General features: G+C 70.7%; 91 protein-coding genes, 1 tRNA gene and 1 pseudogene (1 of these 93 running past the window's edge). 37 read left to right on the forward strand and 56 right to left on the reverse strand.

Annotated elements, in window-relative coordinates; all coding sequences use genetic code 11:
- Positions 1–39 precede the first annotated feature (39 nt).
- Positions 40–702, reverse strand: coding sequence for a hydrolase (locus SSP24_RS04475; protein ID WP_141307453.1), 663 nt, complete (start codon positions 700–702; stop codon positions 40–42).
- A gap of 125 nt (positions 703–827) precedes the next feature.
- Entirely contained in the window at positions 828–2,714 is a 1,887-nt protein-coding gene (locus SSP24_RS04480; protein ID WP_174864602.1) for an amidohydrolase, read from the reverse strand.
- A 672-nt stretch (positions 2,715–3,386) separates the two neighbouring features.
- On the opposite strand from SSP24_RS04480, the gene SSP24_RS04485 reads away from it, so the two are divergent.
- From SSP24_RS04485 to SSP24_RS04495, 3 genes are read left to right on the forward strand one after another with little or no spacing between them, the layout of a single operon-like run.
- Entirely contained in the window at positions 3,387–3,818 is a 432-nt protein-coding gene (locus SSP24_RS04485) for a GlcG/HbpS family heme-binding protein (protein WP_141307455.1), read from the forward strand.
- Entirely contained in the window at positions 3,808–4,995 is a 1,188-nt protein-coding gene (locus SSP24_RS04490) for an MFS transporter (protein ID WP_141307456.1), read from the forward strand. Before SSP24_RS04485 ends, SSP24_RS04490 begins: the two co-directional genes overlap by 11 nt.
- A gap of 23 nt (positions 4,996–5,018) precedes the next feature.
- Entirely contained in the window at positions 5,019–5,687 is a 669-nt protein-coding gene (locus SSP24_RS04495) for a TetR/AcrR family transcriptional regulator (protein ID WP_218037064.1), read from the forward strand.
- A gap of 78 nt (positions 5,688–5,765) precedes the next feature.
- Here the strand turns inward: SSP24_RS04495 and SSP24_RS04500 are convergent, their stop codons facing one another.
- On the reverse strand, positions 5,766–6,410 hold the full coding sequence (locus tag SSP24_RS04500; RefSeq protein ID WP_141307457.1) for a TetR/AcrR family transcriptional regulator: 645 nt from the start codon (positions 6,408–6,410) through the stop codon (positions 5,766–5,768).
- A gap of 149 nt (positions 6,411–6,559) precedes the next feature.
- Between SSP24_RS04500 and SSP24_RS04505 the strand changes: the two genes are divergently transcribed.
- Positions 6,560–7,057 (forward strand): cupin domain-containing protein, encoded by a 498-nt coding sequence (locus SSP24_RS04505; protein WP_229864772.1) that lies wholly within the window; start codon positions 6,560–6,562, stop codon positions 7,055–7,057.
- Positions 7,058–7,100: 43 nt separating this feature from the next.
- Here SSP24_RS04505 and SSP24_RS04510 read toward each other — a convergent pair whose 3' ends face one another.
- The 9 genes from SSP24_RS04510 to SSP24_RS04550 all read right to left on the reverse strand — a co-directional run bounded on the left by SSP24_RS04510 (position 7,101) and on the right by SSP24_RS04550 (position 16,209).
- Positions 7,101–7,541 (reverse strand): ATP-binding protein, encoded by a 441-nt coding sequence (locus SSP24_RS04510; RefSeq protein ID WP_229864771.1) that lies wholly within the window; start codon positions 7,539–7,541, stop codon positions 7,101–7,103.
- Between the two features lie 167 nt (positions 7,542–7,708).
- Positions 7,709–9,070 carry an MFS transporter gene (locus SSP24_RS04515; RefSeq protein ID WP_141307460.1) on the reverse strand — a complete coding sequence of 454 codons (1,362 nt, stop codon included), beginning with the start codon at positions 9,068–9,070 and terminating at the stop codon, positions 7,709–7,711.
- 271 nt (positions 9,071–9,341) lie between these two features.
- Positions 9,342–9,758, reverse strand: a complete 417-nt coding sequence (locus tag SSP24_RS04520) for an SsgA family sporulation/cell division regulator (protein ID WP_141307461.1) — start codon at positions 9,756–9,758, stop codon at positions 9,342–9,344.
- A gap of 183 nt (positions 9,759–9,941) precedes the next feature.
- Entirely contained in the window at positions 9,942–10,559 is a 618-nt protein-coding gene (wrbA, locus tag SSP24_RS04525) for an NAD(P)H:quinone oxidoreductase (RefSeq protein ID WP_141307462.1), read from the reverse strand.
- Between the two features lie 489 nt (positions 10,560–11,048).
- Complete coding sequence (locus SSP24_RS04530; RefSeq protein ID WP_141307463.1) at positions 11,049–12,266, reverse strand: thiolase family protein; 1,218 nt, start codon at positions 12,264–12,266, stop codon at positions 11,049–11,051.
- Positions 12,263–13,039, reverse strand: coding sequence for a CoA-transferase subunit beta (locus SSP24_RS04535; RefSeq protein WP_141307464.1), 777 nt, complete (start codon positions 13,037–13,039; stop codon positions 12,263–12,265). Before SSP24_RS04535 ends, SSP24_RS04530 begins: the two co-directional genes overlap by 4 nt.
- Positions 13,036–13,857, reverse strand: a complete 822-nt coding sequence (locus SSP24_RS04540) for a CoA transferase subunit A (RefSeq protein WP_141307465.1) — start codon at positions 13,855–13,857, stop codon at positions 13,036–13,038. The genes SSP24_RS04535 and SSP24_RS04540 overlap by 4 nt, the downstream gene beginning before the upstream one ends.
- A 146-nt stretch (positions 13,858–14,003) precedes the next feature.
- Complete coding sequence (locus SSP24_RS04545; RefSeq protein WP_141307466.1) at positions 14,004–14,471, reverse strand: nuclear transport factor 2 family protein; 468 nt, start codon at positions 14,469–14,471, stop codon at positions 14,004–14,006.
- Between the two features lie 76 nt (positions 14,472–14,547).
- Positions 14,548–16,209, reverse strand: a complete 1,662-nt coding sequence (locus tag SSP24_RS04550; protein WP_141307467.1) for an FAD-dependent oxidoreductase — start codon at positions 16,207–16,209, stop codon at positions 14,548–14,550.
- A 228-nt stretch (positions 16,210–16,437) separates the two neighbouring features.
- Here SSP24_RS04550 and SSP24_RS04555 point away from each other — a divergent pair, with 228 nt between their 5' ends.
- Both SSP24_RS04555 and SSP24_RS04560 read left to right on the forward strand, forming a co-directional pair.
- Positions 16,438–18,288 (forward strand): sigma-54-dependent Fis family transcriptional regulator, encoded by a 1,851-nt coding sequence (locus SSP24_RS04555; RefSeq protein WP_141307468.1) that lies wholly within the window; start codon positions 16,438–16,440, stop codon positions 18,286–18,288.
- A 168-nt stretch (positions 18,289–18,456) separates the two neighbouring features.
- Positions 18,457–19,338 (forward strand): helix-turn-helix domain-containing protein, encoded by an 882-nt coding sequence (locus SSP24_RS04560; protein WP_141307469.1) that lies wholly within the window; start codon positions 18,457–18,459, stop codon positions 19,336–19,338.
- A 72-nt stretch (positions 19,339–19,410) separates the two neighbouring features.
- On the opposite strand, the gene SSP24_RS42690 is transcribed toward SSP24_RS04560, so the two are convergent.
- Positions 19,411–19,572 (reverse strand): hypothetical protein, encoded by a 162-nt coding sequence (locus SSP24_RS42690; RefSeq protein WP_167529511.1) that lies wholly within the window; start codon positions 19,570–19,572, stop codon positions 19,411–19,413.
- Between SSP24_RS42690 and SSP24_RS04565 the strand changes: the two genes are divergently transcribed.
- Complete coding sequence (locus SSP24_RS04565) at positions 19,571–21,514, forward strand: maleylacetate reductase and hydroxyquinol 1,2-dioxygenase domain-containing protein (RefSeq protein WP_141307470.1); 1,944 nt, start codon at positions 19,571–19,573, stop codon at positions 21,512–21,514. The genes SSP24_RS42690 and SSP24_RS04565 overlap by 2 nt on opposite strands.
- A 76-nt stretch (positions 21,515–21,590) precedes the next feature.
- On the opposite strand, the gene SSP24_RS04570 is transcribed toward SSP24_RS04565, so the two are convergent.
- Complete coding sequence (locus SSP24_RS04570; RefSeq protein ID WP_141307471.1) at positions 21,591–22,451, reverse strand: AAA family ATPase; 861 nt, start codon at positions 22,449–22,451, stop codon at positions 21,591–21,593.
- A gap of 83 nt (positions 22,452–22,534) precedes the next feature.
- Positions 22,535–23,932: a VWA domain-containing protein gene (locus tag SSP24_RS04575; RefSeq protein WP_507772848.1), complete on the reverse strand. Its 1,398-nt coding sequence runs from the start codon at positions 23,930–23,932 to the stop codon at positions 22,535–22,537.
- 30 nt (positions 23,933–23,962) lie between these two features.
- Between SSP24_RS04575 and SSP24_RS04580 the strand changes: the two genes are divergently transcribed.
- From SSP24_RS04580 to SSP24_RS04595, 4 genes are all read left to right on the forward strand, one after another.
- Positions 23,963–24,727, forward strand: a complete 765-nt coding sequence (locus tag SSP24_RS04580; RefSeq protein WP_141307473.1) for a hypothetical protein — start codon at positions 23,963–23,965, stop codon at positions 24,725–24,727.
- 304 nt (positions 24,728–25,031) lie between these two features.
- Positions 25,032–25,559: a cupin domain-containing protein gene (locus SSP24_RS04585; RefSeq protein ID WP_141307474.1), complete on the forward strand. Its 528-nt coding sequence runs from the start codon at positions 25,032–25,034 to the stop codon at positions 25,557–25,559.
- A 33-nt stretch (positions 25,560–25,592) separates the two neighbouring features.
- The gene (locus tag SSP24_RS04590) at positions 25,593–26,579 is read left to right on the forward strand and encodes a hydroxyquinol 1,2-dioxygenase (protein WP_141307475.1); all 987 of its coding nucleotides are present in this window, start codon (positions 25,593–25,595) and stop codon (positions 26,577–26,579) included.
- Between the two features lie 78 nt (positions 26,580–26,657).
- A complete protein-coding gene (locus tag SSP24_RS04595; protein WP_141307476.1) occupies positions 26,658–28,124 on the forward strand; it encodes an aldehyde dehydrogenase family protein in 1,467 nt (488 codons plus the stop codon).
- 78 nt (positions 28,125–28,202) lie between these two features.
- Here SSP24_RS04595 and SSP24_RS04600 read toward each other — a convergent pair.
- From SSP24_RS04600 to sucC, 4 genes are all read right to left on the reverse strand, one after another.
- Positions 28,203–28,287 (reverse strand) — tRNA-Leu (locus SSP24_RS04600).
- A 170-nt stretch (positions 28,288–28,457) separates the two neighbouring features.
- Positions 28,458–29,999 carry an aldehyde dehydrogenase family protein gene (locus tag SSP24_RS04605; RefSeq protein ID WP_141307477.1) on the reverse strand — a complete coding sequence of 514 codons (1,542 nt, stop codon included), beginning with the start codon at positions 29,997–29,999 and terminating at the stop codon, positions 28,458–28,460.
- A gap of 197 nt (positions 30,000–30,196) precedes the next feature.
- Positions 30,197–31,081 (reverse strand): succinate--CoA ligase subunit alpha, encoded by an 885-nt coding sequence (sucD, locus tag SSP24_RS04610; RefSeq protein WP_141307478.1) that lies wholly within the window; start codon positions 31,079–31,081, stop codon positions 30,197–30,199.
- 10 nt (positions 31,082–31,091) lie between these two features.
- Positions 31,092–32,222, reverse strand: coding sequence for an ADP-forming succinate--CoA ligase subunit beta (gene sucC / locus SSP24_RS04615; protein WP_141307479.1), 1,131 nt, complete (start codon positions 32,220–32,222; stop codon positions 31,092–31,094).
- 144 nt (positions 32,223–32,366) lie between these two features.
- On the opposite strand from sucC, the gene SSP24_RS04620 reads away from it, so the two are divergent.
- From SSP24_RS04620 to SSP24_RS04635, 4 genes are all read left to right on the forward strand, one after another.
- A complete protein-coding gene (locus tag SSP24_RS04620; RefSeq protein WP_141307480.1) occupies positions 32,367–34,049 on the forward strand; it encodes a thiamine pyrophosphate-binding protein in 1,683 nt (560 codons plus the stop codon).
- A gap of 9 nt (positions 34,050–34,058) precedes the next feature.
- A complete protein-coding gene (gene frc / locus SSP24_RS04625) occupies positions 34,059–35,291 on the forward strand; it encodes a formyl-CoA transferase (protein ID WP_141307481.1) in 1,233 nt (410 codons plus the stop codon).
- Between the two features lie 4 nt (positions 35,292–35,295).
- Positions 35,296–37,440 (forward strand): acetate--CoA ligase family protein, encoded by a 2,145-nt coding sequence (locus SSP24_RS04630; RefSeq protein ID WP_141307745.1) that lies wholly within the window; start codon positions 35,296–35,298, stop codon positions 37,438–37,440.
- Positions 37,441–37,562: 122 nt separating this feature from the next.
- Entirely contained in the window at positions 37,563–38,951 is a 1,389-nt protein-coding gene (locus tag SSP24_RS04635; protein ID WP_141307482.1) for an OFA family MFS transporter, read from the forward strand.
- A gap of 130 nt (positions 38,952–39,081) precedes the next feature.
- Here the strand turns inward: SSP24_RS04635 and SSP24_RS04640 are convergent, their stop codons facing one another.
- From SSP24_RS04640 to SSP24_RS04710, 15 genes are all read right to left on the reverse strand, one after another.
- Positions 39,082–40,290: a sugar phosphate isomerase/epimerase family protein gene (locus tag SSP24_RS04640; RefSeq protein ID WP_141307483.1), complete on the reverse strand. Its 1,209-nt coding sequence runs from the start codon at positions 40,288–40,290 to the stop codon at positions 39,082–39,084.
- Between the two features lie 114 nt (positions 40,291–40,404).
- Positions 40,405–41,799 carry an alkaline phosphatase family protein gene (locus SSP24_RS04645; RefSeq protein WP_141307484.1) on the reverse strand — a complete coding sequence of 465 codons (1,395 nt, stop codon included), beginning with the start codon at positions 41,797–41,799 and terminating at the stop codon, positions 40,405–40,407.
- Entirely contained in the window at positions 41,796–42,965 is a 1,170-nt protein-coding gene (eboE, locus tag SSP24_RS04650) for a metabolite traffic protein EboE (RefSeq protein ID WP_141307485.1), read from the reverse strand. Before eboE ends, SSP24_RS04645 begins: the two co-directional genes overlap by 4 nt.
- A 3-nt stretch (positions 42,966–42,968) precedes the next feature.
- Entirely contained in the window at positions 42,969–43,817 is an 849-nt protein-coding gene (locus SSP24_RS04655) for a TatD family hydrolase (protein WP_141307486.1), read from the reverse strand.
- Positions 43,817–44,632, reverse strand: a complete 816-nt coding sequence (locus SSP24_RS04660) for an EboA domain-containing protein (RefSeq protein ID WP_174864592.1) — start codon at positions 44,630–44,632, stop codon at positions 43,817–43,819. Before SSP24_RS04660 ends, SSP24_RS04655 begins: the two co-directional genes overlap by 1 nt.
- A complete protein-coding gene (locus SSP24_RS04665; protein WP_141307487.1) occupies positions 44,629–45,603 on the reverse strand; it encodes a sugar phosphate isomerase/epimerase family protein in 975 nt (324 codons plus the stop codon). The genes SSP24_RS04660 and SSP24_RS04665 overlap by 4 nt, the downstream gene beginning before the upstream one ends.
- A complete protein-coding gene (locus SSP24_RS04670) occupies positions 45,600–46,754 on the reverse strand; it encodes an SCO3242 family prenyltransferase (protein WP_141307488.1) in 1,155 nt (384 codons plus the stop codon). The genes SSP24_RS04665 and SSP24_RS04670 overlap by 4 nt, the downstream gene beginning before the upstream one ends.
- Positions 46,751–48,037: an inositol-3-phosphate synthase gene (locus SSP24_RS04675; protein ID WP_229864770.1), complete on the reverse strand. Its 1,287-nt coding sequence runs from the start codon at positions 48,035–48,037 to the stop codon at positions 46,751–46,753. Before SSP24_RS04675 ends, SSP24_RS04670 begins: the two co-directional genes overlap by 4 nt.
- A gap of 86 nt (positions 48,038–48,123) precedes the next feature.
- On the reverse strand, positions 48,124–51,846 hold the full coding sequence (locus SSP24_RS04680) for a ThuA domain-containing protein (RefSeq protein WP_141307489.1): 3,723 nt from the start codon (positions 51,844–51,846) through the stop codon (positions 48,124–48,126).
- 166 nt (positions 51,847–52,012) lie between these two features.
- Positions 52,013–53,011, reverse strand: coding sequence for a sugar phosphate isomerase/epimerase family protein (locus SSP24_RS04685; protein WP_141307490.1), 999 nt, complete (start codon positions 53,009–53,011; stop codon positions 52,013–52,015).
- A gap of 13 nt (positions 53,012–53,024) precedes the next feature.
- Entirely contained in the window at positions 53,025–54,230 is a 1,206-nt protein-coding gene (locus tag SSP24_RS04690; protein ID WP_141307491.1) for a Gfo/Idh/MocA family protein, read from the reverse strand.
- 85 nt (positions 54,231–54,315) lie between these two features.
- Complete coding sequence (locus SSP24_RS04695) at positions 54,316–55,356, reverse strand: substrate-binding domain-containing protein (RefSeq protein WP_141307492.1); 1,041 nt, start codon at positions 55,354–55,356, stop codon at positions 54,316–54,318.
- 17 nt (positions 55,357–55,373) lie between these two features.
- Positions 55,374–56,393: an ABC transporter permease gene (locus SSP24_RS04700; protein ID WP_141307493.1), complete on the reverse strand. Its 1,020-nt coding sequence runs from the start codon at positions 56,391–56,393 to the stop codon at positions 55,374–55,376.
- On the reverse strand, positions 56,390–57,910 hold the full coding sequence (locus SSP24_RS04705) for a sugar ABC transporter ATP-binding protein (RefSeq protein ID WP_141307494.1): 1,521 nt from the start codon (positions 57,908–57,910) through the stop codon (positions 56,390–56,392). The genes SSP24_RS04700 and SSP24_RS04705 overlap by 4 nt, the downstream gene beginning before the upstream one ends.
- An 88-nt stretch (positions 57,911–57,998) precedes the next feature.
- Positions 57,999–59,180 carry an ROK family transcriptional regulator gene (locus tag SSP24_RS04710; protein ID WP_141307746.1) on the reverse strand — a complete coding sequence of 394 codons (1,182 nt, stop codon included), beginning with the start codon at positions 59,178–59,180 and terminating at the stop codon, positions 57,999–58,001.
- Positions 59,181–59,429: 249 nt separating this feature from the next.
- On the opposite strand from SSP24_RS04710, the gene SSP24_RS04715 reads away from it, so the two are divergent.
- Positions 59,430–59,846, forward strand: a complete 417-nt coding sequence (locus tag SSP24_RS04715; RefSeq protein ID WP_141307495.1) for a PaaI family thioesterase — start codon at positions 59,430–59,432, stop codon at positions 59,844–59,846.
- 154 nt (positions 59,847–60,000) lie between these two features.
- On the opposite strand, the gene SSP24_RS04720 is transcribed toward SSP24_RS04715, so the two are convergent.
- The 4 genes from SSP24_RS04720 to SSP24_RS04730 all read right to left on the reverse strand — a co-directional run bounded on the left by SSP24_RS04720 (position 60,001) and on the right by SSP24_RS04730 (position 63,385).
- Entirely contained in the window at positions 60,001–60,678 is a 678-nt protein-coding gene (locus tag SSP24_RS04720; RefSeq protein ID WP_141307496.1) for a GntR family transcriptional regulator, read from the reverse strand.
- Positions 60,679–60,875: 197 nt separating this feature from the next.
- Complete coding sequence (locus SSP24_RS04725) at positions 60,876–61,814, reverse strand: beta-ketoacyl-ACP synthase III (RefSeq protein WP_141307497.1); 939 nt, start codon at positions 61,812–61,814, stop codon at positions 60,876–60,878.
- 133 nt (positions 61,815–61,947) lie between these two features.
- Entirely contained in the window at positions 61,948–62,082 is a 135-nt protein-coding gene (locus tag SSP24_RS44875; protein WP_256361597.1) for an MFS transporter small subunit, read from the reverse strand.
- Positions 62,051–63,385, reverse strand: coding sequence for an OFA family MFS transporter (locus SSP24_RS04730; RefSeq protein ID WP_141307498.1), 1,335 nt, complete (start codon positions 63,383–63,385; stop codon positions 62,051–62,053). Before SSP24_RS04730 ends, SSP24_RS44875 begins: the two co-directional genes overlap by 32 nt.
- Before the next feature lie 202 nt (positions 63,386–63,587).
- On the opposite strand from SSP24_RS04730, the gene SSP24_RS04735 reads away from it, so the two are divergent.
- The 7 genes from SSP24_RS04735 (at position 63,588) to SSP24_RS04765 (ending at position 73,435) form a co-directional block, all read left to right on the forward strand.
- Positions 63,588–64,559, forward strand: a complete 972-nt coding sequence (locus SSP24_RS04735) for a 2-dehydropantoate 2-reductase (RefSeq protein ID WP_141307499.1) — start codon at positions 63,588–63,590, stop codon at positions 64,557–64,559.
- Positions 64,556–66,475 (forward strand): molybdopterin oxidoreductase family protein, encoded by a 1,920-nt coding sequence (locus tag SSP24_RS04740; RefSeq protein WP_141307500.1) that lies wholly within the window; start codon positions 64,556–64,558, stop codon positions 66,473–66,475. Before SSP24_RS04735 ends, SSP24_RS04740 begins: the two co-directional genes overlap by 4 nt.
- 6 nt (positions 66,476–66,481) lie before the next feature.
- Positions 66,482–68,299 carry an NADH-ubiquinone oxidoreductase-F iron-sulfur binding region domain-containing protein gene (locus SSP24_RS04745; protein ID WP_141307501.1) on the forward strand — a complete coding sequence of 606 codons (1,818 nt, stop codon included), beginning with the start codon at positions 66,482–66,484 and terminating at the stop codon, positions 68,297–68,299.
- Positions 68,296–69,156: a 2Fe-2S iron-sulfur cluster-binding protein gene (locus tag SSP24_RS04750; RefSeq protein ID WP_141307502.1), complete on the forward strand. Its 861-nt coding sequence runs from the start codon at positions 68,296–68,298 to the stop codon at positions 69,154–69,156. The genes SSP24_RS04745 and SSP24_RS04750 overlap by 4 nt, the downstream gene beginning before the upstream one ends.
- Positions 69,157–69,163: 7 nt before the next feature.
- Positions 69,164–70,012 carry a formate dehydrogenase accessory sulfurtransferase FdhD gene (gene fdhD / locus SSP24_RS04755; protein ID WP_141307503.1) on the forward strand — a complete coding sequence of 283 codons (849 nt, stop codon included), beginning with the start codon at positions 69,164–69,166 and terminating at the stop codon, positions 70,010–70,012.
- Between the two features lie 310 nt (positions 70,013–70,322).
- The gene (locus SSP24_RS04760) at positions 70,323–72,200 is read left to right on the forward strand and encodes an exo-alpha-sialidase (RefSeq protein ID WP_141307504.1); all 1,878 of its coding nucleotides are present in this window, start codon (positions 70,323–70,325) and stop codon (positions 72,198–72,200) included.
- A gap of 11 nt (positions 72,201–72,211) precedes the next feature.
- Positions 72,212–73,435: a DUF5005 domain-containing protein gene (locus SSP24_RS04765; RefSeq protein WP_141307505.1), complete on the forward strand. Its 1,224-nt coding sequence runs from the start codon at positions 72,212–72,214 to the stop codon at positions 73,433–73,435.
- On the opposite strand, the gene SSP24_RS04770 is transcribed toward SSP24_RS04765, so the two are convergent.
- Complete coding sequence (locus SSP24_RS04770; protein ID WP_141307506.1) at positions 73,371–74,411, reverse strand: bile acid:sodium symporter family protein; 1,041 nt, start codon at positions 74,409–74,411, stop codon at positions 73,371–73,373. The genes SSP24_RS04765 and SSP24_RS04770 overlap by 65 nt on opposite strands.
- Before the next feature lie 147 nt (positions 74,412–74,558).
- Between SSP24_RS04770 and SSP24_RS04775 the strand changes: the two genes are divergently transcribed.
- From SSP24_RS04775 to SSP24_RS04790, 3 genes are all read left to right on the forward strand, one after another.
- Positions 74,559–75,422 carry a LysR substrate-binding domain-containing protein gene (locus SSP24_RS04775; protein WP_141307507.1) on the forward strand — a complete coding sequence of 288 codons (864 nt, stop codon included), beginning with the start codon at positions 74,559–74,561 and terminating at the stop codon, positions 75,420–75,422.
- 435 nt (positions 75,423–75,857) lie between these two features.
- Positions 75,858–77,684: an AMP-dependent synthetase/ligase gene (locus tag SSP24_RS04785; RefSeq protein WP_141307509.1), complete on the forward strand. Its 1,827-nt coding sequence runs from the start codon at positions 75,858–75,860 to the stop codon at positions 77,682–77,684.
- A gap of 98 nt (positions 77,685–77,782) precedes the next feature.
- Positions 77,783–78,619, forward strand: a complete 837-nt coding sequence (locus SSP24_RS04790) for an aldo/keto reductase (protein ID WP_141307510.1) — start codon at positions 77,783–77,785, stop codon at positions 78,617–78,619.
- A 102-nt stretch (positions 78,620–78,721) separates the two neighbouring features.
- Here SSP24_RS04790 and SSP24_RS04795 read toward each other — a convergent pair whose 3' ends face one another.
- Complete coding sequence (locus tag SSP24_RS04795) at positions 78,722–82,159, reverse strand: nSTAND1 domain-containing NTPase (RefSeq protein ID WP_141307511.1); 3,438 nt, start codon at positions 82,157–82,159, stop codon at positions 78,722–78,724.
- Positions 82,160–82,272: 113 nt separating this feature from the next.
- On the opposite strand from SSP24_RS04795, the gene SSP24_RS04800 reads away from it, so the two are divergent.
- Positions 82,273–83,763: a glycosyltransferase family 39 protein gene (locus SSP24_RS04800; protein ID WP_229864769.1), complete on the forward strand. Its 1,491-nt coding sequence runs from the start codon at positions 82,273–82,275 to the stop codon at positions 83,761–83,763.
- Between the two features lie 5 nt (positions 83,764–83,768).
- Here SSP24_RS04800 and SSP24_RS04805 read toward each other — a convergent pair whose 3' ends face one another.
- Positions 83,769–84,674, reverse strand: coding sequence for a class I SAM-dependent methyltransferase (locus SSP24_RS04805; protein WP_141307512.1), 906 nt, complete (start codon positions 84,672–84,674; stop codon positions 83,769–83,771).
- 138 nt (positions 84,675–84,812) lie between these two features.
- On the opposite strand from SSP24_RS04805, the gene SSP24_RS04810 reads away from it, so the two are divergent.
- Positions 84,813–85,586: a phytanoyl-CoA dioxygenase family protein gene (locus tag SSP24_RS04810; RefSeq protein WP_174864593.1), complete on the forward strand. Its 774-nt coding sequence runs from the start codon at positions 84,813–84,815 to the stop codon at positions 85,584–85,586.
- A 20-nt stretch (positions 85,587–85,606) separates the two neighbouring features.
- Here the strand turns inward: SSP24_RS04810 and SSP24_RS04815 are convergent, their stop codons facing one another.
- Positions 85,607–87,331, reverse strand: a complete 1,725-nt coding sequence (locus tag SSP24_RS04815; RefSeq protein ID WP_141307514.1) for a glycoside hydrolase family 6 protein — start codon at positions 87,329–87,331, stop codon at positions 85,607–85,609.
- A gap of 31 nt (positions 87,332–87,362) precedes the next feature.
- Positions 87,363–88,856, reverse strand: coding sequence for a cellulase family glycosylhydrolase (locus SSP24_RS04820; protein ID WP_141307515.1), 1,494 nt, complete (start codon positions 88,854–88,856; stop codon positions 87,363–87,365).
- Positions 88,857–89,110: 254 nt separating this feature from the next.
- Here SSP24_RS04820 and SSP24_RS04825 point away from each other — a divergent pair, with 254 nt between their 5' ends.
- Positions 89,111–92,035, forward strand: coding sequence for a glycoside hydrolase family 48 protein (locus SSP24_RS04825; RefSeq protein ID WP_141307516.1), 2,925 nt, complete (start codon positions 89,111–89,113; stop codon positions 92,033–92,035).
- A 127-nt stretch (positions 92,036–92,162) separates the two neighbouring features.
- A complete protein-coding gene (locus SSP24_RS04830; protein ID WP_141307517.1) occupies positions 92,163–94,808 on the forward strand; it encodes a cellulose binding domain-containing protein in 2,646 nt (881 codons plus the stop codon).
- 88 nt (positions 94,809–94,896) lie between these two features.
- Here the strand turns inward: SSP24_RS04830 and SSP24_RS04835 are convergent, their stop codons facing one another.
- Both SSP24_RS04835 and SSP24_RS04840 read right to left on the reverse strand, forming a co-directional pair.
- The gene (locus SSP24_RS04835; protein WP_141307518.1) at positions 94,897–96,774 is read right to left on the reverse strand and encodes a rhamnogalacturonan lyase; all 1,878 of its coding nucleotides are present in this window, start codon (positions 96,772–96,774) and stop codon (positions 94,897–94,899) included.
- A gap of 40 nt (positions 96,775–96,814) precedes the next feature.
- A complete protein-coding gene (locus tag SSP24_RS04840; protein ID WP_141307519.1) occupies positions 96,815–97,765 on the reverse strand; it encodes a helix-turn-helix transcriptional regulator in 951 nt (316 codons plus the stop codon).
- A gap of 39 nt (positions 97,766–97,804) precedes the next feature.
- Between SSP24_RS04840 and SSP24_RS04845 the strand changes: the two genes are divergently transcribed.
- Positions 97,805–98,284 (forward strand): hypothetical protein, encoded by a 480-nt coding sequence (locus SSP24_RS04845; RefSeq protein ID WP_141307520.1) that lies wholly within the window; start codon positions 97,805–97,807, stop codon positions 98,282–98,284.
- Positions 98,281–98,511 (forward strand): hypothetical protein, encoded by a 231-nt coding sequence (locus SSP24_RS04850; protein WP_308439575.1) that lies wholly within the window; start codon positions 98,281–98,283, stop codon positions 98,509–98,511. The genes SSP24_RS04845 and SSP24_RS04850 overlap by 4 nt, the downstream gene beginning before the upstream one ends.
- A gap of 110 nt (positions 98,512–98,621) precedes the next feature.
- On the opposite strand, the gene SSP24_RS04855 is transcribed toward SSP24_RS04850, so the two are convergent.
- Positions 98,622–99,365: a class I SAM-dependent methyltransferase gene (locus SSP24_RS04855; RefSeq protein WP_141307748.1), complete on the reverse strand. Its 744-nt coding sequence runs from the start codon at positions 99,363–99,365 to the stop codon at positions 98,622–98,624.
- A 7-nt stretch (positions 99,366–99,372) separates the two neighbouring features.
- A complete protein-coding gene (locus SSP24_RS04860; RefSeq protein WP_141307521.1) occupies positions 99,373–99,678 on the reverse strand; it encodes a 4a-hydroxytetrahydrobiopterin dehydratase in 306 nt (101 codons plus the stop codon).
- Positions 99,679–99,833: 155 nt separating this feature from the next.
- Between SSP24_RS04860 and SSP24_RS04865 the strand changes: the two genes are divergently transcribed.
- From SSP24_RS04865 to SSP24_RS04875, 3 genes are read left to right on the forward strand one after another with little or no spacing between them, the layout of a single operon-like run.
- Positions 99,834–100,661 carry a helix-turn-helix domain-containing protein gene (locus tag SSP24_RS04865; RefSeq protein ID WP_141307522.1) on the forward strand — a complete coding sequence of 276 codons (828 nt, stop codon included), beginning with the start codon at positions 99,834–99,836 and terminating at the stop codon, positions 100,659–100,661.
- A gap of 58 nt (positions 100,662–100,719) precedes the next feature.
- Positions 100,720–101,586, forward strand: a complete 867-nt coding sequence (locus SSP24_RS04870; RefSeq protein WP_141307523.1) for a Sco1979 family transcriptional regulator — start codon at positions 100,720–100,722, stop codon at positions 101,584–101,586.
- Positions 101,587–101,633: 47 nt separating this feature from the next.
- On the forward strand, positions 101,634–102,434 hold the full coding sequence (locus SSP24_RS04875) for an SAM-dependent methyltransferase (RefSeq protein ID WP_141307524.1): 801 nt from the start codon (positions 101,634–101,636) through the stop codon (positions 102,432–102,434).
- A 410-nt stretch (positions 102,435–102,844) separates the two neighbouring features.
- On the opposite strand, the gene dnaK is transcribed toward SSP24_RS04875, so the two are convergent.
- From dnaK to SSP24_RS04905, 6 genes are all read right to left on the reverse strand, one after another.
- Positions 102,845–104,710: a molecular chaperone DnaK gene (dnaK, locus tag SSP24_RS04880; RefSeq protein WP_141307525.1), complete on the reverse strand. Its 1,866-nt coding sequence runs from the start codon at positions 104,708–104,710 to the stop codon at positions 102,845–102,847.
- 205 nt (positions 104,711–104,915) lie between these two features.
- Complete coding sequence (locus SSP24_RS04885; protein ID WP_141307526.1) at positions 104,916–105,341, reverse strand: OsmC family protein; 426 nt, start codon at positions 105,339–105,341, stop codon at positions 104,916–104,918.
- A gap of 74 nt (positions 105,342–105,415) precedes the next feature.
- The gene (locus tag SSP24_RS04890; RefSeq protein ID WP_141307749.1) at positions 105,416–107,149 is read right to left on the reverse strand and encodes a vWA domain-containing protein; all 1,734 of its coding nucleotides are present in this window, start codon (positions 107,147–107,149) and stop codon (positions 105,416–105,418) included.
- 62 nt (positions 107,150–107,211) lie between these two features.
- Positions 107,212–108,273: an ATP-binding protein gene (locus SSP24_RS04895; protein ID WP_141307527.1), complete on the reverse strand. Its 1,062-nt coding sequence runs from the start codon at positions 108,271–108,273 to the stop codon at positions 107,212–107,214.
- 79 nt (positions 108,274–108,352) lie between these two features.
- Positions 108,353–110,449: a phage holin family protein gene (locus SSP24_RS04900; protein WP_141307528.1), complete on the reverse strand. Its 2,097-nt coding sequence runs from the start codon at positions 110,447–110,449 to the stop codon at positions 108,353–108,355.
- Between the two features lie 91 nt (positions 110,450–110,540).
- Complete coding sequence (locus tag SSP24_RS04905) at positions 110,541–110,942, reverse strand: hypothetical protein (RefSeq protein ID WP_141307529.1); 402 nt, start codon at positions 110,940–110,942, stop codon at positions 110,541–110,543.
- A gap of 82 nt (positions 110,943–111,024) precedes the next feature.
- Between SSP24_RS04905 and SSP24_RS04910 the strand changes: the two genes are divergently transcribed.
- Together SSP24_RS04910 and SSP24_RS04915 are read left to right on the forward strand one after the other, a co-directional pair.
- The gene (locus SSP24_RS04910) at positions 111,025–111,798 is read left to right on the forward strand and encodes an MBL fold metallo-hydrolase (RefSeq protein WP_167529513.1); all 774 of its coding nucleotides are present in this window, start codon (positions 111,025–111,027) and stop codon (positions 111,796–111,798) included.
- Positions 111,795–112,415: a DedA family protein gene (locus tag SSP24_RS04915; RefSeq protein ID WP_141307530.1), complete on the forward strand. Its 621-nt coding sequence runs from the start codon at positions 111,795–111,797 to the stop codon at positions 112,413–112,415. The genes SSP24_RS04910 and SSP24_RS04915 overlap by 4 nt, the downstream gene beginning before the upstream one ends.
- Before the next feature lie 81 nt (positions 112,416–112,496).
- On the opposite strand, the gene SSP24_RS04920 is transcribed toward SSP24_RS04915, so the two are convergent.
- The 3 genes and pseudogenes from SSP24_RS04920 to SSP24_RS04930 all read right to left on the reverse strand — a co-directional run.
- A complete protein-coding gene (locus SSP24_RS04920; protein ID WP_141307531.1) occupies positions 112,497–113,582 on the reverse strand; it encodes an MBL fold metallo-hydrolase in 1,086 nt (361 codons plus the stop codon).
- Positions 113,579–114,827, reverse strand: a pseudogene (locus SSP24_RS04925) (aminotransferase class I/II-fold pyridoxal phosphate-dependent enzyme). Before SSP24_RS04925 ends, SSP24_RS04920 begins: the two are co-directional and overlap by 4 nt.
- 139 nt (positions 114,828–114,966) lie before the next feature.
- Positions 114,967–115,343 carry the 3' portion of a hypothetical protein gene (locus SSP24_RS04930; protein WP_141307533.1) on the reverse strand. It continues 220 nt past the right edge of the window, so the window shows 377 of its 597 coding nt (coding positions 221–597); its start codon lies off the right edge, out of view; it ends in the stop codon at positions 114,967–114,969.

The following is a 115,343-nucleotide window of genomic DNA, read 5'->3' on the forward strand; positions in this document are numbered from 1 at the left end:
GAGGGGCGTCGCCCGCCACGGGCAGGGGGGTGGGACAGGTCAGCCGGCGGCGTTCTCGCCGATGAACCGCTTGGCGTAGACGACGCCCTGGCCGTAGGCGCCGGCGTGCTCCTGGACGATGTCCAGGACGGCGCCGTAGGTGGCCTGGCGGCCCCAGTCACGCTGGAGTTCGAGCATGACCGCCAGCCAGTTGATGGGGATGGCGCCGGCCGCGGTCATCCGCTCCACGGCGTTTTGGTGCGCGGCCGGCGTGGCACCGCCGCACGCGTCCGTGACGACGTAGACCTCGTATCCCTTGTGGAGCGCCGAGAGGGCGGGCAGGGCGACGCACACCTCGGTCCACAGCCCGGAGATGACGAGCTTCTTGCGTCCGGTGGACTCGACGGCCGCCACCACCGCCGGCTCCTCCCACGGGTTCATCGTGGTGCGGTCGATGATCTTGTGGTCGGGGAACACCTTGGCGAGCTGGGGCATGATCGGGCCGGAGAAGCTGTCGGCGGCCACCGTGGTCAGCACCGTCGGCACATCGAAGGCCGCGGCGGCCTTGGCGAGTCCGACGGTGGCGTTGATGATGGCCCCGCGGTCGTCGCTGCCGGTCGCGAAGAACATCTGCGGCTGGTGGTCCGCGAACAGGAACACCGCGTTGTCGGGCGTGAGCAGGTCGGGGCTGGGGCCATGCAGGACGGTACTGGCTTCGGACATGGGATCTGCTCCTTCTGTGCTGGGCGTGGTGCGGGGTGGGACAGTGCTGCCGACGGCCTGCCGCCGCGGCGGGAGGGAGAAGTCGATGGCGGCGCGCAGCGGTTCTCAGGGCGAGAAAGCGGTTCTCAGGGCGAGAAGCAGGGATCGAAGGGTCCGGTCCCGACGGTCCGCGCGGGCAGGAGGCCGTGCCGGACGCGCCACTGGCGGTGCTGTTCGGACTCGGCGACGGCCTGACTCAGCAGTTCGGCCTGGAGGGCGCCGGTGCTGCCCGGCCGGGCGGCCGCCTGATAGCCGCCGTAATGGGCCACAGGGCTCCATGTCGGGCTGATGGCGGGCAGGGCTTCGTCGAGTCCCTCGTACTCGGCGGCGGCGTAGACGACGCGGCCGCCGACGACGGTCAGCACCGACTCGATGTGCGGGATGTCCTGTTCGGGAATCTCGAAGAAGTCCTGGTCGAGGATGGCGAGGTCGCCGAAGTGGCCGGGGCGCAGCAGGCCCTTGACCTCTTCCTCGCCGGAGAGGAGGGCGCCGCCCCTGGTGTAGAGCTCCAGCGCTGTGGCCCGGTCGACCCGGTTGTACGCCGGGTAGAGGGTGAGTCCGCCGACGGTCCTGCCGGACACCAGCCAGTGCAGGGCAACCCAGGGGTTGTAGGAGGTGACGCGGGTCGCGTCGGAGCCCGCGGCCACGGTCAGTCCGCGCTCCAGCATGGCCCGAAGCGGCGGCGCCTCGGCGGCAGCGGCGGCCCCGTACCGGCGGACGAACGCCTCCCCCTGGAACGCCATGCGGTCCTGCACCGACAGCGCGCCGCCCAGCGCGCCGACGCGGTCCAGGCTCTCGGCCGAGACGGTCTCCGCGTGGTCGAAGAGCCAGCGTTGTCCGGCGGGGAAGAGCCCCTCGGCGGCCAGTTTCTCGAACACACGCAGGTTGCGCTGGATGGTCTCGTCGTAGGTGGCGTGCAGGCGGAAGCCCCAGCCGTTCTCCATCAGCAGGCGTACGGCGCTTTCGAACTCCGCCTCGTAGTCGGCGAGTTCGGGCCGGGGTTGGGCGAAGTTCTCGAAGTCCACCGCTGCCCAGGTCAGGGTCTCCCCCGCCCCGTTCAGGCGCAGCCACTCGTCGCCGTCGCCGGGCCGGACCGTGTCGATCCACCGCTTGAGATCGCTGAGTTCCTGCCCGGGTGTCTGCGGAAAGAGGTGGTAGGCGATGCGGAGGGTCAGCTCACCCTTCCGGGCGAGCCGGGTGACCGTGTCGTAGTTCTCGGGGAAGGACTGGAAACCGCCCGCGGCGTCGATCGCCGAGGTCAACCCGAACCGGTTCAGCTCGCGCAGATAGTGCCGAGTGGAGAGCTCCTGTTCGGCAGGGTCGAGGCCGGGTGCTTTCGCCAGAGTGGAATAGAGAATCAGCGCGCTGGGCGCGGCGAGCAGCATTCCCGTCGGCTCGCCGTCCCGGCCCCGTACGATCTGTCCGCCCCGCGGGTCGGGCCTGTCACGGGTGAAACCCGCGGCCTGCACGGCGGCCCGGTTGAGGATCGCCGACTGGTACAGATGCATGACGAAGACCGGTGTGTCCGGAGCGGCCTCGTTCAGCTCGGCCGTGGTGGGCATGCGCCGCTCGGCGAACTGCTCCTTCGTCCAGCCGCCGATCACGCGCACCCACTGGCCTTTCGGCGTGCGGCCGGCTTGCTCCCGCAGCATGGCCAGCGCCTGTCGCAGGGTGCGCACCCCGTCCCAGCGCAGCTCCAGCACATAGTTCAACCCGCCCCGGATCACATGCAGATGCGCGTCGTTCAGCCCGGGGATCACCCGCCGGCCCAGCGCGTCCACCACCCGGGTGGACCGTCCGACGTACGGCGCGACATCGCGATCGTCCCCGAGGACCATGATCCTGCCGTCCTTGACGGCCACTGCATCGGCCCGCGGACGCCGCGGATCGCCCGTATGTATCTTCGCGTTGCGCACCACCAGATCGGCGGCGCCGTCCTCGTCGGCCAGCGGCTGGACACCACCGACAGGCATGGTTGTCACGGAGTGTGCCTCCTTCGGGAAGGGCAAAGGCCAAGACCGGGGCGGGAAAGGAAAGAGCCGCGCACACCGTGGGAGTGGCCGCACGCCGACAAGTCGTGGAGCTGACCTTCCTCGTCTCGTTGATCAAGGCCGTCGGAGTCAGTGTGGGGAAGCCGCGCGGTCGTGGGCATCGGTCGCATGACCATGGAATTCCGCGACACTGACCCGGGCCGCACTCCCCCGCCGCCAGGTTCATCAGCCGTCCACCCGAGGCGCGGCATAAGGCATTTGACCTACCTGACCGCGAGACTCGGCGGCGCGTGCCCCCTGCGCTGTACACCTGCCGACGCCCGGGTGACCGGGCCGTCGACGCCGTCGAGCGATGGGTGGGCACGGCCGGACTCGTTGTGTTCGACCGCTTACGGCGCCGGTCGACTGGACCGCGACCTCGCAGTCCACCCCGCCGCTCCCAGCCGCAGTCCGCATCGCGGTGATCGACGTAGGACCGGGATACGACACCCCCTTCAGTCACCCGGTCACCGACCCCTAAGCCAATTCACCGAGTCCCGCCGCCGCAGTGCGCTGAGCCACACCCCCGACCAGCGGTTTGACGCGTGACCCGACGAGACTTACGTTTGGAACCGATCGGTACCAAACTGGTGCCGACGAAACGGAAGGCACATCGTGACGCTCACGACTGAACTCATCGAGAAGCTCATCAACGCCGCGAAGGAGGAGGCCGTCCGACGACAGTTCCCGCCGGTCAACATCAGCGTGTGCGACAGAGCGGCCCACCTCGCCGGCTTTCTGCGCATGGACGGGGCCATCCTCGGCACCATCGACGTCGCACATCGCAAGGCCCGCACGGCCGCGCTCTTCGAGGCCGACAGCGGGGCCCTCGGCAAGGTGGCGCACCCCGACGGCCCCAGTTACATGGTCGAGCACACCAACGGCGGGCTGATCAACTTCGGCGGCGGAGTCGTCATCAAGGATGCCGACGGCGTGGTCATCGGAGCGGTCGGCGTCTCCGGCGCCTCCGTGGAAGAGGACGAGATCATCGCCCGCGCGGCAGCCGTCGCGGCACTCACGAAGGAGCCCGCCGGCCATGCCGCGTAGTGTCCTTTCCCTGGCGATTTCGACCTTCGCCATCGGGACGACCGAGTTCGTGATCGTCGGAATCATCCCGTCGATCGCCGACGATCTGCAGGTCGGTGTCCCCACCGCCGGACTCCTGGTGAGTCTCTACGCTCTGTCGATCACCATCGGCGCGCCGCTGTTCACCGCGCTCACCGGGCGGATCGATCGCCGCAAGCTCGTCATCTGGCTGATGGCCGTCTTCCTCGTCGGGAACCTTGCGGCGGGTTTCGCACCCGGCTTCGCGACGCTGCTGGCAGCACGCGTCGTCACGGCTTTCGCCCACGCGGTCTTCTTCAGTGTGGGCGCGACCGTCGCCGCCTCGCTCGTGCCGCGAGAAAAGGCGAACGGAGCCGTGGCAGTCATGTTCGGCGGCCTGACAGTGGCCATGGTGCTGGGTGTGCCGCTCGGATCCTGGATAGGCGGGACTTTCGACTGGCGATTTCCCTTCCTGGTCGTGACGGCATTGGCCGCGGTGAGCGTCGTTTCCCTGATGCTTCTCCTGCCGAAGAACATCTCGCACACTCCGCCCCAGAGCCTGATTTCTCAGCTCCGGCTGCTCCGCAATGGCCGACTGGTGACGATGTATCTCATCACCGCGCTCGGTTTCGGCGCCAATTTCGTCGTCTTCACCTATATCTCGCCGCTGCTGACATCCGTGACGGGCGTACGCGAGAGCATGGTCAACGTCGGTCTGGTCGTCTTCGGAATCGCCACAGTCATCGGCAATTTCTGGGGAGGCAGACTGGCGGACCGGCTGGGCACCCGGCAGGCCGTGATCGTGGTGCTCGTCGGCCTGGCCGCGACGCTCGCCCTCCTGCCTGTCACGGCCCACTCGGTGATCGCCGTGATGATCAACCTCGCGGTGTGGGGGTTCTTCGGATTTGCGATCAACCCGGTGGTGCAGACCGGAGTGGTGACGGTGGCCGAGGACGAGGTGCCCGAGTCGGTGGGCGCCGCGTCGGGGTTCAACATCGCCGCCTTCAATCTGGGGATCTCCGGCGGATCCCTCATCGGCGGGCGGGTGCTCGACAGTGCGGGAGTGCTGACCACTCCGTGGGCGGCCATTGCGCTGGCCGTTGCGGCAACAGCCGTGACCGGCCTCGCGCTCCGACCGCGCAGCGTTCACCCGGCGCCCGTGGAGACACTTACCAGGTGATACTCTTGCACCGAGGAAAGGCGGTGGAATTGTCCAGGCCGCGGACCTTCGAGGAAGACCAGGCCCTCCGGAATGCGATGTTCGCCTTCTGGGAGTACGGCTATGAGGGCGCCTCCATGAGCGTTCTCATGAAAGCCACCAAGATGGGCAAGACCAGCCTCTACCGTACTTTCGGCAGCAAAGAGGAACTCTTCCGGCGGGCGCTGCAGCTATATCACTCCGAATATCTCGACTTCCGTGTCGAGGCACTGGCCGAGACCACGCCGAAGCGCATTGCGGAAAAGCTCCTTTACGGTATTGCGACACTGCACACCGGAGAGGCGACTCCGCCGGGTTGTCTGGAGACGAACGGGGCCTTGGTCTGCGGCCCCGACAACAACGCGATTCGCGAGGAACTGGCCCGGAATCGTGACCAGATCCTGCCCGCCCTGCGTGAGCGGCTGAGGAAGACGAGCGCCAACGGGCCGCTGCCGCGAGGGCTCGACGCCGATGCGACCGCGACCTTGCTGGCAACGCTGATCCAGGGAATGGCCGTACAGGCGAAGGGCGGCCACAGCAGGGCGGAACTCGAGGACACCGTGCGCGCGGCCCTCAGCCTGTGGGACGGGACGGACGCAGTGGACGAGTCGGCTGCGGGGAACGAGTCGGCTGCGAGGAACGAGTCGGCTGCTTCCACCGCGCCCGCCGACTGACCTGCGTGCCCGCCGACTGACCTGCCGCCCCTCAGGAGGCGTTCAGCTGCCACGGCGGGCGTCGGACGCGCCCCGCGATCAGCCGGCTCGGTCGCCGAGCAGGGCGATCGACAGCTGCTCCCCCAACCACTCCTCCGTGTCGTTCCAGGACCAGCCCCGGTCCGCGACGCACAGGCGCCAGGAGTGGTGACCGAGGAAGAACCACAGGATGTCGGTCGCCCGGTCCCGACCCAGGCCCGGCCGCAGGGCGTTCAGCTCCTCCAGCCGCCCGGCCACCACTCCGAGGGCGTCGCGATAGGCGCGGTCCGCGCGGGTGAGTGTTTCTTTGGCGGTCTCCTCCAGTGCGGCGGCTGTCGTCAGCACATGGAGGAGGTCGAAATGCCGTTCGTTGTCGACGCGCACGCCATGCACCGTGACAGTGACTGCATCCCGTGGATCGGCAGACGTACGTACTGCTGCGAGCGTCTGCTCGACGATCGGGTCGGCGACGCCCTCGTCGATGAGCAGGGCCAGGATCGCGGCCTTGCCTCCTGTGCTCGCGTACACCGTGGGTACGGCGGCCTCGGCCTCGCGCGCGATGTCGGCGACGGTGACCCTTCCATAGCCGTGCTCGACGAACAGGCGATTGGCGGCGTCGAGGATCGCCCTCCGCGTCTCCGCCGCTGCCATGGCACGTCTGCCGGCGCGGTAGGGGCGGCGTTCATCGCGCGGTTGGGTACTCATGTTCCCTTCTTCAAGCAACGCGTACTACTTTCAATATAGGATCCCTCTACCAAGTGAGGACCTCTCGCCGGGGACCCTCTTGTCGCGATCACCGTCTCCGCGCACCGGCGCGGTGTTCTGTCACCACCCCTCCTTCAGGAGTCATGCACGTGAGTCATTTCCTTTCCACAACGGACACCACTGACCGCCAGTACGTACTGGGGCAGGAGCTGCGCGTCACCATCCTCACATCCGCGGCGGAGACCGACGGACGTCACGACCTCACCGACTCCGTGCTGGCAACGGGCTCGGCGACCCCGCTCCATATGCACACGAAGTACGAGGAGCGTCTCTGGGTCGTCTCGGGTTCGCTGGAGGTATGGGCCGGGACGGACACCGTGACCTTGCGTTCCGGTGACTTCTACACCATCCCCATGCACGTGCCGCACATGATCAAGTCCGGCCCCGACGGCGCCCGGGCCCTCAACATCAGCTCGCCGGCCGGTTTCGCCGAGCTCATCGCCCGGGCGGGCACTCCTCTCCCCCTGGCCACACCCGAGACCGAACTGGACGCGGAGCTGTTCATGGCGGTGGCCCAGGAACTCGGCGACGTGGTCCTCGGCCCGCCCGGCACCACTCCGGCCGACCTGGAGCAACAGGAGGGCTAGGCACAGTCGTTCGGATCAGGTCGGCTGAGAGAGACGGCGAGTCTCAGGCAGGGTCCGGCTCCCCGGCGCCGGCGGAGTGCGGCTTCACGCGCAGCCATGCGCTGATGAGGCATCCGTCGCTGCCGGGATGGATCTCGACGCGGTCGGCCAGGTACTCCACGATCCCTGTGCCGCGCCCGTGTTCGTCGGGATCGACGGCAGGGGCCTCGAAGCGGGTGCGCGGTCCGGAGTCGGCCACGCTGATGCGGAGCACGTCGTCCTCCAGGGCCAGCAGCAGCGTCATGCGCGAGCGGCCGTGCTGGACCGCGTTCGTCGCCATCTCGTCGAGGATCAGAACCGCGGCCTCCTGTTCCTCACCGCCGATGCGCCACCGCTGGAGCAGCTCGGCGGTGAACACGCGAACCGCCCCCACCAGCATCGCCTGAGACGGCAACGTCAGTACCGCGGACTGCTGCACCTCGCACACGCTATCCGTCTCACTCAACGCGCTCACCGAAGGACACCGAGTGTCGATCACGGACATCGCTGTCGCCTTTCCTCGTGGTGCAGACACCCCCCTCAAGCCGCTCATTTGGTTGAACCGTTAACTACAATTTCCTATTCCTCCCCTGTCCCGGAGCGGCACTGACCGCCCGCCACCCACGAAGGCCGTCACCCCGTCGTGACTCCGGCGGCGCCGACGCGAGCCGACTCCCCGTCATTGCGCGTCTTGGTCCGGACAGGCGCCGTTTCGCGCAGGAACAACGACATGGTCAAGCTGATCGCCAGGCCCGCGATCGCGACAACGACGATGGACTGGATACCGAAGTGCTGCGCCACGAACCCGCCGATGACCGGCGTGAGCCCGCCGCCCGTGATCTCCCCGATACCGATCGGCAGACCGGCCGCGGAGGCGACCAGAGGTGCGGGCACCGCCTCGGTGACCACGGGGCCGGTCAGCAGGCACAAGGCTCCGAACTCACAGACTGCCGCAACGAACAGCACCACGAAGAGGGCCGTCAGGTTCGCGCCGAGCGTACGGAAGACCAGGAGCGCGGCGATGCCGATGACGAAGGCCGCGAAGAGGACGGGTTTCCGGCCAAGCCGGTCGGACAGTGCGGGCAGGGCTATGTATCCGACGAACCCCCCGAGTCCGAAGGCCGACAGGACGAAGCCCATATCAGTGGCGGGCATATCGAGATGGTCGGTGAGGTAGCTCGGCATGAGGCTGATCATGACGAAGACGCAGGAGAAGTTGCCGAACAGCACGGCCGTGGCCAGGACGACATTGCGTTCGGCGAAGATCGCGCGTCTGGACGGGTGACTGCCCGCCTCCGGCTCCGCGGTCGGGCCGCCCGCCCGCACCTTCCTCGCCCCAGCCGTGTGTTCGGGCTCCCGCAGGATTCGGTGGAGCAGGAAGGCGACAATGAACCCGGGCAGCGCCACCAGGCCGAAGACCCATCGCCAACTCGACAGGACGACCAGCAGTTGAGTGGCGATGATCGGGCCGACGCCGAGTCCGAGCAGCGCGAACAGGCTCTGCTGGAGACCCATGTTGAATCCGCGGCGCGACGGTGTCGAGGACTCCGAGGTGTGGGCGATGCTCGTAGGTGTGTAGGCGCCTTCGAACAGCCCCATGGCGGCGCGGAGCACAAGCAGCATTCCCATGCCGGACACGGCCCCGGTGAAGCCGCAGACGAGGGAGAACCCGACCACGGCCGGGATGAGGACCTTGCGCCGCCCGATGCGGTCGGAGAGGTTGCCGGCGATGATCGACGCGAGGCCCCAGAAGATGGCGAGGACGCCGCTGATGATGCCAAGGTCCTGGTAGGTCAGGCCCAGCTCCTCGACCATCGCGGGAAACAGGGGGGCAATGATGTTGCGGTCCAGTCCGACCAGACCGAAGCCGACAGCGAGCAGCGCGACGATCCGCACCTCGTAGCGCCGCGCGGATCTGGTGGCCTCATGCGCCGGTGCTTCAGGGCCGGCCTCCGGCACCTTGGAATCCCCGGGACGACTGGATGGGTTCTTCATGAACGTCTCCCTTGGTGAACTTCCGTGAACGGTGGTGCCGTGCCGGCAGGAAAAGCCGACAGAATCCAAGGCGGAGATCAGCGACCGTCGTTCGCGAGTGTCAGTACCGGGGGCGGATCGAGTTCCCTTGAGCAGAGTTCGCTGCGTGGGGCGCCCCGGTGCAGGGAGTATCAGCACGCGGGAGGGATGGCTCCTGCACGATCGTGCTGTCCGAGCTGCACGAAACGCGCAGGTTGAGCTGGGTGCGTCCGGACGTCGAGGGACGTGTGGGTCAGGCCGTCTCGCCCAGCAGTTCGCACAGTTCGTCGTCCAGGTCGAGCAGCTGCCATTCCTTGCCGTCCGGGACCATCTCGTAAGTCCGCTGCAGCCATCGATCCACGACGGACAGCGGAGCGTGGAGCAGCGCCTGTCCACTGGGGGAGGACAAAGCCAGGCACAGGACGCGACGCTGCCCCTCATGGGTCGGCCAGATCCTCACGTCGCCGTGCCCGGACGGCCGGACGGTGCCCCTGGCCAGCAGCTCGCGAGCAAAGACCCAGGTGACCGGGGTGTCCGCGCCGGCGTCGAAGTCGATGTGGACGGCGCAGGGGTCATGTGGGCTGTACCACAGACGAGTTGCCACACCGACACTGCTGTCCGGCGTGACCACCAGGCGCATCTCGCACTCCTGCTCGACGAATATCTCCATGGTCTTGCTTCTCCCTGTCGGCTACGCACTGAGGACCCTACGCCCGATTTAGTTGAAGCATGAACCACTATTGGTGTGGCGTACACCATGCCTTGTCCGACGGTTGCCGCCGCATACACGAGAAGGCGCGCCCGCGGATGCTCCGCGGGCGCGCCAGTGCTCTGGGATGCCTTTCGGCTGAAGTCAGGAGGCGAGGCCGGCCTTGAGGGCGGCGGCCACCTGAACAACGCGCTCCGCCTGGTGGCGGGCGGCGTTGCGGGTCTGGTCACCGATGGGGTTGTTGCCCTGGGCGTCGACGTGGGACGTGCCGTAGGGGTTGCCGTCGACGAACTTCACCGGGTCGGTGTAGCCGGGGCTGACGATCAGGCCGCCGAAGTGGTGGATGGAGTTGTACAGGGCGAGCAGGGTGGACTCCTGGCCGCCGTGAGTGGTGGCACTGGTCACGAAGCCGCTGTACACCTTGTTGGCCAGCTTGCCCTGGGCCCACAGGCCGCCGAGCATGTCGATGAACTGCTTCAACTGCGAGGAAATGTTGCCGAAGCGGGTCGGCGTGCCGAAGATCACGGCGTCCGCCCACTCGATGTCGCCCGGCGTCGCCTCGGGGACGTCGGCGCTCGCGGCGGCGTGAGCGGCCCAGGCCTCGTTGGAGGCGATCGCGGCCTCCGGAGCGAGCTCGGCCGCCTTCAGCAGGCGGACCTCGGCGCCGGCCTTCTCGGCGGCGTCGTTGATCTCCTTGGCGATCTCGGCACTGAAGCCGGTGGAGGAGTAGTAGACAATGGCGAGCTTGACGGGTGCGGCCACGGTTGCGGTCTCCGTTGTGTGGGTGTCGTTGTTGCGATTACGGCTGAAAATGCCCATGAGGTTTGCGCCCTGCTGGGTTGTGTCGTGCGAATGTGGACGATGGTTTAATGCTCAACTTCATCGCTCGCCACATAGTACAACATTCAACGATATCCGCCAGTCGGGCCGGGTGACCCTTGCGGTGGCCGCCGGGTCGAGCCGCGACCCGGGTCGGATCCGCGTGCTTCCCTCCTCGGTCAAGCCGCTTCCGGCACCCGGGAGTTGGACGTTCGACCTCCCCCGATACGCCGCCGTACGGCCGATCTTGGTGCCCGTCTGGTCGCCCTGAGCCACTCCCTCTCCTCCGCCGACGGACACAGCCAGGTCCGCTGCGGTCAGCACGAGTCGGCGGACGCCGGTGCGCACGGCCATGGCCCGCCGGTTCGGCGCCGCTCCGGAGCCACCTGCTGTCCTCGGTTTCGTGGGCTCCGGAGCGGCGGTTCCCGGGGATCAGCGCTCGAGGACGAGTGCGAGGCCCTGGCCGACGCCGATGCACAGGGTGGCGACACCGGTGCCGGAGCCCGCCGCGGCGAGCTGGTGGGCGACGGTGCAGGCGAGGCGGGCTCCGGAGGCGCCCAGTGGGTGGCCGAGGGCGATGGCACCACCGCGCGGATTGAGGATCGCGGGGTCGAACTCGGGCCACTCGGCGCGGCAGCCGAGCACCTGGGCGGCGAACGCCTCGTTGAGTTCGAGCGTGGTCAGGTCACCGAAAGTTTTCCCCGCCTTGGCGAGGGCCCTGTTGACCGCCTCGACCGGGGCGAGACCGAAGTAGTGCGGCTCGATCGCGGACACGCCGCTCGCGCTCACCCGCGCCAACGGCTCACGGCCGGTGGCCCTGAGGCCTTCCTCGTCGACGAGCAGCAGTGCCGCCGCACCGTCGTTCAGCGGGGAGGCGTTGCCCGCCGTCACCGTGCCGCCCTCCTTGCGGAACGACGGCTTGAGCTTGGCCATGGCCTCCAGGGAAGCGTTCTCCCGAACACCCTCGTCGCGATCGAACACGACCGGCTCACCCTTGCGCTGCGGGATCGGCACGGGAACGATCTCGGCGTCGAACAGGCCCGCGGCCTGCGCCCTGGCGGCCTTCTGGTGCGAGGAGAGCGCGAACTCGTCCTGCTGCTCCCGGGTGATCTTGTGCTTCTCGGCGATGAGTTCGGCGGACTCGCCATTGGGGATGGTCCACTGCGGGTTCATCCTCGGGTTGACCATGCGCCAGCCCAAGGTGGTGGAGTACAGCTCGGTGTGCCCGGCCGGGAAGGCGCGCTCGCTCTTGGGCAGCACGTAAGGTGCGCGGGTCATCGACTCGACGCCGCCGGCCAGGGCAATGGAGGCGTCGCCGAGCGCGATGGCCCGCGCGGCTTGGACGACCGCCTCCAGCCCGGAGGCACAGAGGCGGTTGACGGTGGCGCCCGGCACGGTCACCGGCAGGCCTGCCAGCAGTCCGGCCATGCGGGCGACGTTGCGGTTCTCCTCTCCGGCACCGTTGGCGTTGCCGAAGAAGACGTCGTCGATCCGGGCCGGGTCCAGATCGGGTGTGCGGGCGAGGAGTTCGCGGATGCTGTGGGCAGCCAGATCGTCCGGACGAACGGAGGCCAGGCCGCCGTTGTACTTGCCGACCGGGGTGCGAACGGCGTCGACGACGTAGACGTCCCGGAGACGGTCGGTCCTCATACGGCGGTGCTCCTTCCGGCGGCCTTGAGGGCCCGCAGGGCGGTGAGTTCCTGGGATGTCGGGGGCTCGGTGGTGACGACCTCGTCAGCGACCTTCAACTCCCAGCCAGTGGCGGCGCGGACCTGCTCGACCGTCACTCCCGGGTGAACCTCGGTCAGGAAGAGCTCGGCCGTCGAGTCGTCGGGGCGCAGGATGCCGAGGTCGGTGATGACCGCGACCGGGCCGGCGCCCGGCAGGCCCAGCTCGGCACGGTCGCCGGGACCGCTGCCGTGGCCCAGGGTCGTCACGAAGTCGATCTTCTTGACGAAATTGCGGGTGCTGTGGCGCAGCACCATCAGTACCTCGCCGCAGTTGGCGGCGATCTCCGGAGCCCCGCCGGCCCCCGGGAGCCGCGCCTCGGACCTGCCCGGGCCGCGGTCGACGACCGTGGTGTTGATGTTGGCGTAGCGGTCCACCTGGGCGGCGCCGAGGAAGCCGACATCGATCCGGCCGCCCTGGAGCCAGTAGTTGAACACCTCCGGCACGGAGACCACCGCGTCCGCGGTCTCGGCCAGCTCACCGTCCCCGATGGACAACGGCAGCCGGTTCGGCTTGGAGCCGATCGTCCCCGACTCGTAGATCAGCACCAACTCCGGGTTGACGGTGGCGCGGGCGAGGTTGGCGGCGGTGCTCGGGAGCCCGATGCCCACGAAGCAGCTCCTGGCCCCGGCCAGCGCGCGGGCGGCGTTCACCTCCATCAGCTCGTCCCGGCTGAATTCGACGCTGTCGGTCATCGGGAGACCGCCCTGCCGCTGAGCACGTTCTCCTCGAGCCATGCCGTGAAGGCCTCGCGGTCGCGGGAGATCGAGTCCCAGGACCGGTAGAAGTCGTTGTCGCGCACCGAGTAACCGGCCGCGTACGAGGGGTGCGCACCGCCGGGCACGACGGCCACCGCGTCGATCACCCAGGTGGGGATGATCACGCCGCCCGGGCGCAGTTCGAGATCGTCCACGATCTCTTCCACGGTCACGAGGGACCGGTCGGCCGCCAGCACGGCCTCCTTCTGCACTCCGGTCAGGCCCCACAGCTGGACATTGCCCTTCGTGTCGGCCTGCTGGGCGTGAATGACGGTGACATCCGGATGGAGAGCGGCGACGGCGGCCAGTTCCTCACCGGTGAAGGGGCAGGCGACGGTGGAGACGGTGTCGGTGCGCCGCGGCAGGTCACTGCCGCGGTAACCGCGCAGGACCGCGAACGGCAGCCTCGACGCCCCGGCGACATAGCGGTTGGCCATGCCGGCGTGGCTGTGCTCATCCAGCTCCAGCGGGCGCGGCCAGCCGTTCTCCACCGCGTCCCTGAACCGGTGGAGCGAGCCCACCCCCGGATTGCCGCCCCAGGAGAAGATCAGTTTCCGTACCAGACCGGCACCGATCAACTGGTCGTAGATCACGTCCGGAGTCATCCGCACAAGAGTGAGGTCGGTGATCCGCTGCCGGATGATCTCGTGTGCCGCCGCATACGGAATCAGGTGCGTGAAGCCTTCCATCGCGACGGTGTCCCCGTCATGGATCAGCTCCGCCACCGCCTCCTGCAGCGTGAGGTGTTTGGCCATTGCTCTTGCCCATCTGGCTCGTTCACATCGTTGCCCAGGAAGTTTGAGCGGACTCGTCGCGGGATGTCCTGCACGATTCCGCCGTTGCGGCTGCACGAAACGCGTGACGCGTTCGCGTGGGCAGGGCGAGGCCGCGGCAGGCTGCTTCAGGCCGGGTCGGCGAGCCAGGGGTAGCGGGCGGTGTCCTGGCCGGCGTAGTCGGGATCCAGGTAGATGAAACACCGCTGGATCTTCCAGTCACGGATCTCGAAAACGTCGCACCAGCGTCCGGCGCCCCATTCGGGCACTCCGGCGCGCCAGGGGCCGTCGCGGTGCTCACCGTGGCTTGCGCCCTCGCACACGAGCACGTCGCTGCCCGAAAAGATCCAGTTGAAGCCGGCGTAGTGGTGCTCGATCCGCTTGATCGTGCCGCCGACCTCGGTGAAGAGCCGGCCGATCTGCTCCTTGCCGGTGGCCAGGCCCCACTTGGGGAAGAACACCTGGGCGTCGTCGGCGAACAGGTCCAGGATGCTGCCTCCGGTGGACGTCACACCGCCGTGGTCGAACGCCTTGAGGTACTCCAGCGCGACCGACTTGCGCTGCTCGTCGGTCATCGTCTGCTGTGTCAGAGCCATCGCGATGGTTCCTTCCGTGGTGAGGTCTGCGGTCCCGGCCACGGACGGCCGGGACACGCTGCGATTCGATGTCGCTTCAGTCGGTCGAGATGTCCTTGACCCGCTCGGCGTGCGCCGCCTGCGCGGCCCGGTAGGCGAAGGCGATGATGGGGCCGAGTGTGGCGCCGCCGGCCCAGTAGGCCTGGGCAGAGGCCGAGGCAACGCAGTTGCCCACGCCGTACAGTCCGGGGATCGGCCGGTCGGTGTCGTCGACGACCTGGCCGTCAGGAGTCGTCTTCGGACCACCCTTGGTGTCCAGGGTCCCGCCGGTGACCAGTGCGGCGTAGTACGGTCCGTCGTCGGCCAGCGGCCACAGGGTCGGGTTGGCCCGCTCCGGCTCGTCCTTGACCGGACCGTTGAACAGCACCTGGACGGCGCGTTCCCCTCGGTGGAAGTCCCGGTCCACGCCCTCGCGGGCCATCTCGTTGAACCGTTCGACGGTCGCCTTCAAGTTGGCGGTGAAGTCGTCGGCGAGCCGCAGCCCACCGGTGTGGCCGACGTACCGGGCGAGCCGCTCGTCGACACGTCTGGCCAGGTCATCGAGGGTCTGCCCGGAGATGACGTGGGCGTTGTCGGCGCCCGGCGGAACGATGAGCCGCCCGTACTCCGTGCTCGCCGAATGCTGCTGGCTGCGCCGGTCCCACACCTGGACCAGCACGAGGTTGGGGTATTCGGCGGCCGACGGATCCCACTGGAAGAACGTCTGCGCCAGCTCGTTGTAGGGGAGCTTCTCGTTGACCACGCGCCGGCCGTGCCTGTTCACGAACAGCATCGAGTCACCGGCGACGGAGAACATCCCCACCAGACCCGGATCGCGGGCGACCGCCTTCTCCAGCGGCACGGGGCACATCCAGGCGTAGTTCATGTTGCGCAGCTGGGCTCCGACCGCGGAGGCGATGGGCACGAAGTCGCCCTCGTTGGTGTCGGCCGCGCAGCCGCCGTAGACGGGGACGCCGACGAAGTTCCGGCGCAGTTCGGCGTTGTGGGTGAACCCGCCGGTGGCGAAGACGACTGCCTTGCGGGCGCGGACGCGGCAGGGCTCTCCGTCCGCGGTGTCCGCCTCCACCCCCACCACGGCACCACCGGAGCGGATGAGGCGCTGGACGCGGTGGCCGGTGCGGATGTCCACGCCGTCACGGCGAGCGGCGGCGCTGAGCATGCGGATGGCCACCTGGCCGCCGTCCGACATCGACTCGCTGGCCTCGCTGGGCACCAGCACCCGGCCCCTCGGCGCCGCGTTCTCGGGCAACTCGGCCCAGTAGTCCGGTACGTCCGCACAGTGGCGGTAGGTCAGCGCACCGCGCCGCGCGAGCAGCTCGGCTGCCGGGGACGCGCTCTCGTAGATGGCCCGGCACAGCTGGTACTCCCAGCGGCTCAGGCCCAGCGTCGGATGGTCGGGGTCGTATTCACGCGGGCGGGAAAGCCGGGCCATGTAGCGCAGGCAGTCCTCTTCCCGGTCCTCGATACCGAGTGCGCGCATCGGCGCGTTGTTGGGCACCCAGTACCAGAACGCCGCCTTGCGTGCGGTGCCACCCAGTTCGGCGGCCTTCTCCAGCAGGATGACGTCGTTGCCGAGCCAGCGGGAGAACAGGGCGGCCGGCAGACCGCCCCCGCCGCCGCCCACCACGACGATGTCCGCTTCGGCGGTGAAACCGGCTGCGGGGATCGGGGCGGCCGAACCCCGTGTTGCTTGTGCCATGAGGAGCCCTCCTTGGTCGTCGCGCGTGCCTCGCCGGCTGCCTCGGCGGCGTGCCGCGGGACGCGGCCAACGTTAGGAATCCGGGTGGCGGCGTGGGTGTCCCGTTCTGGGACAGCGCCTGTGCACGACGCCCATGCACCCGGGCACGGGGCTGTACGTCCGTACGGACCGTGTATTACCGTCCGCGGCACGCTCCGCCGGTGGCGGACCGCCCAGGTGACCGCTTCGATGCAGCGTCGCATCGTCCTTGAGGGGGGCACCGTGCTCATGGCCGACCCCAAAGACTTCACTCGCCTGTCCCACCGGGCCCGGGAGGACTTCCTCACCGGCCGTGACCCGGTGGGACGGGTGCGCGCCGAGGTGCTGGCCTCCTGGCGCCGTTCCGTGCTGATCGGCGCGCCGCCCAACGCCACGGCACTGCCCTACACGGACGGCGTCGACCTCGACGGCGCGCTGTACGCGGCGGCACGACCGGTGCTGACCAGGCTGGCCGATCGGTTGCGCGGCACCCGCGCGGCGGTACTCCTCGCCGACCGTGACGGGCGGGTCCTCCAGCGCTACGTCGACGACGGACGGGTGCGAGCCATGATGGACACCACCAACTCGGCGCCCGGCTTCTGTCTCCGGGAGGAGTTCTGCGGGACCAACGGCCTCGGCACCGTGCTGGAGGAGGGCCGTTCGTTCTCGGTCGTCGGGGCCGAGCACTTCGCCGAGCAGTTCATGTGCTACGCCTGCTTCGGAGCGCCCGTCCGCCACCCCGTCACCGGTCGGCTGCAGGGAGTGGTGACCTTCCTGTGCCCGGCGGAGGACGCCAGCCCGCTGATGCCGGCGTTCGTGGAGGAGACCTGTCAGGCCGTCCAGGAGCGCATTCTGGCGACCGCCTCTGCGAGAGAACGGCGGCTGCTGGACGCCTTCGCCTCGGCCGGCCGCAGGACCAGCCGCGCGTTGCTGGCCGTCAACGAGCACACGGTCATCTCCACGCCCGCGGCGGCTCGGCTGGTGGAGGGGATCAGCCACGGGGCGCTGTGGGAGCTGGCGGCGCGGGCCATCGCCGAGCGGGGAGCGGCGGAGGAAACCTGGCTGACCGAGTCCGGCCGGGTGCTGGATCTGCGGGCCCGCCCCGTGGCCGACGGCGACCAGGTCGCCGGGGCGCTGGTGGAACTGGCGGCGCCACGCTCGCAGCGACGGAGACAGCCCGGTGATCCGGGACCTGCCACGGCGAGTGCCGAGCAGCGGCTGCTGCGTCGGCTGGGCGGCACGAGCGCCCCTTGGCGGCACGCGATGGCCCGTGCCGCGCGTGTGCCGGCGGACGACCAACCGGTGGTGATCTCCGGAGAGGCGGGGACCGGGAAGAGCGAACTGGCCCGTGCGCTCCACGAGTTGACACAGCCGGACGGGAAGCTGCACATCCTCAATGCGGCACTCGCCGCAGTGGACGGCCCCGACGCCTGGCTGCGGCGCGTCCAGGAGCTGCTGGAGCGGCCCGGGCCGGGCACCCTGGTCCTGACCCATCTTGAGGTGCTCCCCGCCGAGGTCGCTCTGCCGCTGGCCGCCCTGCTCGACGCACACGACGCTCCGGAGCCGCTCCGGCTCATCGGCACGACGACGTCGCCTTCCCGCGCCCAGCCGGTGCTCGGGCCACACATCGAGAGGCTGGCGGTCCACCGCATCGAGCTGCCGGCGTTGCACGAACGGCGCCCGGACATCCCCGACCTGGTCGGGCGGCTGGTGCGCCGGTACGGCGGCGAGCCGCTGCGCTGCCGTCCGGAGGTCGTGCAGGCCTTGGCCAGGGCCCCCTGGCCCGGCAACATCCGACAGCTCGAGCTCGTGATCCGCTCGGCCGTCGCCCAGCGGCGCACGGGCGACATCACACTGGCGGACTTGCCGTCCGACCTGCTGCACCCCTCCCGGCGGCCGCTGCCGTACCTGGCGGATGTGGAACTGCGCGCCATCGTCAGCGCCCTGCGGCGGGCCGACGGGAACAAGAAGCTCGCCGCCCGCGACCTGGGGATCTCCCGGTCGACGCTCTATCGCAAGCTGCGGTCCTACCATCTGGATCTCGAGAGGGTGGCCTACTGACCTGGACTTTCCCTCTGGAGCTCGGCGCGGCGCCAGCATCCCGACACCGGAAGTTCAACTTTAAACGTCCACGGTGTTCCGCATCGGGATCGGCCAGCCTATGCTCGTGGCCAGCGCCTGTTGGCCTGTTCGCTGACGTACGACGTACTCGGCAGGGAGTCGGAGCCGATGCAAGAGTTGGGCGTCCAGGACACCCTCGGGATCCTCAGCCAGCCGTGGGTGCGTCCGGCGCGGACAAGCGCCGGGCTCGGTTGGCAGGGCTTGTACCTGTCCACCCAGGCCGAGCGGCCGTACCGGAACGCGTTCGACGGGGCACGGAGCCACTTGCTGATCCTGCACCTGGACGGCCCGGTCACGGTCCGCCGCGGACGGCGGGGACTGACGGACACCCGTCGGGTGCCGCCGGGCGGGCTGTTCCTGCACCCGGCCGATACCGCGCTGGACGTGGAGCTTTCCGACCGCCTGCACACCGTGCACGTCTACCTGTCGGAAGAGTCCCTGCAGCAGGCACTCGGCGAGTCGGACCGGACGGTACGGCTGACCGAGGAGTTCGGCGTCACCGATCCGCTGCTCGAACAGACGGTTCTGGCCCTGGACTCCGTGGTGCGCGACCGGCAGCCCGGCAGCCGCACATACGCCGACCAGCTCGCCCTCACCATCGCCGCCCAGCTGGCCTGGCGGCACAGCGACCGCCACCGCGCTCCGGCCGCCACGGCCCGGCCCGCGGGCCTCACCGACCGGCAGTTCACCGTGGTGCGGGAGCTGATGGATGCCCGGCTGTCGGATCCGCTGCCGCTGGAGGAGCTGGCCGCCGCGGTGGGGCTGAGCGTGAGCCAGTTCGCCCGTGCGTTCAAGGCGCGTACCGGGCAGCCGCCACACCGTTACCTGATGCGGCTGCGGGTCGAGCAGGCCGCGCGGCTGCTGCGCACGAGCACGCTGCCCATCGCCCAGATCGCGGCCGGCTGCGGTTTCTCGCACCAGGAGCACCTCACGCGGGTACTGCGTGCCCAGCTGGGCAGCACCCCCGCCGAACTGCGCCAGCGCGGGTAGGGCCTGTCGCTTGGATCACGCCGGCGTCGCGGGCCCTGGCACGCTCGGGTGGGCTCAAAGACGCAGTCGCTCTCAGTGAGCCTTTTCCAACCTCCCATGAGGGTGGTCGCGCGTTTCGTGCAGCGGCAGGGCGGGATCGTGCAGGAGATCCGGCCACCGCGCGGTCCATACTTCCTCAGCAGCGATCCCGAACAGGCCGGGCATCGCCATGCCGCGCAGTACGGAGAGCCGCATGCGGGAATTCCTCTACTCCAGTCCCACCGCACGCATTGTGTTCGGCGCGGGGACCTTGAGAAACCTCCGGCAGGAGGTTGAGCACCTGGGCCGCGCCCGGGCGTTGGTCCTGGCCACTCCTGGTCAGGCCGCCCTCGCCGAGGAGGCCCGCGAAATCCTGGGTCCCCTGGCAGCGGGTTCGTTCACCGGTGCCGCGATGCACACCCCGGTCGACGTCACCGACAGCGCCCGCAGGGTCGTCGACGAGGTGGGCGCGGACTGCCTCGTCGCGGTCGGCGGAGGTTCGACCACGGGCCTGGCCAAGGCCCTGGCGGTGCGCACCGGGCTGCCACAGATCATCGTCCCCACCACCTACGCCGGTTCCGAGGTCACCCCTGTCCTGGGGGAGACCGAGAACGGCGTCAAGACCACCCGCTCCGCTCCGGAGATTCTGCCGGAGACGGTCGTGTACGACGTCGACCTCACCCTCGGGCTTCCGGCACCCCAGTCGGTGACCAGCGGCATCAACGCCATGGCGCACGCCGTGGAGGCGTTGTACGCGCCACAGGCCAACCCCGTCACCGACGAGCTGGCGCTCCGGGCGATCTCACTGCTGAGCGGCGCCCTGCCGCGGATCGTCGCCGATCCCGCAGACCGCGCCGCCCGCGCCGACGCCCTGCAGGCCGCCTGGCTGGCGGGTACCTGCCTGGGCACGGTCGGCATGGGACTGCACCACAAGCTGTGTCACACCCTCGGCGGCTCCTTCGACCTGCCGCACGCGCAGACACATACGGTCGTCCTCCCCCACGCCATGGCCTACAACGCGGCCGGCGCCACCGAGGCGATGCGCCGGATCGCGGGTGCGCTGGCCGGGCCCCGTGCCGGGGTGCTGCCGGACGCGCCCACCGCCGTGCACGACCTGATCGCGGGCCTGGGCGGCCCGCTGTCCCTGCGTGAACTGGGCCTGGGTGAGGACGACCTGCCGCGCGCCGTGGAGCTCGCCACCGCCAAGCCCTACCCCAACCCACGCCCGGTGACCCCCGAGGGAATCACCGCCCTGCTGAACGACGCCTGGTCGGGCGACCGCCCGCAGGCCGCCGACCCGCTCGCCGAACAACTGCACACGCTGCTCGGCCAGGTCACCGCCAGCTTCGACCGTGCGCCCTCCCCCAGGGCCCGGCAACTGCTCACCGACCTGGTACGTCGCCTGCACGGCTTCGCCGCAGACAATGACCTGACCCAGGACGAATGGCAGTACGCCATCGACTTCCTCACCCGCACCGGCCAGATGTGCAGCCCCACCCGGCAGGAGTTCGTGCTGCTCTCCGACACGCTCGGCGTCTCCAGTGCGGTCGACGCGTGCACCAACTCCCGTACGGCGGGAGCGACGCCCTCGGCGGTGCTCGGCCCGTTCTACACCGAGGGGCCGCCGCCGCGCGAGCACGGCGCGGACATCGCCGACGGCCTGCCGGGAGCACCGCTGTACGCGGATGTGCGAGTCACCGACAGCGAGGGCACACCGCTGGCCGGTGCCGTGGTCGACGTGTGGCAGACCAACGCCGACGGCTTCTACGACGTGCAACTGCCCGACCTGGACGGCCCGGTGCTGCGCGCCCGCTTCCTCACCGACGACGACGGCCGGCTCACCTTCTGGTCGCTCGTGCCGGTGGCGTACCCCATCCCGGACGACGGCCCCGTGGGGCAGATGCTCACGAGCACCGGCCGCCATCCCTACCGCGCCCCGCACATCCACTTCGTGATCAGCAGCCCCGGCCACAGGAGACTGGTCACCCAGCTGTTCGTCGCGGGCGGTGACCACATCGACGGTGACACGGTCTTCGGCGTCAAGGACGCCTTGATCGTCGAATTCCCCGAACACAAGGGGCCCACCCCTGACGGCCGCGTCGTCGACGGGCCCTGGCACCGGCTGGACTACACCTTCCGCCTGGCCTCCGCGCGGTAAGTTTCCCCAAAAGCCCGGTGGCGGCAAGGGTTTCCTTGCCGCCACCGGGCTTTTGACATACCGTGCCCGACAACCGTCAACCCAGGGACAACGCCTCGACGGCCCGCTCCTGATCGGCGACGTTCTTGAGGACGACGCCCAGAGTCCCCCTGACCGTCTCGCTGTCAAGCTCGTCTCGATCGAGGGCGACCAGGGTTCGCGCCCAGTCGATGGTCTCGGCGATCGACGGCGCCTTGCGCAGTTCGAGGCCGCGCAGTGCTGTCACGGTGCGCACGACTTGTTCCGCCAGCCGCTCGGCGGCCTGCGGCACACGAGCGAGCACGATCTCCCGCTCCCGTTGCGGCGTCGGGTAGTCCATGTGCAGGTAGAGGCATCGACGCTTGAGCGCCTCGGAGAGCTCACGGCTGGCGTTGGAGGTGAGCACGACGAACGGGCGCCGCACGGCGGTGATCGTCCCCAACTCCGGGATGCTCACCTGGAAATCCGACAACACCTCGAGCAGCAGACCCTCCATCTCGAGGTCCGCCTTGTCCACCTCGTCGATGAGGAGCACGGTGGGCTCGGCACGGCGTATGGCCGCGAGCAACGGCCGGTCGAGCAGGAAGTCCTCGCCGAACACGTCGTCGTGGACCTGGTCCCAGGCGGAGTCGTCGCGCGACGCCTGGATGCGCAGCAACTGCTTCTTGTAGTTCCACTCGTAGAGCGCGCGTGCCTCGTCGAGCCCTTCGTAGCACTGTAGGCGCACCAGTTCGGCGCCGGTGGCCACCGCCACCGCCTTGGCCAACTCGGTCTTCCCCACCCCGGCCGGCCCCTCGACCAGCAGTGGTTTCTCCAGCCGGTCGGCGAGGAAGGCGGTGGTTGCGATGGACTCGCCGGCGAGATAGCCGGTCGCCGCGAGCCGTTCGCGTACGTCGTCAACGGTCGAGAACGCTGCCATGAATGATGTCCTGTTCGTGCGGTGTGCATGGGTTGGTTCACTGCGCAGGCGGAGTCGGTGACGGCAGAGCCTGACAGCGTGTTTCAGGTGGCGATGTGGGTGACGGCGTCGCCGAGTTGGCGCAGCGTCGACACCTCGAAGACCCGGGTGGCGTGCGCGGCGTACAGGGACAGGCTGGAATCCCCGGTGTCCCATTGGTGGCGCGGCTCGGGGTTGAACCAGTAGAGCCGACGGCTGAGCCGGTGCAGCTCCTTGGTCTCCGCGAGGGCGGGCAGCCGGTCATGGGTGCGGGCATCGCCGATCACCAGCACGGTGGTCTTCCCGGTGACCGCGTCCGGCCAGCGCCGCAGATGCTCCGCGAACGCGCGGCCGTAGTCGCTGCGGCCGTCGCCGGCGACCAGACCGCGCCGCCCCAGCAGGTGATGGACGTCGACGACGCCCGGCGCGGCCTGAAGGAAGTCGGTGACCTCGACGATTCCGTCGATGAAGACCCATGACCGGACGCGGCGGAACTCCTCGTGCAGTGCGTGTAGCAGCGACAGGGTGAAGGGGGCGAACTGCGCCACGGATCCGGACACGTCGCACAGCACCACGAGGTCGGGTTTGGACGGATGGCGCCGCCGCATCCGCGGCGTGTGCGGAACACCGCCGGAACTCATGCTGTCGCGGATGGTGCGCCGCATGTCGAGGCGCCCGCGTCCGCGGCGCCGCCGTCCCAGCCGCGTGGCGATGTGGCGGGCGAGCGGCCGTACGGCGCTGCGCAGCGCGGCCAGCTCGTGCGGCGCCGCGTGCATGACGGGCAGATCCTGCAGTTCCTGGGCGTGAGGCCGGGGCGCGGCGTCATGACCTCCCGTGTCGTGCAGACGTTCGCGGACGAGCTGCTCCAGGATGCGCAGCACTTCTTCGAGTTGTGCGTGCGCCTGAGCGTTGCCGAGTTGCCGCTCCAGCTCTGTCCTGTCGGGGGATCCACGCATGAGCTCCTGGAGCACACGGCCGAGTTCCAACCGGCGCAGCACGCGCTGGAGGTGGTGACGCTCGCTGCCCGGCGTCGCCCCGTCGATGCCGGCCCAGTGCTCCACGGCGTCCTCGAGCGCGACGCCGACCGAGTCGTCGTCGCCCTGACGCAGGGCTTCGGTCAGTTGGTCCCGCAGGTCGGCCGCCTCCGGCCGCCGGCTGCCGTCGGTCCGCTCCGCGGCCGCCTCCTGCCGGCCGACGCGCGGCGCGGGGAAGAAGAGTTCGAAGAGCCGGTCGAAGGCATCGTCGTGGGCGTCGTCCTTGACCAGGGCCGCCCGGAGCGCCGCTCGCACAAGGTCCCGACGAGAGGCGTCCACCGCCGCCAGGGCGGTGACGGCGTCGATGGTCTCTCCCGTCGACACGGAGACACCCGCAGCACGCAGGCCCCCGCAGAAAGCGACCGTAATTCCCGCCACCATGGACGGTGACTGTGAAGAGCTGTACGATTTCCGTTCGCTAAGCCTCATGGCAGGAATAGTAATTCACGGGAGTTATTCATGACAGTGCCGAACACCCTCCTGGATCTGGGACTGACACTCCGCGCTGAGCACGACAGCGAGCGGTCGCGGCACACCGCGCGGCTCGCGGCCCGCCTCGGCTTCCGGTACCTGTGGCTGCCGCTCCCGGAAAACGCCCCCGTGCCGGACGTGGCCGCCCTGGCGGAGAGCGCGCGGCCGGCCCGGCTCGGACTCGTCGTCGGCGGCGACCCTCAGTCCCTGGTGCAGCGCGTCGCAGCACTGTGCGGCGGCGAGCTGCCCGGCGACCTGCTGCTCGAGATCCACGCACCGGCGGAGCTCCGGGACAGGCTGGTCGCCGCCGTGGGCGGGGCCGACCAGTGGCGCCGGCGGGCCTTCGTGCCCTGGTACGACGAGACGGCCGCGGGTCATGTGGTGCTCGCCGAACAGGCCGCGGGGCGGGAGGAGGCCCTGAAGGGGCTGGCCGACGCGTCCGAGCGGGGCGGTGGTCGGGACGGCGCACCGGTGCTCTCGATCGCCCTGACCGTGTCGATCGGCCGCACGATGAGCGAGGCCGAGGCGCGCGCCCAGCGCGACCCGGCACTCTCCGGTCCGCACCATCCGAAGATCGCCGGCCTCTTCGGCACGCTCGAACACGCCCAGGAGCAAGGGCTGGAGCTGGCCCGCGCGGGCGCCGGCGCCCTGCGGGCGACGCTTGCCGACGAGCAGGACGTCGCGGACCTGCTCGCCCAGCTCCGCGCAGTCGCGGTGGGGCCGACGCCCCTGCTCCACGCCCGCACCCGCTAGCCTGCGGCGGCGCTGCCGGCACGTACGCAGCCACACGCGCTTTTCGTGCAGACGCGGCGCCCGGATCGTGCAGGACCGCGCATACGGCGCTACGCATACTCGTCGCAACGGTGCCTGAGCCGCGCCGGGACGCCGGCTCCGAGCACGCCGAGCAATTCCACCGTCCCCGGCGATCGCGCCTCGCGCTCCCGCACACGCCGGGCGCTCTGACAGTCGAGGACACATTAATTTGCCATGGCAAATCCTTGTTTGCTATGGAAATCAGTCGTAGGCGAAAAGCCCGCTGAAAGAAGTGGAGTGAGACATGGGCGTCTCAGCCATTAAAGGCAAGGAAAAGTCGTCGTACGTCACGCGATTCGGCTCGCTGGAGAATTACGAGAAGGGCGGCGTCGAGATCGTCAACGACGACCCGCGGCACTACGCCTTCTCGAACGTCTTCGAGGTGGCGAGCAACGCGAAGCCGTACGAGAAGATCGCCGTCGGCAAGAACATGGAGTACGTCCTGGAGGCGATCCGCGCCGAGGGCACCAGCGAGTGGCGCACGGCGGCCCATGACGAGTTCGCCCTGGTCATGGACGGCGAAGTGGAGATCACTCTGGTCAAGCTGGACCAGAGTCCGCTGCCCGCCGACGCCGAGGGCTCGGTGGCACTGGCCGGGGAGCCGGTCGGCCGCCGTATGGGACGCGTCGTGGCGCGCCGCGGTCACATGACGCTGCTGCCGGCCGGTGCGGCGTACCGCTTCTCGGCCGAGCGGCCGGGCGTGATCCTTCAGCAGACCATCGCCGGTCCGGACACCCAGTTCCGCTGGGCCGAGATCGCGCAGTCGCTCTGAGCCAGCAGCCCTTCCACACGCAGGAGACCGACCATGACCACCACCGCTGAACCCGCCGTCATCGCGTCCCAGCCCAACGAGACGGGCTACCGCGAGTACACCCTCGGCCAGTTCCACTTCCGCCGGGACGAGTACTTCGCCTACATCACCTGGCCCACCGGCAGCCACATGATGAGCGTGGACTCCTTCCTGCGCGCGATGCAGCGTGACATCGCGTGGGACTTCTTCTACGGCACCGTCAACTTCGACGGCGTCTTCGGCACCGTCAACCACTACGGCAAGGTGGACATCTTCGCCGGCCGCTACAACGACGCCTACCGCAAGGCCGAGCTGGACTACAGCGAGACCGTCGAGACCCCGCTGATCCGGGAGACGTTCAGCTCCATCCTGGACGACTGGACCAACGAGACGTTCGACCCGTTCGCCTCCCCCCACGAGACCGGCTCGGCGTTCGGGATCAAGAACGGTGACAACTCCAAGGCGGTCAGCCGCGAGCGCGTCACGGCCCAGCGCATGGTCGGCCTGCCCGGTGACGCGCCGCTGCGCAGCGACGAGAACGGCTACCCGGTGAACCGGATGCTCGCCGATGTGGACCAGGAGGAACCGCTGGTCGAGGTCGAAGAGGGCTTCGAGGGAGAGGTGTCCTCCTTCAACCTGTTCGCCTACCTCTCCCGGTCGGACGTCACGTGGAATCCGTCGGTGGCCAGCGCGTGCAAGGACTCGCTGTTCTGCCCGACCACCGAGGAGTACATCCTGCCGATCATCCACGGCAACGACCGCGTCGAGTGGTTCATCCAGCTGTCCGACGAGATCACCTGGGAGGTCGAGGACCGGGACACCGGTGCGGTGCGGGCCCGTGTGGTCATGAAGGCGGGCGATGTGTCGGCGATGCCGGCCGACATCCGCCACCAGGGCTACTCGCCCAAGCGGTCGATGCTGCTCGTCTGGGAGAACGCCAACCCCGACCTGCCGGACCTGATCGCCAGCGGCAAGACGCCGACGTACCCGATCGACTTCTGACCCATTCAGACCGCCGGGGGCGCCACGTAGCTACGACGTCGCGTGGCGCCCCCCGGCCGACCGCGGAGAGAGAACACCGTGCAGACCAAGCTCTTCATCGGCGGCGAGTTCGTCGAAGGCGTCGACGGCGCCACCATCGATGTGTACGACCCGCATGACGGAAGCCTGCTCGCCGAGGTGGCCGAGGCCCGTGCCACCGACGTGGACCGGGCGGTGGAGGCCGCGACCAAGGCGTTCGAGACGTGGCGGCACTGGTCGGCCGAGCAGCGCGGCCGGCTGCTGCTCAAGCTCGCCGACAGCATCGAGGAACACGCCGAGGAGCTGGCGCTGCTGGAGACCCGCGACACCGGACACCCGATCCGCGATACGCGGACTCTCGACGTTCCCCGGACGGCGGCCACGTTCCGCTACTTCGGCGGCATGGCCGACAAGTTCCAGGGCTCGGTGATCCCGGTCGAACGCGGCTTCCTCGACTACGTCGTACGAGAGCCCGTGGGTGTGGTCGGGCAGATCGTGCCGTGGAACTTTCCTCTGATGTTCACCAGTTGGAAGATGGGGCCGGCGCTGGCCGCCGGCAACACGGTGGTTCTGAAGCCGTCGGAGCTCACTCCGCTGTCCACCCTGCGGGTGGCCGAACTGATGGCCGAGGTTGGATTCCCCCCGGGCGTGGTGAACGTCGTCACCGGGTACGGGGCGACCGCCGGCACACGCATCGTCCAGCATCCGGGGATCGGCAAGGTCTCCTTCACCGGGTCGACGGCCGTCGGCCAGGGCGTCGCCCGGGGAGCCGCCGACACACTCAAGCGGGTCCACCTGGAGTTGGGCGGCAAGGGCGCCAACATCGTGTACGGCGACGCGGATCTCGACGCCGCGGTGCAGGGATCGGCCTTCGCCATCTTCCACAACCAGGGTCAGGCGTGCATCGCCGGCAGCAGGCTGATCCTGCACGAGTCGGTCGCCGACGAGTTCCTGGACCGGTTCACCGCGCTGGCGGGCTCGGTACGCCTGGGCGACCCCAAGGAGCCGACGACACAGATGGGGCCGCTCACCTCGGCCATGCACCGTGACCGCGTCCTCACGTACCTGGACGCGGCACGCAACGAGGGCGACGAGATCCTCACCGGCGGCAGGGCACCCGACGGTGCGGAGTTCGCGGCCGGCTACTACCTGGAGCCCACCGTGATCGAGGCCGATCCGGCCCACCGCGTGGCGCGCGAGGAGGTCTTCGGACCCGTGGTGGCCGTGCACCGGTTCCGGACCGACGAGGAGGCGCTGCAGATCGCCAACGCGGTCGAGTACGGCCTCGGCGGCGGATTGTGGACCCGTGATCTCTCCCGTGCCCACAAGGTGGCCCGTGAGCTGCGGTCCGGCATGGTGTGGGTCAACTCCTACAAACGGGTGAACCCCGGTTCGCCGTTCGGCGGCGTCGGCCGGTCCGGGTACGGCCGCGAGATGGGCTTCGAGGCCATGCACGAGTACACGGAGGCCAAAGCGGTGTGGATCAACGTCGACGCGGAACTGCCGAGGCTGTACGGCGAGGGCTGAGCCCTCGCGTCGGCGCCGGAAAACAGCTTGTGCGGGCCGAGGTGACCCTCGACCCGCACAAGTTGGGATCTTGCTCTGTGTCCGAGGGGGGACTTGAACCCCCACGCCCGATAAAGGGCACTAGCACCTCAAGCTAGCGCGTCTGCCATTCCGCCACCCGGACGAGGTATCTGCCGCCTTGCGGGAGGTGTTCCGCGCGGCGACAGAGACAACAATACCAAGGTTTCGGAGTGCCCTTCACCTGCGTTTCCGTCCCCGGCCACACCAGGGATGGTGACCGATGGTGCCTGGAAAGTCACTCCGGATCACCGTCACCCCGGGAGGCGGACGTCCCTACGGCATCAGCTGGTACTCCGGGAAGTTCCCCGGCAGCCGCTCCCCCGCCGGCCCCTGTGTCACCGCCCGCACCAGTAGCTCACCGCCCACGAACGCGCCCCGCCAGGACGCGCCGAAGCCGCCGAAGAGCTCCGCGCGGTCGCCGCGTGAGCGTGGCGTGCCGTGGCCGGTCTTGAAGGCGCGGATCTGTGGGGCGAGCCGTTCGTACGTCGCCCGGTCGTCCGTGGACAGCGTGGCGACCAGCGCGCCGTTGGACGCGTTCATGGCAGCGAGCAGCTCGGCCTCGGTGTCGACCAGGACGATGGTGTCGACCGGGCCGAAGGGTTCCGCGTGGTGCAGCGGGGAGGACGGCGGCGGGTTGAGGAGCGTGACCGGCTGGACGTACGCCGAGGTGTCCTGGCCGGGCAGGAAGCGGGCGTCGCTCAGCCTGCCGCGGTGCAGCGGGACGGCGCCGCGGTCGATGGCCTCGGCCACCTGGTCGTGCAACTCCTTGGCCTTGGCGGCGTTGATCAACGGCCCGAAGTCCAGCGCGGGGTAGGGGTCGTCACGCTTCTCGACGGCGAGCGGGTGTCCCACCACGAGCGTGCGGACCGCCGGGAGGTACGCCGACAGGAACTCGTCGAACAGCGCACGCTGGACGACGAAGCGCGGGTAGGCCGTGCAGCGCTGTTTGCCGTAGTCGAAGAGCTTGGGCACGACCGCCGTGAGCGCGTCCCAGTCCGAGTAGTTCCAGATGCCCCAGGTGTTGAGTCCTTCCTGTTCGAGGATGTGCCGCTTGCCGAGGTCGGCGACGGCCGTGGCCACCGCGGCGCCGGTGTCGCGGCCGCCGACGAAGGAGACGCAGCCGATCTCGGGCGCCCGCACCAGCGCCTCGGACAGCTCGCCTCCGCTGCCACTGACGAGGGTGACGGGCAGCCCCTCGCGGGCGGCGAGCGCACAGGCCAGGGTCAGACAGGCGACACCGCCGTCGGTCGGGGTCTTGGCGATGACCGCGTTGCCTGCCAGTGCCTGTACCAGCATTGCGTGGACGAGCACGCTCATCGGGTAGTTCCAGCTCGCGATGTTGGACACCGGCCCGTCCAGCGGGGCCCGCCCGGCGAGCATCGGCTCGATGCCGTCGACGTACCAGCGCACCCCGTCGATGGCCCGGTCCGCGTCCGCCTGCGCGAGCCGCCACGGCTTGCCGATCTCCCAGACGAGCAGCAGGGCGAGCAGTTCCCGGTGCTCGGTGAGCGCGTCGAGGGCGGCGGCGACGCGGGCGCGGCGTTCGTCGAGCGGGATGTGCCGCCAGGCGCGGTGCTGGTCGAGCGAGGCGCGGACGGCCTGGTGAGCGGTGGCGCGGTCCAGGCGCGGCGGGCCCGCGATGGGGGTGCCGTCGACGGGGGTGGTGGCGGGCAGGGCATGGCCGTCCGCCTGCCAGGTGGCGTTCCAGTGGTTGAGGACGCGGTCGTCCCGGAAGGCTTCGGGGGCGACGGCGAGGCAGCGCTGCCAGGCGTCGGCCCAGGAGGTGCCTGATTTGAGGGTGAGGGTGGGTGCCATTGGTGAGCTCCGCTCTCGGTGCACAGTCGGGGCGGGTTGTTCATGGCGCGACGCCGCGCACGGCTCGCACTGCCGTGCGGGGCGTCGTATGAGGCGCCGTACGAGGCCATGTGCGGCGCCGTACGAAGCGTCGTACGGAGGAAGCTACTGACGCGTCAAGAAGCGCGACAGTCACCTGTCGGCGACTATGAGTGACGTCACTCGGTGGATTCCAGCGCGGCCAGCACCAGGCGGGCCGTCTCGGTCGGTGTGCTCCCCACCCGCACGCCGACCGCCTCCAGTGCCTCCTTCTTCGCCTGCGCCGTCCCCGACGAGCCGGAGACGATGGCGCCGGCGTGCCCCATGGTCTTGCCCTCGGGAGCGGTGAAACCGGCGATGTAACCGACGACCGGCTTGGTGACGTGCTCGCGGATGTGGGCGGCCGCCCGTTCCTCCGCGTCGCCGCCGATCTCGCCGATCAGCACGATCAGTTCGGTGTCCGGGTCGTCCTGGAAGGCGGCCAGGCAGTCGATGTGCGTGGTGCCGACGACCGGGTCGCCGCCGATGCCGACGCAGGTCGAGAAGCCGATGTCGCGGAGTTCGTACATGAGTTGGTACGTCAGCGTGCCGGACTTGGACACCAGGCCGATCCGGCCGGGCTTGGTGATGTCGGCCGGGATAATGCCCGCGTTGGACTGGCCGGGGGTGATCAGGCCGGGGCAGTTGGGGCCGATGATCCGGGTGCCCTTGTGCTGCGCGTACGCCGTGAAGGCGACGGAGTCGTGGACCGGGATGCCCTCGGTGATGACGACCGCGAGGCCGATGCCGGCGTCGGCGGCCTCGACGACCGCCGCCTTGGCGAAGGCGGGCGGCACGAAGACGACGGTCACGTCCGCTCCGGTCGCCGCCATGCCCTCGCGCACCGAGCCGAACACGGGCACGGCACGGTCGTCGAAGTCGACGGTGCGGCCCGCCTTGCGCGGGTTGACGCCGCCGACGACGTTGGTGCCGGCGGCGAGCATCCGCCGGGTGTGCTTCATGCCCTCGGCGCCGGTCATGCCCTGGACGAGGACCTTGCTCTCCTTGGTGAGGTAGATGGCCATGTCCGTCTCCTTAGGCGGCGTTGGCGAGCTCGGCGGCCCTGCGGGCGGCGCCGTCCATGGTGGTGGCCTGCTGGACCAGGGGATGCGCGCGTTCGTCGAGGATCGCGCGGCCGCGTGCGGCGTTGTTGCCGTCGAGCCGGACGACCAGCGGCCTGGTCAACTGGACGGTGTCCAGCGCCTGCACGATGCCGTCGGCGACCGCGTCGCATGCCGTGATGCCGCCGAAGACGTTGACGAAGACCGACTTCACGGCCGGGTCGGAGAGGATGACGGACAGGCCGTCGGCCATGATCTGGGCGGAGGCTCCGCCGCCGATGTCGAGGAAGTTGGCGGGGCGGGCACCGCACCCCGCGACGACGTCGAGCGTCGACATGACGAGGCCGGCACCGTTGCCGATGATGCCGACCTCGCCGTCGAGCTTGACGTAGTTGAGTCCCTTCGCGGCGGCCACCGCCTCCAGCGGATCGTCGTGCTCCGCCCCCTCGGCGCCCCACCGGGCCTGCCGGAAGCGGGCGTTGTCGTCCAGGGTGACCTTGCCGTCGAGAGCCAGGATCTGTCCCTGCCGGGTGCGCACGAGCGGGTTGACCTCGACGAGGAGGGCGTCCTCGCGGATCAGCACCTCCCACAGCCGTACGAGCACGTCGACGGTCTGCGGCGGCAGTCCGGCCGCCTCTGCGATCTCACCTGCCTTCGCCGAGGTGACGCCCTCGGCAGGGTCGATATGCACGCGCGCCACGGCATCGGGCCGGGTGGCGGCGACCTCCTCGATGTCCATGCCGCCCTCCGCGGAGGCGATGGCGAGGAAGCCGCCCGCTGCCCGATCGAGGACGTAGGAGACGTAGAACTCGGTCTCGATGTCGACGGGTTGGGCCAGCATGACCTTGCCGACCGTGTGGCCCTTGATGTCCATTCCGAGGATCTGTCGTGCCGTCAGTTCTGCGGCGGCCGGATCGGCGGCGAGCTTCACTCCGCCTGCCTTGCCCCGGCCACCCGTCTTGACCTGGGCCTTGACGACGACCCGGCCACCGAGTCGGCGGGCGATCTCGCGCGCCTCCTTGGGCGAGTCGGTGACTTCGGCCCGCGGCACCAAGATGCCGTGTTCCTCGAAGAGTTCCCTTGCCTGGTGCTCGTACAGGTCCATCTCGGCTCCTGCCTGGAAAGTGCCGCACGCCCCCTGGACACCACCCACCGGATGCGGGATAACAAGCTTCATACAGTATTCGTCGACTGTATGCAATGTACCGCGAGAGCGTTCCAACCCCCTAGGAAGGGACAGGACTTCGCCATGCCCGACGACACCCAGGACGTCATTTCCGGCGGTCATCTCGTCGCCAAGGCCCTGAAGGCCGAGGGGGTCGACCGCATCTACACCCTGTGCGGCGGCCACATCATCGACATCTACGACGGCTGCGTCGACGAGGGCATTGAGGTCGTCGACGTCCGTCACGAACAGGTCGCCGCACACGCCGCCGACGGTTATGCGCGGATCACCGGCAAGCCCGGCTGCGCGGTCGTCACCGCGGGCCCGGGGACGACCGACGCCGTCACCGGCGTCGCCAACGCCTTCCGCGCCGAGTCCCCGATGCTGCTGATCGGCGGTCAGGGCGCCCTCACCCAGCACAAGATGGGGTCCCTGCAGGACCTGCCGCACGTCGACATGATGACGCCGATCACCAAGTTCGCGGCGACCGTGCCGGACACGGCACGCGCGGCGGACATGGTGTCGATGGCGTTCCGCGAGTGCTACCACGGCGCGCCCGGCCCCTCCTTCCTGGAGATCCCGCGCGACGTCCTCGACGCCAAGGTGCCGGCGGACAAGGCGCGCGTGCCGAAGCCCGGTGCCTACCGCGCCTCGACCCGCTCGGCCGGTGACCCCGAGGCGATCGAGAAGCTCGCCGACCTGCTCGTGCACGCCGACAAGCCCGCGATCCTGCTGGGCAGCCAGGTATGGACGACCCGCGGCACCGAGGCGGCCGTCGAACTCGTCCGCACGCTGAACATCCCGGCGTACATGAACGGCGCAGGACGCGGCACGCTGCCGCCCGGCGACCCGCACCACTTCCAGCTGTCGCGCCGGTACGCCTTCTCCAACGCCGACGTCATCGTTATCGTCGGTACGCCCTTCGACTTCCGCATGGGCTACGGCAAGCGGCTGTCGCCGGACGCCACCGTCGTGCAGATCGACCTCGACTACCGGACCGTCGGCAAGAACCGCGACATCGACCTCGGCATCGTCGGCGACGCGGGACTCGTGCTGAAGTCGGTGACCGAGGCCGCCTCCGGGCGCGTCAACGGGGGCGCGTCGAAGCGCAAGGAGTGGCTCGACGAGCTGCGCGCCGCCGAGCAGACCGCGCTGGAGAAGCGGCTGCCGCAGCTGCGCTCGGACGCCTCACCGATCCACCCGTACCGGCTGGTCAGCGAGATCAACGACTTCCTCACCGAGGACTCGATCTACATCGGCGACGGCGGCGACATCGTCACCTTCTCCGGTCAGGTCGTGCAGCCCAAGTCACCGGGCCACTGGATGGACCCGGGCCCGCTGGGCACGCTCGGCGTCGGGGTGCCGTTCGTGCTCGCGGCCAAGCAGGCGCGACCGGACAAGGAGGTCGTCGCACTCTTCGGCGACGGCGCGTTCTCGCTCACCGGTTGGGACTTCGAAACTCTCGTCCGCTACGACCTCCCCTTCGTCGGCATCGTCGGCAACAACTCCTCCATGAACCAGATCCGCTACGGCCAGGCCGCCAAGTACGGCAAGGAGCGCGAGCGGGTCGGCAACACCCTCGGCGACGTCCACTACGACAAGTTCGCGCAGATGCTGGGCGGTTACGGCGAGGAGGTCCGTGACCCCGCCGACATCGGCCCGGCGCTGCGGCGCGCTCGCGAGTCGGGCAAGCCGTCGCTGATCAACGTCTGGGTCGACCCGGACGCGTACGCCCCCGGAACCATGAACCAGACCATGTACAAGTGAGGTGATCCGGTGACCGCACAGGCTCTCGAAGGCATCCGCGTCCTGGACATGACCCACGTCCAGTCCGGGCCCTCCGCGACCCAGCTTCTCGCCTGGCTAGGCGCGGACGTCGTCAAGCTGGAGGCACCGTCCGGTGACATCACGCGCAAGCAGCTGCGTGATCTCCCGGACGTCGACTCCCTCTACTTCACGATGCTCAACTGCAACAAGCGGAGCATCACGCTCAACACCAAGACCGAGCGCGGCAAGGAACTCCTCACCGAGCTGATCCGGCGCTCCGACGTCATGGTCGAGAACTTCGGCCCGGGCGCGGTCGACCGCATGGGCTTCACCTGGGACCGCATCCAGGAGATCAATCCGCGTATCGTCTATGCCTCCATCAAGGGGTTCGGCGACGGCCCGTACACCAACTTCAAGGCGTACGAGGTCGTCGCGCAGGCCATGGGCGGGTCGATGTCGACCACCGGTTTCGAGGACGGGCCGCCGCTGGCGACGGGGGCCCAGATCGGGGACTCGGGGACAGGTGTGCACGCCGTGGCGGGCATCCTCGCGGCGCTGTACCAGCGGGAGCGCACCGGGCGCGGGCAGCGGGTGAACGTGGCCATGCAGCACGCTGTGCTCAACCTCTGCCGGGTGAAGCTGCGCGACCAGCAGCGCCTGACACACGGCCCGCTCGCTGAATATCCGAACGAGGACTTCGGCACGGAAGTTCCCCGCTCGGGAAACGCTTCCGGCGGAGGCCAGCCCGGCTGGGCGGTCAAGTGCGCGCCGGGCGGCCCGAACGACTATGTGTACGTCATCGTGCAGCCCGTCGGCTGGCAGCCGATCAGCGAGCTGATCGGCCGGCCCGAGCTGGCCGACGACCCGGAGTGGGCGACGCCGGAGGCCCGGCTGCCCAAGCTCAACAAGATGTTCCAGCTGATCGAGGAGTGGTCCTCGACCCTGCCCAAGTGGGAGGTGCTCGAGAAGCTCAACGCGCACAACATCCCGTGCGGGCCGATCCTTTCCACCAAGGAGATCATCGAGGACGCCTCGCTGGCCGCCAACGAGATGGTCGTCCGGGTGCCGCACCCCGAGCGCGGCGAGTTCGTGACCGTGGGCAGTCCGCTGAAGCTGTCCGACTCCCCCGTGGAAGTGACCAGTTCGCCGCTGCTGGGCGAGCACAACGAAGAGGTCTACGTCGGCGAGCTCGGGCTCGGCGACGAGGAGCTGCGCCTGCTCAAGTCGAACGGAGTGATCTGACGTGATGGCCGAAGACCGGGTGCTGAGGGTGCGTACGCTCCTCGACACCGTCCGGGCCGAGGGGCGTACGGCGCTCACCGCTCCCGAGGGCAAGGTGATCGCGGACGCGTACGGGATCGCCGTACCCGGCGAGGAGCTGGCGACCGACGTCGACGAGGCCGTCGCGTGCGCGGCACGGTTCGGCGGGCCCGTCGTGATGAAGATCGTCTCGCCGGACATCCTGCACAAGACCGACGCCGGCGGGGTGATCGTCGGTGTCGAGGGCGCCGCCGACGTACGGGCCGCGTTCCACACGATCATCGACAACGCGCGCGCGTACAACGCGAAGGCCCGTATCGAGGGCGTGCAGGTGCAGGAACTGCTCCCCCAGGGGCAGGAGGTCATCGTCGGCGCGGTGACGGACCCGACGTTCGGGAAGGTGGTGGCCTTCGGTCTCGGCGGGGTGCTCGTCGAGGTCCTCAAGGACGTCACGTTCCGCCTCGCGCCCGTGGACGCCGACGAGGCGCTGTCCATGCTGGACTCGATCCGGTCGGCGGAGATCCTGCGCGGGGTGCGGGGCGCGGCGGGCGTGGACCGGTGGGCGATCGCCGAACAGATCCGCCGGGTGTCCCAACTCGTCACGGACTTCCCGGAGATCGCCGAGGTGGACCTCAACCCGGTGATCGCCACGCCGGAGGGCGCGGTCGCGGCGGACATCCGGGTGATCCTGTCCGAGGCGCCGGTGAAGCAGCGCCGTCGCTACGCGCGCGAGGAGATCCTCACCTCCATGCGCCGGTTGATGCAGCCGCGTTCGGTTGCCGTGATCGGCGCGTCCAACGAGCAGGGCAAGATCGGCAACTCGGTGATGCGCAACCTCATCGACGGCGGTTTCTCCGGGGAGATCCACCCGGTGAACCCCAAGGCCGATGACATTCTGGGCCGCAAGGCGTACAAGAGTGTCACGGACGTTCCCGGTGAGGTGGATGTGGCCGTGTTCGCCATCCCCGCCAAGTTCGTCGCTGCGGCGCTGGAGGAGGTGGGGCGCAAGGGGATTCCGAACGCGGTGCTGATCCCCTCCGGGTTCGCGGAGACCGGCGAGCACGAGCTCCAGGACGAGATCGTGGCGATCGCCGAACGGCACGGCACACGGCTGCTCGGCCCGAACATCTACGGCTACTACTCCACCTGGCAGGACCTGTGCGCCACGTTCTGCACGCCGTACGACGTCAAGGGCGGGGTCGCGCTGACCTCGCAGTCGGGCGGCATCGGGATGGCCATCCTGGGCTTCGCCCGGACCACGAAGACGGGCGTGTCGGCGATCGTGGGCCTCGGCAACAAGTCGGACCTGGACGAGGACGACCTGCTGACCTGGTTCGGCGAGGACCCGCACACCGAGTGCATCGCCATGCACCTGGAGGACCTCAAGGACGGCCGCGCCTTCGTGGAGGCCGCGCGGGAGACCGTGCCGAAGAAGCCGGTCGTGGTCCTGAAGGCGGGCCGTACGGCCGCGGGCGCGAAGGCCGCCGGCTCGCACACCGGCGCCCTCGCGGGCGACGACGCGGTGTACGACGACATCCTGCGGCAGGCGGGGGTCATCCGGGCGCCCGGGCTGAACGACATGCTGGAGTACGCGCGCGCGTTGCCGGTGCTTCCCACCCCCAAGGGTGACAATGTCGTGATCATCACCGGGGCCGGCGGCAGCGGCGTACTGCTGTCCGACGCGGTGACCGACAACGGCCTGTCCCTGATGGAGATCCCGCCGGATCTGGACGAGGCGTTCCGGAAGTTCATCCCGCCCTTCGGGGCCGCGGGCAACCCGGTGGACATCACCGGGGGCGAGCCTCCGTCGACGTACGAGGCGACGATCCGGCTGGGTCTTCAGGACCCGCGCATCCATGCGCTCGTCCTCGGCTACTGGCACACCATCGTGACCCCTCCCATGGTCTTCGCCGAGCTCACCGCGCGCGTGGTGGCCGATTTCCGTCAGCGCGGGATCGAGAAGCCCGTGGTGGCCTCGCTCGCGGGCGACGTGGAGGTCGAGGAGGCGTGCCAGTACCTGTACGAGCGGGGGGTCGTGGCGTACCCGTACACGACGGAGAAGCCGGTGGCCGTGCTCGGTGCGAAGTACCGCTGGGCGCGGGCGGCGGGGCATTTGGGGGGCGGTTCATGAGGTGAGTGAACGGGGGACCGGCCGACGGTGCGCGTCGGCCGGCCCCGGGACCCGTGCGCGCACGAAAGGCATTGGACAGGGGGCGCTGGCCAGAACTTTCGACGCTAGGGGTGCAACACGACATGACAACCACCGATCTGCCGACATCGGCTCCCTACCGTGAGGTGACCGACGCGAACGGACGCGTCTACCGCATCGGCGAGTCCGACATCGACATCATGGGCCGCAAACGCAAGTGGATGGTCATCCTGCCGTGGGTCGGCATGATGGGCATCAGCTCGGCCGAGTACGCCTTCGCGTCCGCCGAGGACACGCTGCACACGGCGCACAGCTGGAGCAGCGGGCACATCTTCTGGATGCTGGGTGTCTGGGTGTTCTTCCAGGCCGCGGTCGCCTTCCCGGCCGGGAAGCTGCGCGAGAGCGGCAAACTGCCTGCCCGCTGGGCGATGATGTTCGGAGCGGTCGGCACCCTGCTGGGTTATGTGTCGCTCGCTTTCGCGCCGCATGTGATCGTCGCTTACATCGGCTTCGGCATGTTCAGCGGCATGGGCGCGGGCATGGTCTACGCGACCTGCGTGAACATGGTCGCCAAGTGGTATCCGGAGCGCAAGGGCGGCAAGACGGGCTTCGTCAACGGCGGCTTCGCGTACGGCTCCGTGCCGTTCGTCTTCCTCTTCACCGGCTACATGGACCTCACCAACTTCCGCTGGGTGCTGGTCTCGGTCGGCATCTTCCTCGCCGCGGTCGTGGCCACGGCGGGCTACTTCTTCCGCGACCCGCCGAAGAACTGGTGGCCGGCCGACGTCGACCCGCTGAAGAAGCCCGACGACGCGCGTGCCCGGCGCGCGATGGAGAAGAACCCCCCGGCCGTGCACCAGTACACCCCCATGGAGGCGTGGCGGACCGGCCGCGTGGCCCTCATGTGGTTCTGTCTGCTGTGCACCTCGGGCGTGAATATCTTCGGCATCGCCTTCCAGGTGCCCTTCGGTGACGAGGCCGGCTTCGCGGGCGGCATCGTGGCGACCGCCATGTCCCTGAAGGCGATCGTGAACGGCACGGGCCGCGGGGTCATCGGCTGGCTCTCCGACCGGTACGGCCGCAAGCAGTGCCTGATCTTCGTCTGCATCGTCCTCGGCCTGTCGCAGTACGGGATCCTGTTCTCCGGGAACATCGGCAACCTGCCGCTGTTCCTGCTGTTCTCGTCCATCTCCGGCTTCGGTGGCGGCGCCATCTTCCCGATGTTCGCGGCCATGACCGCCGACTACTTCGGCGAGAACAACAACGCCTCCAACTACGGCCTCGTGTACTCGTCGAAGCTGGTTTCCGGCCTGCTCGGCTCCGGCATGGGCGCCGTGGTGGTGGCCGCCTGGGACTACGCCGGCGCGTTCGTCCTGGCCGGCTCGATCTCCCTGTTCGCGGGCTTCATGGCCCTGTTCCTGCACCCGCCGGGACGGCCCCGGCCCAAGCGCGTCACCCCCAATCCGCAACCTCTTGGCGAGGAGATGGCCTGACCGGCCGCATTCCCGGAGCCGCCGCAGACCGTCCCTGCCTCGCAACGACCGACTCCAGAGCTTCTCGCACACGGACCGGGCGGCCCCTCCCGCAGCACGCGGGAAGGGGCCGCCCGGTCCGTCGTCCGGATCAGTGGCGCCGCTTGCGCAGGGCCGCCATGTTGTCGTAGCTGATCTTGGCCTCGCGCAGCGACTGCGCGGGGTCGGTGGCGCTCGGGGAGTTGTCGTCCTCGACCATCGGGTTGTGGTAGTTCCGCTCCCCGACCCGGGAGAAGAACGTTGTGTAGTCGATGACTCCGGTCCCGAAGGGCACCATCTCGTAGCCCATGCCGTTCGTGGTGCTGACGACGCCGTCCTTGGCGTGGAACAGCGGGTAGCGCTTGTTGTTGCGGGCGACCAGGCCGGCCGGGTCGAAAACGTTCCTGCGGGTCGAGCCGTCGTGGGCCGTGTACGTGTGGAACTTGTACTGGGCGACGTGCGCCCAGAAGATGTCCATCTCCAGCCAGACGACCCTCGGGTCGGTGACCTTCAGGAAGTACTCCAGCTTCCGGATGCCCGAGCTGCGGGTCGGTCGGCCCTGGTCGTCCAGCGGGCCGCCGTCGAGCAGGAAGCCGTAGGCCCCGTCGTGGTTGTGGGTGTAGAGCTTGATGCCCTCGCGACGGGCGATCTCGCCGAGGGCATTCCACTTGTCGGCGGCCACGTCCCAGTCCGCACGGTAGGAGCTGCCGGTGGGGTCACCGCCGGTGCCCATGTGGTCCATGCCGATGATGTTGGCGATCTCAAGCTGCTTCTTGAAGGTGTCCAGGTCCGCCGTGGTCAGCGGCCAGGACGGCGGGATGAAGCCGTGGTTGCCCTGGGCGCGCAGGCCGTAGTCGTCGAGCCAGCAGCGCAGCAGCTTGGCGCCCGCGACGGTTCCCAGGTCGGCGCCGCCGGGTGCGTTCGCGTGCTGGCGGTAACCCGCGAACTCCACCTGGCGGTAGCCGTGCCGGGCCAGCTGCTTGAACACCTCGCGGAAGCCGGAGGGCAGGTCGGTGGAGAGGGGGTCGCGGCCGGTGGCGTCACGGACGGTGTAGAGGATGATGCCGCGCTTGTGCGGCGGGACGAGAACATGCCCGCCGTGGCCGTGGCCGTGGCCGTGTCCGTGGCCGTGGTCTCTGTCACGGTCCTGGGCCAGGGCTGGGCCGGCGCCGAAGACGGGCGCAGCGACGGCTCCGGCCGCCACGGCAGTACAGGTGCTGAGGAAGCGGCGCCGGGCCACGCCGAGGCTGCGGCGCAGTCCCTCGTCCGGGGCGGCGGAGGCGGCGGTCTCGGTGCGGGAGGGGTCGGAATACAGGGTCACGAGTGTCTGCCTTCTTTGTCGTGGCCGGTTCCGGTGCGGCCGGGACCGGCCGTTGTCAGTGCCGTGTGTTTCACTCTCAGTAGCTGGATCTCGGCGCCTGTAGGAGCTGGTGCGTCAGCCGAGACCGGCCAGTTGGAGCAGCAGTGACTTCACGTCGGTGGCCGCCACACGGCCGTCGACTGCGCGGGGGGTGGAGCAGATGAGGAGCGGACCGTCGTCGTCGCTCACAGGAAGGCGGCCGTGGCTGCCGCGAATAGGTGAGGGATCCAGCGGCACGACCGCCATGCGGTAGCGCATGCCGAGTTTCTTGCGGGCCAGTGCCGTGGCCGCCTTGACCTTGACGTAGGGGTCGAGGGGATCCATGAAGAGTTCGACCGGGTCGTAGCCGGGTTTGCGGTGGATCTCGACGAGCTGCGCGAAGTCGGGCGCGCGGGCGTCGTCGAGCCAGTAGTAGTACGTGAACCAGGCGTCCGGCTCCGCGACGGCGACGAGCTCGCCGGCCCGTGGATGGTCGAGATGGTGGACCTTCTTGCCCTCGTCGTCGAGGAGTTGCTCGATCCCGGGGAGTCCGTCGAGCGCGGCGCGGGTCGCGTCGAGGTCCTCGGGGCGGCGCACGTAGACGTGGGCGATCTGGTGGTCGGCGACGGCGAAGGCCCGGGACGCCATCGGGTCGAGGTACTCCATGCCGTCCTGCGTGTGCACCTCAAGCAGGCCGACGCGGCGCAGTGCGCGGTTGATGTCGACGGGCCGGTTCACGCGGGTGATGCCGTACTCGGAGAGCACGACGACGGTACGGCCCTCCGCGCGGGCGTCGGCCAGCAGCGGGGCCACGGCCGCGTCCAGGTCGGCGGCGGCCTTCAGGGAGCGCGGGTCGTCGGGGCCGAAGCGTTGCAGGTCGTAGTCGAGGTGAGGGAGGTAGCAGAGGGTCAGGTCGGGGTGCCGGGTGCGCAGGATGTGGCGGGTCGCGGCGATGATCCACTGGCTGGAGACGAGGTCCGCACCGGGGCCCCAGAAGTGGAACAGCGGGAAGGTGCCGAATTCTTCGGTGAGTTCGTCGTGGAGGTCCGGCGGGCGGGTGTAGCAGTCGGGTTCCTTGCGGCCGTCGGCGTAGTAGATCGGACGGGGGGTGACAGTGATGTCGGTGTCGGCGCCCATGGCGTACCACCAGCAGATATTGGCGACCGTGTAGCCGGGGTGGGCGCGGCGGGCGGCGTCCCAGAGTTTGTCGCCGGCGACCAGGCCGTTGTGCTGGCGCCACAGCAGGACGTCGCCGAGTTCACGGAAGTACCAGCCGTTGCCGACGATCCCGTGCTCGGAGGGCATGGTGCCGGTCAGGAACGTGGACTGGGCGGCGCAGGTGACGGCGGGCAGGACGGTGCCCAGTGGGGCGTGGGAGCCGGACTGGGCGAGGGTCTTCAGGTGCGGCATGTGGTCGAGGAGACGGGGGGTGAGGCCCACGACGTCGAGGACGAGGAGTGGAGTGGGGCGCGCGGTGGCGGGGGCGTTCACGGCAGCTCCTTCAGGCCGAGGTCTGTCAGCAGGTCGCGGGCAAGGGTGAGTTCGGCCGCGATGCCGTCCGTGAGCTGGGTGCGGGCGCGGGGCCGCAGCTCCGGTGGGAGGGCCTGCCAGGTGTAGGTCTCGACCTCCAGGTGGTGAGTGAGCGGGCCGGCTCCGCCGACGAGGCGGGCGAGGGCCGTCTTCAGTACGGCGAGCGTGGAGGTGAGGGGCGCGGCAGGGGCCGCGTGCAGCGGGACGTGGAAGTGGGCGCGCCAGGGCGAGGCGTCGGGCAGGGCGTCGTCCCGGAGGGCTGCGCCGAGGTCGTCGGTGCCGCGCAGGCCCGCGGCGGTGGCGGTGCGGGTCTGGTGCAGGAAGCGGGGTTCGTCGAAGGCGGCGAGGGCGTCGCGGACTTCGGGGAGACGGGGGTGTTCGGCGTGCAGTGCGGCGGAGAGCTGGGATTTGACGACGGGGACGCCGGCCTGGGTGAGGCCGTCCAGGGCGGCGTGCGGGTCTTCGAAGGAGGTGGCGAGGTGGCAGGTGTCGACGCAGATGCCGATGCGGTCGTGGGCGATCGCGGTCAGCGGGGCGATGGCGTCGCCGGTGGTCTCGATGACGCAACCGGGTTCGGGTTCCAGGCCGACGCGGATGGAGCGGCCGGTCAGTTCCTGGAGGGCGTCGAGCCGTTCGCCGAGGGTGCGCAGGGCGGTGTGGGCGGCGTCGGCCCGCCGGCTGTCCTGGGCGGTGCGCCAGGCGAGCGGCAGGGTGGAGACGCTGCCCTCGGTGACATCGTCGGGGAGCAGCCCGGCGAGGACACGGGCCAGGGCGGTGGTGTGATCGAGGCGTTCGGGGTCGGCCCAGTCCGGCTTGTACACGCGGTACTTGACCTCTTCGGCACCGAAGCCCTCATAGGGGAAGCCGTTGAGGGTGACGACTTCGAGGCCGCGCCGGTCGAGTTCGGTGCGCAGGGTGCGCAGCGCGGACGGGTCGGTGACGAGGGCGTGGGCGGCGTCCTTGGCGAGCCACAGGCCGATGCCGAGCCGGTCGCGGCCGAGGCGGCGGCGGACAGGTTCGCAGTGGTCGCGGAGCTGGGCGAGGACACCGTCCAGGGTTTCGGCGGGGTGGACGTTGGTGCAGTAGGCGAGGTGCACCGTGGAGCCGTCGGGATGGCGGAAGCGCATGGCTCACTCCCCGCCGCGGAGGATGGAGTTGCCTTCGTGGGTGGCCTCGGTCGCGGCTATGTCGAGGTTCAGTCGTCCGCTGAGCCCGTAGAAGGCGACGGGGTTGCGCCACAGGACCTGGTCGACGTCGTCCTCGGTGAAGCCTTCGGCGAGCATCAGATCGGCGACCTTGCGAGTCTTCAGGGGGTCGCTGCGTCCCCAGTCGGCGGCGGAGTTCACCAGCACCTGCTCGGTCCCGTAGGTGTGCAGGATCGCGACCATCCGGTCCTCGTCCATCTTGGTGTCCGGATAGACGGAGAAGCCCAGCCAGCAGCCGCTGTCCTTGGCTTCCTTGACGGTGGTCTCGTTGAGGTGGTCGAGCAGGACGCGGTCCGGCGGCAGGGCGGACTCCCGCACGAGGTCGAGGGTGCGGCGCAGGCCGGCCAGCTTGTCGCGGTGGGGAGTGTGCACGAGGGCGGGCAGCTCGTGGTCGGCGGCGAGCTGGAGCTGGGCGGCGAGGGCGGTGTCCTCAGCGGCGGTCATCGAGTCGTAGCCGATCTCGCCGACGGCGACGACTTGGTCCTTGACGAGATACCGGGGCAGTTCGTCGAGGACGGGACGGCAGCGCGGGTCGTTCGCCTCCTTGGGGTTCAGGGCGATTGTGCAGTGGTGGGCGATGCCGTACTGGGCGGCGCGGAAGGGTTCCCAGCCGAGGAGGGAGTCGAAGTAGTCGAGGAAGGTCGCGGGCGAGGTGCGGGGCTGACCGAGCCAGAAGGAGGGCTCGACCACGGCGCGGACACCGGCGGCGTGCATGGCCTCGTAGTCGTCGGTGGTCCTGGACGTCATATGGATGTGGGGGTCGAAGATGCGCATCAGGACTCCTTGCCGTGGGGGGTGTCCGATCCGTGCGGTGCTGGTGCGGCGTCGGTCAGGGCCAGGACGCGGGACAGGTCCTGCGGTACGGGACGGCCCGCGGCGGTGCGTTCGGCGGCGTAGTCGCCGAGCATGCGGGCGAGTTCGGCATCGGCGCGGGCGCGCCGCTCCAGCTCGGCCACGTTGTCGACGGGGACGCCGGTGAACAGGCACTTCAGTACGGCGTGCCGCCAGTTGTGCGCGTCGAGGTGGCGGGCGGCGTACGGGCCGACGGCGGCGGCGAGGAGCCGGGTGTCGTTGGTGCGCAGGGCGTCCTCGATCAGCGGGAGGACGTCCGGGCCGGGCACGAGGTGGGGCAGGGCGTGCAGGACGGCCCGGCGCTCGGCGGCGGTGCCCTGCCGGTAGACACGGCTGAGCGCGGCCGGGTCGGCGCCGGCGGCATGGAGGATCAGCACGCGGGCGGCGTCGGCGTACTCGTCCCCGCAGCGGCGGCCCGCCTCGGCGATGCGCAGCTCCCATACGGAGATGGGGCCGTGCGCGCCGGGGTGGGCGGCGGCCTCGGCGAGGGCCTGGTCGAGCCAGGCGCGGACGGCTCCGGGGAGGTGGGTGTTGAGGTGGGCGTGGAGGGATGTGAGGGGGGTGTGGCCAGGGTTGGGGAGCTCGGTGGTTCTGTCGGCATCGGTGACTGACGTGGTGGGGCTGTGCCTGTCCGTGGCCGCGTTCGTGACCGTCGTGTTGTCGTCCGCCTCGGTGGGCGTCGTCGTGTCGTCGGTTCTCGCCGCCGGGGTCGCCGGGGTGGCGTGGGGGTGCTTCACGAGGTGCTCCCTTCAGGGGTGGCGGAGGGCTCGCCGAGGGGTGCGACGGGCGGAGTCGGTGGTGGGACCGGCCCGTTGGGTGACGCGGCGGTGCGGAGGAACGGGAGGGAGAGTGCGGCGCAGTGAGGGCCCGCGTGGGAGTGGCGGGGCAGTTCGACGACGGTCAGGCCCTGGTAGCCGGTGGCGGCGAGGGCCGCCAGGACGGGCGGGAAGTCGATCTCTCCCTCGCCGAACGGGAGGTGTTCATGGACGCCGCGCCGCATGTCCTCGATCTGGACGTGGCGCAGCCAGGGCGCGGCGGCGCGTACGCAGTCGGCGGGAGAGAGGGGTTCGAGGCACTGGCAGTGGCCGATGTCGAGGGTGAGACCGAGGAGTTCGGGGTCGCCGAGGGTGCGGCGCAGACGGTGGAAGTCGGCAAGGGTGGCGAGGAGGTGGCCGGGCTCGGGTTCGACGGCGAGTGGGACACCGGCGGCGGTCCCGGCGTCCAGGACGGGAGTGAGGCTGTCGGCCAGGCGTTTCCACGCCGTGTCCTCGTCCGCGCCGGGCGGGAGGGTGCCGCTGAAGCAGTGCACGGCGTGGGCGCCGAGGTCGGCGGCGACACGGACGGCCCGGAGCAGCAGGTCGACGCGGCGGGCGCGGTCGCCGGGGTCCGGGTCCAGGAGGGAGGGGCCGTGTTTGCGGCGCGGGTCGAGCACATAGCGGGCGCCCGTCTCCACGGTGGCCGTCAGCCCCAGCGCGCTGAGGCGCTGGGCGACTCGGCGGGTGCGGGCGGACAGGTCCGGGGCGAGGGGGTCGAGGTGCATGTGGTCGAGGGTCAGACCGACGCCGTCGTAGCCGAGGTCGGCGAGCAGGGCGAGGGCGTCGTCGAGCCGGAGGTCGGCGAGGCCGTTGGTGCCGTAGCCGAAACGGAGGGAGCGGTGCGGCGAGGCCGGTTCACCGAGGTCCGGTGCCGGGTTGGGCTGGGGGCTCACGTGATGCTCACCTTCCTCGCGTACTTCCGGCCGATCGGGGCGAGCGCCGCGATGGCGAGGGCGGTGACGCCGGCTCCCGCGCGGGCGGCGAGCGCGGCCTGGAGGGGGATGGTCGCGCGGATGCCGCCGCCGACGGCTCGTTGGGTGAGGGGAGGTGAGGGGTTGAGGGCGGCGTGGGTGTAGGGACGGCCTGCCGTCGCGGCGTAGGTGGTCGCGAGGGCGGTGCGTAGGGCGGCGTCGAGGGTGACGCGTGCGCGGTCGTGCCCGGACCTTCGGCGCCCGGTGCCGATGCCGGTGGCGGTGCCGGACCCGACGCCGGTGCCGGGCCTGGTGCCGGTTCCGGTCCTGATGCCGGTGCCGGACTCGACGCCGGCGCCGGTCCTCGTGCCGATGCCGATCCTGATGCCGGAGCCGACCCTCATGCCGGAGCCGATCCTGATGCCGGACCCGACGCCGGCGCCGGTCCTGCTGCCCGACCCGACACCGGTGCCGATCCCGGTACCGGTTCCGGTTCCGGTCGACGTGGCGTCCCGCGTGCCCCGCGTGCCGCGTGTCACGAGCCGGGTGAGGGCGGCCGTCGCGGTGAGGGCGGCCAGTGGTGCCAGGGCCGAGCCGCCCTGGGTCTCCCGGCGGGAGACCGCCGTCACCGCGAGCGTGTGGGTGCCGAGGAGGGCGGCGGAGGGCAGCGCCTCCTGCGGACGGCCGGTGGTGGCGGCGGCGCCGAGGAGGTGGTCGAGGCCGCGGGCGGCGGCCATGGCCAGGGGGCCGGCGGGGGTGTGCTTCAGTGCGAGGTCGTACGCCCAGACCGTGGCCGCGAGGGGCGTGGCCACGGCCAGGGCCGGGCGGCCGGCGCGGGCCGCGAGGGCCAGCCCGGCTGCGGTGAGAGCGCAGGCCGCCGTGAGGGCGGAAGACGGCCGGATCCGCCCGGAGGGCAGGGGCCGCTCAGGACGCTCGGCGGCGTCCTCCTCCCGGTCCGCCCAGTCGTTGAGGGCCATACCGGCCTCGTAGAGACACAGGGAGGAGCCGATGGCGAGGAAGGTCCGCGGGTTGGGGCGGGCACCCGTGGCGACGGCACCGCTCAGGGCGTCGCCGGGGACGGTGAACAGCGCGGGAAGCCGCAGGAGTTCGGCCCAGGCGCGGCTACGGCTCATGGCCGCTCTCCCTGGCGTGCCTCGCCCTGGGGTACGTCGCCCTGGGCCGACTGCGCGGACGTATCCGCCCCGGCGACCGCATCCGCACCGGCACCAGCCGTCTTCGCACCGGCGCCGCCCGCCACCGCACCGGCACCCGTGCCGAGGTCGGCGGAGGCAGCCGCACCTCCGAGCCGTTCCGCCAGCCGGCAAAGCGCGGCGTACTGCTCGGCCAGGCCCGCCGGTCCGTCCCCCACCGGGTCCTTGAAGTAGAAGCCCAGCTCGCCGAGCGGACCGGACAGGCCGGCCTCGTGGGACCGGGCGGTCAGGCGGGCCAGGTCCAGGACCAGGGGTGCCGCGAGGGCCGAGTCGCAGCCCTGCCAGATGGTCTGGAGGATCATGCGGGTGCCGAGGAAGCCGTCGAAGGCGATGTGATCCCAGGCGGTCTTCCAGTCGCCGAGCGCGGGCACGTCGTCGATGTGGACCTCGCCCTCGGGAACGGTGCCAAGGGTGTCGGCGAGGACGCGTTCCTTGCCGGCGTTCTTCGCCGCTGCGGCGGCCGGGTCGGCGAGGGCCGCGCCGTCGCCGCCGCCGAGCAGGTTGGTTCCGGACCAGGCCCGTACGTTCAGCGCCCGCTGCGCGAACATCGGGCCCAGCACGGCCCGCAGCAACGTCTGTCCGGTCTTGCCGTCCCGGCCTGCGTACGGCAGTCCGCTCCGCTCGGCCTCGCGGGCGGCGACGGGGTGGTGCATGCCCTCGGACGGGGTGAAGTTGACGTAGGGGCAGCCCGCGCGCAGGGCCGCCAGCGCGTACAGGGTGCTGGCGGGTAGCGGGGCGTCGGGCCCCTGGGACGCGGGTTCGGTGGAGGCGACGTTCACCACGACGGCCCGCTCCAGTTCGTGGCGGTGCACGAAGTCGCGTATGTCGTCGGCGAAGGCGGTGATCAGTTCGGCCTCGCTCCTGGTGTCCCCCGGGGTGGGGCCGCCGGGCCTGATCTCCCGGTCGGCGGCGGCGAGTTCGGCGGCGACGGCGGCGGCCACGCCCGGCGGGAGGACTCCGCCGGCGGTCAGGGCCTCGGCGCGTTTGGGCAGGGGGCAGTCGACGGTGTCATGGCCGCCGAAGACGAGGTCGGACAGCGCGGGCAGGCAGCTGTCGGTGAACGCCGGGGTCTCGGTCACCATGCCGGTCGGTGGGTGCAGTCCCGCGGTGACGGCGGCGCACCCTGTGACGACGGTGGTGGCGACGGAGCCTCGGGCGCCGATCAGCCACACCCCCACACGCGGTCGGGAGAGGGACGCGGACATGGGCAGCCTCCTTGTCGTGCACGAACCCCCGGAGGGGAGGGAGGGAGACGGCGGGCGGGGGTCCGGCGTCCCCCGCCCGCCGCCGTTCAGTCGCCCTTGACGGGCAGTTCCTTCAACTGGATGTTGCGGAAGGAGACCTGGTCCTCGGCGCCGTGGTTCTGCAGGCCGATGTAGCCGTCGGTCAGGCTCCGCTGGGGGTCCTTGTTGGTGAAGTCGTTGATCTTGACTCCGTTGAGGAACACCTGGAGGCGTTCGCCCTGGACCTTGATCTCGTAGGAGTTCCACTGGCCGGGCGGCCGCAGGACCTGGTCACGGGCCTTGATGTTCGCCGACTTGAACGAGTAGACGGAGCCCGTGGTGCGGTCGGGCGCGTCCGTGGCGTCGATCTGGATCTCGTAGCCCTTGTTCACCGCTGACCAGGGGTCGTCGGAGGCCGGGAAGCCCACGAAGATCCCGGAGTTGTCGTCGCCCTGCATCTTCCAGTCGAGCTTCAGGGAGTACGACTTCAGCTCCTTGGCCTGGTACCAGAGCAGACCCATGCCGCCCTCGGACTCCAGGGTGCCGTCCTTGACGTTGAACGTGCCGGGGCCGGCCTGCTTCCAGCCGTCCAGGGTCTGGCCGTTGAAGATCTTCCGGTAGCCCTCGCTCGGCTTGCAGTCGGCCTTCACCTGGCCGGTGGCGTACTGGAGGCCGCCGAGCAGATGGGCCCGGAGGGCCTCCTCGGTGTAGGACTCCTTGGTGTGGCCGAGACCGGTGTAGAAGGACCGGCCGCCGCCGTAGTTCTGGCACCAGGCGATCGGGTGGTCGCCCTTCATGGTGCCGCCCTGGTAGGTCGTCTCGTCCAGGGTGGCGAGGACCTTGGCCTGCTCACGCGGGTTGGTGCGGTAGTTGTACCACTCGTCGGTGCGCTCCCATGCGTCGCCGAGGTGCGACGTCGACGGGTGGTCGTGGTCCTCGACGCGGACGGTGGCCTTCTGGATGGCCGGGTGCGAGTCGAAGTAGGCGCCGACGAGGCCGCCGTAGAACTCCCAGTCGTACTCGGTGTCGGCGGCGGCGTGGATGCCCATGTAACCGCCGCCGCCCGCGATGTAGTCCTCGAACGCCTTCTGCTGATCGGCGTTGAGCACGTCACCGGTGGTGGACAGGAAGGCGACCGCGTCGTACTTGGCGAGGTTGGTCGTGGTGAACTGCTTCGCCTCCTCGGTCGCGTCGACCGTGATGCCGGCCGGGGCGCCGAGCTCCTTCAGGGCTGCGATGCCGGCCGGTATGGAGTCGTGCCGGAAACCGGCGGTCTTGGAGAAGACCAGGACCCGCTTGCCGCCCTTGAACGGCTCCTTGGAGAACTCGAAGTCGTCCACGTCGTACAGCGCGCCCTCGCCGCCCTTGAAGACCAGGTAGATCTCCGTGGTGCGCTTGGGCAGGGCTCGCAGCGGCACGTCGACGTTCTGGAAGGTCTCCCAGCTGCCGGTCGGCGGGATGTAGGCCGAGCCGTGCAGTGGCCCGTCGGGCGAGCCGGTGCGCAGTTCGATGAAGCCGCCCGAGCCGCCGGAGGAGGCCCGCACGGTCATCTTCTTCTGCCCGTCGAACCGGTAGGGGCTGAAGGAGATCCAGTCGCCGTCGTGGATGTTGCCGACGGTCTTGCCACCGTTGGCGCCGGTCTTGTCGATGGTCGACACACCCGACTGGGTGGTGAAGTGCTCGGCCTGGCGGTGCAGCGGCTGGAGCACGGTGCGGGCGGTGCCGGTCAGGGCCTCCTGGCCGTTCGCCCCGCCGTCGGTGTAGCTGGCGCCGACGACGCCGTAGATGTTGGCGTTGGGGTCGTGGCCGCCGTCTCCGGCGGGCGGCTTCAGGGTGCCCTCGCAGCCCATCTCGCTGGTCAGCTCGTGGGCGTGGGAGTCGTGGCCGAGGCTGTAGACGACCTTGACCTTGGAGCAGTCGATGGTCTCCTCGGGGTCGGTGACGGTCACCTTGAACGGGACGGGTTCGCCGAAGGCGGCCAAGGTGCCGTTGCCCGGCACGTCGATCCTCACCTTGGGCTCGGTGTTGCCGACCACGATCCGGACGCTGGCGTTGCCGGTGTTGCCCTCGGGGTCCTTCGCGGTGAAGGTCGCGGTGTAGGTGCCGATCTTCTTGTACTTGTGGGTGGGGTTGAGGCCCTCTCCCTTGGTGCCGTCGCCGAAGTCCCAGCTGTAGGTGAGGTCGGGCGAGTCGGCGTCCTTGGCGGAGCCGGTGAAGGCGACCTTAAGACCGGCCGCGCCGGACGTCTTGTCGGCGCTCACCTCGGCGATCGGGGAGAAGCCGTCCTCGGCGTTCTCGATCCGGTAGAGCGCGGAGTTCTCGTCGCCCTGGAACCAGGAGACGCCGTAGTCGAGGACGTAGAGCGCGCCGTCGGGGCCGAACTCCATGTCCATGATCTGGGTGCCGGTCCACGGGAAGTCGTTGATCTTCGCGACTGAGCCGTCCTCGTTCTGCTCGATCCGCTTGATCCAGCGGCGGCCGAACTCACCTGCGAAGAAGTCGCCGTCGTACGACTCGGGGAACTTCACCTTGGAGTCGAGGTCGGGGTCGTAGCGGTAGACGGGCCCGGCCATCGGGGACTCCGAGCCGCTGCCGAACTCGGGTACGGAACCGCCGTCGTAGGGGATCCAGGCGGCCTGCGCGGGCGGCAGGTCGACCAGGCCCGTGTTGTACGGCGAGGTGTTCTTCGGGGCGGCGCAGTCGAACTTCTCACCGGAGGTGCCGGTGGCGAAGTCGTAGTCGACGTAGGCGTCGTTGTTCCCGGTGCAGAACGGCCAGCCGAAGTTGGCGGGCTCGGTGACCTTGGCGAACTCGACCTGGCCTGCCGGACCCCGGTTGGGATCGGCGGCGCCGGCGTCGGGGCCGTAGTCGCCGACGTACACGATGCCGGTCTTGTCGTCGACGCTCATCCGGAACGGGTTGCGGAAGCCCATCGCGTAGATCTCCGGACGGGTCTTCTCGGTGCCCGGGGCGAAGAGGTTGCCCTCCGGGATGGTGTACGAGCCGTCCTCGGCGACCTTGATACGGAGGATCTTGCCGCGCAGGTCGTTGGTGTTGGCGGAGCTGCGGCGGGCGTCGAAGGCGGGACTGCGGCCCTCGCGGTCGTCGATCGGCGTGTAGCCGTCGGAGGCGAAGGGGTTGGTGTCGTCGCCGGTCGACAGGTAGAGGTTGCCGTCCGCGTCGAAGTCGATGTCGCCGCCGACGTGGCAGCAGATGCCGCGGGAGGCCGCGACGTCCAGGACCTTCTTCTCGCTGGCCATGTCCAGCGTGCCGTTGGGGTTCAGAACGAAGCGGGAGAGGCGGTTGACGCCGTCGAACTTCTTGAAGTCCTCGGCGGTGCCGGTCTCCGGGGCGTCGCCCGCGGGGGTGTCGAGCGGCGGGGCGTAGTAGAGGTAGATCGCCCGGTTGTTCTTGAAGTCCGGGTCGATGCCGACGCCCTGCAGGCCCTCCTCGTCGTGGCTGTAGACGGGGATCTTGCCGGCGATCTTGGTGACGCCGCCCTGGTCGGTGAGGCGCAGCGTGCCGTCGCGCGAGGTGTGCAGGACGCTGCGGTCCGGGAGCACGGCGAGCGACATCGGCTCGCCCGTCTCGGGCTCGCCCTTGGCGAGCGGCACCTGTTGGAACTGCCCCTCGGCGGCGGCCGGTTCGTCGTGTTCCGGGTGGCCGGGGTGGGCGCCGGCGACGGTCGCCGGGGTGCCCACGGCCAGGAGCAGGCCGGTGAACAGGGCGAGGCTTGTGCGAAGCCTGGGGCGTTTCGGGGTGCGGGTGCTGCTGAGTCTGGTTCTGTGCACGAAGTCCCTCCGGGAACGGGTGGCCGTACGGGATGGGTGCGAAGACGTGCGGTGCGGGCGCCGGGGTGCGCCGTCACCCCGGAGGTGTGTGTCCTGAACACTTCAGGGACGGTGGGGACCGGCGGTTGTTCCGGCCCCCGTCCGACCTGATAGCCGAGTGCGTGGTTCAGTGGTTGAACGCGGCGTCGAAGGACGCGCTGGGCGGCTCGAAGTCGAAGGCCTTCAGGCGAGTCAGGGCCTCGGGGGCGCCCTGGAGCCGGTCCATGCCGGCGTCCTCCCACTCGACGGAGATGGGGCCCTGGTAGTCGATGGAGCGCAGCATCCGGAAGACGTCCTCCCAGGGCACGTCGCCGTGCCCGGCGGAGACGAAGTCCCAGCCGCGCCGCGGGTCGCCCCAGGGCAGGTGGGAGCCGAGGCGGCCGTTGCGGCCGTCGAGGCGTTTGCGGGCCTCCTTGCAGTCGACGTGGTAGATGCGGTCGCGGAAGTCCCACAGGAAACCGACCGGGTCGAGGTCCTGCCACACGAAGTGCGACGGGTCGAAGTTCAGCCCGAAGGCGGGACGGTGGTCGACCGCCTCCAGCGTGCGCTGGGTGGTCCAGTAGTCGTAGGCGATCTCACTGGGATGCACCTCGTGCGCGAACCGCACGCCCTCGGCGTCGAAGACGTCCAGGATCGGGTTCCAGCGCTCGGCGAAGTCCTCGTAGCCGCGCTCGATCATCGACTCGGGGGCGGGCGGGAACATCGCGACCAGGTGCCAGATGGCGGAGCCGGTGAAGCCGATGACGGTGTCGACGCCGAAGGCGGCCGCGGCGCGTGCGGTGTCCTTGATCTCGGCGGCGGCGCGCTGTCGTACGCCTTCCGCGTCCCCGTCGCCCCAGATCCTCGCCGGGAGGATGGCCTGGTGCCGTTCGTCGATGATGGCGTCGCAGACGGCCTGGCCGACCAGGTGGTTGGAGATGGCCCAGCACTTCAGGCCGTACTTGTCGAGGAGCTGGCGCCGCGACTCGATGTAGGAGGGATCGTTCAGCGCCTTGTCGACCTCGAAGTGGTCGCCCCAGCAGGCGAGTTCGAGTCCGTCGTAGCCGAAGTCGCGGGCCAGGCGGCAGACCTCTTCGAGGGGGAGGTCGGCCCACTGGCCGGTGAAGAGCGTGAAGGTGCGGGGCATTGCCAAAGCCTCCTCAGACCGCGATCGGGGTGTAGACGGAGTTCTTCTCGGCGCTCTCCTCCACCGCCGCGAGGACGCGCTGCACCTGCAGCCCGTCGGCGAAGGAGGGCTCGGGGCGGCGGCCCTCGGCGACCGCGTGGACCAGGTCGTGGGCCTGGTGGACGAAGGTGTGCTCATAGCCGAGGCCGTGGCCGGGCGGCCACCAGGCGTCGAGGTAGGGGTGGTCGGGCTCGGTGACGAGGATGCGGCGGAAGCCGGACCGGGCGTCGGGCTCGGTGCCGTCGTGGTACCAGAGCTCGTTGAGCCGCTCCAGGTCGAAGGCCAGCGAGCCGCGCTCGCCGTTGAGTTCGATGCGCAGGGCGTTCTTGCGGCCGGTGGCGTACCGGGTGGCCTCGAAGGAGGCGAGGGCGCCGGAGGTGAAGCGGGCGGTGAACAGGGCGGCGTCGTCGACGGTGACCTGCCCCGTCCCGTCGGCCGAGACGGCGCCCAGTCCGCGCGCGGCACCGGCGAGCGGCCGTTCCCGTACGAAGGTCTCCGTGAGCGCCGACACCCCCGCGAGCTGCTCCCCCGCCAGGTACTGCGCCAGGTCGACGATGTGCGCACCGAGGTCGCCGAGCGAGCCGGAGCCGGCCAGTTCCTTGCGCAGCCGCCAGGTCAGCGGGGCCTGCGGGTCGACCAGCCAGTCCTGGAGGTACGACACCCTGACGTGCCGCAGGGTGCCGACGCGGCCCTCGGCGACCATCCGCCGGGCCAGCGCGGTGGCGGGCACCCGGCGGTAGTTGAAGCCGACCATCGCCAACTGGCCCCGTTCGTACGCCGATTCGGCCGCCGCCGCCATCGTCTCGGCCTCCTCGACGGTGTTCGCGAGGGGCTTCTCGCACAGGACGTGCTTGCCGGCGGCCAGCGCGGCGAGCGCGATCTCGGCGTGGCTGTCGCCGGGCGTGCAGATGTCGACCAGGTCGACGTCGTCCCGGGTGATCAGCGCCCGCCAGTCGGTCTCGGCCGCCGCCCAGCCGTGCCGTTCGGCCGCCGCGCGCACGGCCGTCTCGTCCCGTCCGCAGATCGCGGCGAGCACGGGCTGCCGGGGCAGGTCGAAGACGCGGCCCACGGTGCGCCAGCCCTGGGAGTGGGCGGCGCCCATGAAGGCGTAGCCGATCATGCCGACGCGCAGCGGGGGCTGCTCGGACGCGGTCCCTTCGGGCGCTTGCGGCTGTGCCATACGGATGTCCTCTCGTCGTCATGGCGAGGTGGGGGGTGGGGGCCCGCCCTGTTCTCAGCAGGTCAGGCCCGTAGAGCGGGGCGCCTCACTCGAAGCCGGTGGACATGTACTGGTCGACGTTGTTCTTGTCGACGACGGCCGAGTAGAGCGTGATCGACGCCGGGATCTCGTACTCCGCGAGGCCGCCGATGCCCTTGGCCTGGCCGAGGGCGCGGGCGAGGTCGATGGCGGAGGCCGCCATGGTGGGCGGGTAGAGGACGGTCGCCTTCAGCACGCCGTCGTCCTGCTTGATGGCCTGGAAGGCGGAGAGCGCGCCCGCGCCGCCGACCATCAGGAAGTCGTCCCGCCCGGCCTGTTCGATGGCGCGCAGTGCGCCCACGCCCTGGTCGTCGTCGTGGTTCCACAGCGCGTCGAACTGCGACTGCGCCTGGAGCAGCTGGGCCATCTTGGCCTGCCCGGACTCGACGGTGAACTCGGCGGCCTGGCGGGCCACTTTGCGGATGTTCGGGTAGTTCTTCAGCGCGTCGTCGAAGCCCTGGGTGCGCTGCTGGGTCAGCTCCAGGTTGTCCAGTCCGGCCAGTTCGATGACCCGGGCATTGGGCTTGTCCTTGAGCTGCTCGCCGATGTAGTGGCCGGCGTTCAGGCCCATGCCGTAGTTGTCGCCGCCGATCCAGCAGCGGTACGCCTGCGGGGTGTTGAAGATCCGGTCCAGGTTGATCACCGGGATCCCGGCCCGCATCGCCTTGAGCCCGCTCTGGGTGAGCGCCTTGCCGTCGGCGGGCAGGATGACCAGCACGTCGACCTTCTTGTTGATCAGCGTCTCGATCTGGCCGATCTGCGCGGCGGTGTCGTTGGAGCCCTCGGTGATCTCCAGCGTCACGTCTTCGTACTTCTCGGCGCGGCTCTTGGCGTTCTCGTTGATCGCGTTGAGCCAGCCGTGGTCGGCCTGCGGTCCGGCGAAGCCGATGGTGACCTGCTTGCCGGGCTGGTCGTCGGCGGCGGGCTGGTTGTCGGCGGCCTGACCGTCGTCGCCGGACTCGTTACTCGTGCAACCTGCGAGGAGGACACCGGCCGAGACGGCGGCGGTCCCGAAGAGCAGTCCTCTGCGCGTGGGGAGTTGTGTCATGGCTGTGAACCCTTTCCTCAAGTCGTGCTCGCGGTACGGCGCTGGACCAGCACGGCGGCGACGATGATCGCGCCCTTGGCGATCTGCTGGACGTCGCTCTGCAGGTTGTTCAGGGCGAAGATGTTGGTGATGGTGGTGAAGATCAGGACGCCGAGCACGGAGCCGACGATGGTGCCGCGGCCTCCGCTGAGCAGCGTGCCGCCGATGATCGCGGCCGCGATGGCGTCGAGTTCGTACAGGTTGCCGTTGGTGTTCTGACCGGAGCCGGACAGGATGATCAGCAGGAACGCGGCGATGCCGCAGCACAGCCCGGAGAGCAGGTACAGATAAAGCCGCTGTCGGCGTACGTCGATACCGGCCAGCCGGGCCGCTTCCGCGTTGCCGCCGACGGCGACGGTGCGGCGGCCGAAGGTGGTGCGGTTCAGCAGCAGCCAGCCGATGATCGTCACGACCGCGAAGACGAGGACGAGCGGCGGGACGCCGAGCACGTACGCGTCGCGCTCGCCGAGGTCGAGGACGCCGTCGACCGTCACGATCTGCGTCCTGCCGTCGGTGATCTGCAACGCCAGTCCGCGCGCCGACGCCAGCATGGCGAGGGTGGCGATGAACGGGACCATCCCGCCGTAGGCGATGAGCAGTCCGTTGACCAGGCCGCAGCCCAGGCCGACGAGCACCGAGGTGAAGAGGATGCCGCCGAAGCCGTACTCCTGGGTGGCGACGGTGGTCGCCCAGACGGAGGCGAGGGCGACGATCGCGCCGACGGAGAGGTCGATGCCGCCGGAGGTGATGACGAAGGTCATACCGACGGTGACGACGCCGATCACGGAAGCCTGGGTGAGGACGAGTTGGAGGTTGCGGGTGTCGAGGAACTCGTCCGGCTTGGTGATGCCGCCGATGACAATGAGGGCGGCGAGCACGCCGAGCAGGGACAGGGTGCGGACGTCGGCGCGGGCCATCAGGCCGCGCCAGGCGGGTGCTTCAGCGGCCGGCCGCACCTTGTCGGCGCTGCCCCGCGGCGGGGACACGGGCTGCGTCATGACGCCGGGCTTCCTTCCATCACGAGGTCGAGTACGCGGTGTTCGTCCAGCTCTTGGGCGGGCGCGGTGTGTACGACCCGGCCCTCGCGCAGTACCAGCACGCGGTCGGCGAGGCCGAGCACCTCGGGCACCTCGCTGGAGACCAGCAGCACCGCGAGGCCTTCGTCGGCGAGGCGCCGGACGACCGCGTACAGCTCGGCGCGCGCACCGACGTCGACGCCCCGGGTCGGCTCGTCGAGCAGCAGGACGCGGCAGCCGCGCAGCAGCCAGCGGGCGAGGACGGCCTTCTGCTGGTTGCCGCCGGAGAGGGTGCGGATCGGCACCGAGGGGTTGTCGGGCCGCAGCGACAGTTCGCGGGTCGCGGCGCGCGCGGCGCCCAGTTCGGCCCCTCGGTCGATCCAACCCGCCTTCGCGAAGCGGGACATGGAGGAGATCGAGACGTTGCGGGTGACCGACTCCAGCATCAGCAGGGCCTGCGCCTTGCGTTCCTCGGGGGCGAGCCCGAGTCCGGCACGGACGGCGGCGCGGACACTGCCCGGCTTCAACGGCCGTCCGGCGACGACGACTTGACCGGCGCTGGGCTTGCGGGCGCCGTAGATCGTCTCCAGGATCTCGGAGCGCCCGGAGCCGACGAGTCCCGCGAGGCCGACGATCTCGCCGGGCCGGACTGTCAGGTCGAACGGCTCGAACTCGCCGTCCCGGGCCAGTCCCCGCACATGAAGCAAGGGCTGCTCCCCCTGCCCCGGCGCAGCGGGCCGCTCGGGGAAGACGTACTCGACGTTGCGGCCGGTCATCAGCGCCACGACGTCACGCGTCGGCGTCGACTTCGCGGGCAGCCCGCCCGCCACCGCCCGGCCGTCCTTCAGCACGGTCACCCGGTCGCCGATCCGGCGGATCTCCTCCAGGCGGTGCGAGATGTAGACGACGGCGACGCCGTCGGCGGTGAGGTCGCCGACGATCCGGAAGAGGTTGTCGACCTCGTCCGGGTCGAGGGCGGCGGACGGTTCGTCCATCACGATCAGCCGTACGTCGTGGGAGAGCGCGCGGGCCATGGAGACGATCTGCTGCTGGGCGGCCGACAACTCGCCGACGAGACGCCCCGGGTCGATCTCGGGATGCCCAAGTCGCTTGAGAAGATGGGCTGTCGACTCCTTCGCCGTCCTGCGTCGTACGACGAACCCGGCGGCCGTGGGTTCGTGGCCGAGGTGGACGTTCTCGGCGACCGACAGGTGCTCCACCAGGTCGAGTTCCTGGTAGATGGTGGCGATGCCGAGGCGCATCGCGGCGATCGGCGAGCGCAGGGTGACCGGTTCGCCGCGCCAGTGGATGGTGCCGGTGTCGGGCTGGTGGGCACCGGCCAGGACCTTGATCAGGGTGGACTTCCCGGCGCCGTTCTGGCCGAGCAGACAGTGCACTTCACCGGCCTGGACGTCGAGGTCGACGCCGTCCAGGGCGCGGACGCCGGGGAACGACTTGGTGATGCCGGACATGCTGAGCAGCGGTGGTTCAGGTGCCATGTGGGTTCCCCTTGGCTGGCGTGCGGGGGCCGGTTTCAGGGCAGGGCGAAGCAGGGTGCTGTGCTGGTGGTGGCGGAGTAGGAGGTGCTTACGCGGGTGAGAACAGGTGGTCGCTGATCAGCCGGGCCGCGCCGATGACTCCGGCGGTGGGGCCCAGCTCGCCCAGGACGATGGGCAGGTTGCCGGTCGCCAGCGGCAGCGACTGGCGGTAGACCTGGGTGCGGATCGCGGCGAGCAGGGTGTGGCCGAGGCCGGTCACCCCGCCGCCGATCACCACCAGGCCGGGGTTGAAGAAGCTGACCAGCCCGGCGATGACCTGGCCGGTGCGGTTGCCGCCCTCGCGGATCAGTTCGAGGGCGGTGGCGTCGCCCGCGGCGGCCGCGGCGGCGACGTCGACGGCGGTGAGGGTGCCGTTCGTCTCCAGGCGTGCCGCCAGCTCGGCCGACTGGCCTTGCTGGGCGGCCTCCAGCGCGTCGCGGGCGAGGGCCGCGCCGCTGAAGTGGGCCTCGAGGCAGCCCCGGTTGCCGCAGGCGCACGGACGTCCGTCGGGCACGGCCTGGATGTGCCCGATGTCGCCTGCGGAGCCCGTCGTACCGCGGTGGACCGCGCCGCCGACGACGATTCCGCAGCCGATGCCGGTGCCGATCTTGACGCAGAGGAAGTCGCCCACGGAGCGGGCGACGCCCGCGTGCATCTCCCCCATCGCCATAAGGTTCACGTCGTTGTCGACCATGACCGGGCAGCCGAGTTCCTGACTGAGCGCCTCCCGCACGGGGAAGCCGTCCCAGCCCGGCATGATCGGCGGCGCCACGGGGACGCCCTCGGGGAAGCGGACCGGGCCCGGGACGCCGATGCCGGCGCCGTCGTACCCCTCCGCGAGCCCGGAGGCCCGCAACTTGGCGGCCATGGACAGCACTTGCTCGAAGACCGCGACGGGTCCCTCGCGCACTTCCATCGGCTGGGTGATGTGCCCCAGGATCTCCAGCTCCGCGTTGGTGACCGCGACGTCGATGGAGGTCGCGCCGATGTCGACGCCGAGGAAGCGCAGGTTGGGTGCGAGCCGGATGTTGTGCGAGCGGCGGCCGCCGCGGGAGGCGGCGAGTCCGTCGGCGACGATCAGGCCCGTCTCCAGGAGCCGGTCCACCTCCACGGCCAGCTTGGACCGTGAGAGATCGACCTGATCGCCCAGCTGGGCCCGGGAGTTGGGCCCGCCGTCGCGAAGAAGCTTCAGCAGCCTGGCCTGGTGGGCGTTCGCGGGTCGCGCGGTCATACGTCTCACGAGCCCCTCCCCGCCTCGAATCGGCCGTCGCTGTCCGGCTTTCGAGGGGAACGTAGCAGCGGCTGCCGGGAGTGGGAAGAATCTGCGCACGATTTACTGCGGACTTTTTCCACTCGCAGGACAAAGGCGGGGCTTGACCTCAGTGACCAGGGGCATTACCTCGCGGGTAATCGACGGGCGGGCGATGCCCGCGGAGGCTGGTAACCGCCCGGACTCCCGACCCCACGGAGGTGCCCCCTCATGGCCGACGACGCTGACACAACCACCCCGGACGCGCTGCTGGCCGCGGTCCCCTTCGCCGGGGAGCTGGGGCTGACCCTTGAGGAGGCGACACCCGCGCGGGTGGTGGCCGGCCTCACCTGGTCGCCGCGGCTGTGCACGGCGGGCGGAGTGCTGCACGGCGGCGCACTGATGACCCTCGCGGACACGGCGGGCGCGGTGTGCGCCTTCCTCAACCTGCCGCCGGGTGCGACCACGTCGACGGTCGAATCCAGCACCCACTTCTTCCGCCCGGTCCGCTCGGGCACGGTCCACGCAGAGTCACGCCCACTGCATGTGGGGCGGTCCTTCGTCGTCGTGGAGACGGAGGTACGGGACGAGGAGGGCCGTACGGTGGGGCGCACGGTGCAGACGCAGGCGGTTTTGGGGGGTGGGTGAGGCCGCGTGACATCTGGGCCCGCGTGCACGCTGGGGGGCGGGCGCGTGGAGCGGGCGAATACAAGGCGCGCACCCCTCAGGCAGACCCCCGCCGCACGCCCCAACACCGGCGCCGGAGGTCAGGCGCCCTGCGCATCCCCCACCCCCCACGCCCCTAAGGCCGTGGCCGTGCGTGGTACGACCTGCGCGTGTGTTCCGTGTGCGCCCGCATGATTTCCGTCGCCCGCTGCTCGTCACGCGCAATGATCGCGGCGATCAGCTCGCGGTGTTCGATCCAGGACTGTCTGCCGCGCTGGCGGGCGACCGGCGTGTAGTACCAGCGAACCCGGCGGTCCACCTGCGCGGCGAGTTCGGCGAGGACGGCGTTGCCCGCCAGTTCCATGACCTTGGCGTGGAAGCGGGCATTGAGCGCGACCGCGCCGTCCACGTCGTCCGCGGCGACCGCACGCTCGCCCTCCGCGCACAGCTCCTCCAGGACGGCGACACCGGCGCTGCCCGCATGGGCGGCAGCGAGCCGGGCGGCCTCGGCCTCCAGCAGCGTACGCACCGTCAGGAGCTGATCGGCCTCCTCCTCCGTCGGCTCGTGCACAAACGCGCCCTGCGCCGGCCGCAGATCGACCCACCCCTCGGTGTTCAGCCGCTGCAACGCCTCACGCACCGGCTGCCGGGAGACGCCGAGGTGCCCGGCGAGTTCGCTCTCGACCAGGTGCTGGCCGGGCTGGAGGGCGCGGGTGGTGATGAGTTCGAGCAGCGCCTCGTAGACGCGGTCGCGCAGCGGGCCGGGACGTTCGAGCTTGGGCACCGCACCGTGCGGCAGTCCTGTCGACAACATCGGTCCCCCTCCTGGCCAGGGCCGTGCACAGCAGACATCAACGCCAGAGCAACCTCGGAGCCGCAAAGCCCTGGAAAAGACATTATCAATTGCCTTTTGTCTACAGTCTACGGCGCACAACGGCTACCGAATCGGGGAGTTGGCCTCGTCACACCCTCATGGACACTTGTCACACCCTCATGGACACTCGTCCACCCTCACGGACACCGGACGACCTGCCCCGCGTACGACAGGTTCCCGCCGAATCCGAACAGCAGCACCGGATCCCCCGCCGAAATCGCCCCCTGCTCCACCAGCTTGGAGAACGCCAGCGGAATGCTGGCCGCCGAGGTGTTCCCGGACTCGGCGACATCGCGCGCGATGACCGCGTTGACGGCGCCCAGCTTCTCGGCGAGCGGCTCGATGATCCGCAGGTTGGCCTGGTGCAGCACCACCGCGGCGAGGTCCTCCGGCGCGTACCCGGCGCGCTCGCAGGCCTGCCGGGCGAGCGGCGGCAGTTGGGTGGTCGCCCACCGGTAGACGCTCTGCCCCTCCTGCTCGAACCGCGCGGGCATGCCCTCGATCCGCACCGCGTGCCCCATCTCCGGCACCGACCCCCAGAGCACCGGCCCCACCTCCGGCTGGTCCGAGGCCTCCACGACGGCGGCCCCCGCTCCGTCGCCGACGAGTACGCAGGTCGTCCGGTCGGTCCAGTCGGTGACGTCGGACATCTTGTCGGCGCCGATGACCAGCGCCCGGCTCGCCGCCCCCGCCCGTACGGTGTGGTCGGCGGTGGCGAGGGCGTGGGTGAAACCCGCGCACACCACATTGACGTCCATCGCGGCGGGTCGCGGAACGCCGAGCCGTGCCGCGACCCGGGCGGCCATGTTCGGGGAGCGGTCGACCGCCGTCGACGTGGCGACGAGGACGAGGTCGATGTCCCCCGGCGTCAGCCCGGCCGTCGCGAGCGCCTTGGCCGCGGCGTGCGCGGCGAGCTCGTCCACCGGCTCGTCGGGGCCGGCGATGTGCCGGGTGCGGATGCCGACCCGGGTTCTGATCCATTCGTCGCTGGTGTCGACCATGCCCGCCAGGTCCTCGTTGGTGAGTACCTTGGCGGGCTGATAGTGGCCGACTGCGGCGATGCGCGAGCCGTTCATGGGCGGGTCCCCTCGTTGCTGGGATGCGGGACCCACCAGTCTGGTCAGCGACTCACGAGTAACAGTGCAGGCAAGGACACAGGAATGGGAACCCGGGGTTGTCGGTTTCCCGCAGCTTTCAGTGAACTGCCCCTCATCCGGTGAACAGCTGTGTCGCCTTCCGTACGAGTTCGTACAGGCCGTACGCGAGCGGCGCGCCGACCCACAGCCACGCGAACGCGATGAGTGGCCGCCGGTCAGGCGGACTCTGGCTGTTGTCGTTCGACATCGACGGCCTCCTGACGGGGTGCGGGGACGTGGTGACGCGGGTGGACGGGGCGGACGAGTTCGTTGGCGACGAAGCCGACGACCAGCAGCCCGATCATGATGGTGAACGACAGCCCGTACAGGGCCGCGCCATGCTTGCCGGCCTCCTCCTGCCGGTCGGCGATCCAGTTGACGATCAGCGGCCCGAGCACGCCGGCCGTGGACCAGGCGGTGAGCAGCCGCCCGTGGATCGCGCCGACCTGATAGGTGCCGAAGAGGTCCTTCAGATACGCCGGGATGGTGGCGAAGCCGCCGCCGTAGAAGGAGAGGATCACCAGCGCGGACAGGATGAACAGCGGCTTGGACGAGTCGCCGAACAGCGCGATGAGCAGGTACATCAGCGCGCCCACACCCAGATAGACGCGGTAGATGTTCTTGCGTCCGATCAGGTCGGACGTCGACGACCAGGCGATACGGCCCGCCATGTTCGCCGCCGAGAGCAGCGCGACGAACCCGGCGGCCGCCGTCACCGAGACCGGTGTCGAGGTGTCCGCGAAGAAGTCCGTGATCATCGGTGCGGCCTTCTCCAGGATCCCGATGCCGGCGGTCACGTTCATGCAGAGCACGACCCACAGACACCAGAACTGCGGTGTGCGCACGGCGCTGTTCGCCGACACCTGCACGCCCTCGACCACGCTCGGCCCGGACGCCACCGGCTTCTCGGTCCGCGGCACCCGCACCAGCACCACGCCGAGCAGCATGAACACGGCGTACGACAGCCCGTGCACCAGGAAGGCAAGGGCGATCCCGGAGCTGTCGGAGCCGAACGACTCAAGCATCTGCGCCGACCACGGCGAGGCGATCAGCGCGCCGCCGCCGAAGCCCATGATGGCGATGCCGGTGGCCATGCCGGGCCGGTCCGGGAACCACTTGATCAGCGTGGAGACCGGCGAGATGTAGCCGATGCCGAGGCCGATCCCGCCGACGAAGCCGTAGCCGAGGACGATCAGCCAGTACTGCTCCGTCGCCGCGCCGAGCGCGGACAGCAGGAAGCCCGACGAGAAGCACACCAGCGCCACGGTCATCGCCCAGCGCGGCCCCCGGCGCTCCACGAGCGTGCCGCCGAACGCGGCCGACAGGCCGAGCATGACGATGCCGAGCTGGAAGGGCAGCGCACTCTGGGTGCCGCTGAGGCCGAGCGCGGATTCGAGGGGCGGCTTGAACACGCTCCAGGCGTAGGCCTGCCCGATGGAGAGGTGGACGGAGAGCGCGGCGGGCGGCACCAGCCAGCGGCTCCATCCCGGGGGTGCGACGGGGGGACTCATGGGACCCGGACGGTACGAAGGATCAAGGGAGTTGAGAAGACGGCGCGTCGACCGTATGCGATGAGCGGTATCCAACCTGCGCCGAACGGTCATCGTACGGACCCTTGTCGCCCCAACCTCCATACTGTAGACAATATTTCGTCGACATAAGCCGTACGGCCGTCACCTCCGCGGTATCCCTCAAACCGAACGGAGTGTTCTCGTGAAAGTCGCAGTCCTCGGCGCCGGAGCGATCGGCGCCTACGTCGGTGCCGCGCTCCACCGCGCGGGCGCCGATGTCCACCTCATCGCCCGTGGACCGCATCTCGCGGCCATGAGGCGGCACGGAGTACAGGTGCTCAGCCCGCGCGGCGACTTCACCGCGCACCCCGACGCCACCGACGACCCGGCCGAAGTCGGCCCGGTCGACTATGTCTTCCTGGGCCTGAAGGCCAACTCGTACGCGGCGTGCGGGCCGCTGATCGAGCCACTGCTGCACGACACCACGGCGGTGATCGCCGCCCAGAACGGCATCCCCTGGTGGTACTTCCACCGCCACGGCGGCCCCTACGACGGCCACCGCATCGAGAGCGTGGACCCCGGCGGCGCGGTCAGTGCGGTGCTCGCGCCCGACCGGGCCATCGGCTGTGTCGTCTACGCGGCCACCGAACTCGAAGGACCGGGTGTCGTACGGCATCTGGAAGGCACCCGGTTCTCCATCGGCGAACCCGACCGCAGCGTGTCCGAGCGGTGTTCCGCCTTCAGCGAGGCGATGCGGGGCGGCGGCCTGAAGTGCCCGGTCGAACCGCACTTGCGCAACGACATCTGGCTGAAGCTGCTCGGCAACATCTCCTTCAACCCGATCAGCGCGCTGTCCCGCGCGACCATGCGCCAGATGTGCCTGCACGGCGGCACGCGCAGGGTCATCGAGATCATGATGACCGAGACGCTCACCGTCGCCGAGGCCCTCGGCTGCGAGGTCGGCGTCTCCATCGAACGCCGCCTCGCGGGCGCCGAGAAGGTCGGCGACCACCGCACCTCCACGCTCCAGGACCTGGAGCGCGGCAAACCGCTCGAACTCGACGTCCTGCTCTCGGCCGTCGTCGAGTTGGCGGAGATCACCGGCGTCGACGTGCCCACCCTGCGCACCGTGCACGCCATCTCGGACCTGCTCGCGCTGAGGAGCGCCGCATGAGGAAACGCGAACCGAAGACCTACACCAGGCTGACCCACCCCCTCGTCAGGGACTCCCGCGACGAGCCGTTCCGCCCGGCGAGCTGGGACGAGGCCCTGGACCGGGCCGCCCGCGGCCTGCAGCGCAACCGGGACGCGTTCGGCATGTTCTCCTGCGCCCGCGCGACCAACGAGATGAACTACGTCGCCCAGAAGTTCGCCCGCGTGGTGATGGGCACCAACAACGTCGACTCCTGCAACCGCACCTGCCACGCCCCGAGCGTCGCGGGCCTGTCCGCCGCCTTCGGCTCCGGCGGCGGCACCTCCTCGTACGAGGAGATCGAGCACACCGACGTCATCGTGATGTGGGGCTCCAACGCCCGCTTCGCGCATCCGATCTTCTTCCAGCACGTGCTGAAGGGGATCAGGAACGGCGCCCGGATGTACGCCGTCGACCCGCGCCGCACCTCCACCGCCGAGTGGGCGGAGAGCTGGCTCGGCCTCAACGTCGGCACCGACATACCGATGGCGCACGCGATCGGCCGCGAGATCATCCACGCGGGGCTCGCCAACGAGGCGTTCATCGAGCGGGCGACGACCGGCTTCGAGGAGTACAAGGCGCTCGTCGAGCCGTGGACGCTGTCGCTCGCCGAGAAGGTGACGGGCGTACCGGCCGCCGCCATCAAGGACCTGGCCCACGCCTACGCCCGCGCCGAGCGCGCCCAGCTGTGCTGGACCCTCGGCATCACCGAGCACCACAACGGCACCGACAACGTCCGCGCGCTCATCAACCTGTCCTTGCTCACCGGCCACGTCGGCCGCTACGGGGCGGGCCTGCAACCGCTGCGCGGTCAGAACAACGTGCAGGGCGGCGGCGACATGGGCGCCATCCCCAACCGCCTGCCCGGCTTCCAGGACATCCTCGACCCGGACATCCGGCTCAAGTTCGAGTCGGCCTGGGACACCGTCATCCAGCCGCACTACGGACTGAACCTGACGGAGATGTTCGAGGCGATGGAGGAGGGCACCCTCAGGGCCGTCTACTGCATCGGCGAGAACCCGGCCCAGTCGGAGGCGGACAGCGAACAGGCGGTACGACGGCTGAAGGCGCTGGACTTCCTCGTCGTGCAGGACATCTTCCTGACGAAGACCGCCGAGCTGGCGGACGTCGTGCTGCCCGCGACCGCCGGATGGGCCGAGACCGACGGCACGACGACCAACAGCGAGCGGCGGGTCCAGCGGGTGCGCAAGGCCGTGACCCCGCCCGGCGAGGCCCGCGAGGACATCGACATCATCTGCGATCTGGCGGCACGCCTGGGTCACGACTGGAAGTACGCCGACGCCGAGGCCGTCTGGAACGAGCTGCGCTCGGTGTCGCCGGACCACTACGGGATGACGTACCACCGCCTGGAGGAGCACCAGGGCATCCAGTGGCCGTGCCCGAGCACCGACCGGCTCGAACCCACCTATCTGCACGGCCGGTTGTGGGAGACGGACCCGGCCAAGCGGGGCAGGCTCGCGCCCTTCGGGCTGGTGCAGCACGATCCGCCGGTCGACCTCACCGACGACCAGTACCCGATCCGGCTCACCACCGGACGCCGGCTCGACTCCTACAACACCGGTGTGCAGAGCGGCAGTTTCGCCTCCCCGCTGCGCCGTGGCGAATACGTCGAGCTGTGCCCGGAGGACGCCGAGCGGTACGGGGTCGTGGTGGGCGAGGAGGTCCAGGTGACCTCCCGGCGTGGGTCCGTGGTCGCGCCCGTGTGGATCGACCCGGCGCTGCGGCCCGGGCTGGCCTTCATGACCATGCACTTTCCCGACGAGGTGGACACCAACCAGCTGACGATCGAGGCGAACTGCCCGATCGCGGGGACGGCGGAGTTCAAGGCGTCGGCGATCCGGATCGAGAAGCTTCCCGTCGCGACCATCGTGAGGTGACCTCAAGTGGACCTGCACTTCGGCGACAGCAAACCGACGGACGACGAGCGGGCGGCCGTCGACGCGCTGCTCGGTCCTCCGGAGTCCTCGTGGGAGGGCGCCGACCGCTCCGACGCCGACCTGAGGTGGGCGCGCGGCGGGCGGGAGGCCCGGGACCGGCGTGACCTGCTGTTGCCGGGGCTGCACGCGATCAACGACCGGGTCGGCTGGATCAGCGAGGGCGCCCTGGACTACCTGTGCCGACGGCTGACCGTGCCACCGGCGGAGGCGTACGGGGTGGCCACGTTCTACGCGATGTTCTCGGTGAAGCCGCGCCCGGCGACCGTGCTCCATGTCTGCACGGACCTGGCGTGCGCGGCCGCCGGGGCGCAGGAGCTGTGCGCCGGGATCGAGGCTCGGGTGGCCGCCGGCGTCCACGTCGAGCGCAGCCCCTGCCTGGGCCTGTGCGAACGCGCCCCGGCGGCGCTGGCGATCAGGGCCGGGGATCCGGTCCGTACGGCGGTCTCCGCACCGGCGACCGTCGATGCGGCCGTCCTCGCCGCCACCGCGCCGGACTCCGCACCCGAGGAGCCCCCGGCCGTCATGGCGGTCTCCCAGGCGGGCAGCGACGACCTGGTCCTCCTGCGGCGCGTCGGCGTGGTGGATCCGCTCAGCCTCGACGACTACCGCGCCCACGGCGGCTACACCGCCCTCCGCCGGGCCTTCGAGCTCGGCCCCGCGGGAGTCATCCGCGAGGTCACCGACTCCGGCCTGGTCGGGCGCGGCGGCGCCGCCTTCCCCACCGGCCGCAAGTGGCAGGCCACGGCGTCCCAGCCCGACCACCCGCACTACGTCGTCTGCAACGCCGACGAGTCCGAGCCGGGCACCTTCAAGGACCGGGTGCTGATGGAGGGCGACCCGTACGCGCTGATCGAGTCGATGACCATCGCGGCGTACGCGACCGGCGCGCATCAGGGCTATCTCTATCTGCGCGGCGAGTACCCGCGCGCCCTGCACCGCCTGGAGCACGCCATCGCCCAGGCCCGCGCGCGTGGCCTGCTCGGCGACGACATCCTGGGGCAGGGCTACGCCTTCGACATCGGGATCCGGCGGGGCGCGGGCGCGTACATCTGCGGCGAGGAGACGGCCCTGTTCAACTCGATCGAGGGCTATCGGGGCGAGCCGCGTTCGAAACCGCCCTTCCCCGTGGAGAAGGGCCTGTTCGGCAAGCCCACCGTCGAGAACAACGTGGAGACGCTGGTCAACGTGCTGCCGATCCTGACGATGGGCGCCCCGGCGTACGCGGCGATCGGCACGGCGAAATCGACCGGACCGAAGCTTTTCTGCGTGTCCGGCAGCGTGGACCGGCCGGGTATCTACGAGCTGCCCTTCGGCGCGACGCTGGGGGAGCTGCTGGAGCTGGCGGGGGTGCGCGAGGGCTTGCGCGCGGTGCTGCTCGGCGGCGCGGCGGGCGGCTTCGTACGGCCGGACGAGAGGGACATCCCGCTCACCTTCGAGGGCACCCGCGAGGCCGGTACGACGCTCGGCTCCGGGGTCGTGATGGCCTTCGACGACACCGTGCCGCTGCCCCGGCTGCTGCTGCGGATCGCGGAGTTCTTCCGTGACGAGTCGTGCGGGCAGTGCGTGCCGTGCCGGGTCGGGACGGTGCGGCAGGAGGAGGCGCTGCACCGGATCGTGGAGCGCACCGGTGCCGCTGCCGCCGATGACATCGCCCTGCTCAGGGAGGTCGGCCGCGCGATGCGGGACGCCTCGATCTGCGGTCTGGGACAGACCGCGTGGAACGCCGTGGAATCCGCCATCGACCGTCTGGGGGCGTACGAATGACCGCGATACCGCTGGGAGTGCCGCGCCGGCTGGTCGAGTTCACCATCGACGGCAAGGAGGCCAGGGTCCCGGAGGGCTCGACCGTCCTGGACGCCTGCCGGGCCGCCGGAAAGGACATCCCGACCCTCTGTCACGGCGACACCCTCACCCCGAAGAACGCCTGCCGGGTCTGCGTGGTCGAGGTCGAGGGCTCGCGCACCCTGGTCCCGGCCTGCTCCCGCAAGGCGGAACCAGGGATGACCGTCCACACGGACACCGAACGCGCCCGGCACAGCCGCAAGGTCGTCCTGGAACTCCTCGCCTCCTCGGTCGACTTGTCGACCACACCCCAGGTCGCCGGGTGGATCAAGGAGTACGAGGCGAAACCGGACCGCTTCGGCCCCGAGGCGGCCCGTCTCAACGAGGCACCGAAGATCGACAACGACCTCTACGTCCGCGACTACGACAAGTGCATCCTCTGTTACAAGTGCGTCGACGCCTGCGGTGACCAGTGGCAGAACACCTTCGCGATCTCCGTCGCGGGCCGGGGCTTCGACGCCCGGATCGCGGTCGAGCACGACGCCCCGCTGACCGACTCGGCGTGTGTGTACTGCGGGAACTGCATCGAGGTCTGCCCGACGGGGGCGCTGTCGTTCAAGTCGGAGTTCGACATGCGGGCGGCGGGTACGTGGGACGAGTCGCAGCAGACGGAGACCACGACGGTGTGCGCCTACTGCGGAGTGGGCTGCAACCTCACGCTCCATGTGCAGGACAATGAGATCGTCAAGGTCACCTCGCCGCACGACAACCCGGTGACCCACGGCAACCTCTGCATCAAGGGCCGTTTCGGCTACCAGCACGTACAGAACCGGGGCTGATCAGGACATGGGACGAGTCACGGAACGACGCAAGGTGATCCGCGTCCGGGACGGCGCGGTGTCCACCCGCCCGGACACGCTCGTCGCCGAGGAACCCCTGGAGATCCGCCTGAACGGCAAACCGCTCGCGATCACCATGCGCACCCCCGGCGACGACTTCGCGCTCGCGGCCGGGTTCCTGGTGAGCGAGGGAGTGCTGGGCGAGCAGTCGGACCTGCAGAACATCGTGTACTGCGCGGGCGCCACCGTGGACGGCTCGAACACATACAACGTGGTGGATGTGAAGACGGCCCCCGGGGTCGCGATCCCGGACATCACCCTCGAACGCAATGTCTACACGACCTCGTCCTGCGGGCTGTGCGGCAAGGCGAGCCTGGACGCGGTGCGCACGACGGCCCGCTGGCCCATCGCCGACACTCCCCCGGTCCGGGTGGAGCCCGAGCTGCTCGCGAGTCTCCCCGACCGGCTGCGGGCGGCCCAGCGGGTCTTCGACCGGACCGGGGGGCTGCACGCGGCGGCGCTGTTCGCCGAGGACGGTGAGCTGCTGGACGTACGGGAGGACGTGGGCCGGCACAACGCGGTCGACAAGCTGGTCGGCCGCGCCCTGCAGAACGGCGGCCTGCCGTTGTCCCGGACGATCCTCCTCGTCTCCGGCCGCGCCTCCTTCGAGCTGGCGCAGAAGGCCGTGATGGCGGGCATTCCGATGCTGGCGGCGGTCTCGGCGCCCTCGTCGCTGGCGGTGGACCTGGCCCAGGAGACCGGGCTGACCCTGGTGGGCTTTCTGCGGGGCAGCTCCATGAACGTGTACGCGGGCGAGGACCGCATCGCCCTGCGGACCGCGGCCGCCCAGGGCTGACGGTTCCCCGCGGCACGGCGGCGGGACCCCGAACGGCGGGGAGCGCCCCCTGCGCCGCAGGGGTCCCGCCTCAGCCCCAGCAGGCCCATGAACTGTGCGCGTTGCGCAATTTTCCCTATGACCTGATTTATCATGACCTGATTTGTCGTTGAATCCCGCAATGATCCGGTGACAACACGTCAGGCCGCTTGAGCACCACCCCCGTTATCCCTGCACGCTTCTTGCGGTGTGTCGCTGCCGCCAACTACCGTCTGTCACGCATACGTTGGACGTGGGATGTCCAGATGTTGTGACAAACGAAGGATCATATATGCCGTCAAGACTGCGCGCACGTCTGAGAACCACCCTCACCGCGGGCGTCGTCCTGACGGCCGCCGCCGTCCTACCGGGCCCCGCCCGAGCCCAACCCGCGTCGGCGGTCCCATTGTTCGAGGAGCAGGTCCTCTTCAAGGCCTCGCAGGACCCGGGCTACGCCTGCTTCCGGATTCCGGCGGTCGTGCGGACCACGAAGGGCACCCTGCTCGCGTTCGCCGAGGGGCGGGTCCTCAACTGCGGGGACGCGACCGACATCGACATCGTCCTGAAGCGCTCCACCGACGGCGGCCGCACCTGGGGCCCGATGCAGGTCGTCAACGAGGGCGCCGGCGACACACACGGCAACCCGACCCCGCTCGTCGACGAGGAGACCGGCCGGATCCTGCTGGCGGAGACCTACAACACGGGCCGCGCCGACAGCGAGCACTGTGACGTCCCCTGCGACCGCACCCCCCATCTGCAGTACAGCGACGACGACGGCGTCACCTGGTCCAGCCCGCGCGACCTCAGCCCGCAGATCCTGCCCGCGCACTGGAACTCCTGGTACGCCACCGGCCCCGTGCACGGCATCCAGCTCACCCGGGGCGCCCACGCCGGCCGGCTGGTCTTCGGCGTCAACACCGAGGCCTGGGACGGCAACCGGGTCACCGCCAACCATGCCGCCCTGATCCTCAGCGACGACGGCGGCACCACCTGGCGGGTCGGTGCCACCGACTCCTGGCCGCTCGCGGTCGACGGCAGCTTCCGCCAGAAGCCCTCCGAGATCTCCATGACCGAGCGATCCGACGGCACGATCCTGATCAGCGGCCGCGAGCAGGAGGGCACCGACATCGGCCACCGCTCCCAGGCCGTCAGCCGCGACGGCGGCCAGAGCTTCGAGGCCCCCTTCGAGATCCTCCCCGACCTCTACGCCCCCCAGGTCCAGGGCGCGATCCTGCGGCTCGGCGACCGCATCCTGCTGTCCTGCCCGGGTGACCCCGACCGCCGCCGGACCATGATGATCCGCTCCTCGTACGACGGCGGCGAGACCTGGGACAGCGTGGACCGCGGCACGGTCGTCACCCGCGACTGGTCCGGCTACTCCGACCTGGTGCACATCTCCGGCACCACCGTCGGCCTGATGTACGAGGGCGGCACGGTCGACGCCCGCGACGAGATCCGCTTCGCCCGCTTCAACGAGGAGTGGCTCGCACCCCGCCGCGGCCCCGACCCGACCACACCCGACCGCGCCCTGCTCGCCCCCGGGGCGAACGTCCTGGGCGGCGCCTCGACCACCCCCGGCGTGCTCGCCAACGCCCTCGCCTTCGACGGCAGCAACGACGCCGTACGCCTGCCGTACCGCGACGAACTCCTGCTCGGCAGCGGGGACTTCACCGCCTCCCTGTGGTTCCGCTACACCGCCGCGAGCGGTGAGCAGCCGCTGCTGTGGATGGGCGGGGTGGGCACCAGCCAGCCGCAGGTCTGGCTGCGCGCCGAGCCCGCGAGCAACAGGGTGCGCGGCCTGATCACCACCCGGGAGGGTGTCCGGACCGTCAACACGGCCGCCGTGCAGGCGAGTGGCGCCCACAACGACGGGCGGTGGCACCACCTCGCGCTGCGCCGCGGCGGCGGACAGCTGAGCCTGTTCCTCGACGGCAGGGCGGTCAGCGCCGAGGACGTGCCCGGCTCGGTGAGCCGCAACTCGCCGGTCGGGGTGCACATCGGCCAGCGCATGGACAGCCGGGCCTTCTTCACCGGCGCCATCGACGAGGTCCGCGTCTGGGACACGGCCCTGTCCGACGCGGAGATCGACCAGGTCCGCACCGGCCACACCGGCCCTCAGAACAACAACGTCCTGTGGCTCCCCATGGACCAGGTGACCGCCGCCCGCTAACGTCGCGGAGCGTGCCCGACGAGCGACGAGCACGACAGCGCGCGGGAACCGGGGCCGGACTGCTGCTGGCCCTGGTTCTCGCGGCCGTGCTGCTCACCGCCCTCCCGGACGGCGACCGGGAGGGCGGCGGCGCGTGCACGGGCCGTACGGTCGCCTCCTGGTCGGCCGCCGACGCGCTCACCGGCGAGTTCGCCCGCTACGGCGACGACTCCGGCCGCACCGACGACTGGACCGGCGGTGACGGCACCCACTCGCTGGAGCTGCCGGACGGCCGGGTGCTGTGGCTGTTCTCCGACACCTTCCTCGGCCCGGTGCATCCCCCGCCCAACCCGTCCGGCGAGTCGTACGCCTGGCGCGACAGCACCGCCCCGATGGTGCGCAACTCGGCGGTGGTGATGTCCGGGGGCCGCCTGCGCACGACACTCCCGGCGCCCCTCTTCCCCGACCCGGCCCCCGGCCAGTGGCGCTGGCCCGTCGCGGCCCGGGTCGAGCCGCGCTCCCCCGGCTCGGCGGAACAGGTCGTGCGGGTGCTGCTGTGGACGCGCGCGGCCGGCCAGTCGCCGTGGATCTACGGGGTGCCGCTCGCCACCGAGGTCGCCACGCTCTCGCTGCCGGAGCTGCGGGTCGAGTCCATCACCAAGGTGTTCGACCAGCAGTCGGTGCCGGATCCGTCCCGGCGGGTGCTGTTCGGTACGACGCTGGTGGCCGAGGACGGCTGGACGTACGTCTTCGGCGGCGACGACGGGCAGGCCGTGTCCCGCCCGGCCTCGTCGGCGTATGTGGCGCGGGTGCCGGACGGCGGGCTTGCGGATCCGGCCGCCTGGGAGTACTGGGACGGCTCCGCCTGGGTCACCGGGACCCGCCCGGCCGCGGTGCTCGGCGACGAGCGGCGCACCGGGGTGGGCAGCGCGTTCTCGGTGGTGCGGGACGGGGACACGTACGTGCTGTTCACCATGGCGGCGGGCGCGGCCGGGCTGAGCACGGTGACGTCGTACTGGGCCTGCTCCCCCACCGGGCCGTGGCACGGGCCGACGCGCGGCTTCAGCCCGCCACTGCCGTCCGGCGGGGTCGCCGCGTACAACCCGCAGGCGCACCCCGACGTCGACGACGGGAGTCTCGTCCTCAGCTACGACGTCAACTGGCTGGAGACGACGGGCGCGGCGGCGGCCGTCAGCCAGAACGTGGCCCGGTACCGACCGCGGTTCGTGACGCTGCGGTTGAAGCCGGTGGAGTGAGCTGCTCGCGCGGGTCGTGGGAGCGGCGCTTGGCGATCACCGCGCACACCATCAGCTGCATCTGGTGGAAGAGCATCAGCGGCAGCACGGCCAGCGAGGCCTGCGCGCCGAACAGCACACTCGCCATGGGCAGCCCGGAGGCCAGCGACTTCTTCGACCCGGCGAACTGGATGGCGATCCGGTCCTCCCGGTTGAAGCCGAGGGCCTTGGCGCCGTACCAGGTCAGGGCGAGCATCACGGCGAGCAGCACCGCCTCCACGCCGAGCAGCCCGGCCAGCCGGACGGGGCTGACCTGGTGCCAGACGCCGTGGACCATGCCCTCGCTGAACGCGGTGTACACGACGAGGAGGATCGAGCCGCGGTCGACGTATCCGAGGCCCTTCTTGTGGCGGGCGACGAAGGAGCCGATCCAGCGCCGCAGCACCTGCCCGGCCAGGAACGGCACCAGCAGTTGCAGCACGATCTTGATGACCGAGTCGGCCTTGAACCCGCCCGCGCTGCCGCCCAGCAGCGACGCCGCGAGCAGCGGGGTGATGACGATGCCCGCGAGGGAGGAGAAGGAGCCGGCGCAGATCGCGGCGGGCACGTTGCCGCGGGCGATCGAGGTGAACGCGATCGACGACTGGATGGTCGACGGGACCAGCGTGAGGAACAGCAGGCCGGTCCACAGGGAGTGGGTCAGGAACACCGGGACCAGTCCACGGGCGGCCAGTCCGAGCAGCGGGAAGACGACGAAGGTGCAGGCCAGCACGGTGACGTGGAGCCGCCAGTGCCTGAGTCCGTCCAGCGCCTCACGGGTGGACAGCCGGGCGCCGTAGAGGAAGAACAGGAAGGCGATCGCCGCGGTGGAGGCGCCGGAGGCCACGTCGGCGCCCGTACCCCGGGCCGGGAGGAGCGCCGCGAGGCCCACCGTCCCGAGCAACAGCAGGATGTACGGGTCGATCGGCATCCAGGACGGCCAACGCAGGCGTTTCACGGTGCTCCACTTGCTTGAACATGAGGCTTGGATCTGAGGGCCTGTACGGGCTCACGGGTCCCCGCTCCATCTTGCTCCCTCACCCGCCGATCGTGAATCCGGCATACCACTCTGACTGTCATCACGAGGCGCGATAGCTTGGTACTCGTGTACGACCCCTCTCACCTGCGCACGTTCCTGGCCGTCGCCCAGACGCTGAGCTTCACGCAGGCCGCGCGGCGGCTCGGGCTGCGCCAGTCGACGGTCAGCCAGCACGTCCGGCGGCTGGAGGACGCCACCGGACGGCAGCTGTTCAGCCGGGACACGCACTCCGTGGAGCTGACGGAGGACGGCGAGGCGATGCTCGGTTTCGCGCGCCGGATCCTGGCGGTGCACGAGCAGGCCACGGCGTTCTTCACCGGCACCCGGCTGCGCGGCCGGCTCCGCTTCGGCGCCTCGGAGGACTTCGTACTCACCCGGCTCCCGGAGATCCTGGAGGGCTTCCGGCACGACCACCCCGAGGTCGACCTGGAGCTCACGGTCGAGCTGTCCGGCACCCTGCACGAGCAGCTCGCGGCCGGAAAACTGGATCTGGTCCTGGCGAAACGGCGCCCCGAGGACCCGCGCGGCGAACTGGTCTGGCACGACCGCCTGGTCTGGATCGGCGCGGAACGCCTCCGCCTCGACCCCGACCGCCCGGTCCCGCTGATCGTCTATCCCCCGCCGGGCATCACCCGCGCCCTCGCCCTGGAGGCGCTGGAGCGTCAGGGCCGCGAGTGGCGCATCGCCTGCACCAGCGGCAGCCTCAACGGCCTGATCGCCGCCGCCCGCGCGGGCCTGGGCGTGATGGCCCACTCCCGCGGCTTCGTCCCGCCGGGCCTGGTCCGCGTCCCGGACCGCTTCGGCCTCCCCGAACTCGGCCAGGTTGACTTCGTCCTGGTCCACGGCCACCGCCGCCCCACCGCCCAGGGCCCGGCGGACGCCCTGGCTACGGCGATCCTGGCGGCGGGCGACCGACTGCACCGGCGCTAGGGTCTGTCGTTTGGATCATGCTGGCGTCGCGGGGCCTGGCACGCACATCTGCCGCGTTGTCGTCGGTCGCCGACGCTCCGCGTCGACTCCCTCCTCCGCCTTGCAGCTGCACGCACCAGACCCCGCTCGGGTCGGCCATAAGACACCCCCTCTCACAGCCAGCCTGATCCAAACGACAGACCCTAGCTGTACAGCCGGCGCGGCGGCCGCTGCCGGTATGTCGTACAGATTCGGTGGAGATTACGGTGCCGAAACTTACTCCATCGTCAGGAATCTGTCCGACCCTTCCCCATGTGCGCGCATTTTCCCCGCTGACCAGCGCGTACCTGAGCCCCGCTCCGCTTTCGCACCCCTCCCGTCACGACTGGCCGTGGGGTAGCTTTCACGGCCTGTGCGGGCGTCACAGGGAGCCGTCACAGAGAGCGGGGAACGGGTTTGCGCGAGTTCACCAATCCTCCGTTGGCGTTGGCACCCCCGGTGGGCGGTCTGGCCGACGTCGTCTTCGAGCACGCCCAGGACGACCCCCTGCACATCGCGCTCGGGCGCAAGGACGACGCCGGGCGCTGGCGGGACGTGACCTGCGCCGAGTTCCGCGACGAGGTGCTCGCCCTCGCCAAGGGGCTGCTCGCCGAGGGCGTCCGGTTCGGCGACCGAGTCGCCCTCATGTCCCGCACCCGCTACGAGTGGACGCTGTTCGACTTCGCGCTGTGGACGATCGGCGCCCAGGTGGTGCCGGTCTACCCGACCTCCTCGGCCGAGCAGTGCTACTGGATGCTGTACGACGCGGAGGTGACGGCCGCGATCGTGGAGCACGAGGACCACGCGATGACCATCGCCACCGTCATCGACCGGCTGCCGAGGCTGCGCCGCCTGTGGCAGCTCGACTCGGGTGCCGTCCAGGAGCTGTACGACGCCGGCGCCCACCTCGACGACGAGGTGGTGCACCGGCACCGCAAGGCCGTCACCCCGGACTCGGTCGCCACGGTCATCTACACCTCCGGCACCACCGGCCGCCCCAAGGGCTGCGTCATCTCGCACGGCAACTTCATGTACGAGGCCGACACCGTCATCGAGCGCTGGGAGCCGGTGTTCCACTCGAAGAAGGGCGACGAGGCGGCGACCCTGCTGTTTCTGCCGCTCGCGCATGTGTTCGGCCGGATGGTGGAGGTGGCCGCGATCCGCGGCAAGGTCCGCTTCGGCCACCAGCCGCAGCTCAACGCGGCCGCCCTGCTGCCCGACCTGGCCGCCTTCAAACCGACGTTCTTCCTGGCCGTGCCGTACATCTTCGAGAAGGTCTTCAACGCGGCCCGCCGCAAGGCCGAGCGGGAGGGCAAGGCGGGGCCGTTCGAGAAGGCCGTCGACATCGCCGTGCGGTACGCGGACGCGGTGGAGTCCAAGGCGTGGGGCATCGGGCCCGGCCCGTCGGCGGCCCTGCGCATGCAGCACCAGCTGTTCGACAAGCTCGTCTACTCCAAGGTGCGCGCGGCGATGGGCGGCCGGGTGCGGCACGCCATGTCCGGCGGCTCGGCGATGGACCGGCGGCTGGGCCTGTTCTTCGCGGGCGCGGGCGTGCAGATCTACGAGGGGTACGGCCTGACCGAGTCCACGGCGGCCGCGACGGCCAACCCGCCCGAGCGCACCCGCTACGGCACGGTCGGGCAGCCCATCCCCGGTGTCGCCGTGCACATCGCGGACGACGGCGAGATCTGGCTGCGCGGACCCAACGTCTTCCAGGGCTACCTCAACAACCCCAAGGCCACCGACGAGACCCTGCACGACGGCTGGCTGGCCACCGGCGACCTGGGCTCCCTCGACGAGGACGGCTACCTCACCATCACCGGCCGCAAGAAGGAGATCCTGGTCACATCGGGCGGCAAGAGCGTGGCGCCGGGGCTGCTGGAGGAACGCGTACGGGACCACCCGCTGGTCGCCCAGTGCATCCTCGTCGGCAACGACCGCCCCTATGTCGCCGCCCTGGTCACCCTCGACCAGGAAGCCGTCGAGCACTGGCTGCAAATGCGGGGCAAGCCCCGGCTCACCCCCGCCGAGCTGGTGCGCGACCCGGACCTGGAGACCGAGGTGCGGCGGGCGGTGGTCGCCGCGAACACGCTCGTCTCGCAGGCCGAGTCGATCCGCACGTTCCGCATCCTGGCGCAGCCGTTCACCGAGGAGCAGGGGCTGCTCACGCCGTCGCTGAAGCTGAAGCGGAAGGCGATCGAGAACGCCTACGCCAAGGAGGTCGACGCGCTGTACCGGACGTGAGGCCGCTTCCGGCCCGTTTTCCGGTCAGGAATGCATCCGGGCCCGTGATCGTTGACGATAGGAGTACCACCTGACGACAACCAAAGGATCAAGAGCTCGTGAGCAGCAAGGTCCCCCCGATCATCCTCAACAACGGCGTCGAGATGCCCCAGCTGGGCTTCGGCGTCTGGCAGGTGCCGGACGACGAGGCGGAGCAGGCGGTCGCCACGGCGCTGGAGGCCGGGTACCGCAGCATCGACACAGCGGCGATCTACGGCAACGAAGAGGGCACCGGCAAGGCCATCGCCGCCTCCGGCCTCCCCCGCGAGGAACTCTTCGTCACCACCAAGCTCTGGAACAGCGACCAGGGGTACGACTCCACCCTCCGCGCCTTCGACGTCTCCCTCGGCAAGCTCGGCCTGGACTACGTGGACCTGTATCTGATCCACTGGCCGACCCCGTCGAAGGGCAAGTACGTCGACACGTACAAGGCGTTCGAGACACTGCACGCCGACGGCCGGATCAAGGCGATCGGCGTCTCCAACTTCCTGCCGGAGCACCTTGAGCGGCTGATCGCCGAGACGTCCGTCGTCCCGGCCGTCAACCAGATCGAGCTGCACCCGCACCTGCAGCAGCACGCCGCCCGGGAGTACCACGCGGAGCAGGGCATCGCCACCGAGGCCTGGTCGCCACTCGGCTCGGGCAAGGGCCTGTTGGAGGTCCCGGCGATCGTGGCCATCGCCCAGAAGCACAACCGCACGCCCGCCCAGGTCGTGCTGCGCTGGCACCTCCAGCTCGGCAACGTGGTGATCCCGAAGTCCGTGACGCCGTCCCGGATCAGGGAGAACATCGACGTCTTCGACTTCAGCCTGGACACCGAGGACCTCGCGGCGATCAGCGCCCTGAACGAGGACCGCCGCCTGGGCCCGGACCCGGCCACGTTCGAGATGGGCTGACCTCAACTGACCTCAAGGCCGTAACGTCGAGATCGCATGCGAAACGCCCCGGGAACCACAGCGGTTCCGGGGCGTTTCGCGTGCGTCGCAGGTCGTCGCAGGTCAAGGACCGCAGACGTCCCGGTACGGCACCGACGGCACATACCGCCGCCACTCGGCCTCGGTGGGCCCACCGCCCGCACGGGCGCACAGTGCGTCGGCGGCCCGGTCTGGGTTCATCTCCCGTGAACGGGCGGCCAGATGGGGTGGACCGACGCTCAGTCGGTCACCGCTCCCGGTGAACTCCAGCCGCAGCACGGGCCCGTCCCCGACCGGCAGTACGGCGGCCGGCAGCCCCGGTGCCGCCGTCTCCCACACCCGTACCGATCCGTCGGATGCGCTCACGGCGAGCAGCGCGCCGTCCGCCGAGAACTCCAGGACCGGCCGGTCGATCGACGGGTCCACCGCGCGCAGGACGGCGATCCTGCGCCAGCTCCGGGTGTCCCACAGCGTGACGCGGCCGTGGGTGTCGGAGACGGCGAGACGGCGGCCGTCGGGGCTGAAGGCACCGGCGACGAGGTAGTCCTCGCCGGTGACCGCCTCGCGTTCGCTGCCGGTGGCGAGGTCGCGGAGGGTGCCTTCGGAGGTGAGGGCGACGCGGCGGGCGGGGTCGGCGGCCACGGTGTCGGTGCGGGTGGCGGCGGTCGCCGGTGCGGTGCGCCAGGCCTCGCCGGTCAGTCCGTGCAGCGAGAGGGTGCGGACGGTGCTGGTGCGTCCGCTCTCCCGGTAGCGCAGCACACCGGCGGCCGCGTCGAGGCGGATGTCCCCGATCGCGGACGCGGCGAGCGGGTGGGTGAGCAGCGGCTCGCGCGGGCCGCCGTCGGCGGGGGGCGGGGTGTCGGTGCGCCACAGGGAGAGTGCCCCGCTGCTCCAGGTGAGGGCGTAGGCGCCGGAGAAGTCCACCGCGAGCGCGCCGCCCGCCACAGGCAGCCGGGGGCGTTCCCGACCCGCGCCGAAGTCCCAGGTCACGACGCCGTCCGTGGTCGCGGCGGCGACGGCACGGCCGTCGGGGGTGAAGGTGAGCTGCTCCGCCTGGCACAGGGCCCGCTCGGTCGCCCGGGGAATCCGGGTGGGGACCGGGCGGGCCGTTGTGACGTCGAGGACGTGCAGACGGCCGTCGGTGTCCGTGCACCAGGCCAGACGGCGGTCGTCGGGGCTCAGCACGGGCAGGGCGCCGCCGTCCTCGGGCCGGGTGTCGCGTACGAGGAGGCGGTTCCGGCGGATGTCCCACACCTCCACCACCGAGCGTGCGTCCGGCCGGTCGTGCAGCAGCCGCCGTACGACGAAGGTGTGCCCGCTCGGCCCGAACGCCCCGTCCGTGTCGGTCGCCGGACCGGTGGTGAGCGAGCGTGTGCCGCCGTCGGCGAGGTCCCCTATCAGCAGCTCGCGGCGGCCCGGGCCCCAGTACGCCACCAGCCTCCCGTCGGCGCTGACGTCGACGACGCCCGCCGACAGGCCGCGCCGCTGGTCTGTGCGCAGGCGGCGGTGCCCCGGCACGTCCCACTGCACGGCCCGGTCGTGCGCAACCGAGGTCAGTACCCGGCCGTCCCGGCCGAGCCAGGCGGGCGCGTTCACCGCGCGGCCCCCGTCCTCGGGCTGGGTGAAGGCGTCGCGTTCGCTCTGTGCCGCCGCCGTGCGCAGCGCCTGCCGGGTCTCCGGCAGGTCCGCGGTGTGCCAGGCGGCGAGGGCGAGCCGCATAGCGGTGCGCGGCTCGGTGGCCCGGAGGGTGTCGGCGAGGGCGGCGACCCGGCGGGCCTCGGCCTCGTCGCGGCGCTGCGCGCTCACCTCGCTCTGCCGCCAGGCGGCGACACCGGCCAGCACGGCAAGGCACAGCAGCGCGGCGAGCGCGCCGGTCAGCGCCCGCAGCCTACGCGTGGCCCGGGCGGCCACCCGAAGCCCGCGCTCGTGCGCCTCGACACTCGCGGCGAGGAAATCCCGCTCCAGCGCGGTCAGTTCACCGGCCGCGCCGCCGAACACCTCCCGCGCCTCCGTCAGGCGTACCCCTCGGTACAGGGCGCCCTCGTCGCGCGCCAACTCGGTCCAGGCGCGGGCCGCCTGAGTGAGGCGGCGATGGGCGCGGAGCCGTTCCCGGCTGTCCTCCACCCAGCCGCGCAGCCGGGGCCAGGCGGCGATGAGGGCCTCGTGGGCGAGGTCGACGGTGTCGCCGTCGACGGTCAGCAGGCGGGCGCGGACGAGCCGTTCGAGGGCCTGCGCGGTCAGCGGATCGGAGCCGAGTTCCGCGCGGTCGACGGGCCGCCGGGTGTCGGCGGTGCCGTCGCCGGGGTTCACCAGGCGCAGCAACAGGGCACGGACGGCGGCCTGCTCGTCGGGGGCGCAGTCGGCGTGGAGCGCCTCGGCGGTGTGCGCGACGGCGCCCCGCACCCCGCCGACGGCCTCGTACGCGGCGAGGGTGAGCGTCTTGCCGGTGCGCCGCCGCCAGACCTCGCGCAGGGCGTGGGCCATCAGCGGCAGACCGCCGGGTTCACCGGCCACGTCGGCGACGATCCGGGCGGTCAGGGCGCGTTCGACGACCAGGCGCCGGGCGGCGGCCGGCCGGACGACGGCCTCGCGCAGCTGCGCCGGTGCCATCGGCCCGACCAGCAGGGTGGAGTCGCGCAGCGCGTGGGCGAGCGGGCCGTGCTCGGCGCAGCGGCCGTAGAAGTCGGCGCGCACGGCGAGCACGACACGCAGCCGGTGCGCCGGGTCCAGGGCCGTGAGCAACCGCCGTACGAACCGCTCGCGTTCGGCCGCGTCGGCGCACAGGGCGAAGACCTCCTCGAACTGGTCGACGACGAGGACGGTGTCGCCGGGCGCCGGGTGCGGGGTGAATAGGGCGGCGTGGGTGCGGTCGGGGTGGGCACCGGGGGTGAGGACCCGGATGGCGGCGGGCCGCAGCGCCGGGCCGTCCGCCTCCCGCACGCCGGGGATCAGCGGCCCCGGGCCGTCCGCCTCCCGCACGCCGGGGATCAGCGACCCCGGCGCGTCCGTCTCCCGCACGGCCGGGATCAGCGGCCCCGGCGCGTCCGTCTCCCGCAGGGCGGGGATCAGACCGGCCCGCAGCAGGGACGACTTGCCGCTGCCCGAGGCGCCGACCACCGCCGAGACCCGTCTGCGGGCGGTGAGTTCGAGCAGTTCGGCGACCAGCTCGGCGCGGCCGTGGAAGTGGTCGCGGTCGGCGGTGTCGAACCGGGCGAGTCCCGGGTATGGGCAGTCGGCGTCGTCCCCGGCGGGCTCGGCCGCCTCGGCGACGGCCTCGTGCCAACGGCGCGTCCACTCCTCGACGTCGCCACCGCACGCGGTGACGTAGGCCCTCAGCACGGGCAGCGTGGGCAGCCGTTCCCCGGCCGCGGCGGCGGAGAGGGTCGGGCCCGAGTAACCGGCGCGCGAGGCCATCGCACGGTAGGTCGGCGCGCCCGCCTCGTCGCGCAGCTTGCGCAGTGCATGGGCGAAGGACTGCACCACCCCCGCCGCGGGATCCAACGGCTTCTCCCGTCGCCCCATACCCGGCTCCCCCCTGTTCACCTGCCGTTCCCACGCTAACAACCGGCCCACGGCGATTGATTGGCGCTCCGGACGGGGGCTGCCCATCAATCCCTCGGCGCCTGGACTCGACGGTGCGCAGTCCCCGTTCCGTTCCACACGCACCGGAGTCCGTCATCGTCACCGTCCAGTCCTCAAGGCCCGTCACCCGCATATCGGTTCAGGAGTCCCCGCCCCGTACGCGCGGTTACGCCGTCGTCCTCGTCCCCGTCGCCGTGTCCCTCGCCCTGGGGCTGTGGGGCGTGCGGCGCGGCGGCAGCATGTGGCGGGACGAGGCGGTCACGTACGACATGGCGCGGCGCGAACTGCCCGAGCTGTGGGCGACGCTCGCCGAGGCCGATGCCGTGCACGGCCTGTACTACCTGCTGATGCACGGCCTGTTCCGGCTCTTCGGCGACGTGGATCCGCTGCTGGTGCTCCGGCTGCCGTCGGTCCTGGCGACCGCCGCGGCCTGCGGCACGCTGGCCCTGCTCGGCCGCCGCCTCGCGGGGCCGCGCGCCGGGCTGCTGTCCGGTGTGGTGCTCGCGCTGCTGCCGCCGGTGCAGCGGTATGCGCAGGAGGGGCGGTCGTACGCGCTGGTGTGCGCGCTGGTGGTCTGGGCGACGTATCTCCTCGTCCGGGCCGTGACGACCGGGAGCCGCCGGGCCTGGGCCGGGTACGGGGCGGTGCTGCTGGGCGCGTGCCTGCTGCACGAGTTCGCCGTACTGGCCCTGGTGGCGCACGCCGTGGCCGTGCCCGCCGTGCGGCGCCGGGCCTGGATACGGGCCGCCGTGCCGGTCTGCGCCGGGGTCGCGCCGCTCGCCGTGTTCAGCGCGGGCCAGTCGGCCCAGGTGGCGTGGATCGGCGGCCTCGGGGCGGGTGCCGTCGCGAGCTTCGCCGGGGTGGTGGTGCTCGGCGTGTGCTGCGCCGCGCTGCTGTGCGGAGGTGGTGGGCCGGTACGGCTGCCGGTGCTGGCGCTGGCCCTGCTGGCGCTGCCCGCGCTGCTGCTGATGCTGGCGTCGCTGGTCAAGCCGCTGTACGTGGACCGCTATGTGCTCTACGGCCATGCGGGCACCGCCCTGCTGATCGGCGCCGCGGTGGACCGGCTGGGCCGGGCCCGGGCCACCGCGCTGCTCGCGGCCGGCGCCGCCGCCCTCGCCCTGCTGCCCTACTCGGCGCAGCTGCGCGCACCCGCCAGCCGCACCGACGACCTCACCGCGATCGCCCAGGCAGTGCGCGAGGCCCGGCGGGACGCCGACGGCATCCTCTATCTCCCGGCGCGACGGCGGGTGTGGTCGCTGCCGGATCCGACGGCCGTACGCGGGCTGCGGGACATCGCCCTGGACGGCACCCCGGCCGACTCGCACACGCTGTACGGCACGGAGGTGCCCGCGTCCGTCCTCAGGGCCCGGATGCTGGCGACACCGCGCATCGTCGCCCTGCGCGACCCGGCCGGGCAGCCGCTGGACCGGACCGAGCCGGAGCTGGTCAAACGGCGGGTGCTGGACACGTACTTCGAGGAGTGCCGGGTGTGGCGGGTGCAGGGGGCGCGGATCGCGGTGTACGCGCGCCCCGGCCGCTGCTGAGTCGCCTACAGCGCCCTGCTCGCCGTATGCACCGTCTGCGCCGCCAGCAGGAAGAGGTCCGGGCGGTGGTGGACGCTCGCCTTGTCCTCGGGGTCGAGGAGGCGGTCGAGGGTGGTGCGGTCGGTCGCGTCGAGGCGGTCGGCGAGGGCCTCGCGGATGCGGGAGAGGGTCGCGGCGACGTAGGCGCGGGCCCGGTCGGGGGCCGGGGCGGGCAGGTCGAGCAGGAAGCTGCGGGTACGGGTGTGGGCCAGGCCCGCTGCGGTCAGCAGCGCCGGCCAGTCCTCCGTCTCGTCGACCGTGCCGGCCAGCGCCGCGCGCATCTCGGCGAACCACTCCTCCTCGACCGCGTTCAGCCGGGCCTGGAGCCCCGGGCGGCCGATGCCGATGTCACGTGGCAGGAACCGCGTGGGCAGGCCGCCCTCCACGATCGCCAGCGTGCCGCCGGGTGCCAGCCGTTCGGCGAAGGCGGCCAGGGCGGCGCGCTGGTCGCCGAGGTGGTGCAGGCTGCGGCTGGCCCACAGCAGGTCGGCCGGGTAGTCGAGGTCGCCGAGGACGTCGGGCAGGTCACCGGCCAGGGTGCTGAACCGGTCGGCGAGACCGAGGCGGGCGGCGCGGTCGCGGGCCCGGTCGAGGAGCGGCTCGGAGCCGTCGACGGCGACGATCCGGGCGGCCGGGAAGGTCTCGGCGAGCAGACAGGAGACGACGCCGGGTCCGCTGCCCGCGTCGACGATCAGGCCGGGGTTGGTCTGCTGCTTCGCCAGCCAGGCCAGGGCCCGCTCGTACAGGGGCGAGAACAGCTCGGCGCCCGCCTCCAGCAGCGGGGCCATCTCGGTCCAGTCGATCTCGGCGTGGTCGTGGTGCTGACCGTGCCGGTGCTCGTGCTGGTGGGCGTGGTGGTGGTCGTGCGCCATGGGGGTCAGCCTCTCCTCCGGATGCGGCCAGCGTGCGACGGGACACCGGGGTGGAGCAAGAGACGTTGCCGAAGCGGCAAACCGAGGCCGCGAAAAATGAGGTGCCCGGAAGGGGCCCGCTCCCCCACGATGGCCCCCATGGACGACGAGCTGGTGGAGCGCTTCCTCGAGGACGGGTTCGTGAAGATCGAGGGCGCCTTCCCGCCCCGCGTCGCCGAGCACTGCGCACGGCTGCTGTGGCGGGAGACGGGATACGACCCCGCCGACCCCGGCACCTGGAAGGACCCGGTGCACTGGGTGTACGACATGGCGCAGGGACCGTTCGCCGCCGCGGTCAACTCACCTGTGCTGCACGAGGCGTTCGACGCGCTGGTCGGCGCGGACCGCTGGATGTCCCGCTACTCGCTGGGCACCTTCCCGCTGCGGTTCCCGCACGAGGAGGAGCCGGACGACGCGGGCTGGCACATCGAGGGCAGCTACGCCCCCGAGGGCACCACACTGCCGCACACCAACCTCCGGTCGAGGGACCGGGCGCTGCTGATGCTGTTCCTGTTCAGCGAGGTGACCGAGGCGGACGCCCCCACCCGGATCAGGGTTGGCTCGCATCTCGACGTACCCCCGGTCCTGGAGCCGTACGGCGAGGACGGCGCGTCCTTCCTGGAGCTGGGCCCGAAGGTGGATGCGGCCTCCGCGCACCGCCCGCTCGCGTACGCCACCGGCCGTCCCGGTGACGTCTACCTCTGTCATCCGTTCCTCGTCCACGCCGCCCAGCCGCATCACGGCACGCGCCCCCGTTTCATGGCGCAGCCGCCGCTGCACCCCGCCGAGCAGCTCCAGCTGGAGCGGGCCGACGGGGACTACTCGGCGGTGGAGTTCGCGATCCGCCGGGGTCTGGAGCCTCGGGAGGCCTGACCCCGGCGGACCGGATCGGGTCAGGGCAGCGGCGGGTAGGCGTTCGCCATCAGCTGCTGGAACTGCGCCGAGAACCAGTGCCCGGACAGCGGCGCGTCAGGCAGGGAGCCGGACATGTTGAAGCCGTTGCGGGCGTTGCCCTCGTAGGTCGGGTCGCACATCCGGTCGAAGCCCTTGCCCTCGTCGTTCGGGATCTCCCGGCTGGCGCCGTCGGACTCGCCCGGCGGCTTCATCCATACGTAGGCGTCGATCCCGGCGGCGGGAGCGGCCTGCGGGCGTTCGCCGAGCCCGGCACCGGACTGGTTGCACCAGTTGCCGATGTGGATCCGGCGGTCGTAGCGGCCGCCGTCGACATAGGTGTCCACGGTGGTCGTCGCACCCGGACCGGCGGGCCGAGCGCTGCCGCCCCAGCCGTTGCGGGAGGTGTCGATCAGCATGCCGATGGAGGAGTTGAAGCCGACCGAGACCAGCTGGTTGCGGAAGGCCTGCGCGAACGACAGCTCGTCGACGTACCGGTTCCAGTCCACCCACTTGGACTCGCGGACCGACTTGCCGGCGACGTTGTCGTTGATGGTGAAGTGGTCCTCCTTCAGGGCGCTGTAGTTCGCCGTGTTGGTGATGAACCCGTGTACGTCGTTGACGGTGGCGCCCTCGGCGGTCGCCGCCTCCTTGAAGGTGTTGGCCGAGGCGCCGAAGTTGTCGTCCCAGCCGATCCAGCCGTGGTGTCCGGCGTCGACGTAGTTGTAGACGTTCGCCACGTCGCCGAGCTTGTTGAGCGCGTAGCCGACGCCCTTGACGTAGTTGCCGTTGGCTTTCATCACGTCGCACTGCGGGGTGGCCGTCGGGCGGCTGCCGGTGTTGGTGACGAGGTTCGGCAGCGAGTCGATCTCGACGGTGGTGACGATCCGCAGCGAGGCGTACTTGGGGTCGGCGAGGATCGCGGCGATCGGATCGATGTACTCCGTCTTGTACCGGTCGATCTCCGTCGGGCCCAGCTCACCGTTGGAGGCGAGGGCCGCGCAGTCCCGGCCGGGCAGGTTGTAGATGACCAGCTGCACGACCAGCTCGTCGGAGCCCTTCTGGCTCAGCGCCTCGTCGAGGTGGTCCCGCAGGCCCATGCCGCCGTTCACGCCGTTGATCGCGGCGATCCGGTCCAGCCACACACCGGTCGGCTGGCCGGCGATGCGGCTGCCGCCCGGCTCGGCGGCGGCCTTCGCGGCCCACTCCGGGTTCACGTACACCTTGGCTCCGGCGTACGGATTGTCGACCCGTGTGCCCGGGCCACCGGGGTCCGGCGGGTCGGTCGGTCCGCCACTGCCGTCGTCGACGTTGCAGGTCACCCCGTCGAGGGTGAAGGTGTCCGGCAGGGCGTTCGTGCCGCTGTAGGTCCCGTTGAAGCCGAAGCTCACCGAACCGCCGGTCGCCAGCGTCCCGTTGTAGCTCTCATTGGCGGCCGTGACGGCGGTCCCACTCTGGGTGACCTTCGCGTTCCAGGCGTTGGTGATCCGCTGGTTGCCGGCGTACGACCACGCCACCGACCAACCGGACTTCGCGGCGCTGTTGTTGGTGACCGTGACCGAGGCGGTGAAGCCGGTGTCCCACTGGTTCTGCACCGTGTAGTCGACGGTGCAGGGGACGGCGGAGGCTCCTACGTCGCCGGGCACCGCCGCCATCGCGGTCCCGGTCGCACCGGCCACGAGCGCCAGCGCGGCGAGCAGTGCCGTTCTCGTTCTGGTACGGCTCATGAGTGCGGGTTCCTCATCTCTCACAGGTGGGTTATCCGTCGAGGGCGCGCAGGTGATCACGCAGCCCGATTCCGTACGACGTGGGAGTCCCGTCGTAACTGCTGATCAGGGCCGGACCGGAGGAGCAGTTCCAGGTGTTCCAGGTCCAGCCGAGGTAGGACAGCTGCCGTGCGTCGAACCACGCCATGACGCGGTCGACGAAGGAGTGCGCGCAGGTGTTCTCGCCGATCTCGCCCGCGACCAGCGGCACTTGGGCGGCGACGGGTGCGAGCGTGGCGTCCCAGCAGCTCTCGTTGGAGCAGGTGTTGAAGTTGTAGACGTGCCAGGCGGCGGCGAGATTGCCCGCCGGGTCGTCGGGCTTGTACGTCAGCCACTGGCTCAGGTCGTTCGAGTACGCGAGCCCACCGGCCAGGATCACGTTGTCCGCGCCGGTGGCCCGGATCGCGTCGATCAGGTCCTGCATACCGGCCACCTCGTAGCCGATGCCGGGGCAGGTGCCGCCGTCGCGCCAGCAGGTCCACGCCTGGGCGGCCGTGGAGGTGGCGCGGTCCGGGTAGGGCTCGTTGAACAGGTCGAAGACGACGGTCGGATCGTCCTTGAAGGTGCTCGCCACCGATGTCCAGAAGGACGGGGTGTACTGCATGTTGGGCATCGGCTTCTGGCAGGTGGCGTGCACATCGGCGCAGCCGGCCGAGTTGCCGGTGTACTGGCCCCAGGACCAGTGCAGTTCGAGCATCGGCGTCATGCCGTGCGCCTTCACCTTGGCCACCAGGTCCTCGACGGCGGCGATGTAGTTGGCACCGGCGTACTCGGGCTTGATGTTGGAGGTGCCGAGCCAGCACTCCTCGTTGAGCGGGATGCGGACGGTGTTGGCGTTCCAGTCGGCGATCGCCTTGACGGACGCGTCGTCGACCGGGCCGTCCCAGATGCCGTAGCCCTGCACACACGCGAACTCGCCGCCGGAGCGGTTCACGCCCAGCAGCCGCCGGGTGGTGCCGGCTTCGTCCACCAGCTTGTTCCCGGACACCCTCAGCTCGGGCGGCCCGTCACCCGGGTCCGGTGGATCGGTCGGATCCGTCGGGTCGGTGGGCGTCGGGGTGGGCTCGCCGTCGATGTTGCACGTGGTGCCGTTGAGCTTGAACGACGTCGGTACGGCGTTGCTCCCGGACCAGGAGGCGAGGAACCCGGCGCTGACGCTCGCGCCGGTGGCGAGCGAGCCGTTCCAGTTCTCGTTGGTGGCGGTCACCGTCGTACCGGACTGGGACCACTTGGCGTTCCAGCCCTGGCTGACCTGCTGCCCGCCGGCGAGGTCGAAGCTGAGGGTCCAGCTGGTCAACGCGGCCGCGTTGTTGGTGATGCGCACGCCGCCCTGGAAGCCGGTGTCCCACTGGCTGGTGACGGAGTACTCCACCACACAGGCCGGGGTGGCCCCGGACGCCGTCACGACCGGTGCGACCGCGGTGCCCACCAGGGCGAGCGCGGCGGCACCGCCGAGTAAAAGACTTGAACGCTGGGGGTGTCGCATGAGCGACTCCTTGCAGTTCGGGCGCGTCGTGACGGACGCGTCGACTGATGGAATCGCTCCCACTGGTAGCCAGAAGGTAGCGCCAAGTGACGGTAAAGAACAGGGGAGTCACTGACTTTTCCTCAACACCGCCTGTCGAATCTTTTCGACTCTTCAAGCACCTTGACCCCCCTCGACCGCGTCCGCACTATGGGAGCGCTCCCACTGGTTCAAGCCTTGACTTCTTTCCCGAACCGGCAAGGAGGAACCAGCACATGCCCCCCAGAAACAGACGCCGCGCTCACCTGCGGCTGCGGCGGTTGTGGACTGCCGTCGTGGCGGCTCTCGCGGTCCCCTTGTCGATGCTGGTGGCGAACCCGACTCCCGCACACGCAGCGGCAGTTCAGTGCAGCGTTGACTACAAGACCAACGACTGGGGTTCCGGTTTCACGGCCGACCTCACGATCACCAACCGCGGCACGGACGTCATCGACGGCTGGACCCTGACGTACGCCTACGCGGGCAACCAGCAGCTGACGAACGGCTGGAACGGCACCTGGTCCCAGTCCGGCTCGACGGTCACCGTCCAAAGCGCCTCCTACAACGGCCGGATCGCCGCGGGCGCCGCCGTCTCGACCGGCGCCCAGTTCACGTACAGCGGCACCAACGCCGCCCCCACGTCCTTCGACGTCAACGGCACCACCTGCACGGGCGCGCACCAGCCGCCCATCACCGTGCTGACCAGCCCGGCGCCCGGCGCGGTCTACACACAGGGCAGCGCGGTCCCGCTCGCGGCCACCGCCGCCGCGGCCGACGACGCGACCATCACCAAGGTCGAGTTCTACGACGACACCACCCTGCTCGGCACGGACACCACGTCGCCGTACTCGCTCTCGGTCTCCAGTTTGACCGTGGGCAGTCATTCACTGGTGGCCAAGGCGTACGACAGCCTGGGCGCGTCGGCGTCGTCGACTCCGGTCGGCATCACGGTCGCCTCGGGCCCGGCCGTGGTGGCCACCCCGTCCCAACTGCCCGTCCGGCAGGGCCAGTCGGCGACCTTCGACGTGAAGCTGTCGACGCAGCCGTCGTCGAACGTCACCGTCACGACCGCGCGGACCGAAGGGAACACCGGCCTGTCGGTGACCGGCGGCGCCTCACTCACCTTCACGCCGTCGAACTGGAACACGGCACAGCAGGTGACCATCACCGCCGACTCCTCCGGCACCGGCGCGGCCACGTTCGAGTCGACGGCGGCCGGGCACGGCAAGGCCACGGTCACGGCCACGCAGATCGCCGCGACCAAGGAGTACGACGCCCGCTTCCTGGAGCTCTACGGGAAGATCACCGACCCGGCGAACGGCTACTTCTCCCCCGAGGGCATCCCCTACCACTCGGTGGAGACACTGATCGTCGAGGCGCCGGACCACGGCCATGAGACCACGTCGGAGGCGTACAGCTATCTGCTGTGGCTGCAGGCCATGTACGGCAAGGTCACGGGCGACTGGTCCCGCTTCAACGGCGCCTGGGATCTGATGGAGCAGTACATGATCCCGACGCACGCCGACCAGCCGACCAACTCGTTCTACACCCCGTCCAAACCGGCGACGTACGCCCCCGAATGGGACCAGCCGAGCCAGTACCCGGCCCAGCTCGACACCGGCGTCTCGGTCGGCCAGGACCCCCTCGCCGCCGAGCTGAAGAGCGCGTACGGCACCGACGACGTCTACGGCATGCACTGGCTGCAGGACGTCGACAACGTCTACGGGTACGGCAACTCGCCCGGCAAGTGCGAGGCGGGCCCGACGGACACCGGTCCGTCGTACATCAACACCTTCCAGCGCGGCCCGCAGGAGTCGGTGTGGGAGACCGTCCCGCAGCCGACCTGCGACGCCTTCAAGTACGGCGGTCCGAACGGGTACCTGGACCTGTTCACCGGTGACGCCTCCTACGCCAAGCAGTGGAAGTTCACCAACGCCCCGGACGCCGACGCGCGTGCGGTGCAGGCCGCCTACTGGGCGGACCTGTGGGCCGAGGAGCAGGGGCAGGGCTCCGCGGTATCGGCGACCGTCGCGAAGGCCGCGAAGATGGGTGACTATCTGCGCTACGCGATGTACGACAAGTACTTCAAGAAGATCGGCAACTGCGTGGGGGCCTCGGCCTGTCCGGCCGGCACCGGCAAGGACTCCTCGCACTACCTGCTGTCCTGGTACTACGCCTGGGGCGGCGCCACCGACACCTCGGCGGGCTGGGCCTGGCGCATCGGCTCCAGCCATGCGCACGGCGGCTACCAGAACCCGATGGCCGCGTATGCGCTCAGCGAGTATCCCGACCTGAAGCCCAAGTCGGCGACCGGGCAGGCCGACTGGGCCAAGTCGCTGGACCGGCAGGTGGAGTTCTACCGCTGGCTGCAGTCGGCGGAGGGTGCCATCGCGGGCGGGGCGACGAACAGCTGGCAGGGGCGGTACGCCACCCCGCCGGCCGGTAAGTCGACCTTCTACGGCATGTACTACGACGACAAGCCCGTCTACCACGATCCGCCGTCCAACCAGTGGTTCGGCTTCCAGGCGTGGTCGATGGAGCGCGTCGCCGAGTACTACCAGCAATCGGGTGACGCGGACGCCAAGGCGGTCCTGGACAAGTGGGTCGACTGGGCTCTGTCGGAGACGACCGTCAACCCGGACGGCACCTATCTGATCCCGTCCACCCTCCAGTGGTCGGGCCAGCCCGACACCTGGAACGCGGCCAACCCCGGTGCCAACAACGGGCTGCACGTCACCGTCGCCGACTACACCAACGACGTCGGTGTGGCGGCCGCGTACGCCAAGACCCTGACGTACTACGCCGACCGCTCCGGTGACACCGAGGCGGCGGCGACGGCGAAGGCGCTGCTCGACGGCATGTGGGACAACCATCAGGACGCGCTCGGAATCGCCGTGCCGGAGACTCGGGCCGACTACAACCGGTTCGACGACGCCGTGTACGTGCCGAGCGGGTGGAGCGGCACCATGCCCAACGGTGACGTGATCAACTCGTCGTCGACCTTCGAGTCGATTCGGTCGTTCTACGAGGACGATCCTGCGTGGTCGAAGATCGAGAGTTATCTGGCGGGTGGTGCGGCGCCCTCGTTCACGTACCACCGGTTCTGGGCTCAGGCGGATATTGCGCTGGCCATGGGCTCTTATGCGGAGTTGCTGGAGTAGCGGTTCGCAGAGCGATTCGGGGGGCGCGGGGTGTACGGCGGCTGCTGGTTGTCTGTGGCTGGTCGCGCAGTTCCCCGCGCCCCTTTAGGGCGTTTCCCCCACCCTTTTTTGAAGAAGGGACCCCACCTTGCGCAGAACACGTATCCTCACGGCCGTGGTTGCGCTCGCGGCCGGGCTTCTTGCGGGCGGTCCGCCCGCGCTTGCGGCCGACAGTGAAAAGGTCGCCGTATCCGCCGACACCTATACCTGGAAGAACGCCCGCATCGACGGTGGCGGATTCGTCCCGGGCATCGTCTTCAATCGCGCCGAGGAGAACCTCGCATACGCGCGTACGGACATCGGTGGCGCTTATCGCTGGGTCGAGTCGTCGAAGACCTGGACCCCGTTGCTGGATCACGTCGGCTGGGACGACTGGGGGCACACGGGCGTGGTGAGCCTCGCGTCCGACTCCGTCGATCCGGACAGGGTGTACGCGGCGGTCGGGACGTACACCAACAGCTGGGATCCCGGAAACGGGGCGGTGCTGCGCTCCTCGGACCGGGGGGCCAGCTGGCAGAAGGCCGACCTGCCGTTCAAGCTGGGCGGCAACATGCCCGGGCGGGGCATGGGTGAGCGTCTCGCGATCGACCCGAACCGAAACAGCGTGCTGTATCTGGGCGCGCCCAGCGGGAAGGGATTGTGGCGGTCGACGGACTCCGGGGTGACCTGGTCGCAGGTCACGAGCTTCCCCAACCCCGGGAACTACGTGCAGGACCCGAGTGACACCAGCGGTTACGCGTCCGACAACCAGGGCATCGCCTGGGTGACCTTCGACGAGTCGACCGGTACGGCGGGCAACGCCACGCGGACCATCTACGTCGGTGTCGCCGACAAGGACAACGCCGTGTACCGCTCTACGGACGCGGGCGCGAGCTGGCAGCGGCTCGCCGGTCAGCCGACCGGGTATCTCGCGCACAAGGGTGTCCTGGACGCCGAGAACGGTTATCTGTATCTCGCCTACAGCGACAAGGGCGGCCCCTACGACGGCGGCAAGGGCCGGCTCTGGCGGTACGCCACCGCAACCGGCGCCTGGACGGACATCAGCCCGGTCGCGGAGGCCGACACCTACTACGGCTTCAGCGGCCTGACCGTCGACCGGCAGAACCCGGGCACGGTGATGGCGACGGCGTACAGCTCCTGGTGGCCGGACACCCAGATCTTCCGCTCCACGGACAGCGGCGGCACCTGGACCAAGGCCTGGGACTACACCTCGTACCCCAACCGCTCGAACCGCTACACGATGGACGTCTCGTCCTCCCCGTGGCTGACCTGGGGCGCGAACCCCTCGCCGCCGGAACAGACGCCGAAGCTCGGCTGGATGACGGAGGCGCTGGAGATCGACCCGTTCGACTCCGACCGCATGATGTACGGCACGGGTGCGACGATCTACGGCACGGAGAACCTCACGAACTGGGACAGTGGCAGTACGTTCACCATCAGGCCCATGGTGCAGGGCTTGGAGGAGACGGCGGTCCTCGACCTTGCCTCTCCCCCGTCGGGCGCCCCGCTGCTCAGCGCCCTCGGCGACATCGGCGGCTTCCGGCACACGGACCTCACCAAGGTCCCGCCGATGATGTACACCGCCCCCAACTTCACCTCGACGACCAGCCTGGACTTCGCCGAGAGCAACCCGAATACGGTGGTGCGGGTCGGCAATCTGGACTCCGGGCCGCACATCGCCTTCTCGACGGACAACGGGGCCAACTGGTTCGCCGGGACGGACCCTTCGGGTGTGAGCGGGGGCGGGACGGTCGCGGCCGCGGCCGACGGGAGCCGGTTCGTGTGGAGTCCTGAGGGTGCGGGCGTGCACTACGCGACCGGTTTCGGCTCGTCCTGGGCCGCGTCCAGCGGTATCCCGGCGGGCGCGATCGTCGAGTCGGACCGGGTGGACTCGAACACCTTCTACGGCTTCAAGTCCGGGAAGTTCTACGTCAGCACGGACGGCGGCGCGACCTTCACGGCGTCGGCCGCCAGTGGTCTGCCCAGCGGTGACAGCGTCCGCTTCAAGGCGCTGCCCGGTGCCGAGGGCGACATCTGGCTGGCGGGCGGCGCGCCGGACGGGGCGTACGGACTGTGGCGGTCCACCGACGGCGGGGCGAGCTTCACCAAGCTGTCGAACGTCGAGCAGGCCGACACCATCGGCTTCGGCAAGGCGGCGCCGGGAGCCTCGTACCAGACGCTCTACACCAGCGCGAAGATCGGCGGAGTGCGCGGCATCTTCCGGTCGACCGACCAGGGCGCGACCTGGACCCGGATCAACGACGACGCCCACCAGTGGGGTTGGACCGGGGCGGCGATCACGGGTGACCCACGGGTGTACGGGCGCGTGTACGTCGCGACCAACGGGCGCGGGATCATCTACGGCGACACCTCCGACAGCGGCGGCGGTACCGACCCCACGCCGACGCCGACCGGCGCGTGCACGGTGACGTACCAGGTCACCAACCAGTGGTCGGGCGGTTTCCAGGCTGACGTGCAGCTCACCAACTCGGGATCGAGCGGCTGGAGTGGCTGGTCACTCGGCTGGTCCTTCGCGGACGGGCAGAAGATCTCGCAGCTGTGGAACGCCGACTTCACGCAGTCGGGAGCGGCCGTGACGGTGAAGAACGTCGGCTGGAACGCCGACGTGGCGCCCGGTTCGTCGGTGAGCTTCGGCTTCACGGGGAGCTGGTCGGGCACGAACGGCAAACCGACGGCCTTCCAGCTCGGCGAAAGGTCCTGCACGGTGCTCTGACGCTCCGCGCAGGAGGAACCGGAGGGCGCGTGCACATTGCACGCGCCCTCCAGGCTTTTCCACAGCGGACGGACGGCGTTCGTCCAACTCAGGGGGTATAGACGGCAGGCCTCGGGGCCGTTGCCATGCCGTTGCCGATGAAGAAGCTCGGGTGGGGCGGCTGGTTGTACGCGGTGTTCTGCCAGGCCAGGGCCACGCGGTACTGGGTGTCGTGCAGCAGGGTGGTGATCCTAGTCGTCGTCTGGTGCGGGGTCGAGTAGATGCGCAGCGCCCGGTTGTCGCTGGTGCGCCAGACGACCTCCTCGCGCCAGTCGCCCAGGATGTCGCCGGAGAGGGCCGGGGTCGACTTGCTGCCGTTGTTCGACGAGACGCCGGAACCGGTCAGCAGGCGGGTGTCGGAGGAGGTGCCGTACTTGTCGATACGGATGCCGTCGAGGAGTTCGCGGACCGGGTCGGCGTCCCACCAGCTGACGAAGTTGATGCTGGACGGCTCCCGGCCGAGCGAGGCGCCGGTCGCCGAGCGCAGGGTGGTGTCCGAGGCGGACCAGGACTCGGCGCCCGCGGAACCGGCGTAGACGTCGGCGGAGACACCGCGACCATTGTCGCCGCCGGACGCGGTCTGCCACAGGATCTGGCCGGTGCGGGCGTCGGCCATCCAGGAGCTGGGCTTGGAGGAGTCCTCGGAGACCTTGAAGTACTCCAGGCCCGAGCGGGCCGGGTTGAGGTCGCCGACGTGGCCCGCGTCGCCGTGGCCGAGCTTCGTCGTCCACAGGCCCCAGCCGTTGTCGTCGACGGTCATCGCGCCGTAGACGATCTCGTCCTTGCCGTCGGCGTCCACATCGGCGATGGACAGACTGTGGTTGCCCTGGCCGTCGTACCCCTTGCCCGCGTTGGTGGAGGAGTTGGTGTCGAAGGTCCAACGGCGGGTGAAGGACCCGTTGCGCCAGTCCCAGGCGGCGATGACGGTACGCGTGTAGTAGCCGCGAGCCATGATCAGCGACGGTCGGGCGCCGTCCAGGTAGGCGGTCCCGGCGAGGAAACGGTCGACGCGGTTGCCGTAGGAGTCGCCCCAGGACGAGACCGAGCCGCGCGCCGGGACGTAGTCGACGGTCTGCATGGCCTTGCCGGTCTGGCCGTTGAACATGGTCAGGTACTCGGGCCCGGACAGCACGTAGCCCGACGAGTTGCGATGGTCGGCCGAGGAACTGCCGATCACCGCGCCCGTGCCGTCGCGCGTGCCGTCGGCGGTCTTCATGGCGACCTCGGCCCTGCCGTCGCCGTCGTAGTCGTACGCCTGGAACTGCGTGTAGTGCGCGCCGGAGCGGATGTTGCGGCCCAGGTCGATGCGCCACAGCCGGGTGCCGTCGAGCTTGATGCCGTCGACGACGGTGTTGCCGGTGTAGCCGGACTGGGAGTTGTCCTTGGCGTTGGTGGGCTGCCACTTGAGGACGAAGTCGAGGGCGCCGTCGCCGTCGAGGTCGGCGACCGAGGCGTCGTTGGCCTCGTAGGTGTAGGCGACCCCGTCGGGGGTTGTGCCGCCGGCGGGCGGGGTCAGGGGCACGTCCCTGTAGCCGCCGCGGAACTGGACGGCGTGCACGGAGTCGCCCTGCTCGACACCGTTCACCACCGCGCGGACCGTGTAGTCGGCGTGGGACGGGGCGCCGGAGTGGAAGAAGTTGGTCGAGCCGGTGATCGGCGTCGCGTTGACCTTCGTACCGGCGCGGTAGACGTTGAAGGAGACGTTGTCGGGATCGGTTCCCAGCCAGCGCCAGCTGACCAGGTTGCCGCTGCCGGTGTGGACGCTGACCACGCCCCGGTCGAGCTTCTCGACCTGACGGGCGGTGGCGGCCTCGGCGGAGTCCGTGCCGAGGACGGTGAGTCCACCGCCGACCAGGGTGAGGGCCGCGGCCGTGGTGGCGAGGGCGGCGGTGGTACGGCGTCTGCGGTGCTTGTGCGGGTGCGTCACGTGACCTGCCTCCCGGGGAGGGCGGACGGGTTGTCGTCTCTCAGTCGCCGCCGGAGGGCCGTGAGTTGCCGTATGTCCGGGCCAGTTCCGCGACCGTCCGGGCGATCCTGTCGCGCAGCTCGGCGGGCGCCAGCACCTCGACGCCGGTACCGAGGCGAAGGAACTCGCCGTGAGCGTGCTCGACGGACTCGATGGGAACGGTGACCGTTGTCCAATCGTCCTTCTCCGTGCGGTGGTCGGCCGCACGGGCGAGGGTCACTCCGGGCGCCAGCCGCACCACCGCCTTCCCGCGGTACAACCGGTCGTGGAAGTCGCGCTGGTACGCCGTCCAGTACGCGGCCAGGTCGAAGTCGTCGGGTCGATTGAACTCCTCGTCGTCAGCGGCGAGTTGGAGGATCTGGTCGACACGGTAGGTGCGGGGACCCGGTCCGGCCACCACGTACCAGCGGCCCGCCTTGAGGACGAGTCCGTACGGCTCCAGGCGGCGCTCCACGTCGGTGGGCTCGCGCCAGCGGCGGTACAGGACGTGCAGGACCCGGCTGTTCCAGACCGCGTCGGCCACCGCCAGGAGATACGGCGTCTCGTCGGCGTCGGCGTACCAGGCGGGTGCGTCGAGGTGGAAGCGGCCGCTGATCCGGTCGGCGTGGACGCGTAGTTCCGAGGGCAGGGCGGCACGGACCTTGAGCTGGGCGGCGGTGAGGACGGAGCCGAGGCCGAGTTGGGCGGCGGGGCCGGGGACGCCGGCGAGGAAGAGGGCCTCGGCCTCGTCGGCGGTGAGTCCGGTGAGGCGGGTGCGGTAGCCGTCGAGAAGACGGTAGCCGCCGGCGTGGCCCGCGTCGCCGTACAGCGGGACGCCCGCCGCGCTCAGCGCCTCCACGTCCCGGTAGATCGTCCGCACCGACACCTCCAGCTCCTCGGCGAGCTGGGCGGCGGTCATCCGGCCGCGAGTCTGGAGCAGCAGGAGGACGGAGACGAGTCGGCTGGACTTCACTGACACATGGTGTCAGTGAAGCAGTCCTAGCGTCACGCCATGGTCTTCAAGGAGAAACTGCTGACCGTGCCCCCGCCGATCGAGGTGGCCGGACGGCACGTCAAGCGCTACCACGTCACCGCGGACCCTTCCGGCATCGCACCGGAGGTCGAAAAGGCGGCGTACGTCATCCTCCCCGAGCTGCTGCCGGAGCCGGACGGCACGCCGCCCGCGACCTTCGTCGTCCTGCACCGGGGCGGCGACAGCGGGGCGTATCTCAACGCGTACAGCTGGGTCTGGGACAACGTCCTGCACTTCCGGGGCGCCGCTGCGGGCCAGCCGGTGCTGGGCTGCCCGGACACCGACCCGACCCACTTCATCGCCCCCGACCGCCCGTGGATCGGCTGCGTCTGGGAACTGCCGCCGATCCTGCACGAGCGGGACGCCTGGGTACGGCACCTGCTCGCTCCCCAAGTCCCCGATTTTTACGCCTACTTGACCGACAGCCTGCCCGAGGGAACGACAGGAGACCGCTCATGAGCAGCCCGCACGACTTCGACTTCCTGCACGGCGACTGGGACGTCCGCAACCGCCGCCGTACCGACTTCCTCGACCCGGACAGCGACTGGGTGGAGTTCCCGGTCACGAGCCGCTGTTGGAGCCTGTTCGACGGCGCGGCGAACATCGACGAGGTCGACATGCCGCAGCTGGGCACGAAGGGGCAACTGGTTCCGCCAGCAGCAGCGGCACACTGTTTCCGCCGGTGATCGGCCGGTTCGACGGGGACGCCGGCGAGTTCTACGACGATGACGCACTCCCCCATCGGCAAGGAGGTGCGCGTGCGGTTCCCGTGGTCGGGGATCTCGGTCGACGGACTTCACCCGGGTTTCTCGAACGCCCGCAGGGTGAACCACGGGTCCGGGCGGGGGCGGTCCTGGTCGGGGAGTTCGGCGAGGCGGGCGGCGAAGCCGTCGGCGAGGGGGTGGCCGGGCGGGAGGGTGACGAACCAGCCGCGGCGCAGGTCGGCAATGGTGCGGCGGGGGCTGCGGCCCTGGCCCCGGCCGGGGAAGCGGGTCAGCCCGGCGGGCCGAAGACCGTGTTCGGCGGCGTACGACTCGACGGCCGACGACGCGTCGAGGACGGGGCTGCGGGGGCGGGAGGCGAGGATGGCATCGATGTCACTGCCGACGTTGTGGGCGGCGGCCTTGTCGACCGTCGTGACATAGACGCCGCCGGGGCGCAGCACGCGGGCGCACTCGGCGACGGCGGCCCTGACGTGCTCGGGCCGTTGCAGCAGGTGCAGCAGCCACACGCTGGTGACGGCGTCGAACTCCCCGTCCCGGAAGGGCAGTCGGCGGCAGTCGGCGAGGACGACGGTGCCGGGCAGGCGGGCGGCGGCGTGCCGGGCCATGGCGTACGTCAGGTCGGCGCCCGTCACCCGCATCCCGGCCCGGGCCGCCGCGAGCCGCCGGGTCACGATGCCGGTGCCGCAGGCCACGTCGAGCAGGCTGCGCGTTTGCCGCGGTACGAGGCTCAGCACGCCCTCCGCGGCGGCGGCCGCCCTGGCCTCGCCGCCGCGGGAGGAGTCGTAGCGCTCGGCCTCGTCGGTGTAGTCCAGCACCATGCGCTCAGCCGGCGCCGTGCGCCGGGGCGAGGGCCTCCACCCGCTCGGCGAGCTTGAAGTCCATCGTGGTCACCTTGCCGCCGACGCTGTGCGTGGTGACCGTGAGGGAGACGGTGTTGTAGCCGAGGGTCAGGTCGGAGTGGTGGTTGAGCTCCTCCTGGACCTGGGCGATGTGCACCACCAGGGCCGTCGCCGCGAGGTGCGAGCCGAGCCGGTAGGAGCGGGTGAGCCGGTCCCCGTCGAGCGACCAGCCGGGCAGCTCCGCCAGCCGGTCCTCGATCTCCTTCTGCGACAGCGGTTCGACGGGCATGAGCTCGCTCCCTTCGTGGATGTCGCGTACCCGTTCAGCGTGCCACAGGCGGCGGCTGCGGCGCTGGTCAGGCGGGTCTCCGCGATCGGGAGCGGTCAAAAACGGACAGCTGCCACGCCTCGTTCATCGGCCCCTCCTCGACTACGGTCGTAGGCATGACCATCCCACCGTCCGCGCCCGGCACCCCCGCGGTCACCCCCGCCGACCAGGGCGTCGGCCCGCTGCTGCGGGCCTGGCGGGAGCGGCGGCGGGTCAGTCAGCTGGAGCTGGCGTTGCGGGCGGGCTCCTCGGCGCGGCACATCAGCTTCGTCGAGACGGGCCGCTCCCGCCCCAGCGAGGAGATGGTGCTGAAGCTGGCCGAGCACCTGGACGTCCCCGTGCGGGAGCGCAACGCGCTGCTGCTCGCGGCCGGTTACGCCCCGCGCTATCCGGAGACGCCCCTGGACGATCCGGCGCTGGACGCCCTGCGCGAGGGCATGGAACGGCTGATCCGGGGCTACGAGCCGTACCCGGCGCTGGTGGTGGACGCGACGTACAACGTGCTGGCCGCGAACCGGGGCATCACCCTGCTGCTGGAGGGCCTCCCGGAGTCCCTGCTCACCCGGCCGCCGAACGCGATGCGGCTGACGCTGCACCCGGAGGGCCTGGCGCCGCGCATCCGCAACTTCCGTCAGTGGCGGGGGCATCTGCTCGCCCAGATGGAGCGGCAGATCGCGCTCCACCGCTCGGCGGCGCTGCGGGAGTTGTACGAGGAGGTGGCCGCGTATCCGGTGCCCGAGTCGGCGACCGGCGGCGAACCGGCCGAGCCCGTCCCCTACTTCGCGCTGCCGATGCAGATCGAGCACGAGGGCCGGACCCTGTCCTTCGTCTCGTCGATCTCGACGTTCAACACGCCCATGGACGTGACCGTCGCCGAGTTGGCCATCGAGACGCTGCTTCCGGCGGACCCGGCGACGGTCAAGTATCTGCACTCACTCGTGTGACCGTAAGCGGAACATGACACACTGCACGCAGGCTTTCGGCGCGTAGGGGAGGCGTGGCGTGAGTGAGCGGCGGACCGCGCCCACCGTGGGCCAGGTGGTGCTCGGGAAGCGGCTGCAGGAGCTGCGCGAGGCAGCCGGTCTCAAGCGCGAGGAGGCCGCACGCGTGCTGCGGGTGGCCCCGGCGACCGTACGGCGGATGGAGACGGCCGAGGTCGCGCTCAGGATTCCGTACCTGCAGATCCTGCTGCCCGCGTACGGCGTCCCCGAGGACGAGGTGACGGCGTTCGTCGCGCTGGCCGAGGAGGCGAACCAGCCGGGTTGGTGGCAGCGGTTCAGCGATGTGCTGCCGGACTGGTTCAGCCTGTTCGTCAGCCTGGAGGGCGCCGCCCGGCTGATCCGTTCCTACGAGCCGCACTTCGTGCCCGGACTGCTCCAAACCGAGGACTACGCCCGTGCCGTACTGGAGGCCGGGACGATCGGCCAGTCGGGCGGTCCGGAGATGATCGAACGGCATGTCTCCCTGCGGATGGCCCGGCAGGAGCTGCTGCGCCGCCCCAACGCTCCGCACCTGTGGGTGATCATGGACGAAACGGTCCTGCGCCGCCCGGTCTGCACCCGCCGTGAGGTCATGGGCGCCCAGCTGGACCGGCTGCTGGAGGCCGCCGAGAGCGACCGGGTCACACTCCAGGTCGCCGAGTTCGCCAGGGGCCCGCATCCGGGGACGTACGCCCCCTTCTCGCTGTTCCGCTTCGCCGAGCCGGAGCTGCCGGACATGGTCTTCACCGAATACCTGACCGGGGCGCTGTATCTCGACTCCCGCAGCGAGGTGTCCACGCATCTGGAGGTGCTGGACCACATGACCGCGCACGCGGCGTCGGCGCAGCGCACGAAGAAGATCCTGCAGGAGTGCCGCGGGGACTCCTGACGCACGCACGTCTCAGCCACCCACCCACAGCAAGGAGACCGCACCGCATGACCGGATCCGACGCCGAGCCCACCCGCATCGACACCAGCCGACCGCACCCGGCGCGGGTCTACGACTGGTGGCTGGGCGGCAAGGACAACTACCCGGTGGACGAGGAACTGGCCCGCAGGATCCTCGCCGTGGACGAGACGGTGCTGCGCGGGGCGCGTGCCAACCGCCGGTTCATGCACCGGGCGGTGCGCACGGTCGCGGAGGCCGGGATCCGCCAGTTCCTGGACATCGGCACCGGTATCCCCACCGAGCCGAATCTGCACCAGGTGGTCCAGGGCATCGCGCCGGAGTCCCGGGTGGTGTACGCGGACAACGACCCGATCGTCCTCCGGCACGCCGAGGCCCTACTGCACGGCTCCCCCGAAGGCGCCACCGCCTATGTGCACGCCGACGTGCGCGACGTCGACACCCTGCTGCGGCGGGCGGGCGAGACGCTGGACTTCGACCGGCCGGTCGCGCTGTCGCTCGTCGCGCTCACGCACTACCTCGACGACGAGGTGTACGGCCTGCTGAAGCAGTACGTCGACGCACTCGCCCCCGGCAGCCACCTGATCCTCTCCCAGGTCACCCCCGACCTCAGCCCCGAGGCCATCGCAAAGGCCGCCGACCACTTCCGCCGCACGGGCACGCCCTTCTTCCCCCGCTCACTCACCGAATTCGCCCGCTTCTTCGACGGCCTGTCCCTGCTCGGCCCCGGCCTCATCCCCGTCCACGGCTGGCGCCCGGCCCCGGAGGACGTCACCGCCCAGGCAGAGGGCCTCGTCCCGGTGTACGCGGGCGTGGCCCGCAAGCCCTGACGGGCGGATGCGACTCGGATCCTTACCGGGGGGCAGGACTCGCGGGCCCGCCGCCCGGTGGGCGGGACCCACGCGGCTTACCAGCGGGCGACTCACGGGCTTGCCCGCCTGGCCGGCGGGCGGGCTCGCGGGGCTCACCGGCGGGCGGGGTTCGCGGGCGTCGCGCGTCGTCAGGCCTGACCGAGGGACGGTGACTCGCGGCCGTCGCCGCAAACCCCGGCCAGCAGACCGGCTCGCGCGCCTGACCGCCCGCGGGCACGCCCGAGAACTCTGCCCCGCAGGCGGACCAGCGGGCAGGGCCCTACGTCGGGGGCTGCCCCCGGCATGCAGGGCTCGCGGACCTGACCAGCGAACGGGGCCCGCAGGCCTGACCCCCGGCGGGCCGGGCCTGCTGACCCGCCGGCGGAGCCCTACGCCGCCCCGCCCTTGGTGTCCTTCTCCTCGTCGACGATTTCTGCGTCGACCACGCCCTCCTCGTCCTGCGATGCGGTGCGCTCGCCGGTGGTGCTTTCCGTCGGGGTCTGCTGGGCCTGGGCGTACATGGCCTGGCCCATCTTCTGGCTGACGGTGGCGAGTTTCTCGACGCCGGTGCGCAGTTCGCTGGTCTCGGCGTTGCGCTCCAGCGACTGCTTCAGGTCCGTGACCGCCGACTCGACCTCCGACTTGGTGTCCGCCGGGATCTTGTCCTCGTTCTCGCGGAGGAACTTCTCCGTCTGGTAGACGAGTTGCTCGGCCTGGTTGCGGGTCTCGGCGGCCTCGCGGCGCCTGCGGTCCTCCTCGGCGTACTGCTCGGCCTCCCGCATCATGCGGTCGATGTCGTCCTTGGGGAGGGCGGAACCGCCGGTCACCGTCATCTTCTGTTCGCGGCCCGTCGCCAGGTCCTTCGCGGAGACGTGCATGATCCCGTTGGCGTCGATGTCGAACGCCACCTCGATCTGCGGCACGCCGCGCGGGGCGGGCGGCAGGCCGGTGAGGTCGAAGGTGCCGAGCTTCTTGTTGTACGCGGCGATCTCGCGTTCGCCCTGGTAGACCTGGATGCCGACGGAGGGCTGGTTGTCGGTGGCGGTCGTGAAGATCTCCGAACGCCGCGTCGGGATCGTGGTGTTGCGTTCGATCAGCTTCGTCATGATGCCGCCCTTGGTCTCGATGCCCAGGGACAGCGGGGTGACGTCGAGGAGCAGCACGTCCTTGACGTCGCCGCGGATGACGCCGGCCTGCAGGGCGGCGCCGACGGCCACCACCTCGTCGGGGTTGACGCCCTTGTGCGGGTCCTTGCCAGTGAGCTCCTTGACCAGGTCGGTGACCGCGGGCATACGGGTGGAGCCGCCGACGAGGATGACGTGGTCGACCGCGGAGAGCTTGATACCCGCGTCCTTGACCGCCTGGTGGAAGGGGGTCTTGCAGCGGTCGAGGAGGTCGGAGGTGAGCTCCTGGAACTGGGCGCGCGTGAGTTTCTCCTCCAGGTGCAGGGGGCCTTCGGCGGAGGCGGTGATGTACGGCAGGTTGATCGACGTCTCCGAGGAGCTGGACAGCTCGATCTTGGCCTTCTCCGCGCCCTCCCGGAGCCGCTGGAGCGCCATCTTGTCGTTGCCGAGATCGATGCCGTACTGCCCCTTGAAGCGCTTCACGAGGTGCTCGACGATCCGCTGGTCCCAGTCGTCGCCGCCGAGGTGGGTGTCGCCGTTGGTGGCCTTGACCTCGATCACGCCGTCGCCGATCTCCAGCAGCGAGACGTCGAAGGTGCCGCCGCCGAGGTCGAAGACCAGGACGGTCTGCTCCTCACCCCGGTCGAGGCCGTAGGCGAGGGCGGCGGCGGTGGGCTCGTTGATGATCCGCAGCACCTTCAGGCCCGCGATCTCCCCGGCCTCCTTCGTCGCCTGCCGCTGGGCGTCGTCGAAGTACGCGGGCACGGTGATCACCGCGTCCGTGACGTCCTCGCCGAGATAGGCCTCGGCGTCCCGCTTCAGCTTCTGCAGCACCCGCGCCGACAGCTCCTGGGCCCGGTAGCGGGTGCCGTCCACGGAGCCCTGCTCGGGGAACCGCCAGTGCGCGTCGCCCATGTGCCGCTTGACGGAGCGCGCGGTGCGCTCGACGTTCGTCACGGCCTGCCGCTTGGCGACCTCGCCGACGAGTACCTCGCCGTTCTTGGCGAAGGCCACGACCGACGGTGTGGTCCTGGCCCCCTCCGCGTTGGCGACAACCGTGGGTTCGCCGCCCTCCAGGACGGCCACCACCGAGTTCGTGGTCCCGAGATCGATACCGACCGCGCGTGCCATCGCTGTCCCCTTCCGCCAGGGAGCCTCTCGAAAACCAGCACAAAACTTGAGTGGATTCTTGTCAATGGGGCCCTTGGTCATTCAGGCACATAGGCACATACCCGGGCAGGGCCCGGTCAGTCCGGTGGACGACCTTCGGAGGGGGTGCGGCGGACGAGAGACGGGCCTGCGCGGCACTTCCATCGCCGCACCCCCAGGGGAGCGCCTACGCGAGCTTTGCCGACAGAGTGATCGGGACGGCCTTCAGCGCCTGGCTGACCGGGCAGTTGGCCTTGGCGTCCTCGGCCGCGGCGACGAACGCGTCGTTGTCCAGGCCGGGGACCGTGCCCTCGACGGTGAGGTGGATGCCGGTGATGCCCTCACCGGGCTGGAACGTCACGTCGGCCGAGGTGACGAGCTTGGTGGGCGGGTTGCCGGCGCCGGTCAGACCGTGCGACAGCGCCATGGAGAAGCAGCTGGAGTGGGCGGCGGCGATCAGCTCCTCGGGGCTGGTCTTGCCGTTCGCCTGCTCGGCGCGCGACGGCCACGACACCGGCTGCTGGCCGATGCCGGAGGAGTCGAAGGTGACGACGCCGTTGCCCTCGAGCAGGTTGCCTTCCCAGACGGTGTGTGCGGAGCGCGTGGTTGCCACGGTTGTTCCTTTCGCATGCTTTCGATGCGGCCCCGTTTCGGGGGCTCTCGTCCCCTATCCGATCACATTCCGGCTCACCGCACGCGAAACACCGGTCCACGCGCGGTGAACGGCAGTCGGGCGCCTTGGGGAATCAGATACGCGTGCTCGCGCCGCACCCGCAGCACATCGCACCAGCCGTCGGTGATCACCAGCACCGGCGCGCCCGGCGGGAAGTCCTCCGCCCGGTGCAGCAGATCGATCCCGGGCTGCAGGACCGTACCGCCGCGCCCGTGCACCCGTACCCTCCCGGCGATCTCGGTGACCGGCAGATAGCCCGCGTCGTGCGCGACCGCGTCGCAGAAGACGACCCGCGCGGCCGGTACGTCACGGGCCTCGGCGTACGAGGCGATGGCGCCCAGCGCCTTGCCGAGCAGCGTCCGCTCCATGGAGCCGGAGGTGTCGAGGACGACGCCGAAGGTGCAGCGGGCGACCTCCTCGGGCGGGAAGTGGCGGCCCGCGCGCGGGATGTCGGGGGTGGACGCCTGACGGCGCGCGGGCCGGGCGTAGGACCGCACCGGCTCCGGACGGGGCACGAACTCGTCGAACCAGCGGGCCAGCTGGGCGTCCCACGGCAGCGGCGGATGGCTGAGCGCACGGATCTCCTCGACCAGGCCGCCGGGCAGATAGCCGCGCTCCTGGCTCCGGTGCAGGTCGAGGCCGTTCGCGAGGCCGCGCCGGTAGAACTCGTCGAGGTCGACGTACGCGCCCGGCGGGCCGAGCGGGGCGCCGAGGACGTCCGGGCGTCCCCTGCCGCACAGCGTGGACAGGCGGCGCATCCGGCGCAGGTCGCCCGCGATACGGTCGTAGACCTCCTCCGCGGACAGTCCCGTCAGGTCCTTGACGTACAGCAGCCCCTCGGGCATGGTGCCGACCTGCATCTCGCACAGCCAGCCGTTGATGACGTAGTCGCAGGCGACGTTGAACAGGTACGGGTCGCGGGTGCCGCAGCGGTCGCCGTGCCGCAGGGCGGCGTGCAGCATCTCGTGGGCGAGGACGAACCGCCACTCCTCGTCCTCGAACTGCCGCAGCGGGTTGATGTAGATCTCGCCGGCCTCGGCGTTCACGGCCGCGACGGCGATGCCGTGGGCGCGGCTCAGTTCGGCGTCGGCGACCAGCTTGATGCCGGCCGCGATGCCGCCGAGCAGCGGGTAGGAGGAGATGAACCAGCGCAGCGCCCGCTCCCAGGGGCGGGCCGGGGCGAGGGTGCCGTCGAGGGAGTCGCGGCGGCCGCCCGCCATGTCCAGGGCCGCGGACATGGTGCGGGTGAGCGCGCCCGCGAAGGCGAGCTGCCAGTCCGGGGGCTGTCCGTGCCAGCCGCGCCAGGTGAGCAGCAGCTGGTCGGGCTCCCCGCCCGCGGTGCCGCCCCGCTCGTACGCGGCCGGGATGCCGTGCCGCCGCCAGCGCGCGGCGAGCTGCTCCTCGTCGCCGTCGGGGTAGGAGTCCGGCAGGTGCTCGGGCGTGCGACCGACGGGAAACGTGCGCAGGAAGCGGTTGACGACGGCGCAGCGGGCGGCGACTTCGTGGCGGTCCGGCTGGACGCGGTCGCCCTTGGCGGCCGGGACGTGGCCGAAGCCGAGATGGATCACGGCGTGCGCGATGGCCCAGGCCCAGTCGCGGCCGTCGGCGATCCGATCCGGGTGGGAGTGCAGCACGCCCTCGGAGTCCACGCGGATCAGGCCGTCCCGGGGCGCGAGGTCGCACTCGTCGTCCCGGCAGGTGTCGAAGTCGACGGCCTTCAGCGCCGGGTTGGCCAGCACGAGCCGCATGCCCTCCGCGAACGCCTCCGCCGCCAGGTCGCGCTTCTTGCTGCCCTTCCCGCGGGTCCGGTTCACCGCCGGGCCTCCACCAGCCGCGGCATGTCGCGGGCGGCCTCGATCAGGAACCAGGCGGGCAGGACCGGGTTGCCGTCGGCGTCGGAGGCGATCACGCTCTGCGCGACCTCGACGGAGATCTCGGCGAGCTGCACGAGCAGCGACTTGGCGCGGTACGCCGTCTCCCGCCCGTGCGCCGACATGTGCTCCTTGCTCGCGGGCAGCTCCTTGATCAGCCGGCCGCGGAACGACTCGGCGAGGTAGTAGAGCAGGTCGCGGTCCTGAAGCCGGTGCGGCCAGCGGGCCTCGCCCTTGAGGATGGCCTCGATGCCGAACCGGCTGCGCACGATCTTGACGTAGCCGCAGAACGCGGTCGCGTGCGCGGGCGTCAGCGTGCCGTGCGCGAGCACCTTCAGCGTCTCCTCGTCGAGGCCCTGGCCGAAGGAGTGCAGCGCGTCGGAGAGCATGTGCCAGGAGCGGGGCGTGGAGAACGGCTCCTCGGTCTTGGGCGGCTTGGACCACAGGTGGTCAGGCCGGTCGGTGAGGTGGTCCAGGATCCACGGGTGGATGCCGTTGTTGGCCGCCCACACCAGCCAGTCCTTCGGGGACGCCTCCAGGTGCACATGCGCGAGACGGTTGACCAGCGCGGAGGCGATGGGGCGGGCGAGGGCGTTGTCGGTGGCGCGGTTGCCGGCGCCGATGACGATCGAGCCCGCGGGGAGTTCGTAGTTTCCGATCCGGCGGTCCAGGATCAGCGAGTAGAACGCCTTCTGCACATCCGGCGTGGCCGCGTTCAGCTCGTCCAGGAACAGGCAGTACGGCTCGTCGCGGGCGATCGCCTCCGGCGGGCAGAACACCGACCGTCCGTCGCGGATCTGCGGCACGCCGATCAGGTCCTCGGGTGCGAGCTGCGTACCGAGCAGGCTCACACACTCCAGGCCCAGCGACTCGGCGAACTCCCTCACCAGGGACGACTTTCCGATGCCGGGTGCGCCCCAGAGGAAGACCGGCCGCACGGTCGCGAGACCGAGCAGCAGTTCGGGTATACGGGCGGGCGTGACGGTGACGGCAGCCTGCAAAGCAGGGGCTCCTTGGGAGGTTTCGGGAAAAGCGTGCGCGACAAGTGTGTGCGTACGACTGCGGCGGCGCAGCCGATTTTCACGCCGCCCGCTCCTCCGGCTCCGCCTCGATCGGCACCTGCGGCCCCGCCGTCTCACGCAGCCAGCGGCGCAGCACGCGGTGCACCTGCTCGGCGCCCACGAGGTCCTCCCCCTCGTCCACGGGCGCGGAGCAGGCCAGCGGCGACACCAGGAACGGCTTGGCCTGGGCGCCGCCCAGGCCGCCGTGCGAGCCGATCTGCTCCTCGAAGGCGAGGACTTCGCCGTCGGCCGGGTCGTGGAAGGAGTTGACCATGATGTCGGCGGCGTGCGGGAAGGAGTGCGTGCGGCGCACAGCCTCCGCGGCACCGGGCCCGAAACCAGCGAGCGGCCCGGGGTGTTCGTCGTCGAGCTGGTCCACCGGGACCTCGGCGCCGTTCGCGCCGAGCACCACCCCGCCGTGCTCCTCGCTGCGTACGAGGAGGAAGCCGATGCCGGGGTGGTTGGCGAGGGTCGGCAGCAGCGCCGGGTGGCGGGCGTCGATCTGCTCCTTGCTCATCCGGTGGTGCACGTCCGGGAAGGAGATCAGGCCGAGATTGCCGGAGGCAAGCACGATCGGCTCGGAGCGGCGGGCGGGGCGGCGCTGCTCGTGCTCCTCCTCCACCGGCCTGTGCAGGGCGGCCCGGACGGCCGCGCGGGCCTCGGCGCCGCTGCGGGTGCGGCGCGCCCGGCGCGGCACGGGCAGCCCGCACCCGGCCCGGACCAGGTCGCCGAGGGTGAGGCCGTAGCGGGCGCGGAACGTCTCACCGGGGCTCTGGCCGTGGTCGGACAGGACGACGATCCGGTACGGGCGCGGGGCGTGCTCGGCGACCTTCTCGATCAGCGCGAGCGCGCGGTCCAGGCGTTCCAGGACCTTCTCGGCGTCCCGGCTCATCGGCCCGGAGTGGTGCGCCACCTCGTCGTACGCCACCAGGTCGGCGTAGACGGCGGTGCGCCCGGCGAGCAGGTCGCCCATCACCGCGGCGACGACGACGTCCCGTTCGACGACGGTCGCGAAGGCGCGGACGAACGGGTAGAGGCCGCCTCGGGAGACCCGCGGGCGGACCTTTTGCAGGCGGGCCCGGGTGGACTGGCCGATCTCGCGGCCGGCCTCGGCGACGAAGGACAGGGCGGTGCGCACGGCGTTGGCCGGGTCGGAGAAGTAGGCGAAGTACCCCGCCCGGGAGCGGTTCTCACGGCTGCGGCGCCGGGTGGCGATGGACAGCACGAGGGCCTGTTCGTCGGCGCCGCCGCTGAACAGGTTGCCGCGGCTGGCGCCGTCGACGGTGAGCAGTCCGCCGTCGCCGGTGCGTTCGACCGCGCGGCGCTGGAGTTCGGCGGCGCTGGTCGGCCGGTTGCTGACCATCACCTCCTGGGTGTCCTTCTCGTACCAGCGGAAGGCGGGGATGTCGAAGGTGCTGCCGTGCAGGATGCCGAGCTGGCTGGCGCCGGTCTGGCTGGACCAGTCGGTGCGCCAGGGCGTCAGGCGGTGGGTGGGGTTGCCGGGGCCGTCGGCCGATCCGTGGCCGAGCCAGCGGGAGACGGTCGGCATCAACCCCTTGCCGACGGCGCCCGTCAGCACGTCGTGCCCGACGCCGTCGAGCTGGACGAAGACGGTGCCCGGGGTGACCGGGCCGGGCGGCAGCGCGCGGCGGCGCCGGTCGGCGAGGCGGTACAGGCGGCGCCGGTAGGCGTCGTCGTCGCGGACGGCGAGGGCGGCGCCGGTGGCGGAGGCGACGGCGGACATCACGGCGGCGACGACCACCGCGGTCTCCGGGTCCACGGCGCCGCGTTCGGCGGGGTTCAGGCGCAGCGCTACGAGGAGCAGGGCGCCGTTGAGGAAGAACACCAGCAGCCCGAGCACGAGCGCGGGCACCAGCAGCAGGAGCCGTACGAGCAGCGGCCACACGACGGCCGACAGCACACCGAAGGCACCGGCCGCGAACGCGGCGGTCACGGCGATGGTGGTGGCGCTGTCGCCGTCGGCGCTCTGCAACTGGAAGTCGGGCAGGATTCCGGCGAGCACCAGCATTGTGACCGTGCTGACGGCCCACACCGTGACGCTCCGCCCCACCTGGCTGACGATCCGCCGCCACCGCCCCTTGAGCACGCCCCGCACACCTCACGTCCCGGCCCACCGCCGGAGCAGGCCTGCGTCCAGATTGTCACAACGCGTACCGGAACCGATTCGTCCCCGCTACGACGAACCGTCAGCGCCCGTCGTACCCGGCCGTCGGCATCGACAGCCGCCGATGCACCTGGGCCTTCATCTGCGCGTCGTACGACGGTTCGGCCCGCCCCACGGTCTCGATGCGCACGCCCCGCCGGGCGCACTCCGCGGTGAACTCCTCGACGTCCGACAGGGCGCTCTCCAGCACCCGGCGGCTCGGCGCCACGAAGACGTCACGTCCGGGCCGTACGCCGTCCCACAGGGCGCAGTGGTCGGCGCGCAGCCCGCACACCAGCAACTGCCGGGCGACGACGTACCCCCGCTCCGCGGCCCACCGCGCGCACATTGCGTGCTGGCTGCGGGAGTCGACCAGAAAGGGGTCCGCGTCAAGTTCCTCCAACGGCGTCAGACTGGCGATCGCCGTGACGCGCACTGCTCCCATGGCGCCCCCTCACCTCCGGGTTTGACCGTCGACCCTACTCCTGCCCGTAGGCTTCGGGGAGTCGCGCGAAGGAGGCAAAGAGGTGCCGGTGGAGATCACCTGGTGGGGGCACGCCACCTGCACGGTCGCGGACTCGAACATACGCGTGCTCACCGATCCCCTGTTCGTCCGCAGGCTGGCCCATCTGCGCCGCCGCCGTGGCGCGCTCCCCCCGCCGGGCGCGTGGCGCGCGGACGTCGCCCTGGTCTCCCACCTGCACTCCGACCACCTGCACGTGCCGTCCCTGGCCCGGCTCGCCCCCGGCACGCGCCTGCTCGTGCCCCGGGGCGCGCCCCAGGCGGTACCGGCGCTGCGCCGGCTCGACCATCTGCGCCTGACCGAGATGGCGCCCGGCGACACCACCCGGGTGGCCGATCTGACCGTACGGGCCGTGTCCGCGCGGCACGACGGACGACGCCTGCCCATCGGCCCGCACCGCTGCCCCGCCCTCGGCTATGTCATCGAGGGCGAGGCCCGCACCTACTTCGCCGGGGACACCGGGCTGTTCGACACGATGGCGGAAGAGGTCGGGCCGGTCGACGTGGCGCTGCTGCCGGTCGGCGGCTGGGGGCCGTACCTCGGCCACGGGCACCTGGACCCGGCACTGGCCGCCGAGGCGCTGGCCCGGCTGGCGCCGCGCAGTGCAGTGCCGGTGCACTTCGGCACGTACTGGCCGATCGGCATGGACGCCGTGCGCCCGCACGAGTTCCACGCGCCCGGCGCCGAGTTCGTGCGCCTCGCGGCGCGGCGGGCTCCGCAGGTGGCGGTGCATCTGCTCGGCCACGGGGAGAGTGTGCGCCTGGAGGTCGCCCGGTGAGCTGGCTCGCGGCCGCCACGACGCCCATACCGGCGGAGTCCACCCAGCAGGCGATCGGCTATCCGTCGCTGTTCCTGCTGGTGCTGATCGGGGCGCTGGTGCCGGTCGTGCCGACGGGGGCGCTGGTGAGTTCGGCGGCGGTGGTCGCGTTTCACCAGACGGCGCCGTTCTCGCTGGCGCTGGTGTTCGTGACGGCGTCGCTGGCCGCGTTCCTGGGCGATGCCACGTTGTACTGGCTGGCGCGGCGGGGACTGAAGTCGAAGAACGGGTCGCGCTGGCTGGAGGCGGTCCGTGCGCGGGCGCCGGAGGAGCGGTTGGCGCAGGCGCAGGAGAAGCTGGCCGCGCACGGAGTTGCCGTGCTGGTGCTGTCTCGGCTCGTGCCGGCGGGGCGGTTGCCGGTGATGTTGGCGTGTCTGTTGGCGCGGTGGCCGATGCGGAGGTTTGCGCGGGGCAATTTGCCGGCGTGTTTGGCGTGGGCGGTGACTTATCAGTTGATTGGGATTCTGGGTGGGTCGTTGTTTCCGGAGCCGTGGGAAGGGGTGGTCGCGGTGGTGGCGCTGACGCTGGTCATCAGTGCGGTGCCCAGTGTGTGGCGGCGGGTTCGGGCTGCCAGGTGATGTTTCGTTGCGGGGTGCGGGCGCGATGTGGCTGGTCGCGCAGTTCCCCGCGCCCCTGACCGGCGTCACTCCTCGCGCCTGTCAAGGGGTGCGGGTCAGCACTCGTGAGCCGCCCACCGGCAAGTCCCACAAGTTCTCCCTGTCCAGCCCCGCCTTCTCCCATGCCGTTCGCACGCGCGTCAGTGGTTCCAGGACCGGCTCCGCCGACAGGACGAACGTTGCCCAGTGCATGGGGGCCATCCGGCGTGCGCCCAGGTCCTGTACGGCCCTCACCGCCTCCTCCGGGTCGCAGTGGACGTCGCTGAGCCACCAGCGTGGGTCGTACGCGCCGATCGGCATCAGGGCTAGGTCGATGCCGGGGTAGCGGCGGCCGATGCGGGTGAACCAGTGGCCGTATCCCGTGTCGCCCGCGAAGTAGACGCGCCTGCCGTCGGGGTCGGTGAGGACCCAACCGCCCCACAGGGTGCGGCAGGTGTCGGTCAGGGTGCGCTTGGACCAGTGGTGGGCGGGGACGAAGTCGAAGCGGACGCCGTCCAGTTCGGCCGCCTCCCACCAGTCCAGCTCGGTGACGCAGGTGAAGCGGCGGCGCTGGAACCAGCGTCCGAGACCGGCCGGGGCGAACACCGGTGTGTCGCGCGGGAGCATGCGCAATGTGGGGGCGTCCAGGTGGTCGTAGTGGTTGTGGCTGATGACCACCGCGTCGATCCGCGGCAGTTGGCTCCAGGCGACCCCGACCGGCGTGATCCGGGCCGGGGTGCCGAGGATGCGGCGGGACCAGACCGGGTCGGTGAGCACAGTGAGCCCGCCGACGCTCAGCACCCAACTGGCGTGTCCCGCCCAGGTGACGGCGACCGTGCGGGCGTCGACGCGGGGCAGCGGGCCGGGCTCGAAGGGCAGCCGGGGGATGTCGGCGAGGCCCTCGCGGCCCGGGCGGACGGCACCTTCGCGGGCGAACCGGGTGAGGGCCTTGATGCCGGGCAGCGGGGCGGTCAGCCGGTCGTGGAAGGTACGCGGCCACACGCGCCGCTCGCCCAGCGGGCGGGGCTCGGCGAGCGGGGGGAACGGGGGCGCGAGCGGCGACATGGCCGATGCCGCCGACGACCTGGACGCCGGATTGTCGGACTCCTGGGTGGGTGTGCTCGTGGTCGACTCGGACTGCTGCGTCATCGAGGAGGCTCCCATCGCTGAGCGTCGTCACGAAAGATCGTCAAGGACCGACTTCAGGTTGATCAACGCGCGTTCCACGTGCGGCAGTTCCAACGGCGCGGGTGAATCGAGGCATTCCGCGCGCTCGGCGTCCGTGCCGCCCAGCAGCGGGCCGGTGGACAGCCGTACGCGCAGTGCGGCCAGGTCGTCGCCGAAGCGGTGGCCGCCGGGTGCGGGCATGCCGAGCCGGGCGGCGAGGAAGTCCTCCAGTTCCTGGGCGTCCCCCACGTCGTGCGCGGCGAGCCCCGAGCGCAGCGGGCCGAGGTCGACGTACAGGTGCCGGCCGGCCTGCGGCGGCTGGGCGAGGGCGCCCGCGGCGACCACGGCGTGGTGCGCGGCCTCGGCCACGCGCGCGTGCAGGCGTACGACGGCGTCCACATGGCCGCCGAGCGGTTCGGGCTCGCCCAGCGCATAGGTGGCCGCGGCGGCGACCGGTCCGGCGACGCGCGCGCCGAGCGCGGTGAGCACATCCAGTACGCGCGCGTGCAGCCCGTCCCCGGCCGCGCCCTCGGGGAACCGGGCGACGGCGGCGGGCCAGCCGGGCGGCAGCAGGGCACCGGCCAGGTCGGTGACGACGGTGACCTGGTCGGGCAGCATCTCGGCGGGGCTGAACAGCACCGTGTCGTGCGGGGCGTGCAGGGTGTCGCGCCAGGTCTCGTCGCTGACCAGGTGCAGTCCCTCGCCGGTGGCGGCCTCAAGGGTCTCGTGCAGCAGTTCGGGGGGCGCCACCGTGGCCGTAGGGTCGTCGGCGACGGACAGCACCAGCAGCCGCGGGTCCCCGCCCTCGGCCCGCACCCGGCGCACGGTCTCCAGCAGGGCATAGGGATCCGGTACGCCCCCGCACTCGGCGGGCGTCGCGACATGGAACACCGGACGGCCGAGCAGGCGTGCGTACGGCGCCCACCAGGCCGCGCAGGGCCGTGGCACGAGGACATCGCCGCCGAGCGCCGCGGTCAGCGCCAGCAGCAGGGCGGGCGCCCCGGGAGCGGCCACGACATGCCCGGGCCCGGTGGCCAGCCCGCGCCGCTCCCAGTACCCGCAGGCCGCGTCCAGCAGCGCCGTGGCGCCGCCCACCGGCTCACTGACGGCACGGCCCGCGGCGGCGGCGAGCACGGCGGACAGCTCCGGCAGCACGGGCAGCCCGTCGTCGGGAAGCGGCGGCCCGTAGCGGACGGGGCCGTGGCCTTCCGGTTCCGTCCGCCGCATACGTACCTCCGCGCAGTCCCTGGTGCCGTGCCGGTGCCGTGTCGTGTCGCCCTCGGGCCGAGTCAGGTCGTCGGATGGTGCGTCGTGCGTACGGTGCCGGTCGTGCTCTCGCGCTCTGCGTACCCAGCCGGACCCCGCCTCAGGCGTCCCCCCGCGTGTCCCTGCGCCACAGCCGGTGCCCGGCGGCACCGAGCGCCCCCGCGATCAGCAGCCCCCCGGCGACCAGCGCGGGCACGGACTCGCTGAACGCCCCGCCCCACCCGGCCTGCACGCCGTGATCCAGCACGGCACCTCCTCCGTAGCAGTCCTTCGGCTCGACGCAGTCCGACGTGCCGCCGCCCACCTCGGGCGCTGCACTGAAGGACGCGCTCCACGGCTTGCCCTGCGCACCGGCCGCCCCGGGGCAGGCGCCGTCGACGGTCCACGCCGAGTCGTTGCCGTCAGCCGCGATGAGGGCGGTCCCCCGATACGTGGGCCCGGCCGCCTCGCCGTCCTCGCCGAACTCCCGCTGCAACT

The sequence above is a fragment of the Streptomyces spinoverrucosus genome, from assembly GCF_006539505.1.
In the GTDB taxonomy this organism is placed as follows: domain Bacteria; phylum Actinomycetota; class Actinomycetes; order Streptomycetales; family Streptomycetaceae; genus Streptomyces; species Streptomyces spinoverrucosus.

What these genes read in the sequence shown, in the direction of transcription:
- eboE (WP_141307485.1), bottom strand. Translation starts at nt 42,965, where the DNA reads ATGCGCTTCCGCCATCCCGACGGCTCCACGGTGCACCTCGCCTACTGC.
- SSP24_RS04760 (WP_141307504.1), top strand. Translation starts at nt 70,323, where the DNA reads ATGCCGTCAAGACTGCGCGCACGTCTGAGAACCACCCTCACCGCGGGC.
- SSP24_RS04565 (WP_141307470.1), top strand. Translation starts at nt 19,571, where the DNA reads ATGCGGGAATTCCTCTACTCCAGTCCCACCGCACGCATTGTGTTCGGC.
- SSP24_RS04890 (WP_141307749.1), bottom strand. Translation starts at nt 107,149, where the DNA reads ATGCGGCTCGTGCTGGCCAACCCGGCGCTGAAGGCCGTCGACTTCGAC.
- SSP24_RS04875 (WP_141307524.1), top strand. Translation starts at nt 101,634, where the DNA reads ATGACCGGATCCGACGCCGAGCCCACCCGCATCGACACCAGCCGACCG.
- SSP24_RS42690 (WP_167529511.1), bottom strand. Translation starts at nt 19,572, where the DNA reads ATGCGGCTCTCCGTACTGCGCGGCATGGCGATGCCCGGCCTGTTCGGG.
- SSP24_RS04570 (WP_141307471.1), bottom strand. Translation starts at nt 22,451, where the DNA reads ATGGCAGCGTTCTCGACCGTTGACGACGTACGCGAACGGCTCGCGGCG.
- SSP24_RS04490 (WP_141307456.1), top strand. Translation starts at nt 3,808, where the DNA reads ATGCCGCGTAGTGTCCTTTCCCTGGCGATTTCGACCTTCGCCATCGGG.
- SSP24_RS04805 (WP_141307512.1), bottom strand. Translation starts at nt 84,674, where the DNA reads ATGGCGCACGACCACCACCACGCCCACCAGCACGAGCACCGGCACGGT.
- SSP24_RS04630 (WP_141307745.1), top strand. Translation starts at nt 35,296, where the DNA reads ATGGCCGAAGACCGGGTGCTGAGGGTGCGTACGCTCCTCGACACCGTC.
- SSP24_RS04585 (WP_141307474.1), top strand. Translation starts at nt 25,032, where the DNA reads ATGGGCGTCTCAGCCATTAAAGGCAAGGAAAAGTCGTCGTACGTCACG.
- sucC (WP_141307479.1), bottom strand. Translation starts at nt 32,222, where the DNA reads ATGGACCTGTACGAGCACCAGGCAAGGGAACTCTTCGAGGAACACGGC.
- SSP24_RS04715 (WP_141307495.1), top strand. Translation starts at nt 59,430, where the DNA reads ATGGCCGACGACGCTGACACAACCACCCCGGACGCGCTGCTGGCCGCG.
- fdhD (WP_141307503.1), top strand. Translation starts at nt 69,164, where the DNA reads ATGGGACGAGTCACGGAACGACGCAAGGTGATCCGCGTCCGGGACGGC.
- SSP24_RS04605 (WP_141307477.1), bottom strand. Translation starts at nt 29,999, where the DNA reads ATGGCACCCACCCTCACCCTCAAATCAGGCACCTCCTGGGCCGACGCC.
- SSP24_RS04920 (WP_141307531.1), bottom strand. Translation starts at nt 113,582, where the DNA reads ATGACGCAGCAGTCCGAGTCGACCACGAGCACACCCACCCAGGAGTCC.
- SSP24_RS04535 (WP_141307464.1), bottom strand. Translation starts at nt 13,039, where the DNA reads ATGACCGACAGCGTCGAATTCAGCCGGGACGAGCTGATGGAGGTGAAC.
- SSP24_RS04655 (WP_141307486.1), bottom strand. Translation starts at nt 43,817, where the DNA reads ATGCGCATCTTCGACCCCCACATCCATATGACGTCCAGGACCACCGAC.
- dnaK (WP_141307525.1), bottom strand. Translation starts at nt 104,710, where the DNA reads ATGGCACGCGCGGTCGGTATCGATCTCGGGACCACGAACTCGGTGGTG.
- sucD (WP_141307478.1), bottom strand. Translation starts at nt 31,081, where the DNA reads ATGGCCATCTACCTCACCAAGGAGAGCAAGGTCCTCGTCCAGGGCATG.
- SSP24_RS04865 (WP_141307522.1), top strand. Translation starts at nt 99,834, where the DNA reads ATGACCATCCCACCGTCCGCGCCCGGCACCCCCGCGGTCACCCCCGCC.
- SSP24_RS04820 (WP_141307515.1), bottom strand. Translation starts at nt 88,856, where the DNA reads ATGCGACACCCCCAGCGTTCAAGTCTTTTACTCGGCGGTGCCGCCGCG.
- SSP24_RS04825 (WP_141307516.1), top strand. Translation starts at nt 89,111, where the DNA reads ATGCCCCCCAGAAACAGACGCCGCGCTCACCTGCGGCTGCGGCGGTTG.
- SSP24_RS04730 (WP_141307498.1), bottom strand. Translation starts at nt 63,385, where the DNA reads ATGAGTCCCCCCGTCGCACCCCCGGGATGGAGCCGCTGGCTGGTGCCG.
- SSP24_RS04685 (WP_141307490.1), bottom strand. Translation starts at nt 53,011, where the DNA reads ATGCCCCGCACCTTCACGCTCTTCACCGGCCAGTGGGCCGACCTCCCC.
- SSP24_RS04695 (WP_141307492.1), bottom strand. Translation starts at nt 55,356, where the DNA reads ATGACACAACTCCCCACGCGCAGAGGACTGCTCTTCGGGACCGCCGCC.
- SSP24_RS04540 (WP_141307465.1), bottom strand. Translation starts at nt 13,857, where the DNA reads ATGGCCAAACACCTCACGCTGCAGGAGGCGGTGGCGGAGCTGATCCAT.
- SSP24_RS04530 (WP_141307463.1), bottom strand. Translation starts at nt 12,266, where the DNA reads ATGAGGACCGACCGTCTCCGGGACGTCTACGTCGTCGACGCCGTTCGC.
- SSP24_RS04905 (WP_141307529.1), bottom strand. Translation starts at nt 110,942, where the DNA reads ATGGGAGCAGTGCGCGTCACGGCGATCGCCAGTCTGACGCCGTTGGAG.
- SSP24_RS04475 (WP_141307453.1), bottom strand. Translation starts at nt 702, where the DNA reads ATGTCCGAAGCCAGTACCGTCCTGCATGGCCCCAGCCCCGACCTGCTC.
- SSP24_RS04580 (WP_141307473.1), top strand. Translation starts at nt 23,963, where the DNA reads ATGACAGTGCCGAACACCCTCCTGGATCTGGGACTGACACTCCGCGCT.
- SSP24_RS04850 (WP_308439575.1), top strand. Translation starts at nt 98,281, where the DNA reads ATGAGCAGCCCGCACGACTTCGACTTCCTGCACGGCGACTGGGACGTC.
- SSP24_RS04860 (WP_141307521.1), bottom strand. Translation starts at nt 99,678, where the DNA reads ATGCCCGTCGAACCGCTGTCGCAGAAGGAGATCGAGGACCGGCTGGCG.
- SSP24_RS04670 (WP_141307488.1), bottom strand. Translation starts at nt 46,754, where the DNA reads ATGAGCCGTAGCCGCGCCTGGGCCGAACTCCTGCGGCTTCCCGCGCTG.
- SSP24_RS04545 (WP_141307466.1), bottom strand. Translation starts at nt 14,471, where the DNA reads ATGGCTCTGACACAGCAGACGATGACCGACGAGCAGCGCAAGTCGGTC.
- SSP24_RS04555 (WP_141307468.1), top strand. Translation starts at nt 16,438, where the DNA reads ATGCAGCGTCGCATCGTCCTTGAGGGGGGCACCGTGCTCATGGCCGAC.
- SSP24_RS04500 (WP_141307457.1), bottom strand. Translation starts at nt 6,410, where the DNA reads ATGAGTACCCAACCGCGCGATGAACGCCGCCCCTACCGCGCCGGCAGA.
- SSP24_RS04710 (WP_141307746.1), bottom strand. Translation starts at nt 59,180, where the DNA reads ATGACCGCGCGACCCGCGAACGCCCACCAGGCCAGGCTGCTGAAGCTT.
- SSP24_RS04750 (WP_141307502.1), top strand. Translation starts at nt 68,296, where the DNA reads ATGACCGCGATACCGCTGGGAGTGCCGCGCCGGCTGGTCGAGTTCACC.
- SSP24_RS04690 (WP_141307491.1), bottom strand. Translation starts at nt 54,230, where the DNA reads ATGGCACAGCCGCAAGCGCCCGAAGGGACCGCGTCCGAGCAGCCCCCG.
- SSP24_RS04725 (WP_141307497.1), bottom strand. Translation starts at nt 61,814, where the DNA reads ATGAACGGCTCGCGCATCGCCGCAGTCGGCCACTATCAGCCCGCCAAG.
- SSP24_RS04705 (WP_141307494.1), bottom strand. Translation starts at nt 57,910, where the DNA reads ATGGCACCTGAACCACCGCTGCTCAGCATGTCCGGCATCACCAAGTCG.
- SSP24_RS04810 (WP_174864593.1), top strand. Translation starts at nt 84,813, where the DNA reads ATGGACGACGAGCTGGTGGAGCGCTTCCTCGAGGACGGGTTCGTGAAG.
- SSP24_RS04590 (WP_141307475.1), top strand. Translation starts at nt 25,593, where the DNA reads ATGACCACCACCGCTGAACCCGCCGTCATCGCGTCCCAGCCCAACGAG.
- SSP24_RS04675 (WP_229864770.1), bottom strand. Translation starts at nt 48,037, where the DNA reads ATGTCCGCGTCCCTCTCCCGACCGCGTGTGGGGGTGTGGCTGATCGGC.
- SSP24_RS04845 (WP_141307520.1), top strand. Translation starts at nt 97,805, where the DNA reads ATGGTCTTCAAGGAGAAACTGCTGACCGTGCCCCCGCCGATCGAGGTG.
- SSP24_RS04575 (WP_507772848.1), bottom strand. Translation starts at nt 23,932, where the DNA reads ATGAGGCTTAGCGAACGGAAATCGTACAGCTCTTCACAGTCACCGTCC.
- SSP24_RS04700 (WP_141307493.1), bottom strand. Translation starts at nt 56,393, where the DNA reads ATGACGCAGCCCGTGTCCCCGCCGCGGGGCAGCGCCGACAAGGTGCGG.
- SSP24_RS04560 (WP_141307469.1), top strand. Translation starts at nt 18,457, where the DNA reads ATGCAAGAGTTGGGCGTCCAGGACACCCTCGGGATCCTCAGCCAGCCG.
- SSP24_RS04635 (WP_141307482.1), top strand. Translation starts at nt 37,563, where the DNA reads ATGACAACCACCGATCTGCCGACATCGGCTCCCTACCGTGAGGTGACC.
- SSP24_RS04795 (WP_141307511.1), bottom strand. Translation starts at nt 82,159, where the DNA reads ATGGGGCGACGGGAGAAGCCGTTGGATCCCGCGGCGGGGGTGGTGCAG.
- SSP24_RS04720 (WP_141307496.1), bottom strand. Translation starts at nt 60,678, where the DNA reads ATGTTGTCGACAGGACTGCCGCACGGTGCGGTGCCCAAGCTCGAACGT.
- SSP24_RS44875 (WP_256361597.1), bottom strand. Translation starts at nt 62,082, where the DNA reads ATGTCGAACGACAACAGCCAGAGTCCGCCTGACCGGCGGCCACTCATC.
- SSP24_RS04550 (WP_141307467.1), bottom strand. Translation starts at nt 16,209, where the DNA reads ATGGCACAAGCAACACGGGGTTCGGCCGCCCCGATCCCCGCAGCCGGT.
- SSP24_RS04620 (WP_141307480.1), top strand. Translation starts at nt 32,367, where the DNA reads ATGCCCGACGACACCCAGGACGTCATTTCCGGCGGTCATCTCGTCGCC.
- SSP24_RS04520 (WP_141307461.1), bottom strand. Translation starts at nt 9,758, where the DNA reads ATGGAGATATTCGTCGAGCAGGAGTGCGAGATGCGCCTGGTGGTCACG.
- SSP24_RS04740 (WP_141307500.1), top strand. Translation starts at nt 64,556, where the DNA reads ATGAGGAAACGCGAACCGAAGACCTACACCAGGCTGACCCACCCCCTC.
- SSP24_RS04480 (WP_174864602.1), bottom strand. Translation starts at nt 2,714, where the DNA reads ATGCCTGTCGGTGGTGTCCAGCCGCTGGCCGACGAGGACGGCGCCGCC.
- SSP24_RS04815 (WP_141307514.1), bottom strand. Translation starts at nt 87,331, where the DNA reads ATGAGCCGTACCAGAACGAGAACGGCACTGCTCGCCGCGCTGGCGCTC.
- SSP24_RS04515 (WP_141307460.1), bottom strand. Translation starts at nt 9,070, where the DNA reads ATGAAGAACCCATCCAGTCGTCCCGGGGATTCCAAGGTGCCGGAGGCC.